This is a genomic window from Sphingomonas sp. SFZ2018-12, from assembly GCF_022496715.1.
Classification (GTDB): Bacteria; Pseudomonadota; Alphaproteobacteria; order Sphingomonadales; family Sphingomonadaceae; genus Sphingomonas.
The window spans coordinates 1-112539 of sequence record NZ_WTFM01000006.1 but is presented as its reverse complement, the minus strand read 5'-3'; the positions used below and the strand labels follow the sequence as shown (position 1 = coordinate 112539).

The following is a 112539-nucleotide window of genomic DNA, read 5'->3' as shown; positions in this document are numbered from 1 at the left end:
GGGCGGATCGGCCAGCGACGACCCCTATGCCCAGATCGAAAAGCTCCACCGGTTGATGACCGCGGGCGCGATCACCCAAGCGGAGTTCGACACGAAGAAGGCCGAGCTGCTGGGCCGCATCCGCTGATCCTGCCGCAGTGCTGACGATCGATTGCCCCAATTGCGGCGCGCCGGTGACCTTTCGGTCGGCGGCGTTGCCGTCGCGGGTATGCGACAATTGCAAATCGATGCTGGTGCGCAGCGACGACGGCGTGGCGATCGCGGGCGTGCAGGCCGCGTTGCCCTTCGACGTCAGCCCGATCCGGATCGGCACCGCCGGCCGGTTCGGAGGCCGGTCCTTCGACGTGATCGGCCGGGTGCGCTGGGCGTGGAGCGACGGATCGTGGAACGAGTGGCTTTGCCTGTTCGGCGACGGTCGCACCGGATGGCTGGGCGAAGCGATGGGCGATTTCATGATGACCTTCGAGCGCCCGGTCGGTGACCTGCGCTCGCCCATGCTGCGCAGCATCGTTTCAGGAGCGGCGCCAATCGTCGGCGGGTCAGCCGAGATCGATGGCGAGGAAATGACGATCGCCGACGTGCGCGACGTGCAGTGCATCGCGGCCGAAGGCGAGCTGCCGTTCCGCGCGCCGCCGGGCTGGCGCATCCTGTCGATCGACCTCAAATCCGCCACAGGGCGGCTCGTCACGCTCCAGCGCGATGGCGACACGACCTCCTTCTATGACGGGCGCTATGTGACGCTGGCCGAACTGTCGCCACGCAACCTGCGCGCCATTCAGGGCTGGACGATGCCGCGCTATGACTGACGCGCCGGCCCCCGCCGCCACCGCGCTGACATGTCCCTCTTGCGGCGGCACCGTCACCTTGCGCGCGGCAGGCTATACCGTGACGGTGGCCTGCCAATATTGCGGCAGCATCCTCGATGTGTCGCAGCCGCAGGTGAAGCTCGTCACCGAGTGGCAGCGCGCCAGCGATCGCCTGCGCATCCCGATCGGCACGCGCGGCACGCTGCGCGGCGTCGAGTGGGAAATGATCGGCTATATGCGGCGCAGCGAGCGCGGCGCCTATCCGTGGGAAGAATATCTGCTGTTCAACCCGTATCACGGCTATCGCTGGCTGATCTACAATCGCGGGGGCTGGAGCCTGGGGCGCCAGCTGAACGTCGCGCCGACCGGCTACCGCGCGCCCGAGATCGATGGCCGGCCGATGGAGCCGTTCTTCGCCGATGGCGAAGCGCAGGTCGACGATGTGGTCGGCGAATTCTACTGGCGGGTGAAGCGCGGCGATACGGTGCGCACCGACGACTGGGTCGCACCCGGCTTCATGCTGTCGCGCGAAGCCGATGCCAGCGAGGTCAACTGGTCGCTGTCCGAACTGCTCGATCCCGACGAAGTGCCCGAGGCATTCGGCGTCGAGCGCAGCGGGCGCATCTGGCCGCCGCTGCCGCACCAGCCCTCGCCCGTGCTGCCCTGGCTGAAACAGGCCTTGATCGTCGCGGCGCTTGCGCTCGGCGTGATCCTGGTCGCCGGACTGCTCACCAGTGGCAGCACGCGGCTGGCGGCACAGCGCGCGCCGATCGCGTCGGACGGGTCCGATCAACAAGCGGTGATCGGCCCGATCGTCCTGACCCGCGCGCGCCAGCGCGTGAACGTGCGCGCAATCGTGCCTGATCTGTCGAACGGCTGGGTCGAGCTGGACTTTGCGCTGGTCAACCGCGCCGATCAGCGCGGCTATGGGGCCAGCAAGACCGCGGAGCGTTATTCCGGCCGCGATTCCGACGGTGACTGGAGCGAAGGCTCCCGGCGCAAATCGGCCAGCTTCGCCGCCGTTCCGGCGGGCACCTATGACCTGATCGTCGACTATCGCGCCGAACGCTGGCTGGGCGCGCAGTCGGCGGGCGACTGGCGGCTCGATTCCCAGGACCCGCAGATCGAGTTTGTCGTGAGCAGGCAGTCGGGGTCGGTCGGCAACGTCATCCTGGCACTGATCCTGATCGCGATACCCGTGCTGATCGGCGTGCTGCGTCACGCGTCGTTCGAGACCCGCCGCCGCGCCGAAAGCGACTTCGCGCCGACCGGCGATGACGAGGAAGACGACGACTGATGCGCGCGGGCACGTTCATCTTCGCCCTTTGGTGCATGGCCGTGATCGGCCTGTTCATGCTCGCGACCGGCTATGCCTGGTCGCCCTTCGCCGATGGTGGCCGCGCGGGACCGCGCCCCGTCGTCTTTTCCGGTCCGACACACAAATAAGGGGAATTCACATGGTCACGACACTCCCGGTGGTGCTCAACACCGTGCTCTATGCAGTGATCGGCATCGTCGTCTTCGTGGTCGGCTTCGTCATCCTCGACGTGCTGACGCCCGGCAAATTGTGGGACGAGATCGAGAAGAAGCAGAACAGCGCCGTGGCGATCTTTGCCGGCGCGGTTGCGATCGGCCTGTCGATCATCATCGCCGCCGCCATTCATGGCTGACGCCGATCCGGCCACGGCGGTCCGGCATGTCAGCGCGCCCGCCGGTGCGCTGCTCGTGTCGGCGTTCGTGGTCGCGACCTGCGGGCTGATCTACGAACTGCTGGCCAGCACCATCGCCAGCTACCTGCTGGGGGACAGCGTCACCCAGTTTTCGACCGTCATCGGCAGCTATCTGTTCGCGATGGGCATCGGCAGCTGGTGCTCGCGCTATGTCACGCGCGGCGAGTTGCGGCTGTTCGTGCGGGTCGAGCTGTTGATCGCGATGATCGGCGGCTGTTCGGCGGCGGCGCTGTTCATGCTGTTCCCGCTGACCGATCATTTCCGCATCGTGCTCTATGGCATCGTGCTGGCGATCGGCTTTCTGGTGGGGCTTGAGATCCCGCTGCTGATCCGCATCCTGCGCGACTTCGACTTTCGCGAGACGGTGTCGAGCGTGCTGACCTTCGACTATGTCGGCGCGCTCGCGGCATCGATCCTGTTCCCGCTGGTGCTGATGCCGCAGCTGGGGATGATCCGCACCGGCTTCCTGTTCGGCTTCGCCAATGCGGCGGTGGCGCTCGCGCTCCTGCTATGGCTGCCGCGCGCGGCGCGGATGACGATGGAGAAGGTGACGGCGGTCGCGATCCTGGTCGCCCTCGCCGCCGGCTTCGTCGCGGCCGAGCGGCTGCAGCGCATCGGCGAAGTCGCCGGCTATGGCGAACCGGTGATCTATGCCAGGTCGAGCCGCTATCAGCGCATCGTGCTGACCCAGTCGGACGACGATCTGCGCCTCTACCTCAACGGCAACCTGCAATTCGCCGCGCGCGACGAATATCGCTATCACGAAGCCCTCGTGCATCCCGCGCTCGGCCGGGTCGCTCATCCGCGCGAGGTGCTGATCCTGGGCGGCGGCGACGGGCTGGCTGCGCGCGAAGTGTTCCGCCATCCCAGCGTCGAGCGCGTGACGCTGGTCGATCTGGACGGGGCGGTCACCGGCCTGTTCCGCAACACCGCCGCGCTCGCGCGCCTCAATCGGGGATCGCTGTCCGACCCGCGGCTGACCATCGTCAACACCGACGCGTTCCTGTGGGCACGCAGCGCGCGCGGGCGCTATGACGCGATCATCGTCGACCTGCCTGACCCGGTCGATTATTCGATCGGCAAGCTTTACACCCAGAGCTTCTATGCCGAGCTGCGTCGCCTGCTCGCGCCCGGCGGAATGATGGTCGTACAGAGCACGTCGCCGCTGATCGCCCCCGCAGCCTATTGGACCGTCGCGACCACGCTGGAAGCCGCCGGTTTCGCGACGCGTGGCTATCATGCCTATGTGCCGAGTTTCGGCGAATGGGGCTTTATCCTCGCCGCCGGCCGCCCCATTCCCGGGCGCGCGCAGTTTCCCGCCGGCCGCTTCCTGACCCCCGCGACCGAGCGGCTGCTGTTCGATTTTCCGCCCGACATGGCGCGGCGGCCGACGCTGGTGAACCGGCTCGACAACCAGGTGCTGGTGCGCGAGTTCGATCGCGCGTGGAGCCGTTATGAAGGTTGATCGGCGCGTGGTGCTGGGGCTGGGTGGCGCGGCGATCGCCAGTGCCGGTGCCACCGCCGCGCTGATGCCCCCGCCCCCGCCGCCCGGCGCGTTGCGTGGTGCCGATCTCGGCCGCGGTCATTTGTTGCGCCGGGGCAATTTCCCGAAGCCCAGCCGCACCGAACGGATCGGCGTCGCGATCATCGGCGGCGGCGTCGCCGGCCTGACGGCGGGCTGGACGCTCGCGGAGGCGGGCTGTGACGACTTCCGGCTGTTCGAGCTGGAGGACGCGGTCGGCGGCAACGCGCGTTCCGGGCGCAACGCCGTCACCGCCTACCCGCTCGGCGCGCATTATTTGCCGCTCGCCAATCGCGAGGCGGTGGCATTGCGCCATTTCCTGACGCGTTCGGGGATCATCACGGGCGAGCGTGACGGCCTGCCCGTCTATGATCCCGCCCACCTGTGTGCCGACCTTCAGGAGCGGTTGTTCTGGCGTGGCCGCTGGCAGGAAGGGCTGGTGCCGCGCATCGGGCTCGGCGATCGGGACAGGGACGATCTGGCGCGCTTTGCGGCGCGGATGACTGACTATTCCGCGATGACGGGACGCGACGGCCGCCCTGCCTTTGCGGTGCCGATCGCCTACAGCTCGGCCGATCCCGACCTGCGCGCGCTCGACCGCCTGACCTTCACCGACTGGCTGGCGGCGCAGGGCTTTGCGTCGCAGGTACTGCGCGCGCATGTCCGCTATGCGATGCGCGACGATTACGGGACCGAGCCCGATCACGTCTCCGCCTGGGCCGGCATTCACTATTTCGCCGGCCGCCGCGCCTTTGCCGCCGACGACGCCGGCGACAATGTGCTGACCTGGCCCGAGGGGAACCATCGCCTGGTCCGGGCGCTGGCCCAGCCGATCGGCGACCGCATCACCGCCGGCGTGGTCGCGCACCGCGTCGAGCGCACGGGCCGCGGAGTCAGCGTCGATGTCTACGACCCGGCGACCGACATCACGACGCGCGTCGAGGCGGCGACGGTCATCCTTGCCGTGCCGATGTTCGTCGCCGCGCGGCTTTGCCCCGAAATCGGCGACGTCCGGCAGGCGAGCTACGCGCCGTGGCTGGTCGCCAATGTGACCGTCGACCGGCTGCCCGGCGGGGAGGGTGTGCCGATCGCCTGGGACAATGTGTCGACCACCAGCGACTCGCTCGGCTATGTCGTCGCGACGCATCAATCGCGCTCGGCGGGCGGGCCCAGCGTGCTCACCTGGTACCTGCCGCTGTCGACCCAGTCGCCCGCCAATGCCCGCCGGCTGCTGATCGAACGGCCCGCCGACGACTGGAAGCGCATCGTCCGCGACGACCTGCTGGCGATGCACCCGGAGCTGGCGCCCGACATCCGCGCGATCGAGCTGTGGCGCTGGGGCCATGCGATGGTACGGCCGGTGCCGGGCTATATCTGGACGACGGCGCCGGGCTTCCGCGTCGATCCGCCGCTCTACCTCGCCCATGCCGACCTGAGCGGCGCATCGCTGTTCGAGGAGGCGCATTATCACGGCACCCGTGCCGCCGAGCAGGTGATGGCGCAGCTGGGCCATCCGCACGTGGCGCTGGCATGAGCGTTGTCGCGCCCCCGCCCTATGACGGTCGCCACGTGCTGCTCGACCTTGATGGCTGCAGCGGGCTCGACGACGCGGCGCGGATCGAGACGGCGCTGCGCGACGCCACGGCGGCCGCCGGCGCGACATTGGTCGACCTGCGGCTGCATCATTTCGGGCCCGGGCACGGCGTCACCGGCGTCGCGCTGCTTGCTGAATCGCACATCTCGATCCACAGCTGGCCGGAGCATGGCCATGCGGCGGTGGACATCTTCGTCTGCGGGCACCGCTGCGATGCCGAGGCCGCCGCACGGGTCATTGCGGCCGCGCTCGATGCAACGCATCTGCGCCAGCGCATCATTGCGCGAGGTTACGGCCTCGCAACCGCGCCGCTCGACACATCCGGTTGAACGCCGGAGCGCCGCGTCGAGCGGATCCGGGCCGGCCGCGCGCGGTGATCGTGCGGTCGCGTTGACCCCGGTCCCGGCACCCACCTACGCTACCGGCCAGCGGCTCATCCGAGTCGCCAGCCGGGGGGATGGAAATCATGACGATCGTGTTCGGTGGCCTTGCGCCAAGCGACCAGACGACGGTGACGCAGGTCTGGGGCGAGTTGATGGAGACGCTGGACAAGCAGAAGAACCTGCAGCAGCACATCGATCGGTGGTTCGGCACCGCCTGCGCGGCGGCGTTTCGTACCGCGATGCCGCGGGTCCTTCGCAAGTTCCGGTCGTGCATGAACCTGTGCACGGTCACGATCACCTGTTCACCGCTCGACGAGCGCGACATCGATACTTTCGGTGCGGCCTATCACAACAACGGCGCAGGCGGCTTTGCACCGATCATCAATTTCGACCCGGCGACGCAGCCCCAGCTGACGCTTGAGCTCGACGGGCGATGGAATATCGGGGTCGCGCTGCACAAGACGCTGACCGACCGCGACAGCGCGTTTCAGACGATCGCGCACGAACTGAGCCATTTGCTGCTCGGCACGCGCGACGAACGCTGGAATCCGCCGGCGGACAAGCCGCGCTGCTATGGCGAAACCAAATGCACCCAACTCGCAACCAACAACGACGTCCGCGCGCTGACCAATGCGGACAACTGGGGCTATTTCCTCGAAGACCTGAAGGGCTGATCGCACTGGATCACCGGCAGCGTCGCGCGTAAGGGCGCGCGATGCACCGGCTTGCCATCTATGATCTGGACCGCACGATCACGCGGATACCGACCTGGACTCCGTTCCTGATCCACACCGCGCGGGCGCGGGCGCCGTGGCGACTGGCGCTGATGCCGTTGGGCATGGTGCTGGCGGCGGGGTATCTGCTCCGCCTGATGTCGCGCGGCCGGCTTAAGGAACGGATGCACCGGCTGATGCTGGGCACCCGGCTGGCACCCGCCACGATTGACGATATCGCGCGCGACTTCGCCGGCTGGATGGTGCCGGGCCGCATCCACCCGCGCGCCGTCCAGCGCATCGAGGCGGATCGTCGCGCCGGCTATCGGATCGTGATCGCGACGGCGTCCTATCGCTTCTATGTCGAGGCGCTGGCGCGCCGGCTCGGTATCGTCGACGTCATCGGCACCGAAGCCGTGGTGGATGCAAGCGGCGCGATCCTGCCGAAAATCCGCGGTGCCAATTGTTATGGCGAGGCAAAGCTCGCGATGGTCGAGGCGTGGCTGGCCGGTGAAGGCATCGCGCGCGACGCGGCGCATATCCGCTTTTATTCCGACCATGTTTCCGATGCGCCGACGCTGGCCTGGGCGGACGAGGCCTATGCGGTCAACGCGCACCCGCCCCTCGCCGCGCTGGCGACCGCGCGGGGCTGGCCGCAGCTCGACTGGCAGGCGCGGTGATGCGCGGCATCCTGTTGAGCGCGGGCAGCGGCTCGCGACTGCTGCCGCTGACCGAACGCGTGCCCAAATGCCTGGTCGAACTGGGCGGGCGCGCGATCATCGACCTCCAGCTTGCCGCGCTGGCGCAGGCCGGGGTGCGCGAGGCGGTCGTCATCGGCGGTTATCGCCACGAGCAACTGGCCGCGCATCTTGCCGCATCGCCGCCGCCGCTGGCGGTCGAGCTGCGCCACAATCCGTTCTGGGCGGTGGCGAGCAGCATCGGCAGCGTCTGGGCCGCGCGCGACCTGGTCGACCGCCCGTTCTGCCTGATGAACGGTGACACGGTGTTCGATGCCGACGTCATCGCCGACGCGATTGCCCGCGCGGCGGGCATCGACCTGCTCGTCGAACCGATCGCCGCGCCCGAGCTGGACGACATGCTCGTCACTGCGGCCGGCGGGCGGGTGCGCGCGGTGGCCAAGACGCTGGCGCCGCAGGCCGCGACGCACCGCTCGCTGGGCGTCCTTATCGCTCCCGCACCCGGCCGGCATTATGCCGATGCGCTTGATTCAGTGATTTGCGCGCCCGGCGGCACCGGGGCCTTTCACCACGCAATCGTCGACCGGCTGGCGCGCGACGACCGGGTCGGCGCGATCGAGCGGGCAGCGGGATGCTGGCAGGAAATCGACCGGCCTGAGGATATTGCGCGCTGGGATGCAGGCCATGGCTGCACCTGACGCACGGACGCGCCGCCCGATCGCGTTCCTGTTCCTGGGCGAAACGCTGCTGATCCCGCATCTGTGGCCGATCGTCGAGGCGGTGATCGCGCAGGCACCGGGCCAGCCGATCGAGCTATGGGTCGCGACCTCGGTACACGAGGCGCTGCTGGGCGAATGGCTGGCCGCGCTCGACGCGCCCGGCGTGCGGATTCGCCGTGCCCCCGGCTTTCGCCGGCTCGGCCCCGATCACGCCGATGGCCGCAATCCGCCGCTACCGCCGAAGCTGCCGCTTCTCGCGCGCCTCGCCCCGCTTCTCGCGCGGCGACCCGTGGTGGTCAGCGCCGAGCAGACCAGCCTGTGGCTGCCGACACTGCTTCCGATGCGCACGCGCTTCGTCAACCAGCTCCACGGCGCGGGGTCGATGATGAACCGCGACGATCGCCGTCGCCGCGCACCGTGGCTGACCCTGGTCGCCGCCGAGCGGGAGCGCGACGCGCTGGCCGCGCACGGCGTCGACCCGGCCCGCATCCGCGTGACCGGTTATGTCAAGGCGAGCTTTCGTCAGCGCCGCGGCGCTGGCCTCACCTTTGGCACGCGGCGACCGACGATCCTCTACACCCCGCACTGGCAGAAGCATCGATCGTCCTGGTGGCGCTGGGGCCCCCGGACGATCGACGCGATCCTGGCGGACGGGCGCTACAACCTGATCTTCGCGCCGCACCAGCGCCTGGTCGAGAAGGTGCCCGAGCTGCACGCGCTTGCCGACCAGCTGCGCGGGCGCGACGACGTCCACGTCGATCTCGGCAGCTTCGCGACGGTCGACGGCAGCTATACCGCCGCCGCCGACATCTACCTCGGCGACACGTCGAGCCAGGTCGTCGAGTTTCTGATGCAGCCACGCCCCTGCGTCTTCCTGAACGCGCTGGCCGCCGAATGGCGGGGCGACGCGAGCTATGCGATGTGGGCAGCGGGCGAGGTGGTCGACGATCCCGCCGAGCTGATCGCCGCGATCGACCGCGCCGGCGCGCGCCATGGGGAATATGTTGACGCGCAGCGCCGCTTCGCCGCCGAATCGCTCGGCACGCTCGACGGACAGGCCCCCCGACGCGCGGCACAGGCGGTGATGGCGGCGTTGCACACGGGCTGACCGCCCGCCCCCCCCCTCGCTTTTTGCGGATATTTGGCTATCGGCACGCAGATGACGACAGCGCAATCCGTGGCAGCGAAGCCCGTCGCCGTGCCGGTCGGCGCCAATCCGACCCTGATCTGGGGCATGACCGCCCAAGAACGCTGGCGACGGATCGCCGTGGCACAGGGCCTGGCGGGCGATCCCGCGACGGCCGACCGGGTGATGCTCGCCAATCTCGACTTTGCCTTCGACCCGGCATGGTCGGCGCACCTCGCCGCCCGCCCTGCCACGGTGCTGACCCGCGACGGCGTGCCGGTCCTCGCGCATGTCGACGCCGGCGCAATGGCGCAGTCGGTGGAGCAGGCGATGCGCACCGGCGCAGCGCTGCCCGACGGGTTGCACCGGATCGAGGCGGACGCCGAGCAGGGCATCCTCAACGAGGCGCTGCGCAAGCGCGAGCGCCCTTTCGCCGAACGGCTGACCCCGGCCAATGTCCCGATGATCGAGCGTGCCAGCTATGTCGGGGCGTACAAGGGCGTGACCGACCTGCTGACCAAATATCTGTGGCCCGAATGGGCGTTTGTGCTCACCCGCATCGCCGCGCGGATCGGCATGACCCCCAATCAAGTGACCGCGATCGGCAGCGTGCTGTGCATCGTCGCCACCATCGCCTTCTGGTACGGCTGGTTCTGGACGGGGCTGGCCACCGGCCTCGTCTTCATGGTGCTCGACACCGTCGACGGCAAACTCGCGCGCTGCACGATCACGTCATCGGCGCTCGGCAACGCGTGGGACCATGGGGTGGACCTGGTCCACCCGCCCTTCTGGTGGTGGGCCTGGGCGACGGGATGCGCGGCCTATGGCCGGCCGCTCGACGATGCAACCTTCTGGGCGGTGATGGCGGCGATGCTGGTCGGATATGTCGCCCAGCGGCTGATCGAGGGCGCGTTCATCGTGCGTTTCGGCATGCACATCCATGTATGGCAACGATTCGACAGCCAGTTCCGACTGGTCACCGCCCGGCGCAATCCCAATATGGTGTTGCTGCTGGCCGGACTGGCGATTGGTCGTCCCGACTGGGGGATCATCGCGGTGGCCGCGTGGACGCTGTTGTCGCTGATCGTCCACCTGGTCCGGCTGGGGCAGGCGATGGCGCGGCGCGCGCGCGGCGAGCCGGTGACAAGCTGGCTTGCATGACGCGCACACGAAAGAATGCGTGAGGGAACACGACGGATGGGCATGAACAGATCACAGGCGGGGCTGGCGGCGGCGCTGGCCGGGATCGCGATTGCAACGGCGGCGACGGGGACCCCGCCGGCCGCGGCGCAACCGCAGGGCTGCATCGGCGATCCCGGCCCCGGGCTCGCCAAGCTGACGCTTTCGGCGCGCAACATCCGCAGCTCGAAGGGAGAAGTCGCCTTCACGCTCTATCCCGACGATCGATCGAGGTTCCTGGCAAAGGGCGCCAAGCTCGCCCGCGCCCGTGTGCCCGCGCGCGCCGGCACGACCGAGGCCTGTTTCTGGCTCAAGCCGGCGGGCTATGCCGTCGCCATCTACCACGATGAAAATGGCGACCGTAAGTTCAACCGCACCCTGTTTTCGGTCAAGGAAGGCTTCGGCTTTTCGAACAACCCGCCGACGACCATGGGCGTGCCGGCGTTCAAGTCGGCCCGCTTCGTCGTCCCGGGCAATGGCACGACGGTACAGATCAGCACGCGTTACCCCGGCTGATCTGACGCGCCCGATTCGACGGCCGGGCGATCCGGCGTCGCCATTCTAAAGGCGCATATCCAGCCCTGCATCGCAGGAAATTGTCCTTCGATCGTCATAAAAAGCGCAGGGACTAGTAATCTTTGCGTCACAATCTAAATTAGCCAGTCCGGGGGACGCCAGCTTCGGCCGAAGGCGTATTCCGACCTGTGACGCTGTAATGCCGCGATGTTACAGCGATGCTGCAAGGATAGAGTTTTTGGGCGAGGTGTTCAGTTTCCATCCCACCGATGCGCTTGCCGGATACGGGCCGCTCGCGCGCCGGTCGGTCGATGAACGGGCGACGCCCCGCCCCGGCGATATCCCGCCGCGGTCGCCGGCAGCAGGTGCCGCGCCGCGCGTCGCGTTGATCAGCAATCCCAAGAGCCATCGTAACCGCAACCGTATCCGCGACGAGCTCGCCAACCGCCCGGACCTGTTGTTCCGGGCGCCGCAGAGCCGCACCGAGCTGGCCGACACGCTGGCCGAACTCGCGGCGCAGTCGGTCGATCTGCTGATCGTCGATGGCGGCGATGGCACGATCCGCGACGTGATGAGCGCCGCCGTCGACATTTTCGGCGAACGGATGCCGCGCATCGCGCTGCTGCCGTCGGGCAAGACAAACGCGCTCGCCCTCGATCTCGGCGTGCCGCTCGACTGGGGCATCGACGCGATCATCACTGCGGCACAACGCAGCCAATTCGTCGCGCGCACCCCGGTGGAGGTTCGTCGCGCGGATCGGGATGCGCCGGTGCTGCGCGGTTTTCTGCTGGGTGCGGGCGCGTTCGTCCGTGCGACGTCGCTTGCCCAGCATACCCATCGGCTGGGGGCTTTCAACGGACTTGCCGTGGGGCTGTCGCTCATCCTGGCGATCGGCCAGACACTGCTCGGATCCGCCCGCAACCCCTGGCGGCGGGGCGAAATGATGCGCGTGTGCGCCGGCAATCGCGGCGCGCTCAGGATGCCCTTCTATCTGGTCTTCGCCTCGACGCTTCAGGCGCTGCCGCTCGGCCTCAAGCCGTTCGGGCGCGTTCGCTCGGGGTTGAAGCTACTGACCGTCGCCGCGCCGCCGCGCTGGTTGCTTGCCGGCGTTCCGGCGCTGCTGACGGGATCGGAAGCGCAATGGCTGGACGATGCCGGCTATCGTCGCGTCGATGCGGACCGGATCGAATTGACGACCGAGGACGGCTTCATCCTCGACGGCGAGAAATATGCCGGTGGCGATGTCGTGATCGGGCGGGGCGCGCCGATCTGGTTCGTGGTGCCGTGACCGGCCTGTCCGATTTCGTGCGCGACCGACTGCATGCGCCGGTCGATCCGCTGATCGGCGCGGCGGCGCGCGTCATCGCGCGGCGCATGAACGGCGTGGCGGTCCTGTTCTATGGGTCGGTCCTGCGTACCGGCGACATCGACGGCGTGCTCGACTTCTATGTCCTGACCGGCGAATCGGCGGCATCGCCGGGCCTCCAGCGCCTCGGCTCGCGGCTGCTGTGGCCCGATGTCAGCTACCATGAGGTGACGCTGGGCGACCGCGTGATCCGCGCCAAGGTGGCGACGATGCCGCTCGCCATTTTCGCCCAGGCGGCGGACGGGCGGATGCTCGACACGACGATCTGGGCGCGCTTCGTCCAGCCGTCGGCATTGATCTGGTCGGTTGACACTGGCGTCGCCGACCGGGTCGCCGCAGCCGTCGCGGCGGCGGCGCGTACCGCCGCGCGCTATGCCGCGGTGCTCGGCCCGATCCACGGCACGACCCGCGATTACTGGCAGGCGCTGTTCCGCGAGACCTATCAGACCGAGCTGCGCGTCGAAAAGCCGGGGCGCGAGGACCAGATCCTCGGCTTTGCCCCCGATCATTTCGACCGGCTGCTGACGCTCGCGTGGGAAGCGGATGGCCTCCCCTATCACCGCGACGGCGCGCGGCTGGTTCCGCGCGTGCCCGAGGCCGAGGCGCGCGCCCTGGTCGAGCAATGGTATGACCGCCGTCGCGCCGGCAAGCCACTCAACGCCGCGCGGCTGATCAAGGCCGCCTTCACCTTTGAGGGCGCCGCGCGCTATGCGCTGTGGAAAATCCAGCGGCACACCGGCATATTCATGCCGGTCACGCCGTTTCGCGAACGTCATCCGATCCTGGCCGCGCCGGGGATCCTGTGGCGGGTCTGGCTGACCACCGCGTTCCGATGAGCTTCAACGCATTGGTGCTGGCCGGATCGCGCGGGACCGCCGATCCGGTGGCGGTCCATGCCGGTGTTTCCGACAAGGCGATGATCGAAATCGACGGCCGCACGATGCTGGCGCGCGTCGCCGATGCGCTCGGGGCGGCGGGCGCGGCGCGCATCATCGCGTCGGTGTCGAGCGATGCGGTTGCCGATCACGCCCGGTCGATCGGCATCGAGGTGCGGCGCGCGGCACCGGGGCCGAGCCGCAGCGTCGCCGAGGCATTGGATGCGATCGGCACGCCGCTGCTGGTCACGACCGCCGACCACGCCCTGCTCCGTCCCGAATGGGTCACCGATTTCCTGGCCGACGCGCCCGCCGACGCCGATGTCGCGGTCCTGCTGGCGCGGCGGGAGACGATCGACGCCGACGTGCCCGGCACGACGCGCACCTATCTGCGCTTTGCCGATGGCGACTGGTCGGGATGCAACCTGTTCCACTTCGCCAGCCCCCGCGCGGTCGCGGCGACCCGCCTGTGGCAACAGGTCGAGGCCGATCGCAAGCGCCCGTGGCGCATCGTCCGCCGGCTCGGGCCCGGATTGCTGCTCCGCTACCTGATCCGGCGGCTGACGCTGGGCGAGGCGGTCGCGCATCTCGGCCGGGTGGCAGGCATCGAGGCGGCAATCGTCGCGGCGCGCGCGGGCGCGGCGGCGGTGGATGTCGACAAGCCCGCTGACCTGGCGCTGGTCCGCCGGCTGATCGCGGATCAGTCCGACCGCGCGCCTGTCGCATAGCCGCGCAGCGCCAGGCCGAGCAGCAGCGCGGCGACCACCGATCCGGCCAACACACCGATACTCGCCCCCAACGCCCCCGCGCGCGGCAGCAGGGCGAAGGTCAGGCCAAGCTGAACGATCACCGCGACCATGCGGGCCGCCAGCGCCAGTCCCGCGCGATGCACCGCCATCAGCACTGGCTCGAACCCCACGACCGCGAGGTCGACGCACCCCGCTGCCGCCAACCAGAGCAGCAACACATAGGCGCCGGCATATTCCGGCCCGCCGACCAGGACGAGCACCGGCCGCCCCGCCAGCGCGACGATCGCGAGGATCGCGACCGCTGCGATCGACGATGCCGCGAACACGCGGCCCAGCATCGCCGACAGCCGAGCGGGATCGGCGGCACGTGCAATCCGCACGACTTCGGGAAAGGCGGCGCGCGCGATCAGCTGGGACAATTTGGCGAGCGCGTTGGCCAGCTGTACCGCCAGCCGAAACGCGCCTGCCGCGGCCGGGCCGACATAGCCGCCGACCAGCAGCAGCGGCAGCTGCTTGGCTGACAGGCCCAGCGTCGCGTTGAGGTTGGTGCTGGCAACGAAGCGCAGCAGCCCCGGATTTTCCGCCGCCAGCCGTCCGGTCGGCGGCGGGCGGCGGAACAGCGCAAGGTCGCCGGTACGCGCCAGGATCCGCCAATAGGCCGCGGCCGTCGCCAGCTCGGCGAGTGCCCAGGCGATCAGGAAGCCGGTCACCGTCGGCATCGCGATTGCCGCCGCCAGCGCACCCGCAAAGCGCACCGCCGGCGTCACGCTGTCGGCCAGCGCCGACAGTGCAAAGCGGTCCTTCAGCCGCAGCAGGCCGAGCGGGGTGGCACGGATCGTCACCAGCTGCACCAACGTGAAGGCGATCGTCGCCCCGGCCAACTCGGGCGTGATGCCCATGCGCGGGCCGAACGCCGCGACGATGCCGATCGCCACCGCCGCGCCCACTCCCGCGCTCAGGATGTCGAGCCCCAGACAGGCGCGCATCAGCCGAGCGAGCGCGGGCCGGTCTTCGCGGGCGAGATGGTCGACGCCATAGCGCACGATCACCTGCCATGTCTGGAAGCCGACCAGCACCGCGATCGTCTGGCCCGCCCCGACGATCAGCGCGAAACGCCCGAAGTCCGCGATGCCCAGCGTGCGTGCCGCCACCGCCAGATAGACGAGCGACAGCACCGCCAGCACGCCGCGGCTGGCGAGCAGCCAGCCGAGATTGCGCGCGACCGCGCGCGCGGCGGATGCCAGCGGCGCATCGGGGGCGGAGGGCGGCGGCGGGGCCATGATCGCCCCCGCCTATCCGCGCCGCCGGTTGCGGACAAGGGTCGCGGCGGGGTCCTTGAGCTGCGGCACCAGATACGGGCATAGCGTGCGCCATGCCCATCGACACGCCCAGCCTGCGCATCGCCACCGCCGCCGACGTCGCCGCACTGCATCGGCTGGTCGAGGGCGCCTATCGCGGCGACAGCGCGCGGCGCGGCTGGACGCACGAAGCCGACCTGCTCGACGGCCAGCGCACCGATCCGCAGGTGCTGGCCGACATGATCGCCGACCCGCACCAGCGTGTGCTGCTCACCGAGGTCAACGGTGCGCTGATCGGCTGTGTCGGCGTGCGCTTCGAGCCGCCCGCGATCGGCTATCTCGGGATGCTGAGCGTCGATCCCGCGCACCAGGCGGCTGGGACCGGGCGTCAACTGATCGCCGCGGCGGAGGCGCTGGCGCGCGACACGTTCGGCGCGACGGTGATGGAGATGACGGTGATCCGCCAGCGCGGCGACCTGATCGCCTATTACGAGCGGCGCGGCTATCGCCTGACCGGCGAGACGCGCGCGTTTCCGCTCGACGACCCGAGCTTCGGCATTCCGCGCACCCGCGACCTCGTCTTTGTCGTGCTCGCGAAACCGCTCGCCTGAAGCCGGGGCGACGCGGTAGGGTCAAAGCCATGGAGTCGCCCGCGTTCGTGCCCGTCCACCCGCCGCGAACCGATCGGCTCGCGCCCGTCTGGGCGGCGTTTTTCGGCGAACGGTCGCGCAATTCGATCATGGGGTGGAGCCATGCCGCCTTCGACGGCTGGTATGTCCGCCGCCAGGTACTGGGGATGACCGTCCACATCCCCCGCCACCCCGACATGATCGAACATGTGCTGCTCGGCAATGCCGCCAATTATACCAAGCCGCGCGTGGTCAAGCGGCTGATCGCGCCGCTGGTCGGCGAGGGGCTGCTGAGCGCCGACGGCGAGCTGTGGCGGACCCAGCGTCGCATCGTCGCGCCCACCTTTGCTCCCGGTGCGGTCGCCGCACTGACCCCGCTGATCGTTGCGGCGGCGCGCGCCGCGCCCGGCGGCTGGCCGGACGCGGGCACGATCGACATCGCCCGCGCCGCGACCGACACGACGATGGCGATCATCGCCGATGCGCTGTTCTCGGGCGATCCACGCCTCAAGACCGCGACCGCCAGCCGCCACATCTCGAACGCGCTCGAAGCCGCCGGGTCGGTGCGCCTGTCGGCGATCCTGGGTCTGCCGCAGATCGGCATCCGCCGCACGGTGCGGCTTGGCCAGCAGGGACGCGTCTTTCTGCGCGACACGCTGACCCGCATCGTGCGCGAACGCGGCCCTACCGGCGGCGACGATTTTCTGGGTCAGATGATCCGTGATCTCCATGCCCGCTTTCCGGCGACGCGCGCGACGATGCTGGCGATCGACAATGCCGCGACCTTCTATGTCGCCGGGCATGAGACGACGGCCAATGCGCTGACCTGGAGCGTCTATCTGCTCGCGGGCGACCCGGTGGCGCAGGCGCGCGCGCGGGCGGAGGCCGCCGATGCGCTGGTCGGCGATCCCGCGACCTTGCCCGACCGGCTGCCCTATCTGCGCCGCGTGCTGGACGAGGCGCTACGGCTCTATCCCCCCGCGCCGCGCTTCGACCGCGAGGCGGTAGCGGCCGACCGGCTGGGCGACCATGCGGTCGCGCCGGGCGACATCGTGTCGGTCTGGCCCTGGCTGATCCATCGTCACCGCCGGCTGTGGGAGGCGCCCGACCATTTCGATCCGGATCGCTTCGCCCCCGAGCGCGCGGAGGGCCGGCACCGCTTCCAGTATCTGCCCTTCGGCGCGGGTCCGCGCACCTGTGTGGGGATGCGCTTCGCCATCGTCGAGGCGCTGGTGATTTTGGCGCACTGGCTCGCCGCCTATCGCTTCGCGCTCGATCCCGCCCATCCGGTCGAACCGGTCGGCACGGTGACGCTACGCCCCGCCAATGGCCTGATGCTGCGCGTGGAGACGGTGGGCTAGCGGCCGGGGCCATATACGAAGGTCAATGCCCTGGCTCCGCCGTCACCCCGGCCTTGTGCCGGGGTCCACGTGGCCAAATGTCGCAACCGTCAGGACTGAGCGTCCCGGTGGACCCCGGCACAAGGCCGGGGTGACAATGATTTCGACGGCGGCGTCGGTGAATCTCGATCGTCCCCCTTACCCCGCCGCAATCGCCCGTGCCGCGGCCAGATCGCGCACGAACGCGGCATATTCCGCGTCCGCACGCGCGCGATCGTCGATGCGCAGCAGGAAGCTCGGGTGGATCGTGATGAATCCCGCCATGCCGCTGGCCAACGCAATCTCGCGTCCGCGCTCGCGTCCGATCGTCACCGCCCTGCCGGTCAGCGATCGCGCGGCGCTCGCGCCCAGTGCAACGATCAGGCGGGGCTGGACCAGCGCGATTTCCTGGTCGATCCACCAGCGGCACGCCTCGATCTCGCCCGCATCGGGCTTGGCATGGATGCGCCGCTTGCCGCGCGGCTCGAACTTGAAGTGCTTGACCGCGTTGGTGACATAGGTCTCCGCCCGCTCGATCCCGGCCTCTGCCAGCGCGCGGTCGAGCATCTGGCCCGCCGGACCCACGAACGGCCGACCGGCCAGGTCCTCCTGATCGCCGGGCTGTTCACCGACCAGCATCAGGCGGGCATCGCGCGGCCCTTCGCCGAACACCATCTGGGTCGCCGGCTGCCACAGCGGACAGCGGCGGCACGCGTCGGCCTCGGCACGCAGCAGCGACCACGGATCGCCATTGTGGGGCGCGTCGGCGGGGCGGGCGGTCGTCGCGTCTGGGGAAGCTTCGATCATCGCATGCTCACGCTGGCGGGCCTCGGCGATCAGCCCCTTCACCAACGCGGTTTCCGGCATATTGTGCCAGTATTTGCGAGGCATCTCCTTCATCATTGCGCCGATCTTGACGCGCGCGGGGTTGAACGTCGCGGCATAATAGGTCTTCCACGCCGCCTCGACCGGATCGTCGTCGGGTGCATCGCCGCGCGTCGCGCCCGGCCCTTCGCGCAGCGCGCGCGTGTCCCAGTCGATCGTGATTTCCGGCGTCAGGATCGTCCATCGCATCGTGTTGAACCGATCGACGAAGAAGCGCGCATTGTGACGGACGATGTGATGTTCGGGCTCGAACCAAGCAACATAGCGTTCGCCCTGATCGTCGACGAGCTGGCGAAAGCGGACAAAGGCCCGCATCTTGTGGATGTCGCGCCTCACGCCCTGCGCCATGCGCTCCAGCGCGCGCAGCGCCGGGTCGGCCCGGTCCTCGATCAGGCCGGGCCGTTCGGACAGGCGGATCAGCATCGCATAGAGCAGCGCGAAGCGTTCGGGCGCGGCGTGCATGACGACCGAGCGCGCGAGATCAAGGAAGCGGCGCGACACGCGCAACGCATCCGGCGCGATGCGCGCCGCGGGCAGCGCGGCATCGGCGGCAAACAGGTCGCCCGCCGCGTCACCCACGCGCCATGCCACCTCGCCCGGCGCAACGCCGGCCAAGGCGAGCGTGCGCGCGGCATGGCGCCAGCCGTCGAAATCATCGGGTGCGTCAAGGGTGATTTGATGCACGGCGCGCGTCTTCAGGCGGCGAACAGCTCGAGCTGACGCGTCGCCGCCGGCGGCGTTCGCGGCTGCAACGCGCGATCGGCCAGCGCGACCGGCCGCCAATCCTCCGCGATCAGAAACGGGCGGACGCGTGCGACCGACACGGTCAGGCGCGCGACATCGTCCAGCCGCAGCCGCCGCCAGCGCCGCGCGGTCACGATCGCGTTCACCGCCTTCACCCCCAGCCCCGGCACGCGCAGCAGCGCCTCGCGCGGGGCGCGGTTGACATCGACCGGAAACCAGTCGCGAAACTTGAGCGCCCAGGCGAGCTTGGGATCGATATCGAGCGGCAGCATTCCGGTCGCCCCGTCCGCCGCATCGGCCACTTCGCGCGGCTGAAATCCATAGAAGCGCATCAGCCAGTCGGACTGATACAGCCGGTGCTCGCGCATCAGCGGCGGACGCTGGAGCGGCAGCACGGCGCTTGCATCCGGGATCGGGCTGAATGCCGAATAATAGACGCGACGCAACGCAAAGCGGTCGTACAGCGATGCGGCCTTGCCGACGATGTCGCGATCGGTCGCCGCATCCGCCCCGACGATCATCTGGGTCGACTGGCCACCCGGCGCGAAGCGGGGCGCATGCCGGTAGCGCTTGCGCGCGTCGCGATGGTCGACGATCGCGTCGCGCATGTCGTGCATCGCGCCCTCGATCCGCGTGACGGATTTTTCGGGCGCCAGCCGGGCGAGCCCGCCTGCCGTCGGCAGCTCGACGTTGATCGACACCCGGTCGGCATGCCGCCCCGCCGCCGCGACCAATTCGGGATCGGCGTCCGGGATCGTTTTCAAGTGGATATAGCCGCGGAAATCATGGTCCTCGCGCAGCGACCGCGCGACCTCTACCAGCTGCTCCATCGTGTAATCGGAGGTGCGGATGATGCCCGAGGACAGGAACAGCCCCTCGATATAATTGCGCTTGTAGAAATCGAGGGTCAGGTCGACGACCTCGCGCGCGGTGAAGCGGGCGCGCCGCACGTTCGAGCTTTTGCGATTGATGCAATAATGACAGTCGAAGATGCAGCTGTTGGTCAGCAGGATCTTGAGCAGGCTGATGCAGCGGCCGTCCGGCGCATAAGCGTGGCAGATGCCCATGCCTTCGGTCGAGCCCAGCCCCCTGCCCCCGCGCGAATTGCGCTTGGCCGTGCCGGAGGATGCGCAGGACGCATCATATTTGGCCGCGTCGGCCAGGATTTCGAGCTTCTGCCGGATGTCGAGTTGCGCCATGCGTTCCTTTTATGTTCGCATCGCGCGCCTGTCGAGCACGAAGCGATCAACCGAACAACCACTGACCGAGCAAACGGTTGAACGGAAAGGTGAAAAAACCGGCGATCAAGAGTGCACCGGTTACCATCGAACGGACCGCGCGGCGGTGGCGCGCGACGCGGTGGGTACGCGCCGTCCACCAGATCAGCGGTGCCTGGATCAACGTCCAGGCCGACAGCGCGTGGATGAAGCTGAACCGCCCGTCATTGGCGTCGCGAATCCCGAAGCTGATCAGCGCGGTCGCGGTCAGCGCGACGACCCATATCCGCCCGAGCCAGCGATGCCGCTGGTCCCCGCGCCGGCCGAGCAGCATCAGCGGGGTCAGCCCCAGGGCGACCAGGATCGTCCCCAGATGCAGCCACACGAACGGGGGCACCCGGCCCCACTGGGTGGCACCGCGAGCAAGCGCGACCAGCACCGCCGCCAGCAGCGCCAGCGCCGCGATCGCCAGAAATTTTTCGTAACCGTCTGCCGCCAGCGGCCGGGCGCGGTTCGCCCCGAACGGCTGTGCATTCGCCTGTGTCGCCATGATCGTCCCCCGACGATGTTGCCCCGTGGCGAAGCCTATGCCGGGTGCAGGCGAAGCGCAATCACGGCAGCGGGATGTTCGATTCCGCCTTCTTGCGCGCGCGGCGCTCGGCGCGATAGGCATCGGCGCGCTCGCCATAGCATCCCGTCGCCCCGCCCAGCCCGACCGCCGAGCAGCTGCCGATGCCGGCCTCGGTCGCCTCGACGCCAGTTTCCTGCTGCTGCGCCCAGCTTTCGTTCTCCGGCGTCACCTCGAACTCGCGCAACTCCTTGGGGATGCGGAAACGCTCGGCCTCGTCGCGGCGGACGCAGACATAGATTTCCTGGCCCGCATCGTTCGTCGGGCACTTGTCATCGCCATAGATCACCAGCGTGCCGCCGCGCACCTGCGCATGGGCCGGCGCGGCCAGCGGTGGCACCGCCATCATGCCGGCGAGGAGCAGCGAATTGACGATCAGCTTCATGGTCTACTCCTCGAACGCGCCGGCCAGTGTCCGACGATGTCAGATACGTTTGGATACCGCAATCGCGGCACGACATCCCGCTCGGATTACGGCGGACAGCACCGGATAGCCGGGGGTGCGTTCGGCACCCGCCTGAAGCGCGGCCTCCTTGTGCTCCAGCTCCTCGTCGCGGAACGCCGCAACTGCGGCGGCGAGCTCGGGATCGGTATCGCCGATCTGGTCGAGCTGTTCGCGGTAATGCGCGTCGATCTCGGTCTCGACCGCGACCGTGCAGGCCATCGCGGCCTCCGGCCCGATCGCGGCGGTCACCACGCCCAGCGCATATCCCGCCACGTCCCACACCGGCTGCAACAGCGTCGGCCGCACGCCGCGCTCGGCGATCAGCCGGTCGAAAAAGGCGCGGTGACGCTCTTCCTGGCTTGCCATGCCGGCGATCTCGCGCGCGGCGGGGTGGCGTTCGCCCATCACCGCCAGCTGCCCGGCATAGATGCGGGTCGCGCCATATTCCCCCGCCTGGTTGACGCGGATCATCGCGGCGACATCGATACCGCGGTCGCCCGGCTTTGCGGCGTTCATCCCCGTCTCCTTTGTCGCAACAACATCCATATGGCGATCGCGCCGCCCAGCGAAAAGAGGGCATTGAATCCCGCCAGCGAGATTCCGAAAAGCGTCCATTGCGGCGCGTCGCAACGCACCAGCGGCGCGTTGAGGATCGCGGTCAGCGTGTCCTGACCCGGCGTGAAGCTGGCCGTGCAGGCGGTGATCCCTTCCCACCAGTGATATTCGACCCCCGCGTGGAAAATGCCGATCGCACCGCTGATCGCGATCGCGACCGCCGCCAGCGCGACCAACGCCCGCCTGTTGACCCGGCCGGGAACGGCATAGGCCATCGCGGCGAGCACGATGGCGGCATAATGCGGCCAGCGTTGCCAATGGCACATCTCGCACGGATACAGGCCACCCAGATATTGCGAGCCGAGCGCGCCCGCCATCAGGGCAAGCGGCAATAGGAGCGCGAGCGTGCGCGCGGGGGCCAGACCGTCCGTCATTGCGTTGATCGCGCGGGGATCAGCGCGTCCCCGCCTTTGCCTTGGCCGCGGGCTTGACCGCCGGCTTTACCGGGGCCTTGGCCGGCGCCGCGGCAAGCGCGGTCTTCGGCCCGAGCCGGCTCACCGACTGAAGCGCATAGTGCAGCTGGAAATCCTTGATGCCCTGCTTTTCGAGTTGATCGGGCGTCGCGCTGAACCGCGGATCGTCCTTGGCGTCTTCCTCCAGCACCTTGTTGTCGACCTTGGCCTCGTTGATCAGGTGACGGCGCAGGTCCGCCTCGCGGAACACCGGGCGCGACTTATAATCCGGATCGGACAGCTGCGGCACGACCAGATCGGGCTCGATTCCGCCCTCCTGCACCGACCGCCCCGACGGGGTGTAGTAGCGCGCGGTGGTGAGCCGCAGCGCGGTTTGCGGGCCCAGCTGCTGCAGCGTCTGGACCGACCCCTTGCCGAAGGTGCGCTCGCCCATCACGACGCCGCGGTGATGATCCTGGATCGCACCCGCGACGATTTCGGACGCCGAAGCGGTGCCCGCATCGACCAGCACGACCACCGGCAACCCGCCGGTCAGGTCGCCGGGCTCGGCATAGAAACGTTCGATGTCGTTCTTCTCGCGTCCGCGCTGCGACACGATCTCGCCATGATCCAGGAACGCGTCGGAAACCTCGATCGCCTGGCTCAGCAGCCCGCCGCCATTGTCGCGCAGGTCGATGACATAGCCGAGCGGCTTCCGGCCCAGCGACTTCTCGATCGCCAGGATCGCGGCGCGCGTATCGGCGCCCGTGGACGCGGAGAAAGTGTTGATGTTGATGACGCCGACATTGTCCTTCACTTCCCACTTCACGGGCTTCTGGACGATGATCTCGCGCACCATCGAGACTTCGATCGGCTTGTCCTGTCCGGCGCGGACCAGCGTCAGCGACACCTTCGTCCCGGGCGGGCCGCGCATCTCGCCGATCGCCGCGTCCAGCGTTTCGCCGAAGATCAGCTTGCCGTTGATGTGGGTGATGTAATCGCCCGCCTTCACGCCCGCGCGGAACGCCGGCGTGTCCTCGGTCGGCGAGATGACCTTTACCGCGCCGTCCTCCTGCGTGACCGTCAGCCCCAGCCCGCCATAATTGCCCTCGGTCTGGATGCGGAGATTCTCGAAATCGAGCGCATCGACATAGGAGCTGTGCGGATCCAGCGCAGCCAGCATCCCCTGGATCGCGCCCTTCATCAGCGTCTTGTCGTCGACCTTGTCGACATAGCTCGACTTGACGCGGCTATAGACGTCCATGAACGCGTCGAGCTCGCGGAAACTGTCGGTATCGACCTGCGCCATCGCGCTGGTCGCCACCGGAACCAGCGCGAGCGCGCCGACGATCGCGGTTGCCTGAAGAAGCGGGCGGAACATGGCGATGACTTTCAACCTGTTGGCGTGACGGCGCACGATAGCGCCATTCATCCCGCCTAGCAAAGGCGCGTCATGCTGAACACAGGCTGAAAACCGCGCCTCAACCGACCAGTGCCGCGACATCGACCGGCACGCCGTTGCGGCGCAGCTCCAGCATGATCCGGCCGTCGTCGCGCGCGCCCACCCGGCCGACCGCCGCCCCCGCCCCGACATGATCGCCGCGCGCGACGTCGATCGCGTCCATTCCAGCGATCAGCGTTGTCCAGCCCGATCCGTGATCGAGGATGACGATGCGGCCATAGCTCCGGAACGGGCCTGCGAAGATCACCTGGCCGGCGGCGGGCGCGACGACGCCCGCACCCGGCGCAACCGCCAGCGTCAAACCGCGCGCGCGCACCCCGGCATCGGAGGCCGCACCCAGCCCGCCGACGACGCGGCCGACAACGGGCAGGCGATAGACGCCGCGTTCGACGGCGCCCGGATCGCCCTCCCCTGCCTGCCGCGGCCGGGGCAGCGGGCCCGCGAGCGCGCTCAGGTCGGCCGCGATCTCGCCCGCGGACCGGGTTTCGTCGATCGTTTCGACCAGCTCGCGTGCTTCCTCGGCCAGCGCCAGCGCGCGATCCGATTCGCGCAGCGCGCTTTGCGCCAGGCGGCGCGATCGCAGCCGCTGCTCGGCCTCCAGCGCGACCAGTTCCAGCCGCCGCGCGTCGAGCCGGTCGCGGCTCGCGGTCAGCGCCGCGACGGCGCGCCCGGCATCGCCGCGCAGCCGGCGCACCTGTTCGACCTCGCGACGGACATCGGCGCTGCGCGCGGCGATGACCGGGGTCACCGTGCCCAGCACCGCGCGGACATGGACGATGTCGCTGGTCGACCCCGGCTGCGCGATGCTGAGCACGCTGGGGCGGCTGGCGAGCGATTGCAGCGCGGCGACCAGCCGCACGATCACGCCCTGCCGATCCGCCAGCCGGTCGCGCGCATCCGCCAAAGCGCGTTCGACCAGCACGATCCGCGCGCGCCCGGCGGCGATGTCGGCCTGTGCGGCACGGATCCGCGCCTCGGTCGCGGCCTGGCGCGCGGCGGCGGCGCGGGCCCCGTCGCGGGCTGCGGCGGCCAGCCGGTCGAGCTCGCGTGCGCGTGCATCGGCGGCGGCGGCTTGCGCCTTGGCGGTGCGCAGCCGGTCGCGCTGGGCATCGAGCGACGGCCCCGCCACCGGCGGCTGGGTCGCGAGCGCGAGACCCGCCGCGCCGGTCGCGGTGGCGGCGATGGCAAGACAGGACAGGGCGACGAGGCGGCGCATCACGCGTCAGCCTTCGCGATGATAAGGGTGGTTGGCAAGGATGCTGACCGCGCGCCACAGTTGTTCGGCCAGCATCGCGCGCGCCATCAAATGCGGCCAGGTCAGGCGGCCGAAGGAGAGGAGCAGATCTGCCTCGGCCCGCGCGGCATCGTCGAAACCGTCGGCCGCGCCGAGCATGAACCGCGTTTCGCGCACACCCGCGTCGCGCCAGTCGCCCAATCGCTGCGCCAGGTCGCGCGAGGGCAGGTTCACGCCCTTTTCATCGAGCAGGACGAGGCGGCTGTTCGCCTCGCGCGGCGGCGGTCGCCCCCCGGTGTCGGGCAATTCGGTGACCCGCACGGGCCAGGTGACGCGCTTCAGATAGCGGTCGACCAGCTCGGCCTCCGGCCCGCGCCCGATGCGCCCGCGCGCGACGATGTGCAGCAGCACGGCGGGCAGTGCCGGGCGCGGGTCAGGCGGTGCCGGCGACCGGCGTCGTGTCCCCAAACGCCCACATCCGCTCGAGATTATAGAAGCTGCGCACTTCCGGGCGGAACAGATGGACGATGACGTCGCCCGCATCGATCAGCACCCAATCGGCGGTCGGCAGCCCTTCGACGCGGGCCGACCGGCCGAACTGCGCCTTGATCTTCTCGGCGAGCTTGGTCGCCATCGACGCGACCTGGCGCGTCGACTTGCCCGACGCGATCACCATGTAATCGGCGATGCTCGATTTGCCCGCGAGCGGGATCGACACGGTTTCGACCGCCTGGTCATCGTCGAGCGACGACATCACGAGTTGATGCAGCGCCGCGACCGGGTCGGGGTCGGACGAGGGGGACGCCTGAACGGGTATAGCCAAGGGAGCTCCTAGGGTTGGGATGATCGCGTGCCGGATGTTGGGGACGGCAAAAATTGCCGGTGCCAGGCGGGATCCGCGGCACGAAGCCGGGTCGCGGAAGTCGGATCAGGGCGGAAGCGCAACAGCACGAGTGCCGGCAATCTCCAACGCGTCCAATGCTTTGCCTGGCCTGCGGGCCGCACGGAGCGCCGCAGCCAACCCATCGCAACACCTGCATGGGCATCCGCATCATAGCCTGGCCGCGCGATTACCGCAATCGGAACCTGTCGCGCGATATCGCGCCAGCCCCGCCATTCGTGGAAATGGACCAGATTGTCCGCGCCCATCAGCCAGATGAAACGATGGCGCGGGTAAAGTCCCGGCAGCTTGTCGAGCGTGTCGACGGTATAGCGGGTTTTCAGCCGCCGCTCGATCGCACTGACCCGGATCGGCGCGTGGCGCGCCATCCGCCGCGCCGACGCCAGCCGCGCCTCGAACGGCGCCATGTCGCTGACCCCCGATTTCAACGGATTGCCGGGCGAAACCAGCCACCACACCTCGTCCAGACCCAGCGCCCGCAGCGCGTGGAGCGACAGGTTGCGGTGGCCGCGATGCGCGGGATTGAACGACCCGCCCAGCAATCCGATGCGCTTCATCGCCCGCCGGGATGCCAGTGCGCGTGCGCGCGCGCAAGAAGAGGTGCATTACCAAGGAAAGGTGAACCGTCACCCCGGCCTTGCGCCGGGGTCACGCTCCTCTTCTGCAAGCACGGAAAAGCGGGACCCCGGGTCAACCCCGGGGTGACGACCGAATTGTCGGCAACGCCCGCCTCACGCCCCATGCGGGGTCTGGGCGAGCATTTCGGCGCGGTAGCGACCCTGCATGGTGAACATCCAGCCGGGATATTCGGGCGGCAGCGCGCTCACCGCGTCGAGCGCCGCCAGTTCGTCGCGCGTCAGCTCCAGCGTCGCGGCGGCCAGATTATCGTCGAGCTGGTCGACGCGCTTCGCCCCCATGATGACGCTGGTCACGACCGGCTGATGGAGCAGCCAGGCGAGCGCGACCTGCGCGATCGAGCGTCCATGCGCGTCGGCAATCGGCGCCATCGCCTCGACGACGCGGTCGGCACGGGTCTTGTCGAGCGGAGGAAAATCGAAATTGACCCGCCGGCCCTCGGCTTCGGCCCCGCGATATTTGCCGGACAGATAGCCGCCCGACAACGGGCTCCACACCATCAGCCCGACCTGTTCCGAACGCAGCATCGGCACGATCTCGCGCTCCAGGTCGCGGCCGCCGATGGTGTAATAGGCCTGGAGCGTCTCGAAGCGGGCAAGGCCCTGCCGCTCGGAAATGCCGAGCGCCTTCATCACCTGCCACGCCGCCCAGTTGGAGACGCCGATATAGCGGACATGCCCGTGCTGGACGAGCGTGTCGAGCGCGCGCAGCTGCTCCTCGATCGGCGTCACCGGGTCCCAGCCGTGAATCTGGTACAGGTCGATATAGTCGGTATCGAGCCGCTTCAGGCTTTGCTTGACCTGTTCCATGATGTGGGCGCGCGATGCGCCGCGGCCGTTGGGGCCATCGCCCATCTGGCCGAACACCTTGGTCGCCAAGACGACCTCGTCGCGCTTCAGGCCAAGGTTGCGGATTGCGCGGCCGGTGATCTCTTCCGACACACCCGCCGAATAGACATTGGCGGTGTCGATGAAATTGACACCCGCATCGACCGCCCGTCGCACCAGCGCGTCGGCGTCATCCTGCTGGAGATTGCCGATCGGCTCCCAGAAACCGCCCCCGCCAAAGGTCATGGTGCCAAGGCAGAGTTCGGAAACGAACAGGCCGGTATTGCCGAGACGATTGTAGCGCATGGGTGATGCTCCCGCGAAAAGAGGTCCAGGAATCAAGATTCGAGCTGGAGGAACGGGCCGGGCGGCCCGGCCAAAAGATGGGGATCGCGGCGGCCGCTCGCAAGGCGGCGTACCTGATCAGGCGCGCGCTTGGCCGCTGCCGATCACCAGCCACTTGTAAGTCGTCAGCCCCTCGAGCGCGACGGGTCCGCGCGCGTGCAGCCGCCCGGTTGAAATGCCGATTTCCGCGCCGAGCCCGAACTCGCCGCCATCGGCAAACTGGGTGGAGGCGTTCCACATCACGATCGCCGAATCGACCCCGGCCAGGAAGCGGCGGGCGGTGGCTTCATCGGCGGTGATGATCGCGTCGGTGTGGTGCGACCCGTGCCGGGCGATATGCGCCATCGCGCCGTCGACGCCATCGACGAAGCGTGCCGACAGGATCGCGTCGAGATATTCGGTGTCCCAATCCGCATCCCCGGCAGGCCGCGCACGCGGCTCGAGCGCGCAGACCGCACTGTCGCCGCGCAGCTCGCAGCCGCTGGCGACGATGGCGGCAAGCAGCGGCGCAGGTGCCGGATAGGCGCGGTCGATCAGCAGCGTCTCGGTCGCGCCGCAAATGCCGGTGCGGCGCATCTTGGCGTTGACGACGATCCGCTCGGCCATCGCCGGATCGGCGGCGGCGTCGACATAGCTGTGGTTGATGCCGTCCAGGTGCGCGAGCACCGGCACGCGCGCCTCCGCCTGGACGCGCGCGACCAGCGACTTGCCGCCGCGCGGGACGATCATGTCGATCCGCCCGGCCGCGCGCAGCATCGCGCCCACCGCGGCGCGATCGGTGGTCGGCACGAGCTGGACCGCGTCGACGGGCAGCCCCGCGCTGGCCAGTCCCTCCACCAGCGCGGCGTGGATGGCACGGTTGCTGTCGCGCGCCTCCGATCCGCCGCGCAATATCGCGGCGTTGCCCGACATGACGCACAGCGCGCCCGCATCCGCGGTCACGTTGGGCCGGCTTTCGAAGACGATGCCGATGACGCCGATCGGCACGCGCACGCGCCGAAGCTGCAGGCCGGTGGGCGCGGTGCGCGAATCGATCGTCTCGCCCACGGGATCGGCGAGGCCGGCGACCGCTGCGACCGCATCCGCCATCGCGGCAACCCGCGCGGAATCGAGCCGCAACCGGTCGAGCATCGCACCCGACAATCCCGCCGCGGCACCCCGCGCCATGTCCTCACTGTTCGCGGCGACGATCGCATCCGACGCCGCGCGGATCGCGTCAGCACCCGCGCGCAGCCCGGCGGCCTTGGCGTCGGTCGCCATGCCCGCAAGCGCGAGCGACGCGGCGCGTGCCCGTGCCGCCATGTCGTTGATCAGTGCATCCACATCCATTGGGCGCAATCCTGTTCCATTCGACACTCGCATCGCGCGGATGGCGATGATAGTCCAGCGTCATGGGGGATTTGGAAGCAGCGGCCGACATCGCCACCGGCGGCCTGATCGGCCATACGATCGAGCCGCGCGCGGGCGACGCCACAAGTGCGCATGCGGGCGCGCACGGGGCCTGCCTCAATTGCGGCACCGCGCTGACCGGCGCCTTCTGTCACGCCTGTGGACAGCAGGCGCACGTCCACCGCACGCTGGGTGCGATCTGGCATGACATCCTGCATGGTGTGCTGCATTTCGACGGCAAATTATGGCGCACGCTGCCGATGCTGGCCTGGCGACCGGGCGAGCTTACGCGGCGTTACATCGCGGGCGAGCGCGCGCGCTTCGTGTCGCCGATGGCACTCTTCCTGTTCTCGGTATTCACGATGTTCGCGGTGTTCTCGATCGTCGGCCTGTCGCCTCCGACCGACATTTCGTCCGACACCGCCATCCGCGCGGGTATCGAGGAAACGCGCAAGCGGATCGCTGACAATCGCCGCGAGGCGATCGAGGATCGCGACAAGCTGGGCGCGGCCGACCCGAAGCGCGCCGAACTCACCAAACAGATCGCGGACTATGAGCGCGACTATCGCGAGCTTGGCCGGATGCTGCCGGTCATCGACGCACGCGGCAGCGGCAACCGGATCATCGGCGGGATCGAGACCGGCTGGAAGCGGCTCGACAAGGGGATCGAGAAAGCGAACAAGAACCCGGGCCTCGCGCTCTACAAGCTGCAGTCGAACGGCTACAAGTTTTCGTGGTTGCTGATCCCGCTGTCGCTGCCGTTCGTCTGGATCATGTTTGCATGGCGGCGGCAATATCATGGCTATGACCATGCCGTGTTCGTCACTTATTCGATCGCGGCGATGTCGATCCTGTTCACGATCCTGTCGGTCGCCGCGACGATCGGGCTGGGCGAGGGGTGGATCTTCGCGATCGCGACCTTCGTGCCGATCCTCCACATGTATCGCCAGCTTCGCGGCGCCTATCCCTCGACGCGGTTCCGGACGATCGTGCGGACCCTGTTCCTCAGCCTGATGATCGTTTCCTTCATCTTCCCGCTATTCCTCGTGGCGCTGCTGGGGCTGGGGTTGCTCGGCTGAGCGCGACGGGTCCGGCGCGTCACTTGGCCGGAGCTACTTGGCCGGGCAGGGGAAGCGCTTTTTCATCATCGCATAGAACGCGGCCTTGACGCTGGTGGTGCGTGCGGTCGCGGCGGGGATCGCCTCGAACTCGGCGATCAGGTCGCGCGCGTTGACATTGGCCTTGCCCGCCGGGGGCGGACAACTATGCGCCGGACGGCCCGCCGCCTTGTCGCGCGCCAGGTCGGCACGATAGTCGGCACCCGCTGCCACAACCTCGTCCCTCAGCAGCTTGATGTCGGGCGACCCCATCGCCAGCAGGCCCTTGGCGCGCAACGCCCGCGACTTTGTCAGAAACTGCTCGACCGTCATCGCCTGGGCCGCAACCGGCATCGACAACGATCCGCAGATCAGGATCGCGAGGGACCGGCGCAAACGCAATTTGCCCATGATGAAGCTCCGTTTCGCAAAGCCCGGCGCAAGCCGGGATCGCGGAGGTGGTTGCGAGATCAGCAGGGGTAGCGGATCGCCATCAGGCGGAACAGGCCGTCCTGGACCGGAATCCGCCGCGCCTCCTCGGGCAGCGTCTCGATCAGCGGGATCAGCTCGCGCGACGTCAGCGTCACCTGGCCCTTGGGCGGCGGGCAGCTGTGGCGCGGCTGGCCCGGGGCCGGCCCGGCGTCGATCATCGCGCGATAGGCCGCACCTGCCGCCCCCAGCTCGCGGTTGAGCAGGTCGACATCGGCCGGGTCGGGCGTACCCGGCGCTTCGACGCGTTTGAGCACCGGCAGCAGGCCGTCGAGCGTCAGCGACTGGGCCAGGACGGGCACCGGCGATGCCAGCAGGGCAAGAAAAAGCCCTCCCACGGCGAGTACCGCGGGAGGGCGATTGTCGGTCACGGCCGCCACCGGCGGGGTCACGCGCCCTGCGGGGCCGGATTGCCGAACGGCCCCTTGGGACGCCGCGTCTTGGGGATCGACGTGCCGGCTACGCCCGTCGGCGTTGCCACCGCGCCGGTATCCGGACGACCGATATCGTCGCCGGCGACCAGCCGCTTGATCTCGTCGCCCGACAGCGTTTCATATTCGAGCAGCGCGCCGGCCAGCGTGTGGAGCTGATCGACATGATCGGTCAGCAGCTGCTTGGCCTTGTCATAGCCCTGCTCGACGATACGCTTGATCTCTGCATCGATGGCGAGCGCGGTTTCGTTCGACATCGACGAATTCTGGTTGCGCGAATAGCCGAGGAACACTTCCTCCTCGCCCTCCGAATACATCAGCGGGCCGAGCTTGTCCGACATGCCCCAGCGGGTGACCATGTCGCGCGCCAGCTTGGTCGCGTACTGGATGTCGCCCGACGCGCCCGACGAGACCTTGTCATAGCCGAAGATGATCTCTTCGGCGACGCGGCCGCCCATCGACACCGCCAGATTGGCGTACATCTTGTCGCGGTGATAGCTGTAGCTGTCCCGCTCCGGCAGGCGCATCACCATGCCCAGCGCACGGCCGCGCGGGATGATCGTCGCCTTGTGGATCGGGTCGGAAGCCGGCTCGTGCAGCGCGACGATGGCGTGACCCGCTTCGTGATAGGCGGTCATGCGCTTCTCGTCCTCGGTCATCACCATTGAGCGGCGTTCCGCGCCCATCATGACCTTGTCCTTGGCTTCCTCAAATTCCTGCATCGCGACCAGGCGCTTGCCCTTGCGGGCGGCCATCAGCGCGGCCTCGTTGACGAGGTTCGCAAGATCGGCACCCGAAAAGCCCGGCGTGCCGCGCGCGATGGTGCGCGCCTCGACATCGGGGGCCAGCGGCACCTTCTTCATGTGAACCTGCAGGATCTTCACGCGTCCGTCGATGTCGGGACGCGGCACGACGACCTGCCGATCGAAACGGCCCGGACGCAGCAGCGCAGGATCGAGCACGTCGGGGCGATTGGTCGCGGCGATGATGATGATGCCTTCGTTCGCCTCGAACCCGTCCATTTCGACGAGCAGCTGGTTGAGCGTCTGTTCGCGCTCGTCATTGCCGTTGCCCAGGCCCGCGCCGCGATGGCGGCCGACCGCGTCGATTTCGTCGATGAAGACGATGCACGGCGCGGACTTCTTGGCCTGCTCGAACATGTCGCGGACGCGAGACGCACCGACGCCGACGAACATTTCGACAAAGTCGGAGCCCGAAATCGTGAAGAACGGCACGCCCGCCTCGCCCGCGATTGCGCGGGCGAGCAGCGTCTTGCCGGTGCCGGGCGAACCGACCAGCAGCGCACCCTTGGGGATCTTGCCGCCCAGCCGGGCGAACTTGGTCGGATCCTTCAGGAACTCGACGATTTCCTGCAGCTCCTCGCGCGCTTCGTCGATACCGGCCACGTCGTCAAAGGTGACCTTGCCTTCTTTTTGCGTCAGCAGCCGCGCGCGCGACTTGCCGAAGCCCATCGCGCCCGAGCCCGAATTCTTCTGCATCTGGCGGATCACGAAGAAGGCGATGCCGAGCAGCAGCAGGAACGGCAGCGAGTTATACAGCAGCACCATCCAGATCGACGTGCTCTCCCGGGGCTGACCGTTGATCACGACCCCGGCCTCGCGCAGCCGGTTTGTCAGCTGCGGGTCCTGGATTGCGACGGTGCGGAACCGCTGGTCGTTCGAGAAGCTGCCGGTGATCACGTCAGGCGACACGTTGACCGACTTGACCTGTCCTTCCTCGATCCGGTCGAGGAAGGTCGAATAGGGGATCGATTCGCCCGAACCCTGCGAGCTGCGCGTGTCGAGCAGCGACACGAACAGCGCGAGCGCGAGCAGAACGCCGACCCAGATCAGCAGGCTCTTCATCCAGGGATTGGTGCCGTTGTCGGGCTGCTTGTCGTTGTCATTCATGGGGCGCGATACCTTTCAGTCCCCCAAGATAAGCGCGCGCGGGTTAATGGCAATGGAACAAAGCCGATCAGCCTGATCGACGCGACGGTTCTGTCCGAAATTGCCAGATCGCGCCGCGCGGCGTCACCAGAACCCCGCCCTGATTGGCCGGCGCGCCCGACTCGACCATGTCGAGCAGCGATTCGATGCGAGTCGCGGTGTCGAATTCCGGGCCTTCCACGCCCGCACGTTCGCGCACCGCCAAAATCGCACGCCGGACGAGGCGGCGGCGCAGTTCGCGCGGCAGGCCCGTCAGGTCGAGCGCACAGTCGGCTGCGTCGCCCCCCGCACGCTGCCGGTCGGCCCACAGCCAGTCGGTGATCGCGGCCAGTTCGTCATCGACCTCGGCCAGTGCCCGCGCGCTGCGCGCCAGGCGGTCGGGGTCGAGCCACGCCTCGCGGACCAGCAGCGCGCGCACCCGCGCCCGCTCGAACCGTTGATCGGCGTTGCTGGGGTCGTCGACAAAGGGAATGGCGGCGGCCTCGACCAGCGCGCGCAGCGCCTGTCGCCGCCAGCCCAGCAGCGGACGGAGGACCGCGACCTCGCCCGGCACATGGCGTGCCGCCGGAATGCCGCGCAGCCCCGGCAGGCCGGTACCGCGCGCCAGCCGCATCAGCAGCGTTTCGGCCTGGTCGTCGGCGTGATGCGCGGTCAGCAAGACAATGACACTCTCCGCCTGCGCCCAATCGCCGAGCAGTCGATAGCGCAGCGCGCGCGCCGCCGCCTGCGCGCTGCCGGCGTCGGGCGCGTCCCGCGGCGCGAGAATCGCGTGGGACACGTCATGCGCGGCGCACCAGTCGGCGACCATCCGCGCTTCGTCTGCGGCGGCGGCGCGCAGCCGGTGGTCGACGGTGGCGGCACGGACCTGCCCCGGCCACGCCGCGACTGCCAGCGCCAGCATCGCCATGCTGTCCGCGCCGCCCGACACCGCCAGCCCGATCCGGTCGCCGGCCATGAAGTCGCGGCCAAACAGCGCGGTCACGTCGCCCCGGAACTGCTCGACCGCCTGCGGATCGAGCGCCGCGGTCACGCGCTCACTTGCACTTGGCGGCCGCCTTGCCGCGATCGACCTCGGCCTGCTGCTCCAGGCTGATCTTGCCCGGATATTCGCTCTCGAGCGCGGTATAGACCTTGCAGATCTCCGCAGGTGCAGCCTTCAGCGATTGCAGCGCCTTGCTGAGGTAGAACAGGCTGTCGGCCGCGCGGTCGCCGGTCGGCAGCTTGACGTAATTGTCGTAGAACGCCTTGGCGGCATCCTGCGGCTTGCCGCCGTCGAGATAGGCGCGGCCGAGCAGGTTGCGGGCATAGCTGGCACGGCGATGGTCGGGATGGGCCGCGACGGCCTTTTTCAGCTGCGTCTGGGCGGCCGGATACTGTTTCGCCGCCCACAGGCGATAGCCGTAGATATAGTCGTCCTCGCCCGCGTCGCCGGTGTCGGGCTTCTCGACTGCGGAGGCCGCCGCCGTGCCGGTTGCGGCGGCGGGCGCGGCCGCGCCCACCGTCGGCACGATCGCGGGCGCGTCCACCGGGACGGCGGCGCGTTCGAGCGCGGTCAGGCGCGCGTCCGTCGCCTTCTTATAGGCGTTGAACTGCTCCTCGATCTGGCGCAGCCGGAACTGGGTTTGTTCGATCTGGCCGGTCAGCGTGGTGAACTGACCCTCCAGCGCATCGACACGCGCCTCGAGATTGGCGATCGGGCTGGCGATCGGCGCGCCCGGCGGTGCGGTCGTGGTCTGTGGCGCGGTGATCTGCGGCTCGACGGTCGGCGCGACACCATTGGGGAATACCTTGCGCTGGACTGCGCGCATCTCGCGCTCCAGCCGGTCGACCCGGGGTTCGAGACCGGACTGGGCAGCCGCCGGCGGGGCGACGCCGATGGCGAGCAGGAGCAACGCGGCACGGGCGGGGATCGAAATCATCATGGCACCGGTCATAGCCAGAAGCGCGGGCGGCTGAACAGGGGGGATCGATCCGCCCGACGTCATGCCGTCGCGCGCTCGGCCAGCACCCGCTCCCATGCCAGCGCATCGCGCACGATCCGGTCGAGATCGTCATGGCGCGGCCGCCACGGCAACGCCGCCAGGATCGCCCGGTTGTCGGCGACCAGCGACGGCGGGTCGCCCGCACGCCGCCCCTCCAGCCGCCGCTCGATCTTCACATTGGTGACGCGGTCGACCGCGTCCAGCACCTCGAGCACCGAATAGCCGCGCCCATACCCGCAATTGAGCGTGTGGCTGGCCGCAGGATCGCCGATCAGCAGGTCGAGCGCGTCGACATGCGCCGCCGCCAGGTCGCTGACATGGATATAGTCGCGCACCCCGGTGCCGTCGGGCGTTTCGAAATCGGTGCCGAACACCCCGACATGGTTGCGCTTGCCCGTCGCGGCCTCGACCGCGACCTTGATGAGGTGGGTGGCCCCCGCGGTCGACTGGCCCGATCGCCCCTGGGGGTCGGCACCCGCCACGTTGAAATAGCGCAGCGCGCAATAGTTGATCGGATGCGCCGCCGCGACGTCGTTCAGCATGATTTCCGTCATCAGCTTCGACATGCCATAGGGATTGATCGGCGCCTTGGGCGCTTCCTCGCGCACCGGCACGACCTCTGGAATGCCATAGGTCGCCGCGGTCGACGAGAAGATGAAGTGGCGCACCCCGCACGCGACCGCACTTTCGATCAGCGAACGGCTCGCGGCGGTGTTGTTGCGGTAGTATTTGAGCGGATCGCTGACCGATTCGGGCACGACGACCGATCCGGCGAAGTGCATGATCGCGGTGATCGCATGTTCCCGAAGCGTCGCGCGCACCAGCGCCTCGTCCTCGATCGCGCCCTGCACCAGCGTCGCGCGTGGATCGACCGCCCAGGCAAAGCCCGTGACGAGATTGTCGATCACCACCACCCGCCAGCCCGCATCGCAAAGCGCCAGCACCGCGTGGCTGCCGATATAGCCCGCGCCGCCCGTCACCAGCACCGCCCCGTCGCGCATCATCGCTCCTTCATTTCCGAATCCAGCCCAGTCCGATGATCCGGCCCTAGAGCGGAACGCCGCCGGATTGAAGCGGATCGCGGGGACTTTGGGGTTTTGCGGGAGCATTTTCCGGCCCCCGCATGAACCAGTTTCCTGCCCGCGCGCCCCGCGTATGGATTCGATGCCCGGACGATCCCGCTTTTCGGTGCCCCCGCCCGTTCCTATCTGAGAGGCCGAAGCGAAGGAGATTTCGACATGGCGACTGAATATGCCACTTTGGCCGGCGGCTGTTTCTGGTGCACCGAGGCGGTGTTCAAGGACGTGATCGGCGTAACGTCGGTGGAAAGCGGCTATATCGGCGGCCATGTCGCCAACCCGACCTATCGCCAGGTGTGCGGCGGCGATACCGGCCATGCCGAAGCGATCCGCGTCGGCTTCGATCCGGAACAGGTCAGCTACGCCGACCTGCTCGACATGTTCTTCGCAACGCACGACCCGACCCAGCTGAACCGTCAGGGCAACGACGTCGGCACGCAATATCGTTCGGCGATCTTTCCGCATTCGACCGAGCAGGCCGATGCGGCGCGCGAAGCGATCGTGCGCAACGCGTCCGAATGGCCGGCGCCGATCGTCACCACGATCGAACCGCTGGGCGAATGGTATCCGGCGGAGGATTATCACCAGGAATATTGGCAGGGCGAAGGCCAGCGGAATCCCTACTGCCTGGCGGTAATTCCCCCCAAGCTCAAGAAGTTGCGCAAGAGCTTCGCCGACCGGGTGAAGGCTTCCGCGACCATCTGAGCGGAACCGCGCGGCCGGGTAAAGGGTTCACCGTCGTCCGCCACGCATCCTCGCGTGGGCGGCCGATGGAGAAACAAGATGCGCAAGCAACTGGCGGCCGTCATCGCCGCGACCCTGATCCTGCCGCTGGCTGCCTGTGGCGGCGATGGCGACGATGCGCTGGCCGAGCGCGCCGAGGAAGCGGCGGAGGCCAATGCCGAAGCGATGGAAGCCGCCGGTGCCAACGAAACGGTGACCGACCGGATCGAAGACGCGGGCGAAGCACGCGCCGACGCGATCGATGATGCCGACCCGGATGTCGACGAGATGACCAGCGATCAGCAGAACGCAATGGTCAGCGGCAACGCCATGTAAAAGCTGAAATGGCCGGCTCAGCGCGCTGCGGCGCGCGCGAGCCGGTCGTTGATCGCCTCGCCGATCCCGTGCGCCGGCACCGGCGCGACCGCAATCGCGCGGGCGTCGCTCGCATCCGCGCGGTGCAGGGCGTCGAACAGCCTCGCCGCCGCCTCGATCAGATCGCCCGACGCCGACAGGCTATCGTCGCCGGCAACCTCGCCAAAGCCGATCAGCCACTCGCCCGCGTGCGGCGCGGTCGCGTTCAGGCGCAGCGGCTTGGCCGGAGCGTAATGGCTGGCCAGCTGCCCCGGCGCACTGATCGCGGCATCCCCCGCCGCGCGCGCATAGCCCAGCGCCTCGCCCGGGATCGGGCCCGGCCGCAGCACCTGTCGTCGCGCCGGATCGACGATGGTGGATTCAAGTCCGCCCGGCGTCGCGCCGTCGTCCAGGATCAGCGGAATGCGTCCGCCCAGGCTGGCGGCGACATGCTCGGCGCGCGTCGGGCTGATCGTACCGCTGGCATTGGCCGACGGCGCCGCCAGCGGACGTCCGGCGGCGGCTAGCAGCGCGCGCATCGCCCGGTGCGCCGGGCTGCGGATCGCGACCGTGCCGAGACCGGCCGTCACCAGCGCGGCGACCGGCGCGTCGGCCGCCAGCGGCAGCACCAGGGTCAGTGGGCCCGGCCAGTATCGCTCGACCAGAGCCAGCGCCTCGTGATCGAAACGCGCAATTCCCTTTGCCTGATCAAGGTCGAGCACATGCACGATCAACGGATTGAAACTGGGTCGCCCCTTGGCGGCATAGATGCCCGCCACCGCATGCGAATCGGTCGCGTCTGCGGCCAGGCCATAGACAGTCTCGGTCGGCACCGCGACGCAGCCGCCGACGGCGATCACCCGCGCGGCGGTATCGATCGCCGCCGCGCCGTAGGGTAAGATGCGGGTCGCGAAACTGGGATTTGGCGCGCTCACCCGAGCGGCCTATAGCTGCGCCGAAGCCGCGACAAGAGAGGACCGATGACTTTCACCCCCGCCACCATCGAACAACGTTTCGTGCTGGATACCGTCGTCCGCATCGACGAATTGGCCGCCAGCGACCGCTTCGGCGCCGCCAGCCCTGACCTGGTCGACGCCGTGCTCGAAGGGGTCGGCCAGTTCGCGGCCGGGGAATGGGAACCGCTCGACCGGGTCGGCGACACCGTGGGAGCAAAATGGACCGATCAGGGCGTGGTCATGCCCGCAGGCTTCCGTGCCGCGTACCAGGCCTATGTCGAGGGCGGCTGGGGCACGATCGGCTCGCCCGAGGCGTTCGGCGGCCAGGGTCTGCCCTTTGCGCTGTCCACCGCGGTGCTGGAGACGCTGGGCACCGCCAACATGAGCTTCGCGCTGTGCCCGACGCTGACCGTTGGCGCGATCGAGGCGCTGGCGCATCACGGTTCGCCCGAGCAGCAGGCGCTGTATCTGCCGAAGCTCGCGACCGGCGAATGGACCGGGACGATGAACCTGACCGAACCACAGGCGGGATCCGACGTCGGCGCGCTGCGATCGAAGGCGGAACCGCGCGACGACGGGACCTTCCGGATCACGGGCACGAAGATCTACATCAGCTTCGGCGACCATGACCTCGCCGACAACATCGTCCACCTGGTGCTCGCGCGCACCCCCGATGCCCCGCCGGGCACCAAGGGGCTGAGCCTGTTCCTGGTTCCCAAATATCGCCTCAACCCCGACGGCACGCCGGGCGCGTTCAACGATGTCCGCGTCGTGTCGATCGAGCACAAGATGGGCCTGCACGCCTCGCCCACCTGCGTCCTGTCGTTCGGCGACAATGGCGATTGCGTCGGCGAACTGATCGGGGCCGAAGGCGGCGGCATGCGCGCGATGTTCACGATGATGAACAATGCGCGGCTGAACGTGGGTTTGCAGGGCGTCCAGGTCGCCGAGCGTGCGACGCAGAAAGCGGTGCACTACGCCCGCGACCGCATCCAGTCGGCGCGCGCCAACGGATCGAGCCGCGAGCCGGTCGCGATCATTGAACATCCAGACGTTCGCCGCATGCTGATGCGGATGAAGGCGCAGACCCAGGCCGCGCGCGCGCTCGTCTATCTGGCGGCCGGCCAGGTCGACCGCGCGACGCTGGGCGACCGCGAGGCGCAGGCGATGCTCGACCTGCTCACCCCGCTCGCCAAGGCGCACGGCACCGACATCGGCAACGAGGTCGCAAGCCTGGGCATCCAGGTGCATGGCGGCATGGGCTATGTCGAGGAAACCGGCGCCGCCCAGCCGTTCCGCGATGCGCGCATCACGCCGATCTATGAAGGCACCAACGGCATCCAGGCCGCCGATCTGGTCGGGCGCAAGCTGAGCATGGACAATGGCGGCGTGTTCGAGCGCCTCATTCGCCAGATGCTCGACGAGGCCCAGGACGCGACGCTGCGCGACGTCATCCAGCTGGCGGGCGAAACCGGCCGCGCGCTGCTCGCCTCCGACGTCGATGACCGGTTGGCGGCGAGCTATCCGTTCCTGACGATGACGTCGATCGCGGTGTGCGGCTGGCTGATGGAAAAGCAGGCGCGCGCGGTCGAGAGCTTCAGCGGCGACCCGCAGTTCAAGGCGATGAAGCAGGCGGCGTGCCGCTTTTATGTCGAGCAGGTGGTGCCCGAAGCCTTTGGCCTCGCCCGCGCCGCGCGGGCGCCCGCGGCGGTGCTTTATTCGGTGCCGGCGGAGGCGTTTGCCGCCTGAGGCGGATCCGACAGGAGACGCGCGCATGACGAACCCATGGTTTCAGCTCGTGATCGCGGGGCTGCTGGAAGTCGCGTGGGCGATCGGGATGAAGCAGTCGGCGGGGTTCACCCGGCTGTGGCCGTCGGTGTTCACGATCGTGGCGATGATCGCCAGTTTCAGCCTGCTTGCCAATGCGATGCGGGCGCTGCCCGTCGGCACGGCCTATGGGGTGTGGACCGGGATCGGCGCGGTGGGCGCGGCGATCCTGGGAATCGTGTGGCTGGGGGAAAGCGCGTCGCTGCCGCGACTGGGCGGCATCGCGCTGATCATCGGCGGGATCGTGACGCTCAAGCTGACAGCCTGACGCGCGTGTCGTTCAGGCGGCGAGCGGTGCAGGCTGCGGCAGGTTGATCCGGATCAGCCCCGCCCCCCGCATGCCGCCATCGTTCAGCGGGATTGCGGTGGCGCAAAAGGCGCATTCGGCGGTGACGCGCCCGACCAGCCAGTGCGTCCGCCCGCAGCCCGGGCAATGATTGGCTTCGTTGGCATGATAGGCCACGCGATACCCGGCGCGGCCGGGCACGACCTTCGTGAATTCGTGCATGACGGCGACTCCTTACGATCGGATTCCATCCGACCAATCGGCAACGATGCGACGGAGCGAATGGTTCCGTCGGCGCGCCGAACATGCCGCCCGCCAGGCCGGCGCGAAAACGCGGATCAGACGGTGGCGTTGCCGACCAGCTGCCCGGCATCGAGCCCGAGCAGGCGGATCTGGTCGCGGATTCGCGGCCACCGCGATTCGAGGAAATATTTGCGCTCGGCCGCACGCAGGCGTTCCACCGCGCCGTCGAGCACGAACATGCCGACTCCCCGCCGCACCTCGACATAGCCTTCGTCCTGGAACCGCTGATAGGCCTTCGCCACGGTCAGCGGGTTGGCGCCGTGCTCGGCCGCCAGCGCGCGCACCGACGGGAGCTGGTCGCCGGCCCCGAACTCGCCGCGCAGGATCGCGGCGACGATGGTCGAGCGCAGCCGCAGATAGACTGGGCTCTCGTCGTCCTCATAAGCTGTCATGCTGCCTTAATACACTATTTGGCTCCGGGGTCCAGTGGTCATCCCGTCCAAACGCTGAGCAGCTGGTCGATATCGGGGCGCGGCCGCTCCTCGAGCGCGGCGCGCGGCGTGCCGATGAAAACGAAACCGGCGATGCGTTCACCCGCCCCGCCGAACGCATCGCGCACCCGGTCGGAATAGGCCGCCCAGCCGGTGACCCAGCCGCCAGCAAAGCCCAGCGCATGGGCGGCGTGGAGCAGGTTCATCGCCGCAGCGCCCACCGACAGCTCCTGCTCCCACACGGGAATATGGCTCTCGGCTCGCGGGCGCGAGAGGACCACGACCAGTGCCGGCGCCTGGCGGGCAAAGGCGTCGACCGCCTCCAGCTCGACGCGCCCGGCATCGGGCTTGTCGACCAGATATGCGTCGCGCAGCAGCGCGGCAAAGGCACCGCGTGCGCCGGTCGGCACCGCAACGAAGCGCCAGGGGCCAAGCTTGCCATGATCGGGTACCCGCGCCGCCATGGTCACGATATCGCGCAGTTGCGCCGCATCGGGGCCGGGTTCGATCAGGTCGCGCGGCCGCCCGGAGCGACGCGTGCGCAGATGTGTCAGCAGCGAGGAGGTGTCGTTGAGGATCATGCCGCCCCCTTATCGCGCGAAGGCAGATATTTACACCCGGGCATTTGCCGCTAGGTTCCGCCGCAACCAAAATGGCGGCACGCGCCGCCGCGACAGTTCAGGGAGCCCAGGATAGATGGTCGACGCACCGACCGCGGATAACCCGCGCGAGCCGGATATTACCCATACCAATCCGGCCACCGGCGAAACCTGGTTCGGCCATCCGCGGCAGCTGGCCCGGCTGTTCACCACCGAAATGTGGGAACGTTTCGGCTATTACGGCATGCGGGCGCTGCTCACCCTCTATCTGACCCAGCATTTCCTGTTCGGCGATCGCCAGGCGACGGGCCTGTACGGTGGCTATACCGCACTTGTCTATCTGACGCCGCTGGTCGGCGGCTATCTGGCCGACCAGTATCTGGGATCTAAACGCGCGGTGAAGTTCGGCGCGGTGCTGATGGCGCTGGGCTATCTGACGCTCTGTTTCGGCGGCGAGACCGCCAAGCCCTTCGCCACCATCGACGGCCAGCGCTACGAGGTGACGATCGAGCGCGACGCGACGACGGGTGCCGAAACGCGCTATGTCGTCGATGGCGCGAACAAGCTGGCGATCAAGGGCAATGACGACGGTACCGTCGCCCTGCTCGGCGCCGACGGCACCGCCACCCGCACGGTCGCCGCCGGCGGCTTTTCGTCCGACGGCGAACGCAGCCCGTTTCATGTCACCTTGATGCTGGTGGCGCTGTGCATGGTCTCGGTCGGCAACGGGTTCTTCAAGCCCAACATCTCGACGATGGTCGGCGAGCTGTATGAACAGGGCGATCGCCGCCGCGATGCGGGCTTCACCATCTTCTACATGGGCATCAACCTGGGTTCGCTCGGATCGCAGATCCTGTGCCCCTGGCTCGCGGTGGCGGTCGGCTGGTGGGCCGGCTTCGGTCTCGCTGCCTTCGGCATGATGCTGTCATGGCTGCTGATCCAGTTCGACGGCGGCAAGCTCAACGGCTATGGCGAGCCGCCCGCTGACCAGCCCGCCAACCGGGCGATCGGCATCTTTGCGCTGGCGACGATCGGGGTGCCGGTCTTCTACCTGCTATTCGTCAACCTGATGAACGCGCCCGAGCCGGTGCCGGGATCGGGCATTGTCGGCTACATCCTGTCGTTGCCGCTGATGGGCAAGCTGTTGTTCGGCACCTTCCTGGTCTCGGTGCCCGGTATCCTCATCTGGTCGGCCAGCGTCGGCGACCGGCGCGAGTTTCAGATGATGCTGGCGGCGATGACGCTGATCGTGTTCAACGTCGTGTTCTGGACCCTGTTCGAGCAGGCGGGATCGAGCCTGACGCTGTTCGCCGACCGCAACACCGACCTGTCGGTGTTCGGGCTGTTCTCGATCACGGCCGGCCAGACACAGTTCTTCAACGCCTTCTTCATCGTCGTGTTCGCGCCGATCCTGTCGGTGCTGTGGACCCGGCTGGCAGCCCGCGGGATCGAACCGTCGATTCCGGTCAAGTTCGGCATTGCCCTGATCGGCGTCGGGCTCGGCTTCCTGTTCCTCGTCCTTGGCGCGCAATATGCCGGGCCGGATTTCAAGGTCGCGATCTGGTGGCTCGCCGGCCTGTACCTGATCCACAGCCTCGCCGAGCTGTGCATCAGCCCGGTGGGGCTCAGCATGGTCACCAAATTGTCGATCGCACGCGTCGTCGGCCTGATGATGGGCGTGTGGTTCCTGTCGATCTCCGTCGCGCAATATGTCGCCGGGGTCGTTGCCCAGGTCGCGTCGGTCGAGACGGTTGGCGGCCAGGTGACCAATCTGAAGGTCAGCCTGGACACCTATAACGGCGTGTTCTGGACGATCGGGCTGATCTCGGCGGGAATCGGGCTGCTGCTGCTCGCGCTGTCGCCGCTGATCCGCAAATGGATGCACGGGGTGCAGTAAGCCGCGCGGGGCCGCCGCGACGAAAGGGGGGACGGCCATGTCCATGCTGATCATCGCGATCACCGCATTCGTCGGCTCGCATTTCGCGTTGTCGCACCCGTTGCGCGCGCCGCTGGTGCGGGCGCTGGGGCAGCAGGGGTTCATGCTGGTCTATGCGCTCGTCGCCTTTGCGACGCTGGGCTGGACCGCGCATGTCTATCAGGCGATGCCCGCCCAGCCCCTGCTCTGGCCGGTCGGCGACGTCTTGTGGGCGGCGGCGACCGTGCTGATGCTGTTCGCGTCGGTGCTGTTCGTCGGGTCGCTGATCGGCAATCCGGCGCTGCCCGATCCAAAGGCGACAGCGAAGCCGGTGCCGGCGGCGCGCGGCGTGTTCGCGATCACGCGCCATCCGATGATGTGGAGCTTCGCGATCTGGGCCTTGGTCCATATCGCCATCTATCCGACGCCCGGCAATATCGCGCTGTGCCTGGGCATCCTCGTCCTGGCGCTGCTCGGTTCGGCGCTGCAGGACCGCAAGAAGCGCGATCTGCAACCGGAGTTCTGGCCGCAATGGCAATCGGCGACATCCTATTGGCCGTTCGGCGCGATCGCGGCCGGGCGCACGCGGCTGGGCGGCTTTCGCGGACATGATCTGGCGGGGGGTGTGGTCGTCTGGCTGGTCGCGACATGGGCGCATCTGCCGCTCGCCGGCTGGGCGGCGGGGATCTGGCGCTGGATCGGCTGAACGCGTCCAAACCGGATCGATCAGTGGCGCGCTGTTACAAAGTGCGACAGCTTCGCTGTGGACGCCGCGCGGCAAGCCCGCCATCAGGGCAATCATGACGTTGCGGTTCCGATCCCTGATGCTGGCCGGCCTCGTTCCGCTCGCGGGGTGTGCGGCCGGTCCCGATTATCGCCCTGCCCCGCCGGCGGCCCTCGGCGTGCCGGAGGGCTATTCCGTCCCTGCCCAGGCGACGCCCCAGCCCGACCTGACGCGCTGGTGGGCGAGCTTCGACGATCCCATGCTCGGCGAACTGGTCCAGCAGGCGGCGACCGAAAATCTCGACGTCGGCCAGGCCGTGGCCCGCCTGCGCCAGGCGCGCGCGCAGCTCGCCCAGTCGCGCGCGGCGCTGCTGCCCAGCCTGACCGGGGGCGTCAACTATACGCGCAACCAGACGTTGCGCGGCGGCGCGGGCGTCAACACCCTGCCCGACGGCACGATCATCTCGACCGGCGGCGGCGGATCGAGCGACAGCTACTCGCTCGGCCCCGATGTCAGCTATCAGGTCGACCTGTTCGGTCGCAACGCACGCACGATCGAGAGCGCACGCGCCAATTACGAAGCGAGCGGCTTCGACTATGCGAGCGTGCTGATTGCCACCCAGGGCGAGATCGCCCGCAATTACGTGCTCGCGCGACTGGCGCAGCAGCAGCTGGCCAATGCCCGGCGTTCGCTGGACATCCAGTCGGAAAATCTGGAGATCGCGGGTTTCCGGGTGCAGGCGGGGCTCGTCTCGTCGCTCGACCAGGAACAGGCGCGCGCGCAGCGGGCACAGACCGCCGCGACGGTGCCCCAGATCGAACAGAGCTATAATCAGGCGGTTTCGCGCCTCGGCGTGCTGACCGGCCGTGCGCCGGGGGCGCTCAAGGCGCAGCTGGAGCAGACCCGGCCGATTCCGCGCGGCCCCGCCGCCGTCGCGGTCGGCATCCCCGCCGACACGCTGCGCCAGCGCCCCGACGTGCGCAGCGCCGAACGCCAGCTGGCCGCCGCCACCGCCCAGATCGGCGTGGCGGAGGCCCAGCTTTATCCCGCGCTCAGCATCGGGGGCAGCATCGACACCAACGCCAACGCCATTTCCGACCTGTTCGACATCATCACCGGCCGCATCTTCCTCGGCCTCTCACAGACGATCTTCGACAATGGCCGGCTGCGCGGCCAGCTGCGGTCGGCGCGTGCGGCGGCGGACGGCGCGTTCCTGGCCTACAAATCGTCGGTGCTGACCGCGCTCGAGGATGTCGAGAATGCGATCGTCGCGCTGCGCACCGCGCAGGCACGCGAGGCGGAATTCCGCATCGCCTATGACGCCGCCGATGCCCAGGCACTGCTGGCGCGCACGCAATATCGCTCGGGCCTGACCGATTTCACCACGCTCAACCAGTCGGAAAGCCAGCTGTTCGCCGCCGCCAACAGCCTGGCCCAGGCGCAGGCCGATCAGGCCAATGCGCTCGTTCAGCTCTACGGCGCGCTCGGCGGCGGGTGGGACAGCGCGACGGTCCCGCAAGTCGATCAACTGGCGGAAAGCACCGCCCTTCAAGCCAATCGGAACAAGTGATGGCCGACCAGTCCAGCCCCGATCTCGACACGTTCCTGGGTGCAAAGCAACGCCCGCGCTGGCGCACCCGGCTCTACTGGGCGCTGGCGGCCATCGGTGTCCTGCTGCTCATCCTGGCGGCGATGCGCTTGTTCAGCGGCCCCGAAGCGCCGCGCTATTCGACGCAGACGGTGACGCGCGGCAATCTGGAGGTCAGTGTTTCGGCGACCGGCAAGCTGGCACCCACCAATCAGGTCACGGTCGGCTCCGAATTGTCGGGGCTGGTCACGCGCGTGCTGGTCGACGTCAACGACCGGGTCGCCAAGGGCCAGCCGCTGGCGCTGATCGACCCCGCCCAGCTGGACGACCAGATCCGCCAGACCCAGGCACAGCTTGCCGCCAACCGCGCGGCGGTGGCCCAGCAGCGCGCGACGCTGACCGAGGCGCAGGCGACGCTGACCCGGTTCGAGGAGGTGAGCCGCCTGTCGGGCGGGCGGGTGCCGGCGAAGACCGAACTCGACACCGCGCGCGCCGCGGTCGGGCGCGCGATCGCGAATGTCCGCGCCGCCGAGGCCAATGTCCAGGCGACCAGCGCCCAGCTTTCGTCCAACCAGACGCAGCGGTCGCGCGCCGTCATCCGCTCGCCCGTGAACGGCGTCGTGCTGGCGCGCCAGGTCGATGCCGGCCAGACCGTCGCCGCTTCGTTCAATACGCCGACCCTGTTCGTCATCGCCGAGGATCTGAGCGCGATGAAGCTGGAGGTCGCGATCGACGAAGCCGATGTCGGCCAGGTCCAGCAGGGCCAGCGCGCGACCTTCACCGTCGATGCCTTTCCCGGCGAGCGTTTCCCGGCACAGATCACCCGCGTCGATGTCGGCTCCAACCTGTCGGCACAGGAGGCGTCGGCTGCGACGACCAGCACCACCACGTCCGCCAATCAGGTCGTGTCCTATGCCGCCGTGCTCAGCGTCGACAATCCCGGGCAGCGGCTACGCCCCGGCATGACCGCGACGGCGGAGATCGTGACGAGTTCGGCGGGCAATGTCCTGCTGGTGCCCAACGCGGCGTTGCGCTTCACCCCGCAGGCCGAAGGTGCGGGCGGCCAGGATGCGGGCAGCGGCGTTGCCGGGGCGCTGATCCCGCGCGGCCGTCGCTTCGGCCGCGGCGCCGAGAAGACCGCCGAGATCGGCCGCGGTTCGCAGCAGACCGTCTATGTGCTCGGCGCCGACCGCAAGCCGCAGCAGGTCAAGATCACGACCGGCAACAGCAATGGCCAGATGACCCAGGTGACCGGCGGCGATCTGCGCCCGGGCATGAAGGTGATCGTCGGCCAGCTGTCGGGTGGCGAGGAAGCCCGGTCAGGCGGCGGTGGTGGCCGGCGCCAGGGTGGTGGTGGTCCCGGCGGCGGGGGGCGGCGTGGCCAGTAACCCGCCCGACCCCATCATCCGCCTGCGCGGCGTCACCAAGACCTATGGCGAAGGACCGACCGCGTTCCAGGCGCTGAAGGGGGTCGACCTCGACATCTCCGCTGGTGATTTCGTCGCGGTGATGGGACCCTCCGGGTCGGGCAAGTCGACGACGATGAACATGCTCGGTTGCCTCGACGTGCCGTCGAGCGGGACCTTCGAGTTCAAGGGCGTCCATGTCGAACGGCTCGACCGCGACCAGCGCGCGCTGCTTCGCCGCAAATATCTCGGCTTCGTGTTTCAGGGCTTCAACCTCCTGGCGCGCACCAGCGCGCTCGAGAATGTCGAGCTGCCGCTGCTCTATCGCGGTGAGTCGCGCAAGGAACGGCAACAGGCAGGCATGGCCGCGCTCGAACAGGTCGGGCTTGCGCCATGGTGGAAGAACACGCCTGCCGAACTGTCGGGCGGTCAGCAGCAGCGCGTGGCGATCGCACGCGCCATCGTGACCAACCCCGACGTCCTGCTCGCCGACGAACCGACCGGCAATCTCGACAGCGAACGCTCGATCGAAATCATGGAGCTGCTCACGCGCCTGAATCAGGAGCGCGGCATCACCGTGCTGATGGTCACGCACGAAGCCGACATGGCGGCATTCGCGCGCACGATCGTCCATTTCAAGGACGGCCTGGTCGAACGGATCGATACCGGGCACCGCGCCGGGGTGCCGGTATGAGGGTGATGCGGTCTTTGCGTGCCCCTCACGCCGTTTGGGCTGAGCGTGTCGAAGCCCCGTTCTTCTTCATTGATCACTGCAAAGAAGAACCGTTCTTCGACAAGCTCAGGACAAACGGATCGGGGTTCGGAGGGAGAAACCCGTTTATCCAACCCCTCTCCCCTTGTGGGAGAGGGATGCGCAGACTTGGCAGCTTGCTGCCTAGTCGGAGCTGGGTGAGGGGAGAGCGCCGCCCGATCATCGCGAGCCGCGACCCTCTCCAAGCTCCACTAGCCGCTTACGCGGCAAGTTTCGCTATCCTCCCCCGTCGAGGAGGAGGGAGGTAATCATGCTCGGCACCACCTTCACGCTGGCCGTCCGGTCGATCCTGCGCCACAAGCCGCGCTCGTTCCTGACCACGCTGGGCATCATCATCGGCGTCGCCGCGGTCGTCACGATGGTGACGCTGGGCAAGGCGACGACGGTCGCCGTGCAGCAGCAGATCGCCGCGCTCGGCACCAACATTCTCCAGGTGCTGCCCGGTCAGGGCTTCGGACGCGGCGGCGGCGGCCCGCGCCCGCCGGATTTCGAGATGGCCGACGTCGAGGCGATCCGCGAGCAGATCGCCGGCGTCGCCGCCGTCGCGCCGACCGCGCAGGCGAGCGCGACCGCGATCTTCAACGGCGCCAACTGGTCGACCCAGATCAACGGCACCACCAACGCCTTTTTCCAGATCCAGCCCTGGAAGCTGTCCGACGGCCGGCTGTTCAGCCCGGCGGAGGAACAGGCAGGCAAGGCGGTGTGCATCCTGGGCAATACCGTCGTCACCAACCTGTTCCGCAGCGGCGGCGCGGTGGGCAGCCGCATCCGCGTCGGCAACGTGTCGTGCGACGTCGTCGCCACGCTGCAGCCGCGCGGCCAGGCCGGCTTCGGCGGCGATCAGGACAATGTCATCATCATGCCGATCAAGACGGTGCAGCGCCGCTTCACCGGCAATCGCGACATTCGCGCCATCCTGGTCGGCGTCGACGCCGATTACCAGACGTCGGCGGTGCAGGCGTCTCTGACCAGCCTGTTGCAGGAGCGCCGCCGGATCCAGCCGGGCCAGGACGACAATTTCTTCATCTTCGACAGCCGCCAGTTCACCGACACCTTTACCCAGACGACGCAGCTGCTGACCACGATCGTGACCGCGGTGGCCGCGATCAGCCTGATCGTCGGCGGCATCGGCATCATGAACATCATGCTGGTCAGCGTGACCGAACGCACCCGCGAAATCGGCATCCGGCTGGCGATCGGCGCGGTCGGGCGCGAGGTGCTGACCCAGTTCCTGGTCGAGGCGATCGTGCTGTCGATGCTGGGCGGCATCATGGGGCTGTTGCTCGCCCAACTCGCCATCGGGCTGATCGCGCCGCTCGCCAAGCTGCCCTGGCTGTTCGATCCGGCGATCAACATCGGCGCCTTTGCCATTTCCGCATTGATCGGGGTCGTGTTCGGCTTCTTTCCCGCCCGTCGCGCCGCCGCGCTCAACCCGATCGACGCGCTTCGCCACGAATAGGGGCAACCGGGCTGGACCCGGCTCGGCTCAACCCGCGAACTGCAGCAGGATCAGGCCGGCCACCAGCATGAACGCGGCCGCGATCCGCGGTGCGCCCGACCCCTCGCGCAACAGGCGCGCGCCGAACACGGCCGCCCATACCACCGCGGTTTCGCGCAGCGCCGCGACCTTGGCGGTCTCGATCAGCGAAAAGGCGTAGAGCGCCGACCCGAACGACAGGACCGACAGTGCGCCTGCCGCGAGGCCATAGCGCCAGCGCGCCGCTACAACTGCCATTACTTGTCCGCGCCGCACCGCCAGCGCGGTGATCGTCACCAGCACCCAGTCGACCATGAACAGCCAGACGATATAGGTGACCGGCGTCGGCGCGATGCGCACGCCGCGTGCGTCCGCCACGCTGTAGAGCGCGACCCCGATCGCGGTCGCACCAGCCCAGCCGAGCGCCGCGGCGTCGGGATGCGCCCGCCAGCCGCCACCCTGTCGCGGCCAGGCGAAGGCGATCACCGCGACCGTCGCGATCGCGAGCCCCAGCCAGCCGATCGCGCTCAGCCGTTCGCCCAGAATCACCGCGGCGGCGAGCGCGGTCAGCAGCGGCGCAGTGCCCCGCATGATCGGAAAGACGAGCGAGAAGTCGCCCCGCTCGAGCGCGCGGATCAGGCAGATCTGATAAGCGAAATGCACGGGTATCGCCCAGCCGAGCGCAGCCAGCGTCGCTGCGTCGGGCCATGGCACGACCAGCGCGAAGGGCGCGACCATCAATGCCGAGCTGGTCGACAGCACCGCGCGCCCGACCAGGATGTCGCTGCCCAGTTTGACCGCCAGATTGGCCGTCGCCAGCGTGATCGCCGAAAACAGTCCTAGCGCGATCGCGAGTGTCGTCGCGTTCATCGCAACCGGCCGCGTCGGGCAACCACTCGCACGGTGCGCGGCTTGATCGGCATCATTCCCCCGATAGCGTGCGCCTGGCACGAGACTGTAACATCGGGTGCCTAGCGCAGTTCGAGGCAGGGAGAGTGCAAAATGTTGCAGATCATCGTGGCGCTATCGCTGGCGGGGGTGCAGGAGATGCCGATGCGCGACGCCCCGCTCCACCCCCCGATCGTCATCGCCCATCGCGGCGCCAGCGGCGAACGGCCCGAACACACGATCGCCGCCTATACGCTCGCGATCGAACAGGGTGCGGACTTCATCGAACCCGATCTGGTGCCGACCAAGGACGGCGTGCTGGTCGCGCGGCATGAGAACAACATCACCGATACGACCGACGTCGCCGCGCATCCCGAGTTCGCCGATCGCAGGACGACCCGGACGATCGACGGCGAGACGATGACCGGATGGTTCACCGAGGATTTCACGCTCGCCGAGCTGAAGACGCTGCGCGCACGCGAGCGCCTGCCCCGGCTGCGTCCCGACAATGTCCGCCATGACGGCCGGTTCGAGGTGCCGACGCTGGCCGAAGTGATCGCGCTCGCCCAGCAGCACACGGCAAAGACCGGGCGGCGGATCGGCATCTATCCCGAAACCAAGCATCCGGGATACTTCGCGTCGATCGGCCTGCCGATCGAACCGGCGCTGGTCGCGCAGCTGAACGCGGCAGGCTGGGACGATGCCGACGCGCCGGTGTTCATCCAGTCGTTCGAGGTCGAAAACCTGAAGCGGCTGAAGGGCATGACCCGGGTCCGGCTGATCCAGCTGATCGCCGATCAGGGAGCGCCCGCCGACGGCAGCTATCCGAGCTATGCCGCGATGACGACGCCGGACGCGCTGCGACGGATCGCGGCCTATGCCTGGGGTATCGGACCAGCCAAGGGGCTGGTGCAGCCAGGCGACGGCCCCGTGACGACGCTGGTGCGCGATGCCCATGCCGCCGGGCTTGGTGTCCATCCCTGGACCTTTCGCGCCGAGAACTTCTTTCTGCCCGCCAGCCTGAGGCGCGGCGACGATCCCGCCGCGCACGGCGACCTCTCCGCCGAAATCGCCCGCTTCCTCGACCTCGGCGTGGATGGCGTTTTCTCCGACTTCCCCTATGCTGCCGTTCGGGCGCGGGATGCGGCACGGGGCCGCTCGCCCGAGTAAGGAGCGCGAGGGATCATGCGCGTGCGTACCGGTCTGGCGGTGCTTGCCGCCCTGGCAACCCCTGGCTGCATTGCCAAGACTGCGGTCGACATCGTCACCCTGCCCGTCAAGGCGGGCGCACAGGTCGTCGACTGGTCGACGACCAGCCAGGACGAGGCCGACCGCAATTACGGCCGCGAGATGCGCAAGCTCGCCAAGCGGTGCCGCAAGGACCCCGATGATGCGGAATGCGACCGGCTCGATCGCGATCGCTATCCCGCGCGCGACGATTAGCGGACGGCGATCCGGCCACTGCGTGCCGGCCGGGCAACCCATATGGCCGTCGTCAGCGCGGGCACCTCGAAGCGGCCGGTCCGCCAGGCGGCCGAACGCAGCACTGCGTCGTCCGACGCGCGCTGCACGCGATGCAGCGCGTAGCGTGCCCCGGCGGGCGCGGGCACGGACCGCGCCTCGCGGCTCGCATTGATCGTGACGACCATGTCGGGCCGCGCGGAATCGCCCAGCGCCATGACGATCAGGCCGGGCTGGCGTTCGACGCCCGCGCCCTCGAAATGGACCTGCGCGCGTACCTGCGCGCCGGTGCGCAGCCGCAACAAGGGCGAGGCGCGCCGGATTTTCAACAGCTCGTGCAGGTGCGCCTGCGCCCGCGCGATGTCGCCCGCGTCGACCCGCAGGCGCGGGTCGGCGAGCAGCGGGCCGGCGATCGGCCAGTCCTCGCCATTTTCGACCCGCGGGGGAAGTCCGCGCGCCCAACCATTGTCGCGCGCATCCGCGTCGAGCAGATTGAACCAGTCGCCTGAATCGAACGAGTTGCGATCCAGCGACTTCGAGCGCAGCCGCTCCTGGCCGGCATGGATGAACGGCACCCCCTGCGCGAGCAGGATGACCGATGTCGCAATGTTCTGCCACCGCACCCGTTCGGCGGCGGTGATGCCGGGCGGCAATTTATAGGCGTTCGAATCGAACAGCGTGTGGTTGTCGTGCGCCTCGGCGTAGTTGATCGTTTCCTGAGGGTCGGAGACATAGCCGAAGGGCGCGCCGTGATAGTCGAGCTCGCGCGCGGCGCGCGTCGTGCCATCCGCCAGGACCAGCCGATAGTCGGACAGGCTGGCGGCAAGCCCCGCGCGAACCTGATCCGCGGCGGCGAGTGCGGCGACGCGCGCGGCATCGTCCGCCGGCCGCGCCGCGTTGAGGGCGGTGAACAGCCCGCTCGCGAAGCCCTGGGTGCGGACGAGCGTCGCGCCGTGGTCCGCGGGGCCGCCGCCGCGCAGCGCATCGCGCAGCCGGTCGTTGAACGTGCCGACGCCGGTGACGGCCCCCATGTGCCGCTGGGTCGCCTGAACGAAGCGCGCGTCGTCGGCGACCTCGCCGAAATTCCAGCCCTCCCCGTAAATATAGAGGCGCGCGCCATCGACGCCGTCCTTCGCCAGCGTGAGCCGCGCCAGGCGATCGCGCGCGCGCAGGATCGTGTCGCGGCCATGATGCCCCATCAGGTCGAAGCGGAAACCCGCGACCTTGTAGTCGCGCGCCCAAACGACCATCGCATCGATCATCAGCCGCTCCATCATCCGCCGTTCGCTGGCGGTGTTGGCGCAGCAGGTGCTGGTGGTCACCGCGCCCTTGTCATCCAGACGGTGATAATAGCCCGGCACGATGCGATCGAGCACCGATCGCGGATGCTGGCCCGACGCGGTGGTGTGGTTGAACACGACGTCGAGGACGGTGCCGAGCCCGGCATCGGCAAGCGCGGCGACCATCCGGCGAAACTCGCGGATGCGCGCGATGCCGTCGGGATCGGTCGCATAGCTGCCCTCGGGCACCAGATAATGCCACGGGTCATAGCACCAGTTGAACCCGTCCTTCGCATGCGCCGCCTCGACCGCCGCTTGCTGGCGGTCGCTGTCGGGCGGCAGGTCGCTCAGGTCGCCGGGCTCGCGCCGGTCGCGCGCGCGCTCCGCGATCGTGGCGCAGTCATAGGTCGGCAGCAGGTGCACGTCGCTCAACCCCGACCGGGCGAGCGCGCGCAGCCGTCGCATGCCGGCGCTGCGCGGATCGGCAAAGCCCAGATAGCCCCCGCGGTGCGCCGCGGCCACGCTGCGGTCCGCGATCGAGAAATCGCGGACATGCAGCTCGTAGAAGACGCGGTCCTCGGGCGCCTCGGGCAGCACGCGGGCGATGCGGTCCCAGCCGGCGGGCTTGGTGTCGGCATCGGCCAGATCGACGATCTGGCTGCGCGCGCTGTCGGCGGCGAGCGACAGCGAATAGGGATCGGTGACCAGATTGGTCTCGACCCTGCCCGTCGCCGGCACGAACACCTCGACCTCGTAGAGATAATAGCGACGGTTCCAGTCGCGTTCGCCGGTGATGTGCCAGACACCGGTCGCGGCATCCCCGGTCATCGCCAGCACCTTGTGCGCGGCGCCGCTCGGCCCGTCGAACAGATGCAGGCGCACCGCACGCGCGGTCGGTGCCCACAAGGCGAGCGTCGGGCGACCATCGGCGAACCCGACGCCGAGCGGCGCGTCGGTTGCGAACAGCGCGTCGATCACCCCGCCGGTCTGGACCCCGGTTCGATCGACGATGCGTCCGGCCGCATCGCGCGCCACCACCGCCACCGGCCCCTTGAGCCAGCCGCGCACGCGCGCGGGGTCCACGCCCGCGATCCGCCAGAGCGGCAGGCCGCGCAGATGCGGATAGGCGGTCGCCAGGTCGCCGCTCAGCGTGCCCGCCGCGATCAGCGGGATCAGTGCCGCCCTATCGACCTCGATCACGGGCCGGGCACCGGCGACGGGGCGCCAGGCGATCAGGTCGGCGGTCAGCCAGTGCGCACGTGCCTCGACGGGGCGGGCGGGTGCTTCGACGGGGACCGCCGCCGGGATCGCGACCGGCGTCGCCGTTGATGCAAACGGCAGGAGTATCGCGACCAAGGCCAGGATCATGCGCCGCGACATCACTTCCTCCCGCGCGTCGACGCGCACTGATTTTGGGGCATCGTCGGCGGCGGGCGGCCGCGTGGCAAGCATTCGCGGCTGAATACGTATGTCCGGCGATACATGGGGAAAGGGGTGGTCGCGCCGGTCAGGCGCGACCACCCCCCTGTCGGCGCGCGGCTAGCCGATCTGCTTCCAGAACAGGATCTTGTCCTCGCCCGTGTCATAGAAGTCGCGGATCCGCGCCTCGCGGGCAAAGCCCAGCCCGTCGTAGAAGGCACGCGTCGCCGCATAATCGGGCAGCGACGAGGTTTCGACGATCAGGACGCGCCCGCCCGACTGGCCGAGCCGGGACTCGAGCGCCGCGATGATCGCGGTGCCGACGCCCTGCCCCTGCAACTCGGGGCGCACCGCGATCGCCAGCAGGTTGAAGGTGCCGATGGTCATCCGCTCAGGCTCGCAATAGCCAAAGCCGATCACCTCCCCTTCTCGTTCGGCGACCAGCCAGTGATGCGGTGCCTGGCCCGCAAGCCAGGGTTCGGCCATCTCCGCCAGCATTTCGGCGGGGAACAGCCCGGTGTCGTCCAGCACGCGTGCGATCGCATGCAGGTCGGCACGCGCCATGGCGCGCACATTGATGTTCTCGTTCAACTCGGATTTCCTTTTGATCGCCCGCGCATTGGCGGGCATGTCCGCAGGACGCACCGCGTCAGCCGGCTGACGCCGGGGCGGTGGGTCGGAAAGCTCCCGCCACGGGGAGCCGAACGTCAGGCGGTCATCAAATCTCCATCGCCGGCCGGTTCGGGCGCGACAGGGCAAGCATGCGGCCGGGGCCGGACATCGTCAAGCCATCGCGTCGGGGCTCAACGGTCGCGCGGCACCCTCGCGGCCCAGCCAGGCGCGGTTGGCATTGGTCAGGTGCAGCCGCCAATGGGCTTCCGCCCCGTCCGCATTGCCCGCCTCGACCAGCTCGATCAGCCGCAGCACCGATTTCAGACCCGACCGGACGTAACGCTGGCGCTCCTCGTCGCCGAGGCGGTGGGTGGCCAGCCATTCGCGCTGATAGGCGCGATATTGCCGCTGCAGGATGTCGGTCATCAGCAACAATGTGCGCTGGCCGCTGACCTCTGCGATCGCGCGATGGAACCGGTCGAGCCCGGCGATGAAGTCGCCATAATGCCCGCCGTCGATCAGCCGGACGAGCCGGCGATATTCGCCGCGCAGCCGCTCGATCGCAGCGGACGCACGCTGCTGGGCGATGGCGCGGACCAGGAAAGGCTCGATCGCCAGCCGCGCGGCATAGGCGTCGCCGATCGTCGCACCGGCCGCCTGCAGCGCATAGCCCGCCTGGCGCGCCACCCCCGCGCTGCCCGGCCGGCGGATCAGCGCGCCGCTGCGCGACCCCCGCATGATGCGCAGGAACCCCTCGCCCTCCAGCACCCGCAGCGCCTCGCGCAATGTCGGGCGCGAGACGCCCAATGTCGCGACCAGCTGCGCCTCGGGCGGTAGCGTGTCGCCGTCCTTCAGCTCGCCCGACAGGATGCGCCGCCGCACCCGCTCGGCGACGAGCTCCGACGCCTTGGGCAGGTAGACGCGCTCGCTCAACCCACCACGCCCGCCGCGCGCAGCCGCGCGATCGCCGCGGCGTCATGGCCCAGCTCGCCCAGGATCGCGTCGCTGTCCGCGCCTGCCGGGCCGGCCCCGCGCGGGGGCGGGGCGGGGGTCACGGCAAAGCGCGGGTGCGGCGCGGGCTGGATCGCGCCGTTGACGGTCGCAAAGGTGCCGCGCGCGATATTGTGGGGATGCGCCGGCGCCTCGGTGAGCGACAGGACCGGCGCGAAGCAGATGTCCGTCCCCTCCATCACCGCGCACCATTCGTCGCGGCTGCGGCTGCGGAAGATGTCGGCGATCCGCGCCTTCAGCTCGGGCCAGGTCGCGGGATTGAGCTGGACGTCGAAGGCGGGATCGTCGGCGATGTCCAATGCCTCGCGCAGCTGGCGGTAAAAAGGCGCTTCGATCGAACCGATCGCGACATATTTGCCGTCCGCGCACGCGAACGTGTCGTAGAAATGCGCGCCGCCGTCGAGCACATTGACGCCGCGTTCGTCGCGCCACCGCCCGCTGGCGTGAAAGGCATAGGTCATCGCGGCGATCAGCGCCGACCCGTCGGACATTGCGGCGTCGACCACCTGCCCCGGCCGGCCCATCCGCACCGCCAGCAGCGCGCTGACCATGCCGAACGCCAGCATCATCGCGCCGCCGCCGAAATCGCCGACATAATTGACCGGCGGCACCGGCTTGTCCCCGGCGGGCCCGACCGTGTGCAGCACGCCCGACAGCGCGATGTAATTGATGTCGTGCCCGGCGGCCTGCGCCAGCGGTCCGTCCTGACCCCATCCGGTCATGCGGCCATAGACCAGCCGGGGATTGTCGCCAGTCAGCGCGTCCGGTCCCAGCCCCAGCCGCTCCATCACACCCGGCCGGAACCCCTCGATCAGCCCGTCGGCGGTCCCGCACAGCGCGCGGGCGATGTCGCGCCCCTCCGGCGACTTGATGTCGAGGCAGATCGAGCGGCGCGAGCGCGACAGCGCATCGACCGGGTCGAGCCGCGCGCCGGGCCGGTCGATCCGGATCACCTCCGCGCCGTGATCGGCCAGCATCATGCCGCAGAACGGGCCCGGCCCGATGCCGGCGAACTCGATGATGCGGATGCCGTCCAGCGCCCCCGGCATCGCGGCCTAAAGCGCCTCGATGATCGTCACATTGGCGACGCCGCCGCCCTCGCACATCGTCTGCAGCCCGTACCGCTTGCCCCGCGCGCGCAGCGCGTGGACCAACGTCGCCATCAGCTTGGTCCCGCTTGCGCCCAGCGGGTGGCCGAGCGCGATCGCGCCGCCATTGACATTCAGCCTCTCCGGGTCCGCGCCGACATGGCGCAGCCAGGCCAGCGGCACCGGCGCGAACGCTTCGTTGACTTCATACAGGTCGATCTCGTCGATCGTCATGCCCGCGCGCTTCAGCGCCCGGTCGGTCGCGAACAGCGGCTCCTCCAGCATCACCACCGGGTCGCCCGCCGTCACCGTCAGGTTGACGATGCGCGCCAGCGGGGTCAGGCCGTGATCCTTCAACGCCTGTTCGGATACGACCAGCACGGCGGAGGATCCGTCGCAGATCTGGCTGGCATTGCCGGCGGTAATCACGCCGCCCTCGGCCAGGGTCTTGAGGCTCGCCAGCCCCTCAAGGCTCGCGTCCGCACGGATGCCCTCGTCGCGGTCGTGCATCACCGGCCCCTCGGGCGTCTCCACCTCCACCGCGACGATCTCACCGGCGAACGCACCAGCTTCGGTGGCGGCAGCGGCGCGGCGATGGCTCTCCAGCGAATAGGCGTCGAGCAGTTCGCGGTCGAAGCCGTATTTGCGCGCGATCATCTCCGCCCCGGTGAACTGGCTGAACCCGCGCACATTGAAACGATCGAGCACCTTTTGCGAAAAGGGCTTGGCCCCGGTTTCGCGCAGCGCGGTCGAGCCCATCGGCACACGGCTCATGCTCTCGACGCCCGCGGCGATCACCACGTCCTGGGTGCCCGACATCACCGCCTGGGCGGCGAACTGGATCGCCTGCTGCGACGATCCGCACTGACGGTCGATCGACACCGCCGGCACCGATTGCGGCAGCGACGATGCCAGCACCGCATTGCGGCCGATGTGCAGCGCCTGCTCGCCCGCCTGGCCGACACAGCCCATGATGACGTCCTCGATCGCGGCGGGGTCGATCCCGCTGCGTTCGGCGACGGCGGTCAGGATCAGCCCGCCCAAGTCGTTGGCATGGATGCCCGACAGGCGTCCGTTGCGTTTGCCGCCGGCGGTGCGCGCGGCGTCGACGATATAGGCTGCGGCCATGGCATCTGCTCCAGCTTCATGGCCCGGCGCGATTCCCGGGCGATTTTCTCGCATTGTGGCACGGCGACGCCGCGCCGCGCCAGCCGCAATCGCATGACCTGTCTAACCAGGTGCGCGTTCATCCAGCGCGATTTGCGCCAGGGCGAGCGCGCCAAGCGGCCCGGCCCGGTCGCCTAGCCCCGCCAGCCGGACCTGCGCATCGATCGTGTCCGCCGTGACGAAGGGCAGATAGCCCGCCAGCTTCGCCAGCATGCCCCGGCGGATCGCCGGCAGCAGCGCGGGCCGGTTCACCGCGACGCCGCCGCCGATCAGGATGCGGTCGGGTGCCAGCGTCTGCATCAGGATCGCGAAACCGCCCGCCAGCGCGTCGGCGACGGGCACCCAAAGGGGATCGTCGTCGGCGATCGCGTCGCCCGGCCGTCCACCCGCGCGCGCGACGATCGCGGGGCCACTCGCCAGCCCCTCCAGACAATCGCCGTGAAAGGGGCAGACCCCGGCGAAATCGTCGCCTGGAAGGCGACGGACGGCGACATGGCCGGCCTCCGGATGCATTTGTCCGGTCACCGCTCGCCCGTCGGCAATGATGCCCATTCCGATGCCGGTGCCGATCGTGACATAGACCAGATCGCGCGACCCGACCGCCGCGCCCCAGCGTTGCTCGGCCAGCGCCGCGCCGGTGACGTCGGTGTGGATCATCGCGGGCCCGTCGACCATCGCCGCCAGCGGGTCGAGGATCACCGCCCCCGCCCAGCCGGGCTTGGGCGTGGGCAGCATCCGGCCATAATCCGCACGACCCGGCAGCACGCCCACCGGCCCGAAGCTCGCCACGCCCAGTGCGGCGGGCGCATGCGTCGCGCGCCAGCGGCCGAGCGCGGCGGCGAGCGGACCCAGCGTCGCATCGGGCGTCGTGGTCGGCACCGTCACTTGGTCGATGATCCGGTCGCCCTGGCCGATCAGCGCGATCGACTTGGTCCCACCGAGTTCGATGCCGGCCAATACCGGCGCAGTCGTCACCACGCGCAAATCCCCCCTTGCCCCAAAAGGCCACCGCGTCCGCCTAGCAACGCCGCCGGTACGCGTTCAAGCGACGATCGCGCACCGGCCCTTGATCGTTCGTCCGCAAACGGGTCAAAGGGGTCATGACCACGCGGGTGCGCAACATCGCCGATCTTGCCAAGCTGGCCGGGGTGTCCGCCGGAACCGTGTCGCGCGCGCTGGCCAACAAGTCGCTGGTCAACCCCGAAACCCGTGAGCGCATCCAGGCACTGGCACGCGAGCATGAATTCCGTCCCAACCAGATGGCGCGCCGCCTGCGCACGCAGAGCACGCGGATGATCGGCGTCGTCATCCCGCTTGGCCATGAACGGCGCCAGCACCTGTCCGACCCGTTCTTCATGACGATGATCGGTGCGCTGGCGGACGAACTGACCGAAAAGGGTTATGACCTGGTCCTCTCGCGCGTCATCCCGGACGGCGACGACTGGCTCGACCGCATCGTCGATTCGGGGATGCTCGACGGCGTCATCCTGATCGGCCAGTCCAACCAGTTTGCCGTGATCGAACGCGTCGCCGGACGCTATCGCCCGCTCGTCGCATGGGGCTCGCATCTCGATGGCCAGGTGCATTGTTCGATCGGCACCGACAATCGTCACGGCGGCTGGATCGCGGGTCAGCATCTGATCGCCCGCGGGGCGCGGCGGCTGGCCTTTCTGGGCGACGTCGAGGCCCCCGAGTTCCGGTTGCGCTTCGAGGGATTGTGCGACGCAGCCGCCGCCGCCGGACTGGCCGAACCGACGCTGTTCGCCACCCATCTGGCGGTCGAGTTCCAGGAACGCGACCTTCAGACGCACCTGGGCGACATCACGGGCGGCTATGACGGCCTGTTCGCCGCGACCGACATGATCGCGATGGCGACGTTGCGCGTGCTCGCCGACCATGGTGTGCGCGTGCCCGACGATGTCCGCCTGATCGGCTATGACGACCTGCCCATCACCGGCCAGACGGTGCCGCGGCTGTCGACGATCCGCCAGGATATCCGCGAAGGTGCCCAGTTGATGGTGCGCGCGCTGTTCGCGCGGATGGGGGGGCAGGAAACCGCCGCCGTCCAGATGCAGCCGCTGCTGATCCCGCGCGATTCGACCTGATCGCATTCAGGCGATCGTCACACGGTCGCCGTCGAACGCCAGCGCGAACCAGGGCGCGGCGGTGCCGCCGAACTGCGCGCGCGCCACGCCTGGCGCGTCGGGATCGCGCCCCGCCAGGCCCCACAGGTCGATGAAGCTGATCACGCGATGTTCGGCGGTCACCCACCAGCAATAGGTCTGAAAGGGCTCGGCCACCGGGTTGGCGGCGACCAGCCCGCTGCCATTGACCGGCCGCCACGGTCCGGCCATGCGGTCGGCGACCATTGCATACAGGCCCGTCCGCCCCGGCACGCCCGGCGCGAAACGATGCGCCCAGGTCGACCAGAACAGATAATAGCGCCCCCCCGCCATCACGATGTGCGGACGTTCGAGCTCGCGGTTGACGCCGGTGGCATCGACGATCGGGGGAAGCAGCCGCCAGGCACCCGCATCGCGCGCCGCAATGCCGATCACGCCATCGAACGCCGCCGGGTCGGGTGACGCGGAACCCGTGAACAACAGATATTCCCGGCTGTCAGCGGGATCGCGGAACCATGCGGGGTCGCGAAAGCCCTTGATGCCGCCCGCCTCCGCCTCGTCCTGGACCGCCGCGACATAATGCACGCCGTCAGGACGGATGCTTTCCACCGGCGGGGTCCAGTTGTCGATCATCGCCTCACCGGTATCGTCGTGGAGCCGGCGACGCGTCTCGAACAGCCGCTGTGCGAAGCGCGGGCCCCCGGCGCGATGACCGGCGGCGGTGAAATAGAGCGTGATCATGCCGCCCGCGTCGTCGAGCACGGCGAAGCCCGACCATTCGCGGCTGCCCGGGGAGAAGCCGTCGGGCAACGCGTTGCCCAGGTCGCGCCAGCCGTCGGGTCCGTGGCTGAGCGCGCGAATGCGGGCATGATCGTGGCGCGCCCCCGGATCGGCCATGCGCGGCGCGGCCAGGAAAAACCACAGGCTGCGTCCGTCGCGGACCACCAGCCGCCCGTCGCTATGCTGGAGCTGCCACATGTCCCACAGGTCCATGCCGGGGATCATCGGCTGCACATCGGCCGCGCCGATCAGGGGCAGGTCGGCACCCGATTGCGTCGCGATCCGACGGACATGATCGACGGTCCAGGGCGTGGTCGGGATGACAGGCGGCATGGTGCGTTCCAGCGGCGACGGCACGGACGCGCGGCTCAGACCGTCTGCACCAGGGGCGCGACATAGCCCGCGCGCCCTTCACGCACCCACAGCACCGCGAACGCGCCGCCCAGCATCAGCACCCCGCCGAGCATGAGGACGTTGCGCGGATCGCCGCCCAGCACCGGACCGTAGAGGAACGGCACGGTGAGCGAGAACAGCATCATCGGGATGACGATCATCATGTTGAAGATACCCATATAAACGCCGGTACGCTCCGGCGGGATCGATCCCGCCAGGATGATGTAGGGGTTGCCCATGATGCTGCCCCAGCCGAGCCCGATGCCGATCGCAGGCAGAAACAGCATCGCCTTTTGCGTGATGTGCGGCAGGGTGAGCATCGCCGCCCCCGCCGCGGTCAGGCAAAGCGCGTGCATGACCCCCGCCCCGAAGCGCCGCGACAGCGGCACCATCGCAAAGGCGGCGACGAAGGCGACGAAATTGTAGAACGCCGCCACTTCGCCGTTGGTCAGGACCGCGCTGCGGAAGCCGTCGGACGTCGCGTCGGCGGTGCCATAGACCGACCGCGCGATCGCGTAGATGACATAGTACCAATAGGCCGCCATCGCATACCATTGGCACAGGCTCATGATCGCGAGCTTGCGCATCGCGACCGGCATGTCGCGGATCGCATCGACGATTTCGGCAAGCGTTGCCGCGACTCCGCCTGGCTGCGCCTGGATCCGCGCGCGCTCGGCTTCGGTCAGCGGCAGTTCGGGGACGCGCCAAACCGACCACAGGATGGTCACGAGCGCCAGCACCGATCCGATCATGAACGCGGCACGCGCGGTGTACGGAATGTTGTGGCTGTCGACCCAGTTCTGATCCATCCCCGCCCAGACCAGCAACGACGGCGTCAGATACGCCAGCATTTGTGCCAGACCGGTAAAGGCTGCCTGAGTCAGGAAACCGATTTGGTGTTGGCTCTGATCGAGACGATCAGAGACATAGGCGCGATAGGGCTCCATGGTGATATTGTTGCCGGCATCGAGGATCCACAGCAGCGACACCGCCATCAGCAGGGATGCGCTCAACGGCATGAAGAACAGCCCGAGCGAGCAGATCACCGCGCCGATCAGAAAATAGGGGGTGCGTCGGCCCCATTTTGATGCGGTGCGATCGCTCATCGCGCCGATGACCGGCTGGACCAGCAACCCCGTGACCGGGCCGGCGAGCAGCAGGAGCGGCAGCGACGCCTCCTCCGCGCCGAGATAGCTGTAGATCGGCGCCATATTGCCCTGCTGGAGCCCGAAGCTGAACTGGAGCCCCAGAAAACCGAGATTCATCTCGAGCACCCGGGGCACCGAAAGTCGCGGTTTGGCAATGGCTTGGTTCATCGACACTGGCTCCTGCCCCGCTCAAGGCCCCGCACGCTCGTGCGCCGTATCGTCTACCCTATCCTGCTCGCTCGCCGACGACAACAATCGATTGCAGTTGATGACGCTCAGCCCGGCTTGCGTTTGAGCAGCGCGGTGCGCAGGCATTGGCAGACGATCTGGTCACGCTGGTTCACCAAGACATGGGTAAAGGTGACGATGCCCGCGTCGGGACGCGAGCGGCTGTCGCGCAGCTCGGTCACTTCGGTCTCGGCGCGCATCGTGTCGCCGATGAACACCGGGTGCGGCATGACCAGCTTGTCATAGCCCAGATTGGCGACGAGCGTGCCGAGCGTCGTGTCGCCGACCGACAGCCCGACCATCAGCGCGAAGGTGAAGGTGCCGTTGACGAGGATCCGGCCGAACTCGCTCGCCTTTGCCGCCTCGACATCCAGGTGGAGCGGCTGGGGATTGTGCGTCATGGTCGAGAACAGGAGGTTGTCGGTCTCCGTCACGGTGCGGCGGATGTCGTGGACGATCCGGTCGCCGACCCGCCATTCGTCGAAATATCTGCCCGCCAAGACGCTCTTCCTTTCCCGTTCAGCCCGCGCGCAACGCCGCCATGCCGGCGGCGCGGTCGACCACCGGCATATAGCCGAGCTCGCGCCGCGCACGCGCATCGTCGAGCGTGCAGTCGCGCGACATCACCATGGCGGCGTGGCGGGTGAGCGGCGGTTCGCCCCTCAGTCCGAACGCACGCCACACGCCCTCGCTCGCCCCGCCGAGCAGGTCAGCAAGCCAGCGCGGGATCGACTTGTCGGGCAGGGTCAGCCCCGCCGACCCCGCCAGCCCGCCGAACATCTCGCGCATCGTCACCGTACCGTCGTCGAGCACGAAATAGGCCGCGCCCGGCGTACCGCGAGTCAGCGCAAGCTCGATCGCATGGGCCAGATTGGCGATATGGGTGGTCGAGGTGACAGCGCGCCCGCCATTCACCCACACCCAGCTGCCCGCCCGCGCCATTTCGGTCAACGTCGGCAGCAGCGTCGTGTCGCCCGGCCCCCAGATCAGACGCGGGCGCAGCACGATCGTCGCGAAGCCCGGCGCGTTGGCGGCGCGCACCCGCGCCTCCGCCTGCGCCTTGGTCGCGCAATAGGGATAGGGGGAATCGGGGGCGAGCGGCACGTCCTCGTCCGCGTCGTGCACGTCCTGACCGCGCACAATCGCGGCCTCGGTGCCGATATGGACGAAGCGCGCGACGCTCGCGGTCCTTGCGGCGTCGAGCACCGACTGGGTGCCGAGCACATTCGCCTTGAACCACGCGTCCTTCGGCCCCCAGGATTCGACGAAGGCGGCGGCGTGAACCACCGCATCGACCCCGGCGAGATGGGCGGGCGCGATCGTCTCGAGGTCGCAACGGACGGGGGTCGCCCCGATTGCCACGACCTTCGCATCCGACGCGGCCGAGCGCGACATGGCGGTTACCCGGTGCCCGGCGGCGACGAGATGGCGCGCGGCCGCCCCACCCACGAAACCCGAAGCGCCGGTGATGAACACGTGCATGATCGTCAATCCCCGCGCAGACGCAGCTTGAAGCCGGCATGGCTCTTCACCCAGCCGAGCCGTTCATAAAAGCGATGCGCGTCGGGCCGGGCGAGGTTCGACGTCAATTGCACCATGTAGCAGCCGCGCGCGCGGCATTGATCGACCGCCCAGTCGATCATCGCCGCGCCCAGCCCCTGGCCGCGCAGCGGCTCCGCAATCCGCACCGCCTCGATCTGCCCGCGCCAAGCCCCCCGGAACGACAGGCCGGGGATGAACGTGAGCTGGAGCGTGCCGATGACCGCACCGTCAAGCTCGGCGGCGACCAGCATCTGGTTCGGATCCCGATCGATCGCGTCGAACGCAGCGGCATAGCACGGGTCGGCGGGATCGGTTTCGCGGCCGACCGGCACCGTTTCCTTTGCCAGCAGGGCGAGAATCGCGGGCAGGTCGGCGTGGGTGGCGGGGCGGAGGTGGAGGCTCATTGAAGCCCCACCCCTTCCGGAAAGGCATTGGGGGCGAAGCCTTTCGACAGGCGGGTCGCCAAACGCACGGCCCCACCCCAACCCCTCCCCTGAAGGGGCGGGGCTTTGGCATGGCACGCGCCGACGATCACGCCGCCGCCTCGATCCGCACCAGCACCGCATCGACCTGAACCTGCGCGCCGGCGGTGGCGTTGAGTTCGGCCACCACCCCGTCGAACGGCGCGGTCAGCGAATGCTCCATCTTCATCGCTTCCAGGGTGAGCAGCCGCTGGCCCTTGGTGACGCTGGCCCCGGCCGCGACTTCAACCGCCGTGACGCGGCCCGGCATGGGCGCGAGGATCGCACCGCCCGCGGAGGTTGCCGCGGCCAAAACGTTTGCGAAGCGCGTGAAAGTAAACGCAGCACCGTCCTCGAAGAAAACCGCATCTGACCGACCAAGTATCGAGCCGCTGCTCACTTCATAGTTTTCAGCCCGATCATACAGGGTCAAGTCATAGGAAAATCGCGGCAAACGCTGGCCATCCAGATAAATTTCAATGCCGGTCTCGCGATCACGATTCAGCCTGAAGCCCGCCAACCCACGTGCAAAGTCTAAAGTTCTTGGCCGCCACGCTTCGGGTTCAGCCCACCCGTCGAAGAATAGGCTTTCGCCCACCTCTTGCAGCAGAGGGTCACTTGGCGTTGGCGCAGCAAGCAGCAAGTCCGCGTGGTGATCAATAAAGCCAGTAGAAATTGTGCCTTCGCTGAAATCATGATGGGTGCAAAGCCGCTTCAAGAACCATGCGTTCGTTCTCACCGGATAGCAAAGCACCTCGCCGCACGCGTGCGACAGATTGGTGATTGCGCTCTCGCGGCTTGCGCCATGCACGACAATCTTGGCAATCATCGGATCATAGAATGGCGAGACCGCGTCGCCCTCAACCACCCCAGTTTCGATCCTCGCATGGCGTGGAAGATCAAGCGTGTCCAACCGCCCCACGCTCGGCAAAAACCCCTTGGCCGGGTCCTCCGCATAGAGCCGCGCCTCGATCGCCCAGCCGTTGATGCTCAGCTCCTCCTGCCGCTTCGGCAGCTTTTCGCCGCTGGCGACGCGGAGCTGCCACTCGACCAGATCGACCCCGGTGATCTCCTCGGTCACCGGATGCTCGACCTGAAGGCGTGTGTTCATTTCCATGAACCAGGTGCGGTCGGCGCGCAGGCCCTCGCTCGCGTCGGCGATGAACTCGATGGTGCCCGCGCCGACATAGTCGACCGCTTTGGCCGCGCGGACCGCGGCGGCGCAGATCGCTTCGCGGGCTTCGGGGGTCATGCCGGGCGCGGGGGCTTCCTCGATCACCTTCTGGTGGCGGCGCTGGAGCGAGCAGTCGCGTTCGAACAGGTGGACGACGTTGCCATGGGTGTCGCCGAACACCTGCACTTCGATGTGGCGCGGCGACAGGATGTATTTTTCGATGATGACGCGGTCGTCGCCGAAGCTGGAGGCGGCTTCGCGCTTGCAGCTTGCCAGCGCGTCGGCGAAGTCGGCGCTGGCGTCGACGCGGCGCATCCCCTTGCCGCCGCCGCCCGCCACCGCCTTGATGAGCACGGGATAGCCGATCTTGTCGGCTTCGGCCGCCAGCGCTTCGGGCGACTGATCCTCGCCCAGATAGCCCGGCGTCACCGGCACGCCGGCGTCCGCCATCAACCGCTTGGCCGCATCCTTCAGCCCCATCGCGCGGATCGAGCGCGGCGTCGCGCCAACCCAGATGAGGCCAGCGGCCGCCACGGCCTCGGCGAACTCGGCATTTTCGGACAGGAAGCCGTAGCCGGGGTGGATCGCCTCCGCGCCCGTCGCCTGCGCCGCGGCGATGATCCTGTCGCCGCGCAGATAGCTCTCGCGCGCCGGCGAAGGGCCGATATGGACGGCTTCGTCCGCCTGGCGGACGTGTAGCGCGTTCGCATCGGCATCCGAATAGACCGCGACGGTGCGGATGCCCATCGCGCGTGCGGTGCGGATGATGCGGCAGGCGATTTCGCCGCGATTGGCGATCAGCAGCGACTGGATCATGGTTCGGGGCATTCCGTGGTGCGCTGGGTCCAGGTTACGCTTTCGATGCGCCAGCGGCCCTCGGCGCGGGTCAGGCTGTAATGGTTGGTGCCGCAATGATTGAGCTTGCCGTCGATGGTGAAGACATAGGGCGCCCACACCATCGCCATGTCACCGTCGATCTCGATCGCCGGGCGGAACTGGCGCTCCTCGACCCGGTCGGTCGACTTGGCGACCATCGCCGCGAACTCGGCGAAGGTGCGGCGGCGCGTCGTGCTGGTGCCGTCGGGGGCGATGACGACGCCAGTCGCCGCCGCCTCGGGCCGCGCGGCCTGGGCCAGGATGGTGGGCGCGTCGTGGGTGGCGAGCGCACCGAGCATCCGGTCGATCGGGGCCATCACCGCCGCTTCCTCGGTGCCCGGCGGCGGCAGCGCGGTGCCCGGCGGCAGCGGTGGGCTGGCGGTGGTGGACTGGAGGAGGAGAAAGATGGGAAGGATCATGGGAGGGCCTTCATTGCGGGCGTGAGGGCGTGCGCGGATGGCTTCTCCGCTATCGGGCGAATGTTCACCCTCATCGAGAGAGACGCGGGGAGAAATTTGGCGGGAAATCCTCCCCGAGCTTGTCTCGGGGAGGTGGCAGTGCGAAGCACTGACGGAGGGGCATTGCGATGCTTAAAAATGTTGCGCCCAAGCCCGGAGTAGGCGCGGCCAAACGCGCCAGACAATTCCGGCGTGAGATGTCGTTGCCCGAAGTGCTGTTGTGGCAGGCGCTGCGCACACGGCCGGACGGGATCAAGTTCCGCCGCCAGCATCCCAGTGGGCCCTATGTGCTCGATTTCTTCTGCAGCGATGCGCGGCTGGCGATCGAGGTGGATGGCGAAGCGCATGATCACGGTGAGCGGCCAGCGCGGGACGCCGATCGAGATGCCTGGTTTGCGAATGCCCAGATCTTGACGATGCGGATCGTAGCGCGTGACGTGCTTGGCGACCTGGATGCGGTCGTGAGGGGGATTGTCGCGGCGGCGCGGGCGCGATTGCCCCTCCACCACCCTGCGGGTGGTTCCCCTCCCCGAGGCAAGCTCGGGGAGGAATAGGCGCGCTGTCTTCATCACATCCGGAACACGCCGAAGCCGCGATCCTCCACCGGGGCCGCCAGCGTTGCGGCGAGCGCCAGGCCGAGGACGTCGCGGGTCTGGACGGGGTCGATGATGCCGTCGTCCCACAGCCGGCTGGTCGCGTGCCAGGGATTGCCCTCGTCCTCATAACGCTGGCGGATCGGGGCCTTGAAGGCTTCGGCCTCCTCCGGCGACCATTGGTCCGCGTCGCGGTGAACCGTCGCCAGCACGCTGGCGGCCTGTTCCCCGCCCATCACGCTGATCCGGCTGTTGGGCCAGGTGAACAGGAAGCGCGGGCCATAGGCGCGGCCGCACATGCCGTAATTGCCCGCGCCGAAGCTGCCGCCGATCAGCACGGTCAGCTTGGGCACCGTGGCGGTCGCGACGGCGGTGACGAGCTTCGCGCCGTGCTTGGCGATCCCCTCCGCCTCGTACTTGCCGCCGACCATGAAGCCGGAGATGTTCTGGAGGAACAGCAAGGGCACGCCGCGTTGCTGGGCGAGCTGGATGAAGTGCGCGCCCTTGACCGCGCTTTCGCTGAACAGCACGCCGTTGTTGGCGAGGATCGCGACCGGCATCCCCCAGATATGCGCAAAGCCGCAGACCAGCGACGGGCCGTAGAGCGCCTTGAACTCGTGGAACTCGGATGCGTCGACCAAACGGGCGATGACTTCGTGCACGTCATAGGGCGCGCGGACGTCGGTCGGGATGATGCCGTACAGGTCTTCGGCAGAGTATTTGGGGGGCCTTGGCGTCTGAAGCCCGATCGTGTCGAGCGAAGTCGAGACGCGCTTCTCGACTGCGCTCGAAGCGAACGGGTTGGGAGATCGGGCGAAGGGACCGGCCAAGTGGCTGACGATATCGCGTACGATGGTCAGCGCATGCGCGTCATTCTCGGCGACATGATCGACCACGCCCGACTTGCGGCCGTGCAGGTCGCCGCCGCCCAGATCCTCGGCGCTGATCTCCTCGCCGGTCGCGGCCTTGACCAGTGGGGGGCCGGCGAGGAAGATCGTGCCCTGATTGCGCACGATCACGCTTTCGTCCGACATGGCGGGAACGTACGCACCGCCGGCGGTGCAGCTGCCCATCACGCACGCGATCTGGGGAATGCCGCGCGCGGACATGTTCGCCTGGTTGAAGAAGATGCGGCCGAAATGGTCGCGGTCGGGAAAAACATCGGCCTGGTGCGGCAGATTCGCGCCGCCCGAATCGACCAGGTAGATGCACGGCAAGCGGTTCTCGATCGCGATTTCCTGGGCGCGCAGATGCTTTTTCACCGTCATCGGGAAATAGGTGCCGCCCTTCACCGTCGCGTCGTTGGCGAGGATCATCACCTGCCGGCCCGACACCCGGCCGATGCCAGCGATCAGCCCCGCGCCGGGGACTTCGCCGTCATAAAGGTCGAAGGCGGCGAGCTGGCCGATCTCGAGAAAGGGCGAGCCGGGATCGAGCAGCCGTTCGACCCGGTCGCGGGGCAGCAGCTTGCCGCGCGCGACATGCCTGGCGCGGGCGCTCTCGCTGCCGCCGAGCGCGGCCTGCGCGACATCGGCGCGGAGCTTCTCCGCCAGCGCACGATTATGCGCGGCGTTGGCGGCAAAGGCCGCATCATTCGCGGCAATCCGGGTTTCGAGCACCGGCGCGCTCATCATGGCATCCCCTGTCGTTTTGACGCTGACTAGCTGGCGCGCCCTCGCATGGGAAGCCCGCCGCATCGCTGCCGATTGCGTACCGTACCGACCCGGGCTAGAGAAATGTAGCAAGTGCCACATTCTGGGGAAACGAGGATGGCCCTGTTCCGGTTGTTGCTGCTGGCGATGCTGGCGGTGATCCTGGTCTATACCGGTTGGGTCGGCGCAACGCATGGCTGGAATCTGATCCCCCAATTCTTCGCCGCGATCGCGCGGATGGATTGGCAGGGACAGTTCAACCTCGACTTTCTGGGCATGTTGACGCTGTCGGCGATCTGGACCGCGTGGCGCAACCGGTTCGGCGCGCGCGGGCTGGGGCTGGCGGCGCTTGCCTTCTTCTTCGGCACGCCGTTCCTGGCCATCTATCTGACGGTGCTGATCGCACGCCACCGCGGCGACATGGTCACCGTGCTGCTGGGCGACGCGCGCGCGGCCGCGGCCTGAGACGGGATGCGGACGGACGCCGCCGCGCCGCAACTCAACGCGCTACCGGCGGATCAAAATGCACCAGTTCCAGCTTCAGCCCGTCGGGATCGGCAAAGAACAGCGCGCAATAGCCCGGGCCGTAGCGCGGATAGTCCATCGGCGGGTCGAGAATGACGGCGTCGATCGAAACCAGCAGCCGGTGGAGCCGGTCGACTTCCTCCCGCTGTCGCTGGCCCAGGCGAGATGATGCAGGAGGCCGGTGATGGTCATCCGCCCCCGATCAGCTCGCGGCCGATCAGCATCCGGCGGATTTCGTTGGTGCCTGCGCCGATATCGAGCAGCTTGGCGTCGCGCATGTAGCGTTCCACCGGCCAGTCGCGGGTATAGCCGGCACCCCCCAGCGCCTGGATCGCCTCCAGGCTGACCTTCACTGCATTCTCGCTGGCCAGCAGGATCGCGCCGGCGGCGTCGAAGCGCGTCGTGCGGCCCGCGTCGCAGGCGCGCGCGACCGCGTAGACATAGGCGCGCGCCGAATTGAGCGCGACATACATGTCGGCGACCTTGGCCTGGATCAGCTGAAAACTGCCGATCGGTGCCCCGAACTGCTTGCGCTCGCGCACATAGGGGATGACGACGTCCAGGCACGCCTGCATGATGCCGAGCTGGATGCCGGCGAGCACCGCGCGCTCATAGTCGAGGCCGCTCATCAGCACGCCGACCCCGCCATTTTCGGGGCCCATCACATTCTCGTCGGGCACTTCGCAATCGGTGAAGACCAGTTCGGCGGTCGGCGATCCGCGCATGCCCAGCTTGTCGATCTTCTGTCCGATCGCAAAGCCGGCCATGTCCTTTTCGATCAGGAAGGTGGTGATGCCGCGCGACCCTTCCCCGGTCTTGGCATAGACGACCAGCGTGTCGGCATAGGCGGCGTTGGTGATCCAGAATTTGGTGCCGTTGAGCACCCAGCCGCCCTGGACGCGATCGGCCTTGAGCTTCATCGACACGACGTCGGAGCCGGCACTGGCCTCCGACATCGCCAGGCTGCCGACATGCTCGCCCGACAGCAGCTTGGGCAGGTATTTCGCCTTCTGCTCGGGGTTCGCCCAGCGCGCGATCTGGTTGATGCACAGGTTGGAATGCGCGCCGTAGCTCAAGCCCACCGAAGCCGATGCGCGGCTGACTTCCTCGCACGCGATGACATGTTCGAGATAGCCGAGGCCGAGCCCGCCATCCGCCTCCGCCACGGTGATGCCGTGCAGGCCGAGCGCGCCCATTTCGGGCCAAAGATCGCGGGGAAACCAGTCCTCCGCGTCGATGCGCTGCGCGAGCGGCGCGATACGGTCGGTTGCAAAACGCTGCGTCGTGTCGCGGATCATGTCCGCGGTTTCGCCCAGCGCGAAGTCAAAGCTCGACATCTCTCATCCTCGGTTCTGGTGTTGGCGATCGTTTAGCCGATCCCGGCGGCATTGGAAGGTTGAAGGTCGCGGGCGGCCGGCGCTTTCGCGATCATGGCGCGGGTGCCGCCCGGCGCAGATGCAGGATACGTCATCACCGTTGCACATGGACCCCGGGTCAGGCCCGGGGTGCCGGGGTGGTGTTGCATGTAAATCCGTCATGCCGGGCGGGGACCGGCACTTACGCGCGGGGTGGCTAAACCGGGCCGGGCCGGGCTATGGCGCGCGGACATGCTGAACCTGACCGACATCACCGTACGCCTGGGCGGACGCACCATCCTGGACCGCGCGAGCGCGAGTCTGCCGCCGGGGCGGCGAATCGGCCTGATCGGGCGCAACGGCGCGGGCAAGACGACGCTGGTGCGGGTCATCGCCGGGATGCTGGAGCCCGATACCGGCAGCGTCGATCGCCCGCGCGGCAGCCGCATCGGCTATATCGCGCAGGAAGCGCCCGGCGGCGACGCGACCCCGATCGACACCGTACTGGCCGCCGATACCGAGCGCGCGGCGCTGCTCGAGGAGGCCGAGCATCCCGACAGCATCGACCGGCTGGGCGAGATCCACGAACGGCTGAACGCGATCGACGCGCATTCCGCCCCCGCGCGCGCCGCCCGCATCCTGGTCGGGCTGGGGTTCGACGAGGACGCGCAGAACCGGCCGCTGGAAAGCTTTTCGGGCGGCTGGCGGATGCGCGTCGCGCTCGCCGCGCTGCTGTTTTCCGCGCCCGACCTGCTGCTGCTCGACGAACCGTCCAACCACCTCGACCTGGAGGCGGTGATGTGGCTCGAATCCTTCCTGAAATCCTATCCGGCGACGATCCTGCTGATCAGCCACGAGCGCGATTTCCTGAACAATGTCGTCGATCACATTCTGCATCTGGAGCGCGGCAAGCTGACGCTCTATCCCGGCGGTTATGACGCGTTCGAGCGCCAGCGCGCCGAACGCCAGGCGCAGATCGCGTCGGCGCGCGCCAAGCAGCAGGCCGAGCGCGAGAAGCTGCAGGACTATATCGCCCGCAATTCGGCACGCGCGTCGACCGCGAAACAGGCACAGTCGCGTGCCAAGGCGCTGGCGCGGATGCAGCCGATCGCCGAGCTGGTCGACGACCCCTCGCTCAGTTTCGACTTTCCCAGCCCCGACGAACTGCGCCCGCCGCTGATCACGCTCGACACCGCGACGGTCGGCTATGGCGCGACGCCGATCCTGCAGCGGCTGAACCTGCGCATCGACCCCGATGACCGCATCGCGTTGTTGGGCCGCAACGGCAACGGCAAGACGACGCTCGCGCGCCTGCTCGCCGCACAGCTCGCGCCGATGGACGGGGCGATGAACGCCAGCGGCAAGATGAAGGTCGGCTACTTCACCCAATATCAGGTCGAGGAGCTCGACCGCAGCGAGACCCCGCTCCAACACATGACGGTGGCGATGCCTGGGGCGAGCCAGGGCGCGGTGCGCGCGCAGCTGGGCCGCTTCGGCTTTGCCGGACAGAAGGCCACGACCGAGGTCGGCCGGCTGTCGGGCGGCGAGCGCGCGCGGCTGGCGCTGGCGCTGATCACGCGGGATGCGCCGCACCTGTTGATCCTCGACGAGCCGACCAACCACCTGGACGTCGACGCGCGCGAGGCGCTGATCCAGGCGCTTGCCGCCTATGACGGCGCGATGGTGATCGTCAGCCACGACCGCCACATGCTGGAGATGACCGCGGATCGGCTGGTGCTCGTCGACGGCGGCACCGCGCGCGAATTCGACGGTTCGATCGACGATTACATCGCCTTCGTACTGGACAAGGACGGCGCAGGCACCGCGCGCGGCGGATCGAAGCTCGACCGCAAGGAAGCCCGCCGCGCCGCCGCCGAAGCGCGCGAACAGGGCAATGCGCTGAAGAAGCGCGCGCGCGAGGCGGAGGCCGAGCTGGCCCGGCTGACCGAACGGCGGGGCGCGATCGACCGCGCGATGTTCGATCCGTCGACCGCCGCGCCCGAGCTTGCCAAGCTGACCATGACCGAACTGATGAAGCGCCGCGCCGACGTGGAGGCGCAGATCGAAGCCGCCGAGGCGGCGTGGCTGGCGGCGAGCGAGGCGCTGGAGGGCATCGCGGCCTGAGTTGCGGGGCGGGGATTGGCGGCGCTCGATTTGGCCGGCCACCCCGCACCTTTCACCGCCCCACCCCACGGCACGCGCAAATGTGGGATCGTGGCGGCGGCATGCGCCACCTTGTCGCAGGCCCGGCCCGGCGGCACGGTGGACCCCGGCACGAGGCCGGGGTGACGGGGCTTTTGGTTGCGAGAGCCCCGAACCGCCCACACGGGGCCGTCATCCCGGACCTGTTCCGGGGTCCACCCGTCCGCACGCGCAAATGTGGGATCCTGGCGGCGGTCCGCGCCACCCTGTCGCGGGTCCGACCCGGCGGCACGGCGGACTCCGGCTCGCGGCCAGGGTGACGGGGCTTTTGGCCATCGGGGTCGCGAGCCGAGCGGCTTAGCCCCTTGCCACCCCCCGCGCGCAGGCTAGGTTTGCGCGGACACGGAACCGGGTTCAGACGGGGGATATCGATGCGAACGGGCAATTGGGCGCTGGCGCGGCTTGCGCGCGCGGGCGTGGCGCTCATGCTGGCGATCACCGCGGCGGGCCTGGCTGGGCCGGCGCGGGCGCAGGGGCTGCTCGACATCGCCTATGACCCCGCGGTGCCGACGCTGGAGCAGGTGGTCGGCCACGCGACCGGCGCGGCGATCACCCGGCCCGAGGACATCGTCCGCTATCTGGAGGCGCTGGAAAAGGCCGCGCCCGAGCGGGTGCGGATCGTGCGCTATGCCCGTTCCTGGCAGGGCCGGCCGCTGATCTATGCCGTCATCGCCGCCCCGGCGACGATCGCGCGGCTGGACGCGGTCAAGCAGGACGTCGCGCGGCTGAGCGCGGGCGCGGCGCTGAGCCCCGCCGAGACGCGTGCGCTGATCGACCGCACGCCGGCGGTCGCCTGGCTCGGCTTCGGCATCCACGGCGACGAGATCACGCCCCCCGACAGCGCGCTGGCGCTGGCCTATCACCTGCTCGCCGCGCGCGGCGATCCGCTGGTCGACCGCATCCTGGCCGAGACCGTCGTCATCATCGATCCCGCGCAGAACCCCGACGGGCGCACGCGCTTCGTCCACAGCTTCTCCGAAGCGCTGGGGCTGGCGCCGCAACCCGACCGCTATACCGCCGAACACGACCAGCCCTGGCCCGGCGGCAGGTTCAACCATTATCTGTTCGACATGAACCGCGACTGGTTTTCGGCGACCCAGCCGGAAACGCGCGGGCGCGTCGCGGCATTTCGCGAATGGAACCCGGTGGTCTTCGTCGATTCGCACGAGATGGGCGGCGACAGCACCTATTATTTCGCGCCCGCGGCCGACCCCTACAATCCGCTGATCGCGCAGAGCCAGCGCCGGACCCAGGAGCTGTTCGGGCGCAATCGCGGCGCGTGGTTCGACCGGCTGGGCATCCCCTATTTCACGCGCGAGGTCTATGACGCCTTTTACCCCGGCTATGGCGACATGTGGCCGACGCTCAACGGGTCGATCGCCACCACCTTTGAACAAGGGTCGCCGCGCGGGCTGGTGTTCGAACGACGCAACGGCGAATTGCTCAGCTATCGCGACGGGGTGTTCAACAACTTCGTCGCCGCGCTCGCGACGCTGGAGACGCTGGCGGGCAATCGCGACCGGCTGCTGAACGAATATGCCGCCTATCGCCGCGCCGCGGTGGAGGAAGGCGCGCGCGCCGGCGACCGTTATTACGTGTTCGACCGCGCGGTGCGCCGCGGTCAGGCCGAGCGGCTGGCGGCGACGCTGGCCGCCCAGGGCATCGCGGTCAGCCGCCTGCCCGCCGGCACCGCGTGCGGGCGCAACTATCCCCAGGGGATGCTGGTCGTCGACAAGGCGCAACCGACCGGGCGGCTCGCCCGCGCGCTGCTCGACCGCAACGTCGCGCTGCCCGCCGATTTCGTCGCGCGGCAGGAGGAACGGCGCAAGGCGGGGCTTGAGCACATGCTCTACGACGTCACCGCCTGGGCATTGCCACTGATGGAGGGGGTGGCGATCACGTCGTGCCGCGGCGTCGACCTGGCGGGCGCGACGCCGGTCGATCCCGACGCCCCCCCGCCCGCGCTCGCGACGATCGGCAGCGGGTTCGGCTATGCGGTGCCGTGGAGCGACGCCGGGCAAGCGCGCTTCGTCATCGCCGCGCTGGCCGAGGGGTTGAAGGGCGCGAGCACCGACCAGTCCTTCACCGTTGCGGGCCGCGCATATGGCAAGGGCACGGTGATCTTTCCCGCCGCGGGCAACCCCGCCGATCTCGCCGCGCGGCTCCAGGCACTGGCGGCCCGGCACGGCGCGGAGGTGGTGACGCTCGCCGACAGCTGGGTCGAGGACGGCCCCAATTTCGGCAGCCGGTCGTTCGCCGCGCTCAAGCTGCCGCGGATCGCGATGGCGTGGGACGACGGCACCAGCCCGAGCGGCGCGGGATCGGCGCGCTGGACGCTGGAGCGCAAGCTGGGGCTGGCCGTCGCGCCGATCCGGGTGCGCAATCTGGGCGCGGCGCGGCTGTCGGATTATGACGTGATCGTGCTGCCCGAAACGAGCGGGCGGTTCGCCGCGCTGCTCGGCAGCCGCGGGACGGAGGCGATCAAGGGCTTTGTCGATCGCGGCGGCGTGGTGGTGGCGCTGGGTTCGGCGAGCGAGGCGCTGGCGGGCGACGGGCTCAAGCTCCTGTCGACCGTCACCGAAAACAGCTGGCGCCCCGACGACGGCAAGGACAAGCCGAAGGACCCCAAGGCGGGATCGCGGATCGCCGACCGGGGCGAATATGAGAAGGCCATCGCCGACCCCAATGCCGCGCCCGACGAGGTGCCCGGCGCGCTGGTCACGGTCGAGGCCAATCCCGAGCACTGGCTGGCATCGGGCTATCGCGACGCCGCGGTGCTCGTCACCGGGACCGAGATCTTCAAGCCGGTGAACGCCGCCGACGGCACCAACGTGTTCAGCTTTGCCGCCGCCGACAAGCTGGTCGCCAGCGGCTATCTGTGGGACGAGAACCGGCTGCAGCTCGCCTTCAAGCCGTTCGTCATCAGCCAGCCGCGCGGTGACGGCCTGATCATCGCCTTTACCCAAAGCCCGACGACGCGCGGCTATCTGGGCGGGCTCGACCTGCTGCTCGCCAATGCGGTGCTTCTCGCGCCCGCCCGCGCCGAAGCCGGAACGGCGCGCTAGCCCGGCGCAGCACCCGCATCCGTCGCGCACGGACGGTTGACCGCGCGGCCGCGCACGTGGCATGGCGACGCCGCGCGCGGGTGTAGCTCAATGGTAGAGCAGAAGCTTCCCAAGCTTACGACGAGGGTTCGATTCCCTTCACCCGCTCCATTTTCCTGTTCGGCGCTGTTCGCCCAAGCTGGACAATCCCCGGAAATCTGGGGTTTTTGATGGCGCACAGGCCGTGCCCGTCCACCGTTGTTCAGCCCCGGTCGCAAGTTGCTTGGGGTATAATTGGGGGGACGCCAGAACAAGCTGGGGGTAAGCTCTGGCGGCTGAAATATCGGCATTCTGGCAAAGTGAAACGGTTGACCTTCGATGCCTATCCGGAGGTGACGCTGGCCGCCTCGGCATTGGCGAGCATCGTCACGCGCCCGTTTCCACCGAAGACGCGATCAAGCGTGTAGCTGAGAAGATACGAACTTGCCTGGCGTCCCCCCCTCCGCGTTGTCGATCACCAACAAGTCCTGCGAACCGACTGCAAAGGGCAGACGCTGCGCCGCATTGAGCGCCCCGGTCTCCGCGACCAGAGCCGCTGCTGTTCGCCGCTCCCGGGCGTAAAAGGTATAACAGCCGCTCAGATAGAGCGCCGGGAACAGCAGCCAGACCGGCCGCGCTTTGCCGGACAGAACCTCGATCGCGATGCCCGCCATGCCGAGGTTGATGAGCACCGCCGACCAGAACGGTGCCGCCAGGATCATCAGGAAGATGCCTGGGAGCGGGAACCACTGCAGCAATTAGACGCCAACGGTGACCACGAAGAACCAGAGCGACGCCGGGACGCCGACGGGTAGGGGAGGAAATGACGCCACCTCCAATACCCTAACCGAAGAAATCTTGCGAAAATTCCAACCTAAGGAGCGCTGCTTGCGGCAGCGCGTTTCGATATCTTCCGCAGGTTTTGACCGTGCCGAGATGATCGAGTGCGACACGCCCAGCGCCCGCTCGTCGGTAGGGGCCGCGACCCGCTGCCGGCGAACTCTGTCGGGTTCGATGCGATGGTCACACCTTGGTCTCCAGCGTCTCGATAGCGCCGTCCGCCAGGGTGAAACGATAGGTGAAACGAAGCGGGCTGCCCGGAAAGTCGCCATGTGCGGGTCCTTCGACGACGATATCGCCCTCTTCCTCCCGAACGGCGTCGGGCACGAAGATCGCCTTCACCGGAATGACTTCCTGCTCGAACAGCTCGCGGATCGCCGCCTCGCCCTCGAAGCGCTTGCCGTTGTCGATGAACAAGGCGTCGCGCCGGAAAGGCTTCATCATGCCGTTGAGATCGAGACGAGCATTAGCCTCGACGAAATCAGCGATGGGTCTGGGTAGTTCGATGGACATCATAATCTCCTCGATGGTGACGAGGGTGATTTAGCGATGGACATTGCCGGCGATAATCGAGACAAATTGGCATAGCGTATCACGAAAATCGGGATAATGAGCCGCCATTCATTAATCGAGCTTGAGGCGGTCCTGGCCATTGTTCGCTGTGGCTCGTTCCGTGCGGCGGCGGTCGAGCTCGGCTTATCGACGACCGCAATCAGCAATGCCGTTGGCAAGCTGGAGCGAGAGCTTTCCGTCCGCCTGTTCAACCGCACCACGCGCAGCGTCTCGCTGACCCATGCGGGGCGGATCTTCGTGGCGCAGATCAGGCCGGCGCTCGAAAGCATTCAGAAGGCCATGAACACGGCGCGTTCGCAGCAGGAGACGCCGTCCGGAACGCTGCGCATCAACGCGTTCGCGACGGCAGCGCGCGAGATCATGGCGCCGCTGGTGCTGGCCTATCTGCAGCGCTATCCGCGGGTCCATATCGACATCGTGACCGAAGGGCGGCTCGTCGACGTGGTGGCGGCGGGTTTCGATCTGGGCGTGCGGAGCGCCGATCTGGTACCCAGCGATGCGATCGCCATTCCCCTCGGGCCAGCGCGGCGCATGGCTGTGGTCGCCGCGCCCGGATTTTTCGAGGGGCGAGCCGTGCCGCAGGTGCCGCAGGAGCTTCTCGCTTACCCTTGCCTTCGCATCCGCCTGCCCAACCGCGCGCTGTTCCGGTGGTGCTTCGCGAAAGCGGACGAGGATCTGCAGCTCGATGTCGAGGGCCCGCTCACCCTTGACGAAGCATCGCTGGCGCGGATCGCGGTGACCAACGGTGCAGGGATCGGTTACTTCATGGAAGCCGATGTGCGCGAGGATATCGCCGCCGGGCGGCTTGTTCGCATTCTGGACGATTGGACGCCGCCGCTGGCCCCGCTGTGCGTCTATTATCCCAGTCGCCGTAATCCTTCTGCGGCCTTCCGCGCGTTCATCGAACTGGCGCGCGAGGCTGCGGCCGGGCGTCTCGAACAGCCGTGATTGGCGGGTTTTGGGGTTGCTACGCCGGACACGCAAACGACCGGGATCAGGGCGCAATGTGGTTGGGCAGCGGTTGCGCCGTTGCTAATCACTCCGCCACCGCGGATCCGAAGCCCCGATGCTCTTACACCGCATACGACTTGGCTAGAACTGTGGATGGATCGATCGACGGCATGACTTGAATGTCGAAGGTCATCGTCGCGAGTGCGAGCGGCGCGCGGCGGTGTGAGACCAAAATCAGGCCGGTCCGAGTCGCGGCCAGCCACGCCGCCAGCCGCGCGACCAGCACCTGTTCGGTGGCGCGATCGAGGCCCTCGCTCGGCTCGTCGAGGAGCATCCATGGGCGCTCGGCCAGGATCGCGCGGGCGATCGAAAGCCGCTTGCGCTCGCCGCCGGACAACAGGCCACCCGCTTCGGCGAGCGACGTTTCCAGGCCGGCCGGGAAGGCGCGGACGCGATCGGCGAGACAGGCCACCTCCAGCGCCGCCCACATGGCGGGTTCATCGACGCCCGGGCGGGCCAGCCGGAGATTGTCGGCGATCGATCCGGCAACGAGCATCGGCGTCTGTGGCGCGAGCGCAAACTGCGCTGCCAGATCGTCGAACGGGCAGTCCCCCACCGCGACGCCGCCGACCTGAAGCGCGTGCACTGGCCGACGCAGTCCCGCCAGCGCCTCGATCAGCCGCGTCTTGCCGGCGCCGGAGGGCCCGGTGATCGCGATCCGGTCGCCGGGCGCGAGCGGGTGGTCGCCGATCTGGAGCGGCAGAGCCTCTACTCGCTCGCGTCGAGCCTGGAACGGCATACCCTCGAGCGTCGCCAGCTGGCCCAGCCGGCTCAACGCCTGCTCGACGCTGGCCTGGGCGACGGCGGTGCGGGCGAAGGCCGCCATCGCCTCGATTGCGGCGACCGCGGCGAGCAGGGCGAGGGCGGTGATCGGCGCCGGCCCGCGGCTGACTGCGAGCATCGCGGCAGCGGCCACTGCGCCATAGACGGCGAGCAGCGCGGCGACTTTCGCCTCGCCGACGAACAGCGCCGCGCGGGCGCGATCGGCCTCGGCGGCGATCGCCTCGATCACCTCGGTCGTGCGCGCCGCGAGGCCGTAGGCGATGATCTCCGGCCGGGCGGCGGCATAGTCGACGAAGCGGGTGCGCAACTGCCCCAGCGCGTCGGCCGCCGCCTCGGCCGGGGCGCGCGTCCAGCGGGTGGCAGCGGCGCGCAGGACGATCGGCAGCGCCGCGAGCAGCAACGCCAGCACGATCGCCGCCGCCCATCCCGCCAGCGCTGCCAACACGACCGCGGCGAGTGCGGCGATCAGGCTCGCCGGGCGGGTCGGCCGGCGCACGATCAGGTCCTCCAGAGCGGCGATGTCGCCGATCAGCCGCGCGCTGGCGTCGCCGCTCGACAGCGCCGGCGCGGTGCGCGGATCCTGCGCGGCCAGCGTGCCGAACAGGCTGCCGCGCCAGTCGGCAATGGCGTCGAGCGCCGCCTGGTGGCTGAGCAGCCGCTCGCCATAGCGGCCGGCGGTGCGGACGATCGCGAGTCCCCGGATCGCCGCGCTCGGCAGCAGGTAGTTGAACGCGGCGACCGAAGCCGCACCCGCCGCCCCGGCGATCGCCGCGCCGGTGAGGAACCAGCCTGACAGCGCCAGCAACAGCACCGCCGCCACCCCGGCGCACGCGGCGCAGGCCAGCGTCGCGCGCAGGCGGCGGCGCACCGCAGGGCCGATCGCGAAGTCGATCGCCTTCACAGCCGCACCTCGCGATCGGCCACCGCAACCAGCGTCGGATCGTGCGTCGCGACGATCAGGGCATGGCTGCTCGACAGCGCGCGAAGCAGCGCGATGATCGCTTCGGCGCTGCTGGAATCGAGATCGGCGGTCGGCTCGTCGGCGAGGATCAGCGGCCTGCCGGCGAGAATCGCCCGTGCGAGCGCGAGCCGCCGCCGCTCGCCGCCCGAAAGCCCGGAACCGAGATGATCGAGCGGAAGATCGAGCCCGATGCCACGCCGTGCCAGCATCGGTGCCAGGCCGACCCCCGCCACCACCGCCGCCAGTTCGTCGTCGCCTGCCGGCCGCGCCAGCGCCAGATTGTCGCGCAGGCTGCCCGGCAGGATCAGTGGCCGCTGCGCCGCCCAGGCGATGTCGTCGGCCGCGACCGGCGTGATCGATCCTGCCGACAGCCGGACCTGCCCGGCGATCGCCGCAAGCAGGCTGGTCTTGCCGCTGCCGGTCGGGCCAGTGAGCGCAACCAGGCCATGGATGCCGATCGCGAGATCGACCGGGCCGATCGACTTGCCCGGCCAGTCGATCCGGGCGCCTTCGACCGCCAGCCCGGCAAAGCGCCCGGCCCGCGCGCGCGGCAGGACTTCGGGCAACTCGGCGAGCACCAGTTCGGCCGCCTCGCCGAGCTGCTTTTCATGATAGGCGGCGGCGAGCCGGCGCATCGGCAGGTAGAATTCGGGCGCCATCGCCAGCGCGAACATCGCCTCGCGAAAGGTCAGCGTCTCGGGATCGGGGAACGGCAGCAGGCCGAGCAGGCTGAAACCGCAATAGACGGCGACCAGCGCGACGGAAAGCGCAGCGAAGAATTCAAGCACCGCGCTCGACAGGAAGGCCGCGCGCAACACCGCCATCGTTCGGTCGGCGAGATCATGGGCGGCGGCGTCAACCTGCCGGGCGATCCGCTCCTCGGCGCGGAAGTGGCGGATGATCGGCAGCGTCCGGATGCGATCGACGAACAGCGCCGACAGCTGCGCCATCGCCGCGAGCTGGCGCTCCGATGCCTGGCGGGCGAGCGTGCCGGCCAGGATCATGCCGATGACGAACGGCACCAGCGTCGCCAGCAGGATGCCCGCCGCCACCAGGCTCGCCAGCGCGACGATCGCGATCGTGATCAGCGGCGCGAGCGCTACGGCGAAGCGGATCGGCGCGTAGCGGGCGTGGAACAGCTCGATCGCCCGGCTATGATCGAGCGCCAGCGTCGCCGCCTCACCGATCGCGACGGGTGCCGGTAACGGCTCGCCGAGCAGCCGCGCGGTCACCCGCCGGCGGGTGTCGCGGCCGATCGCCTGGGCCGATCGGATCGCCACCCGGTTGACCAGGATCGCCGCCGCGCCGCGCATCAGCCCGCCGCCGATCAGCGCCACCAGCGCATCGGCCGGCACCGCCGATCCCGCCGCCAGCGCGGCGATTCCGCTGGCGATGCCCCACGCGAACAACGTCGCGCCCGCCAGGTCGATCAGCCACAGGGCACCGCTTGCGTTAGGTCCTCGCATCCTGAGCCCGCGTCTACGGCAGGCGGCGACTATGGGAAATCCCGGATAGGCCCCGATTGCGCTGGGACCTAGGGCAGCGGCGGTATCGCGGCGTGGGGCCGTCGAGCAGAGGGACCATCATCATGGACATGGCGGTCGTCGAGCTGTCCAGGCTGCAATTCGCCCTGACGGCGATGTATCATTTCCTGTTCGTGCCGCTGACGCTCGGCCTCTCCTTCATGCTCGTCATCATGGAGACGGTCTATGTGATGACCGATCGGCCGATCTGGCGCGACATCACGCGCTTCTGGGGCAAGCTGTTCGGCATCAACTTCGTCCTCGGCGTCGCCACCGGGCTGACGATGGAATTCCAGTTCGGCACCAACTGGTCCTATTATTCGCACTATGTCGGCGACATCTTCGGCGCGCCGCTCGCGATCGAAGGGCTGATGGCGTTTTTCCTCGAAGCGACGTTCATCGGCATGATGTTCTTCGGCTGGGATCGCCTCAGCAAGCGGATGCACCTGCTTACCACCTTCATGGTCGCGCTGGGCACGAACCTGTCGGCGGTGTGGATCCTCGTCGCCAATGGCTGGATGCAGCACCCGGCCGGTGCCACGTTCAACCCCGATACGATGCGGATGGAAGTCACCGACTTCATGGCGGTGGTGTTCAATCCCGTCGCCCAGGCGAAGTTCGTTCACACGGTGAGCGCGGGCTATGTCACCGCCAGCGTGTTCGTGCTCGGCGTGTCGGCCTGGTACCTGTTGAAGGGTCGCCATCTCGAGCTGGCGAAGCGCAGCTTCGCGGTCGCCGCGGCGTTCGGCATGGCCTCGGCCCTGTCGGTCGTCGTGCTCGGCGACGAGAGCGGCTACACCCTGACCGACAACCAGCGGATGAAGCTCGCCGCGATCGAGGCCGAGTGGCACACCGAGCCGGCGCCGGCGGGCATCGCGGTGTTCGGCCTGCCGTCGAACGAGGGCCGTGAGACGCTCTATGAGGTGAAGATCCCTTATGTCCTGGGTCTGATCGGCACGCGCAGCCTGACCGGACAGATCGAAGGCATCTATCCGCTGGTCGCCAAGGCGCGCGTGCGGATCGAGAACGGCCTGACCGCCTATGACGCGGTCGAGCGGCTCAAGGCCGATCGCACCGACGTGGCGGCGCGCGAAGCCTATGAGCGCGCCAAGGGCGATCTCGGCTATGCGCTGCTGCTGAAACGCTGGGTCGCCGATCCGCGCACCGCCGATGCCGCAACGATCGACAAGGCCGCCTGGTCGACCGTTCCCAACGTGCCGGCACTGTTCTGGCTGTTCCGCGGCATGGCCGGCATGGGCTTTGCGCTGATCGCGTTCTTCGGGGTGGCGCTCTACTACGCCAATGCCCGCCAGTTCGGGCGCAAGTGGTTCCTGCGGCTGGCGCTGTGGGTGATCCCGCTGCCCTGGATAGCCGCTGAGGTCGGCTGGGCGGTGGCCGAGATCGGTCGCCAGCCCTGGGCGGTCGACGGCGTGCTGCCGACTTTCCTCGGGGTTTCCAGCCTGACGGTCGCGCAAATCTGGACGACGATCATCGGCTTCACCTTGCTCTACGGCGTGCTGGCGGTGATCGAGGTGCGGCTGCTGCTCGCCACCATCCGGAAGGGCCCGGAAACCTACACGCCCTGGCGGCCGCGCCACGATCCGGTGCCCTATCGCCCCGAACCGAGCCCCCACCACGCCGTCCCGGCCGAATGACGTCCCTACCTGCGGAGACCGACCATGTCGCTTCCCCTCGACTATGAAACGCTGCGCTTGATCTGGTGGGCCCTGCTCGGCGTGCTGCTGATCGGGTTCGCGCTGACCGACGGCTTCGATCTGGGCACCATGGCGCTGCTGCCGTTCATCGCCCGCACCGACGAGGAGCGGCGGATGGTGATCAACAGCGTCGGCGCGACATGGGAGGGCAACCAGGTGTGGTTCATCCTGGGCGGCGGCGCGATCTTCGCCGCTTGGCCCTTCGTCTATGCGGTCAGCTTCTCGGGCTTCTATCTGGCGATGTTCCTGGTCCTGTCGGCGCTGATCCTGCGGCCGGTGGCGTTCAAATATCGTTCGAAGCGCGATGATCCCGCCTGGCGTGCGCGCTGGGACTGGGCTTTGTTCGTCGGTGGGTTCGTGCCGGCGCTGGTGTTCGGCGTCGCGGTCGGCAACGTGTTGCTCGGCGCGCCCTTCCGTCTCGATAGCGACCTGCGGCCGTTCTACGAAGGCAGCCTGCTCGGGCTGTTCACGCCGTTCACCCTGCTCACCGGGCTGTTGTCGGTGGCGATGTTGGCGCTGCACGGGGCAGGCTGGCTGGCGCTGAAGGCCGGGGGCGTGGTGCTCGATCGTGCGCGGCGCTTGGGCCAGATCGCGGCGGTGGCGGCGATCGCGCTGTTCGTCCTCGGCGGGCTGATGGTCGCCTTCACCGGCATGGGTTTCCGCATCGACGGCGCGGCCGATCCGAATGGCCCGTCGAACCCGCACTATTTGAAGGCTGTAGCCGCGGCAGGTGCCTGGCTCGACAATTACAGCCGATATCCGTGGATGGTGCTAGCGCCGGTGCTCGGCCTGTTCGGGCCGCTGCTGGCGCTCGTGGGCATCCGGGGGCGTCGCGACGCGCTGGTGTTCGCCGGATCGAGCGCAGCCAATGTCGGCATCATCGCGACGGTCGGTCTGTCGATGTTCCCCTTCATCCTGCCAAGTGCCATTGATCCCGCGTCGAGCCTGACCGTGTGGACCGCATCGTCGAGCCACCTGACGCTGTTCATCATGCTGCTGGTTACGCTCGTCTTCTTGCCGATCGTGCTCGCCTACACCGCTTGGGCCTATCGCGTGATGTTCGGCCGGGTCACAGCCGAGGAAGTCCGCCTCAACCCCGATTTTTACTGATCGAACAGGGAGTTCACCGCATGTGGTATTTCGCCTGGATTCTCGGCCTCGGGCTCGCGGTCGGCGTCGCGGTGCTCAACGGCATCTGGCACGAGTTTCACACCGATCCGTCCGAGGACAACACCGTGCTCGATTGACCGCCGGCCCGCCCGGACTCCGGGAATCTCCCTAGAGACGGGCTGGCGAATCCCCCGCATCCTCCCATCGGAATCAAGTGACCAAGGAAGCCGGCCTAGCCCCGCGGGAGAAACACAAGATGCACCGTTACCTGCCGCACTTCGCCGCTCGCCCGGTCCCGCGCTACACCAGCTACCCCACTGCGGCCGAATTCACCGACGGCATTGGCGGGCGCGATCAGGCCGATGCGATCGCCGCGATCGCGCCGGGCGATCCGATCTCGCTCTATCTCCACATCCCCTATTGCCACAGCATCTGCTGGTATTGCGGCTGCAACACCGGCGCAGTCGGTCGGGTCGAGCGGCTGACATATTATGTCGAGGCGCTGCTGGCGGAGATCGCCCATGTCGGCCGGCGCTGCGCCGGCCGGGTGCAGGCGGTGCATTTCGGAGGCGGCAGCCCCAACGCGTTGTCGCCGGCGCAGATGCTGACGGTCGCCGGCGCGCTCCGTGCCCATTTCGATCTTTCGCCCGACGCCGAATGGGCCGCCGAGATTGATCCGCGCAGTTTCACCGCCGGTCATGCCAGCGCTCTAAATGCCATGGGGGTCGGCCGGCTGAGCGTCGGCGCGCAGACCTTCGCGCCTATCATCCAGGGAGCCATCGGCCGGATCCAGCCGTTCGCGACCGTGGCCAAGACGATCGCCCTCGCGCGCAATGCCGGGATCGATCGGATCAACCTCGATTTGATGTACGGCCTGCCCGGCCAGTCGCTCGACGACATCGCGGCGACCCTCGCCGCGGCGCGAACGCTGGCGCCCGATCGCGTCGCAATGTTCGGCTACGCCCATATGCCCAAGCTCCTGCCCCGCCAGCGCCGGATCGACGCGTCGACTTTGCCCGAGCCAGAAGCGCGCTTCTGGCAACGGGCGCTGGCGCACGACCTGTTGCTCGAATGGGGGATGCAGGCGATCGGTTTCGATCATTTCGCGCGCCCCGACGACAGTCTGGCGATCGCCGCCCGGACGGGGCAGCTGCGCCGCAACTTCCAGGGCTTCACCGACGATCCGTCGCCGACGCTCATCGGCCTCGGCGCCTCGGCGATCAGCCAGTTCGATGGCCTGATCGTGCAGAACGAGAAACATGTCGGCCGCTATCGGATGCTGGCGGCGAACGGCATCGATGCCGGCGTGCGCGGCGTGCGCCGTGATGCCGAGGACCGGTTGCGCGCCCGGGTGATCGAGCAGCTTCTCTGCACCGGGCGGCTCAATCTCGGCCGCCTGACGGCCGCCATCCGGCCGCCGCGCCACGCCTGGGACGAACTGTGCGACGCCGGTATCGTCACGCGCGACGGCGATGAGGTGAGCGTGACCCCCTCGGGCCAGCCTTACGCCCGGCTGGCGGCCGTGCTGTTCGATCGGCATCGCGGGCCGGAGGCGCGGTTCAGCCAGGCGATCTGACTCCGTAGCATTCCCGATGGAGGGCGGATCGGCCGCGGCCTAGCGTAGCGATCATCCACACATATCGGAGGATCGCGCGATGATGAACGTGCTGTTCGTGGCTCATGCCGACGCCGGGCAAGAGGCGCGCCTGCAGGCGGCGCTCGACCTGGTCCGCACGATCGGAGGCCATCTGATCTGCGTCGAGGCGACGGTGACGCCGTTCGTCGACGCCGGATTGATCGAGATGGGCGGCTATGCCGTCCTGGCCGGCGAAGAGCGTAGCCGTCAGGACGAGAATCGTGCTGCGATCACCGCGCGGCTGGAGACCGAAGATGTGGCCTGGAGCTGGTCGGATGCGGTCGGCGATCTAGGCGTCGCCATCGAGCGGGCGGCGCGCATGGCTGACGTGGTGGTGTTGAACACGGCGCTGGACGATCCCTTAGGGCAGGAGTTCGGCCGGATCATCGGCGCGTTGTTGGTGGACCTTGACCGGACAGTTCTGGCGGTGCCGCCGTCGATAAGCCGGGTCGACTATCACGGTCACGCGGTTGTCGCGTGGATCGGATCCTCGGCGTGCGAGGCTGCGCTCAGGGTTGCAGTGCCGCTGCTGGCGCGGGCCGAGCGCGTAACGCTGCTCGAACTGGACGGCGAACGAAGTGCCGTGAAAAGCGACGCTGCGGCCATGTATCTGTCCAGGCACGGCGTGAGGAGCACCATCGTGCCGCAAACGGCCGGCGGCCGGCCGATCGGTGAGGCACTGATCGCGGAAACGCTAAAGCTCGGCCCGGACTATCTGGTGATGGGCGGTTATGGCCATTCGCGGCTTCGTGAGGCCTTGTTCGGCGGCGCGACCGCGACCTTCCTCAAACAAGGGCCGGTGCCGGTGCTGCTCGTCCATGGGTGACGAAGAGAAGGCGGGGTGACCGTTCGGCCGCCCCGCCGGGGGAAGGTGGCTTCAAAAGCGCGCGCCGATGCCGACGCCGACAACGATCGGATCGATATGCACGCGCGTGGTATTGATCAGGCCGCCGGTGTCCAGCCGCACCCTTGGGTCCATGTCGACATATTTGACGTCGACATTGGCGAAGAAGCGCTTGTTCAGATCAATGTCGACACCGGCCTGCAAGGCATAGCCGACGCTGTCCTTGAGCTTGATCCGGGTCGGCCCGACCGCCGCGACCAGGTCGCTGCCCGCCTTGGTCGCGTAGAAGATCGTGTAGTTGATCCCCGCCCCGATATAGGGCCGCACCTTGCTTTCGGGCAGGAAGTGATACTGCGCGGTCAGCGTCGGCGGCAGTGCCCAGGTGCGGCCAAGGTCGCGCACGCTGCCGATCGCGCCTGCACCCTCAATGCCGTGGGGGGTGGTCGCCGCGATCAGCTCGAAGCCGATATGGTCGCTTGCCATATAGGTGATGTCGACTTCGGGCATCACCGCCGTCCCTACTTTTACCCGGCCGGTCGGGAAGCTCGGCGCGATGCCGTCGGACGTTCCGGTCGGCGCCACCACGATGCCGCGCAGCCGGACGAGGACGTCGCCCTGCTTCGCCTGCGCCGGTGCCGTGACGGCCAGGGTGGCGATGACCGCCGCGACGGACAAAGATTTCAACATCTCGAATGCCCCTTTTTGGTTTGCCGACCGTGTCGGGCGATCGGTCGCTCGCGGAATGCCGGGGCGAGCGGCCGGCGAGGATTGGGAATTTTCCCAATGGTGTCATTCCGTACGCAGGCTATGCCGCTTGCATGAGCCGACCGATCGACGACCTGACCCCCGTCATCGCCGCCGCCGTCACGGCCGATCGCCGGCGCGCCCTGATCCTGGTGGATCGTCACGGCCGTATCCTCAGCTGGAATGCCGGCGCGGCGCGGCTGTTCGAATGCTCGGCGGCAAATGCCATCGGCGGCGACATCGCCCGCTTCGTCCCGATCGGCCCGGAAGTCGGCGCGATCGACGCGCTGGTGGCGAGCCAGTCGACCGGTGAAGCCGCCGATCGCTGGCTGGTCCGCGCCGACCAGACCGAGTTCGTCGCCACCGTCGATGTCGCGCCGATCGACCGCGCCGGAAGCGAACCCGTGTTCGCGCTGCAGATCGAAGACGTAACCGATCGTCGCGCCGCGGCGGTATCGCTCGAACGCAGCGAGGCGCATCTCCAGTCAATCCTCGCCACCATCCCCGATGCGATGATCGTGATCGACGAACGCGGCGTGATCGAATCGTTCAGCGCCGCCGCCGCGCGCCTGTTCGGCTATACCGAGGCAGAGGTGATCGGCCGCAATGTGGGCATGCTGATGCCGGGCGGCGATCGCGCACGCCATGACGATTACATCGCGCATTACCGGCAGACCGGCGAAAAGCGGATCATCGGCACCGGACGCATCGTCGTCGGCCGGCGCCGCGACGGCAGCGAGTTTCCGATGGACCTGGCGGTGGGTGAGACGCTGCTTGAGGGGCATCGCCTGTTCACCGGCTTCATCCGCGACCTGACCACGCAGCAGGAGGCCGAGCTGCGATTGAAGCAGCTTCAGTCCGAACTCATCCACATCTCGCGGGTCAGCGCGATGGGGACGATGGCGTCGACGATCGCGCACGAGCTGAACCAGCCGCTCGCGGCGATCACCAACTACATGGAGGCGAGCGAGGACCTGCTCCGGCAATTGCCCATCGATACGGATTTGCTCGGCGAGGCGGTCAGCCAGTCGGCCCGCGAGGCGCTGCGCGCCGGCGCGATCGTGCGGCGGCTGCGCGATTTCGTCGCGCGCGGCGAGGTCGAACGCCGGGTCGAGCCGCTTGCGGGGCTGATCGAGGATGCGAGCCGCCTTGCGCTGATCGGCGCGCGCGAGCGCGGCGTGCGCGCGCTGATCGATCTCGATCCACAGGCGCCGCTGGTCCTCGCCGATCGCGTCCAGATCCAGCAGGTCGTCGTCAATCTGGTTCGCAACGCGGTCGAGGCGGTGCAGGGCCGCACGGTGCGCGACGTCACGATCACCACTCGGCGCATCGAGCCCGATCGGGTGCGGATCACGGTCGCCGATACCGGCGGCGGCATCGATCCCGCGATCGAGCCGCGCCTGTTCGAGGCGTTCAACACGAGTAAGGAAGCCGGCATGGGCTTGGGCCTGTCGATCAGCCGCACCATCGTCGAAGCGCATGGCGGCCGCATCTGGGCCGAAAACCTGAAGCAAGGCGGTGCGGCCTTTCATTTCACCCTGGAAAGTGGAGCGATTTGATCATGAGCGAAGCCCGCGTGGTCCACATCGTCGACGACGAGGAGTCGATCCGTCGCTCGGCGAGCTTCCTGCTCAAGACCTCGGGTTTCCGGGTACATGTGCACGAAGGCGGCGCGGCGTTCCTGAAGCAGCTGCGCCATGCCGAGCCCGGCTGCGTGCTGCTCGACATCCGCATGCCAGAAATCGACGGGCTCGAGGTGCAGCGGCGGCTGAACGAGGCGGGCGCCGGTCTGCCAGTAATCGTCCTGACCGGCCATGGTGACATATCGAGCGCAGTGACGGCAATGAAGGCTGGCGCAGTCGACTTCCTGGAAAAGCCGTTCGAGAAGGCGCGGCTGATGCAGGCGCTCGAAGCCGGCTTCGAACGGCTCGATCGCGGCCATCAGGCGCAGATCGAAGGGCACGAGGCCGAGGTGAAGCTCGCCGCGCTGACCCCGCGTGAACGCGAGGTGCTCGCCGGCCTGGTCCGCGGCGATCCGAACAAGACGATCGCTTATGATCTCGGCATCAGCCCGCGCACGGTCGAGGTACATCGCGCCAATGTGATGACCAAGCTTGGCGTCCGCAGCCTGTCCGAAGCGCTGCACATCGCCTTCGCCGCGCGGCTGGGCGAGGAGGCATCCTAGGAGCTTTGCGTACAGACCCGGCCGGCCCGGCCTGGCATTCCTGTGCGATCAGATCAGGAGGATGCCGCCATGACCGATACCCTGTCAGCCGCGCCGGCCAGGCCAGATCGCGTGCTGCTGATCGAAGATGACGACGCGGTCCGCCGCTCGCTCCATCTCCTGCTCCACGGGCGCGGGTTCGACGTCAAATCCTATGCCAGCGCGGCGACCCTTGCGAACGATCGCGCCGCAGCCGACGCCCGCTTTCTGATCGCCGACTATCGTTTGGCCGACGGTGACGGCATCGGCGTACTGCGCGGGCTGAAGCGGCGCGGCTGGCATGGCCGGGCGATCCTTGTGACCGGCCACTATTCCGACGCGCTGTGCGATGCGGCGCTCGCCAGCGGGTTCGACGCGGTGCTGGCAAAGCCGCTCAAGCACGGGCAATTGATGGCGACCCTCACGCCGGGACCGTCGCAAGCCTGAGACCCGCGCCGGTTCGCGCGGCCCCCTTCTCGATCTGCTGCCGAAGTCGGGCGAGTCGCGCAAGGTCACCGGGGCCGGGCGAAAATCTACCAGATCGGCTGCAATCGAACGTGATCGGGCAGGGCCAGCGATCGGGTGGGCTGGAAGAAGAGCCGCGCGAACGCCAGTCCGACCTCGAGGATGCCCCGCCAGCGCGAGAGGCGCCCGGCGATGCCACCCCTGCGGCGGGCGGCAACCATGCGATCGGCAGCCCTCTGCATCGCTTCCATCCCGCGCCGGAACCCAGCGCTGTCGGTATCGAATTCCAGTGGGAGGCACTGGCGGCTGATCTCGCTGGTCAGGCGGAAGACGTCGTAATCGAACGTCTCCACGTCGCAGCCTAGCCCCTCGTGCAGCGCGGGGCGGGTGTGATCGCGCACGTACATGGTGGTGTAGACCGCAATGAGGAAGAACCGGATCCACCAGCGATTGATCCCCCGGGTCAGCGACGGATCGGCGCGGATGAGCAGCGCGATCGCCTCGCCGTGGCGGAACTCGTCGTTGCACCATTCTCCGAACCAGTCGAACAACGGGTGGAACTTGTGTTCGGGATGCCGCTGCAAATGCCTGAACACGGTGATGTAGCGGGCATAGCCGATCTTTTCCGACAGATAAGTGCCGTACAGGATGAACTTCGGGCTGAAATAATGGTATTTCTTCGCCCGGGTCAGGAAGCCGAGATCGATGCCTAGCCCGGCGTCCTTCAGACTGTCGTTGATGATCCCGGCATGGCGGCTTTCGTCGCGCGCCAGCAGTCGCATCAGGCGCCGCAGCTGCGGGTTTTTCGTCCGCCGGGCGATCTCGGCATAGAGGATGCAGCCGGAAAATTCCGAGGTCATCGCAGTGACGAGGAATTCGGTGAATTCGGCGCGAAGCGCATCTGGCAATTCTTCGATCGCACCCTCGAACGACGTCTGGCGCTTGAAATGATCGCGGTTGGGATCGGCTTCCATTTCGCGCATCAGCGCATCCCATTCGTCCCATACCGATGATACGTCGATCGCATCGAGCGCGGCGAAATCGGTTGTGTAGAAGCGCGGGCTCAATACCGTTTCGCGCACCACATGGCTGCTGACGTCGCTCGGCTTCGTGAACGGCAGGCTCGATACGTCGTGGATCGCGTTCGTCGCCATGTGCCGTCCCCTCCGGTCTGCTTCCTTTGACCGAGGCTAGGCTTGCGCGGCGGGCACCAATATCCGGAAATCTCCGTAGTCAGGGCGCCGGCTAAGTGAGTGTGTCTTGCGACACCGCTGGCGGTTGCAGTTCCGCAGAGCCAGGCTCAGGCTGAAAAGGCGACGGCAAAACCATCGCCACCGTTCCAAGCCAGCCTCATGCTCGCGCAGCACTCCAATGATCTGTTCCTCGGTAAATCGGCCTCGCCGCATCACGCGTCTCTATCTGACGAGCTGACTTACCAGTGGCATGATTTCCGGGGAGCAGGTCAGATTCCCTTCACGTCCAGGTGACGCCCGCCGGGTCCACGCCAGCCACCTGAAGCACAGCTTCGACAAGATGGAGTTCGGATCCCAGGTTGAGCTGGCGCAGCTGGTCGCGCGCCTGCCGGGCACGCCGATGTCCTCAAACATCGACGGTCGCGCGTCCCGCACCCCGCCGGCCGGTCAGCGCCAGCCGGCGGCGCGGCTCGCCTGGCCGATGCCGGGGTTGAGCGCGTTGGTGGGATCAAGCGCGCGGTAATGGGCGAGCACGGCTTCGGGCGCGGGATAATGATGGCCGAAATTATGCTCGGCCGGGCAGTGGGCGCCGCGGGCGCGGGTGTGGGCGAGCAACGCCGCCTCGACCGCATGCACGTCCTCGCCCGCGCGAACGAGATAGTCGTGATGGAACACCTGGCAGAAGAAGTGGCCGTAATAGACCTTCGCGACGAGCTTTTCCTCAAGCTCGGCGGGCAGGCGCTCGAACCACTCGGTCGTGTCGCGCGGCAGCGCGAGGTCGAGCGCGACCAGCCCGCCCGCCCGTTCGGCGCCCAGCGCCTGCATCCGGATCGCGGCGGACGCGACGCAGAAGCGCAGCTGGAGCGCCGCCGCCGCCTCGTCCGGGGTCGCTTCGAAGAACGCGCCGTCGACACCGTCGAACGCGGCGTCGAGCCAGCGCCGCGCCTCCGCAATCCCGTCGTCGGCCATGCGCAGGATCAGGTGATGGTCGAAGCGGTCGCGAAAGCCGCGCAGCCGCGGCGGAAGCGCCAACGGCACCCGGTCGACCACCGCCTGGACGATCCGGTCGAACGCCCCCGGACGCGTGAACGGCAGCCGGCCGAGCAGGTTTTCCATCCGCGTGCGCGTCGCGAACAGCAGCGGCATCCGGCGCGTCCCCAGATGGCGCACCGCGAGATAGGTATCCCGGCCATAGCGTTCGGCGATGCGGAACGCGTCGCGATGGAGGTACTCCGCCTCCACCGGCAGCGCGGCAAAGTCAGTCAGGATCGTCCGCCGCAACCGGGTGAGGATCTGCGGGTCGGCGGCGCCGATATAGAAGGTCCGGGTTTCCCGATCGGCGGGAAAGGTGTCGACGCGGACCGCGAAGACGACGACATGCCCGGCGCTGCCCGCCGCTTCGAACAGCCGGCGCGGATCGGCGTTGAAACGCGCCGGGGTGGGGGCCGCGCAATCGCGGACATGCGTTTGGTAGTCGGGATCGGAACAGGCGCGCCCGGCATCGGCGGCGAGGGTGAAGTCGCCCGATTCGACCGCGCTCAACAGCGTTTCGGGCGACGCATCGACCGCGACGCCCAGATGGTTGACCAGCCGCGGACGACCGTCGGCATCGATGACGCCGAAAAGCGCGCTCTCGGTATAGGCGGGGCCGCGCCGGATCAGCGTGCCGCCCGAATTGTTGCAGATGCCGCCGACCACCGACGCCCCGATGCACGACGACCCGATCACCGAATGCGGCTGACGGCCCAGCGGCTGCAGCCGGCGTTCGAGGTCGAACAGCGTCGATCCCGCCAGGCAGATCGCCTGCGCCCCGCCGGCGACCAGATGGATACCGTCGATGCGCAGGGTGTTCATGACCACGACCGGGCGGTCATAGCCCTGCTCCGCCGGGGTCGACCCGCCGGTCAGCCCGGTGTTGGCGGCCTGTGCGATCAGGACCGCATTCTCCGCGGCGCAGATCTCCAGCACCCGCCACATCTCGACCAGCGACCCCGGTCGCACCACCGCCGCTGCCTCGCCCCGGCCGATGCGATAGCCGGTGCACCACCGCCGCATCGCCGCCGGAGTGGTCAGGACATGGCGTGGCCCGAGCGCGTCGCGCAGGCGCGCAACCAGTCGCGAGGAGGTGTGGGTGGTCATCGATGCAGTGCGCCCCCGTGCCGGCAAAGCTGAAAATTGCGGTCGTCGCCGCACTCCATGGCAGGTCAGCCGATCGACGCAAGCCCGTGCGAGGTCGGGCAGCCACGCGAGGTGGCCCGCCCTGCCCCTTCCGCCGTTCGCCGCGTCGGGGTCAGCCGATCTCGACCGCGATCTTGCCGAAATGCGCGCCGCTCGCCTGATGCCGGAAGGCGTCGGGAAGGGTTTCGAGGGTGAAGCGCGTGGCGTCGATGACCGGACGGATGCCGGTCGCTTCCAGCGCGCGGATCATCTCACGCTGCTGGCGGTGGGTGCCGACCGTGATGCCGGTGACGCGCAGCTGCTTCATCATCAGGATCGTCGTCGGCAATGGCGCGACATGGCCGGCCAGCACGCCGATCAGCGCGATGTGCCCGCCAAAGCGTGCCGCGGCGATCGACTGGCCCATCGTGCCCGCGCCGCCGACCTCGACCACCAGGTCGACGCCGCCGCCGCTCGCCGCCATCGCGGCCATGCCCCAATTGGGTGTGTCGCGGTAGTTGATCAGGTGGTCGGCCCCCAGCGCCTTCAGCCGCTCCAGCTTCTCGCCGGACGATGAGGTGGCGATCACCGTCGCGCCCATCGCCTTCGCGAATTGGAGCGCGAAGATCGACACGCCGCCGCTGCCCTGAACCAGCACGATGTCGCCGGGCTTTACCTGCCCCTCGACCACCACCGCGCGCCACGCGGTCAGCGCGGCGCAGGGCAGGGTGGCGACTTCGACATGGCTCCAGCCTTTGGGCGCGCGGGTGAAATGATGTGCGGGTGCCACCACCAGCTGGCGGGCAAAGCCGTCGGCATGGTCGCCGGGGACATGGCCCTGCACCATCTCGCCCGGCCGCCCGTCGCGCCAGTCGGGAAAGAAGACGGAGATGACGGAATCGCCGACATTGAATGCGCTGACGCCCGCGCCGACCGCCTCGACCACGCCCGCCCCGTCGGACATCGGGATGCGCCCGTCCAGCGTCGGGATGCCGCCAGTGACGACAACATAGTCGTGATAGTTCAATGAAGTGGCGTGGAGCCGTACCCGCACTTCGCCCGGCCCCGGTTCACCGGGATCGGGCAGTTCGGCGGCGCGGAGCGCGTCGATCGACTGGGGGTGATGCAGGCGGATCGCTTTCATGTGCCCAAAGTCCTCGTCGAGTGATCGCCACCCATTTTCCGTCACCCCAGCGCAGGCTGGGGTCTTGCGTCATGTTGGTGCCCCACTCTGCATGAGATGCCAGCCTGCGCTGGCATGACGGCTGGGGGCGGTGTCGAACGGTGGAACGCCTCCGGTCGCGATCCCGCTACAGCGACCTCGCGATCAGCACCTTCATGATCTCGTTCGATCCGCCGTAGATGCGCTGGATGCGGCTGTTCTTGTACATCCGCGCGATCGGATAGTCGTTGATATAGCCATAGCCGCCGTGGAGCTGCAGGCAGTCGTCGACGATCTGGCATTCGGTGTCGGTGACCCACATCTTGGCGATGGCGGACGTCGGGTTGTCGAGCGTGCCGTCGAGCACCCGGCGCATGCAATCCTGGACGAACACCTTGGCGATCGTTGCCTTGGCCTTGCATTCCGCCAGCTTGAACTGGGTGTTCTGGAAATCGAACACGGGTTGCCCGAACGCCTTGCGGTTGCGGGTATATTCGACCGTCTCCTCGATCGCGCGCTCCATGGTGATGACGCCCGAAATCGCGATGATCAGCCGTTCCTTGGGCAGCTCGTCCATCAGCTGATAGAAGCCCCTGCCTTCCTCCAGCCCCAGCAGGTTTTCCGACGGCACCCAGACATCGTCGAAGAACAGTTCCGACGTGTCCTGGGCCTCGTTGCCGATCTTGTCGAGCGCCTTGCCGCGGCGGAACCCCTCGACCTCGTCGGTCTCGACGACCAGCAGCGAAATGCCGCGCGCGCCCTGCGCCGGGTCGGTCTTGGCGACGACGACGATCAGGTCGGCGATCTGGCCGTTGGAGATGAAGGTCTTGGCCCCGTTGATGCGGTAGCCGTTGCCATCCTTGATCGCCGTCGTGCGGATCGATTGCAGGTCGGAGCCCGCGCCCGGCTCGCTCATCGCGATCGCCGACACGCGCTCGCCCGAGCACAGCTTGGGCAGCCAGCGGCGCTTCTGCTCCTCGGTGCCGTGGCGCTGGATATAGGGGGTGATGATGACGTTGTGCAGCGACAGCGCGAACCCCTCCAGCCGGGCACGCGCGGCCTGTTCGACGAGCACGACATCATGGCGGAAATCGCCGCCCGAGCCGCCATATTCGGTCGGCACGCTGACCCCCAGGAACCCCGCCTGGCCGACTTCGCGCCAGAAGTCGCGTTCGACCTGGCCGGCCTCGCGCCAGCGTTCGACGCGCTCGGGCGGGGCGGCGCGACGGAAGAAGGTTGCGGCCGAATCGCGGAGCATCACCAGCTCCTCGTCCGCCATGAAATCGGGTTCGGGCACGTCCAGCGCAGCCATGCGGCATCCTCCAGAACGGGTTGAGCGACTGTCCCGTATTCGGGTCCCGGCCATTATCCGCCGACGCCGCGCGAATACCAAGTCAACCTGGTTATACAGCATGTGAACATTTGTCCGCGCACCGTTGACGGACAGTGCGGCGCGAGCCAAGGCTCGGTCCCATTCGGGCGGGATCGCCCCCGCCGCGCAACGGGACAGGAGCAGGATGATGGAGCTGAACGGACTTTCCGCGGTCGTGACCGGCGGCGCATCGGGACTGGGCGCGGCGACCGCACGCGCACTGGCGGCAGCGGGGGTGAAGGTCGCGATCTTCGACCTTCAGGCCGAAAAGGGTAACGCGATGGCGGCCGAGATCGGCGGCGTGTTCTGCGAGGTCAACGTCACCAGCGACGAGAGCGTCGACGCCGGTTTTGCGAAGGCGCGCGAAGCGCATGGCCAGGAACGCATCCTGGTCAACTGCGCCGGCGTCGGCAACGCGATGAAGACCGCCAGCCGGTCGAAGGAAGACGGGTCGATCAAGTTCTTTCCGACCCAGGCGTTCGAATGGGTGATCCAGATCAACCTGATCGGCACCTTCCGCTGCATCGCGCGGTCGGCGGCGGGAATGCTGACGCTCGACCCGCTGGCGTCGGGCGAGCGCGGCGCGATCGTCAACACCGCGTCGGTAGCGGCGGAGGACGGCCAGATCGGCCAGGCGGCCTATTCGGCGTCGAAGGGCGGGGTGGTCGGCATGACGCTGCCGATCGCGCGCGACCTGTCGAACGAAGGCATCCGCATCAACACCATCCTGCCCGGCATCTTCGAAACCCCGCTGATGATGGGCGCGCCACAGAATGTGAAGGACGCGCTGGCGGCGTCGGTGCCGTTCCCCAAGCGGCTGGGCGATCCGCAGGAATATGCCAGCCTGGCGCTGGAAATGCTGCGCAACCCCTATTTCAACGGCGAGGACGTGCGCCTCGACGGCGCGATCCGCATGGGCCTGCGCTGAGGGGTCGACGCGAGCGCGCTGGCTCGCTTACCCTGCCCGTCACCCCGGCCTCGTGCCGGGGCCCCGGGGCGGCGGCTGGCGTCCCTGCGCTTTCGTCATGCCGGACTTGATCCGGCGTCCCGCTTTCACCGTCGTTGCGCGTGGACATCGGCACAAGGCTGGCGTGACGAGGAGGTAACGCCCTCCCCGCCAGCCAAGTGCGCCGATCAGCGTTCGACCACGTCGCCGCGCATCGGCGCGAGCTTCGACAACAGCTTGTTCTGGGCGGCAAAGGACACGCCCTCTTCGGCCATCGCATCCTGAAGCAGTTCCACAAGCCGGTTCATGTCGGCATGTTCGACGCCCAGGTCCTTGTGCGCAGCCTTCATGTCGCGGCCGGAATAGGTGCAGCCGGCGTTGAGCAGGTAGCAGAACTGTTCGAACAGCGTGCGCGACAGCCGCACCCGGTCATGGCGATCGAAAATCTCGCCGATCACCGGATCGGCATAGGCGCGCGCGACCAGTCCGTCGACGATCCGGCGGATCCCCGCCTGGCCATGGAACGCCGCCGCCAGCGACGGGCCCGAAAACGGCCGCGCGCCGGCATTGGCCGGATCGACGCGATAGGGGTCGACCGCGTCCTCGCCCGGCACGGCGTGCGGCGGAGGTGCGCCGTCCTGGTTGGGCGCGGCGGCAAGAAAAGCGAGCGCGAGGAAGTACGGAGGCATCGTCATCGGTCCTCAGAAGCCGGCCTGGAGCTGGAACAACACGCCGCGCTGGTTGCGCACGGTGGCGACCGAGCCGAGATCGGCATAGGCCACGGTCGCGGTGACGTGGCGATTGATCGCATAGGCGGCGAACACGTCGAACCAGTCGTCCTCCCGCGCGATGCCCAGATTGTCGGGCTTCGACCGAAACTCGGCCCCGACCGCGAAGGGGCGCGAAAACTGATAGGCTGCGCTCGCCTCCACCTCGACGCGGTGCGCATCGCCGAGATCGCCGCCAAAGCCGAGCAGGCCGAGCTGGTTGGCCTTGGTCAGCCGGAGCGTCGCATTGACCAGCAGGCTGTGGCGCAGCAGCAGCTTGGTCGCCGAGGCATAGACGTCGACACCCTCGTCATGGGCAGCGCCGACCGCGCGGACGATGTCGGCGTCGCGGTTCTTCTTGTACTGGACACCCGCCGCGACCGCGGGAAGCCATTCGGGGCCATAGACCAGATCGCCGAACAGCCTGACCTTCGCCCCGAACACGTCCTGGTCGAAGGCGAAGTCTTTGCCGATGCCCAGCGCGCCGCCGATTTCGTTGGTGTTGATGTTCTGGCGCGCATAGCTGAGTTCGACCCGGTCGAAAAAGCCGATCGCGGCACTCAGGACGCGGACGTCGTAATCGCGCTGCTCGGTAACCGTCACCGACGCCTGCGCGCCGATGCCGTCGCGCGTTTCGTTGCCCGCGATCACCGCCCAGCTCGCGATGCCGCCACCCGATGCGCCTTCCAGCGTCGAAATCCCGTTGGTCAGCACCAGTTTGCCGCCCTGGCGCAGCTCTTCGGCGGTCGCGGCCGACGGCGCGATCAGCCCGATGGCGGCGACCAAAACAGGGGGGAAGAATTGAAGCAGATGTAAACGGCTCATCCGTCGCGTCTATGCCGGATATGGTTAACAAATCGGGGGCTGTCGCGCGGGCAGCCGCCGGCCGCGCTTAACGCGATGTTGAAGTTTCTGATCCATCCCGGCGGCCATGGTGAAGTTTTCCGCAGTTTGCGCAATCGCCGCGCTCTCCACGGTGCCGGCGTGGGCAGGCGAGCTGGAGCTTCGGGTGGTCGATGCCGCCGGAACACCGATTCGCGATGCGGTGGTGACGGTGATGCCCGCTGGTGGCGTGTCCGATCGGCCGATCCGGTTTCCCTGGGGAACCACGATGGTCCAGCGCGACATCGCGTTCCAGCCCCATGTCCTGATCGTCCCGGTCGGTGCGAGCGTTGCCTTTCCGAACCGAGACAAGGTGCGTCACCACATCTATTCCTTTTCCAAGCCCGCGCGTTTCGAGCTCAAGCTCTATGGGCGCGACGAGGTGCGCAGCTACACCTTCAAGACCCCCGGCGCGGTCGCGCTGGGCTGCAACATCCACGACCGCATGAGCGGATTCATCAAGGTCGTCGACACGCCATATGCGATCGCCACGGGCGGTGACGGCATCGCCCGGATCGCCGCGGTTCCGGCCGGCCCGGCGCGGGTCACGGTCTGGCACCCGCGATCGCGTGCGCGCGACAACGAAATCGTTCAGACGATGGTGTTCGCCGCGACCGGCCAGTTGGCCCGCCAGGTCCAGCTCCAGCTTCGGTGACCGGCATGGCGCGCTTCGTCCCTGTCGCCCGGATCGCGGCGCGGCTGCACGCGAGCGGGTCGCTGTCGCGCAAGCTGACGCTGTTCTACGCCTTGCTGTTCGGCGCGGCCGTGGCGCTGATGCTGGGCGGCGCGCGCTGGGGCATCGATCGCTATGCCGAGCGCGCGGTCCGCGCCGAGCTTCAAGCCGGCGGCGAGATTTTCGATCGCATCACGACGATGCGCTATTCGCAGCTCGCCGATGCGGGCCGTGTGCTGGCGATCGATTACGGATTTCGTGCCGCCGTCGCTAGCGCCGACGCACCGACGATCGAATCGGCGCTCGACAGCCTGAAGCGCCGCCTCGTCCTCGACCAGGCGTTCGTGGTCACAATCGACGGCGACTTGATCGGTTATCGAGGCCGCCTCGACCCGCGCCAGGCCGAACGGTTGCCCGCGCTGCTCGATCAGGGTGCCGACCGCGGCGTGCTCCGGCTGGGCGACCGCGACTATGCGGCGATTGCGGCCCCGGTCGAGGCGCCGATGCTGCTCGGCTGGGTGGTCTTTGCCAAATCGCTCGACGAAGCGGAAATGACCAGCCTGTCGCAACTCACCGCGTTCAAGCTGAAGCCGGAAGTGCGTCCGGTCGATCGGGTCGAGCGCGCGCTGCGCGATCCGGCCGCCCGCGCCGGAATCGAGCGTATCGAGGACGGCGAACGGATCCTGATCCAGACCCGCCCGATCCAGAGTTTCGACCCCGCCGCGGCCCATCTGCTCGTGCTTCAGTTCAGCCTGACCGATGCGCTCGGCCAGTATCGGCCGATCTTCAACATCCTGGCCATCCTGGGCATCATCGGCGTGATCGTCGCCGTCACGGGCAGCGCCTTCCTGGCGCGCGCGATCGCGCGGCCGGTGCGCGAGCTCGACCGCGCCGCACAGCGGGTCAGCGCCGGCGAACAGGCGCAGGTGCCGGTATCCGGCAATGACGAGCTGGGCCGGCTGGCGCAAAGCTTCAACCAGATGGTCGTCGATATCGACGCGCGCGAGCGACAGATCGCGCATATGGCGTTTCACGACAGCCTGACGGGCCTGCCCAATCGCGCGCTGCTGCGCGAGCATGTCCAGCTGGTGCTGAAGAACGCGCGGAGTGCGCGACGGATGGCGCTGTTCTGCCTCGACCTCGATAATTTCAAGGCGGTCAACGACACGCTCGGCCACCCGGTGGGCGATGCGTTGCTGTGCGAAATCGGCGCGCGGCTGCGCACGCTGGTGGGCGACGACGGGTTCGTCGCCCGGCTGGGGGGTGATGAATTCGCGCTGCTGCTGCCCGAACACCGGCCGTTCGACCGGATCGCCCATGACATCATCGATACCGTTGCGCGGCCGGCGCGGATCGACGGCCACCGCATCGTGCCGGGCACGACGGTCGGCGTCGCCATCGCCAGCCTGGACGGCAGCGACGTCACGACCCTGCTCAAAAATGCCGACCTTGCGCTCTATCGCGCCAAGTCGGAGGGCAAGAACTGCGCGCGCTTCTTTGAAGCGGCGATGGATGCGGAGGCCCGCGCGCGCCGCGAGATGGAGCTCGACCTGCACGACGCCCTCAATGACGGGCGCCTGTTCCTGATGTTCCAGCCGCTGTTCAACCTGGCCGAAAGCCGGGTTGCGGCGTTCGAGGCGCTGTTGCGCTGGAATCACCCGACACGGGGACTGGTATCGCCGGTCGAATTCATCCCGTTGGCGGAAGACACCGGGCTGATCGTGCCGATCGGCGAATGGGTACTGCGCGAGGCGTGCCGGATGGCGATCCAGCTGCCCGAAAACGTGCGCGTCGCCGTCAACATCTCCCCCGTCCAGTTTCGCAACCCCGGCCTCAACGCGACGATCCTCAGCGCGCTCGCTGACAGCGGACTCGACCCGGGCCGGCTCGAGCTCGAGATCACCGAAAGCCTGTTCATCGACAATATCGAAGCGACGCTGGCGTCGCTGCACAGCCTGCGCGCGCTGGGCGTGCGCGTGGCGCTCGACGATTTCGGCACCGGCTATTCGTCGCTCAGCTATCTACGCAGCTTCCCCTTCGACAAGCTGAAGATCGATCGCAGCTTCATCATCGACCTGATGGCCAATGAGGGCGCGACCGCGATCATCCGGTCGATCACGACGCTGGCGGATGCGCTGGGCATGGAAACCACGGCGGAGGGCGTCGAGAATGTCGAGCAGCTCGACATCCTGCGCGAACAGGGCTGTTCGCAGATCCAGGGCTTTTACTTCAGCAAGCCGTTGCCCGCCGACGAGCTGAAAAAACTGTTCGACCGCGAGGAGCGCAAGGTCGCCTGACGTCCGCGTGCCTAGAGCGCGAGGCCGATCGGGCGCAACGCGTCGGGTGCCCCGGCCCTGACCCGGAAGAACCCTGCGGTCGCCAGCGGCCACAATGCACCATCGTAATCGCGCGGTGGCAGCATCGCGATGCCCGCATCCGCCAGCGCATCGCGCACCGGCCCGACCGGGGCATGCGTGGCGACGACCGTATCAAGGTCGTGCGCGGCGGCTGCGGCGGCGACCTCGCCCGCGGAGGCGACGCGGCACGGCGAACAGCCAAACGCCGCCGACGCACGCGCCAGCGCGTCGTCGACCGCCCCGTCCGCGAAGCCGGTCACGGTGTCCGCCGTCCCCGCGCTGCGCCCATCCGCCGCCGACAGCCCGATGACGCGCGCGGGCGGATGGGCGAGCGCGAGCGATTCCGCCCGGCAATCATCGTCATGGATCAGCAGCGCGTAACGGCCGGGCAATGCCGGCGGCGGCGGCGGGGCGAGCGGCACCAGCGGGTGGTCGACCTGCTCCACCAGCGGCGCGGCGTGATCGGCCAGACCGCGCGGCGAAAACCGGCCGCCGGTATGGCGCGCGATGTTGTCGGCGCGCGCGAGATAGGTCTTGCCCCGCGTGTGCAGGCCCGCCACCCAGCGCCAAGACAGCGTGTTCGACGCCGGATCGCCATCGATCAGGTGACGCAGGAACAGGTCCGCACCCAGTTGCCACGGCAGGCGCAGCGTGAAGATCCAGATGCTGGCAAACCACATGCGCGCGTGATTGTGCAGCCAGTTGCGTGCCACGAGTTCCCCGATCCACGCGTCGAAGCAATCGATGCCCGTGCGGCCGGCAATCGCCTGCGCATAGCCGGCCGCATGGGTACCGCCGCGCGCCAGATCGGCGAGCGCGGCGTCGCGGTCGTGGAGATAGGCCCGCCAGACGCTCGGCCGCTGTTCGAGCCAGCCCTTGAAATAGCCGCGCCACAAGACCTCGCTGATCCATTTGTCGGCGCGTTCGGGGCCGTGGTGCGTCAGCGCGGCGTCGATCAGCTCGCGCTCCTCGATCAGGCGGTGGCGGACATAGCGTGACAGGACAGACACCGTCGCCGCGCCGTCCGGCCCGGCATCGTGGTTGCGGCGGTCGGCATAGGCGCGCCCCATATGCGGGGCGAACGCATCCAGCCGGGCAAGGCCCTCGGCGCGAGTCGGGATGGCGATCGTCACGCCGCCGCCATCAGCGCGGCGAGCTGCGTGCCGGAGCGCCACGCGGCCTCGACGCGCGGCCCGGCCAGCCAGTCGCCGCACAGCCCGATCCGCCGTGCCGAATCCCACACCGCCCCCGCCCCGGCATTGCCCGAGCGGGCATAGCGCCACCGATGCGCCGCGACATGCAGCGCCAGCGGCAGCGGCGTGCCCGCCAGCCCGGCGAGTGCCGCGCGCAGGTGGTCGGCGACGGCCGCCCCCTCCGCCTCGATCCATGCGCGCGACCAGGCGGGCGATCCCTGGATGACCCAGGTCTCGATCGGGCCGCGGCCGGGCTTGGCGCTGTTGCGCGCCGCCCAGCCAATGTCGCCGCGGTCGCGCAGGACATCGGGCAGCGGCAAGGGCGCGGCGAACGCAGCCATCACCGTCCAGCACGGCTCGGACGGCGCCGCCTCGGCCCGCTCGGCCAGGTCGGAGGCAACGTCGGCGAGCAGAGCTGCCGCCTGTTCGGCGGGCAGCGCGACGACGATGCGGTCGAACGCCCCGGTCTGCGTCCCGTCGGCGCAGGTCAGTCGCCAGCCATTCCCGTCCCGCGCCAGCGCGGTGACTTGAGTCGACCATGCGACCTGCTGGGTCGCGGCGAGCGCGCGGACGGGCGCGTTCATCGCCGGGGTGCCGACCCATGCGTCGTCACCGGCGACCGGCCAGCGCGCGACGATGCCCGCCCCCGCCCACGCCCCGACCCGGGCGACGAAAGCGGGGTCGCGCGCGGTGAAATATTGCGCGCCATGGTCGAACCCCGTCATGACGCCGTCGATCTCGACCCGGCGGGTCGACATGCGCCCGCCGGGTCCGCGCGCCTTGTCGAACATGCGCACATCGCCCGCCGGCCCGCCCAGCGCGTCGGCACAGGCGAGCCCGGCGATTCCGGCTCCGATGATCGCGGTCGACATGCGTTGGCCTGTCCTTTGGGTCAGCTTGTCCTGCGCGCCCCGGCGTCCGATGTAGCACGGATGACGCGGGTAACGGTCTGGTTCGATGGCGACTGCCCGCTTTGCCGGCGGGAAATCGCGTGGATGCGGCGGATGGACCGGCGCGGAACCATCTGCTTCGTCGATGTCGCAGGTGACGCGGGTGCGGCAACCTGCCCGTTGGACCGTAGCGCATTGCTCGCACGCTTTCACGCGGAGGAGGACGGCCGGCTCCTGTCGGGCGCGGCGGCGTTCGCGGCGATGTGGCGCGCAATTCCGCGGCTGCGTCCGTTTGGACTCGCCGCGCGCCACCCGTTCGTCCTCGCGCTGCTCGAACGTGCCTATCGCGGGTTCCTGCGCGTGCGGCCGCAGTTGCAACGCATCGCCCGCGCGCATGCACAGCGCGCGGCACGGCATTAATTGCCACGCGTGCGGCCAAATGCGCCACCGCGCGTTTGAGCGGCCATGCAGCGGCTGTGGTTCATCACCAATCCGGGGTCGGGTTCTGCGACGCCCGAAAAATGCGAGGCGCTGGAGGCGGTGTTCGCCGAGCGGGGGCTGGCGCTGGTCGGTCGCACCCGCTTCCCCGACGAGGATCTGCCAACGGCCGCCACGCTCGACGCGGCGCGAGCCGACACCATCGTCCTGTTCGCGGGCGACGGGACGATCAACGCCACGCTCGTCGCGCTCGAAACGTGGTCGGGCGCGTTCCTGATCCTGCCGGGCGGCACGATGAACCTGTTGGCCAAGGCGCTGCACGACAGCGTCGACCCGGCGGAGATCATCCACGCCGCACACACGGCCGGACGGCGGACGACGGTACCGGTGATCGAAGCCGGCGCGCACCGGGCCTTTGTCGGCGTCATCATCGGCCCGGCGGCGAGCTGGTTTCGCGCGCGCGAGGCGGCGCGCGGACGCCAGCTGCGCCGGCTGTGGGCGGCCGCACGGCTGGCCTGGCGACGCACCTTTGGCCGGGGCGTGCGAGTCGGCGGCGTCGCCGGGCTGCAGCGCGGCTGTCAGGCAGTGTTCGTGCGGCCCGCAACGCCCCGGATGCTGGTCGCGGGGATCGACGCGCGCGACTGGCGGGGGATTGTCGGGCTCGGCTGGAGCTGGCTGACCGGCGAATGGGTCGCCGCGCGGGCCGTCCAGGCCGGCGAGGCGGCGGAACTCTGGAATGCCGAACGGCGGCCCGTACTGGCACTGTTCGACGGCGAGCCGGTCACGCTGGCCCCCGGTGCACGGCTGCGCGCCACGCAGTCTCGTACCCAGTTGCTCGCCACGCGCGCGGAGGCGGCATGACCCGGCTGTTCCATGTGAGCGACATCCATTTCGGGGCGGAGGACCGCGCCGCGCTCGACTGGTTCGCCGCTGCCGTCGCACACGAGGCGCCCGACGCGGTGATCGTCACCGGCGACCTGACCATGCGCGCGCGGCGGCGCGAGTTCGCGGCGGCGGCCGAGTGGCTGGCGGCGCTGGGGCGGCCGGTGACGGTGGAGGTCGGCAACCACGACCTGCCCTATTTCAACCCGCTGGCGCGGCTGTTCAATCCCTATGGCCGCTATCGCGCGGTCGAGGCGATGATCGAGCGGCCGCTGTCGCTTGCGGGCGTGTCGATCGTGCCGCTGCGCACCACGGCGCGCGCGCAGTGGCGGCTCAACTGGGCGCAGGGGCGCGTCGGGCAACGCGCGCTTACGGAAACGCTGGCGCTGCTCGATACCGTTCCCGACGATCACGTCGTCCTGATCGCGTGCCACCATCCGCTGATCGATGCCGAGACGCGCACCCGGGCCCGGACGCATGGCGGGCGCGCCGCGCTGGAGACACTCACGCGGCGCGGCGCGGACGCGGTGCTGACCGGGCATGTCCATTACCCGTTCGACATCGCGCACCGCATCGACGATGCGACCGTCCGGCTGATCGGCGCGGGGACGCTGTCCGAGCGGCTGCGCGACGCCCCGCCTTCGTTCAACGAGCTGGTGATCGCCGACGGCGCGATCACCACGCGCCACCGGATGATGGATTGAGGCGTCAGCGCAGGCGGGTGCCGATCAACGTGCCCTTGGTGCCGCGATTGACCAGTTCGAAGTCGAAATCGGGCCAGCGTTTGCGCCAACGCGATGCGACCACGCGCTCGCCCGGCCGTGCGCCGTCGTCGAGCATGATCGTGCCACCGACCGGCAGCCGGTCGAACAGCGTCTCCGCCGCGCCGCGCACAAAGGGGTGGATCGTCCACGGCGGTCCGTCGATCAGCAACAGGTCGATCCGATCGGGGAGCGGCCCGTGGTCGTACCACACGCCCGGCCAGCCGGCGGGAGCGCGACGGAACGGCGTCGCGCGAATCTCCGCATCGACGCCGTGCTCGTTGAGCCAGGCATGCGTCGCCGCAACGAAATCGGCATGCTGGTCGCAGCTGATCAGGCGACCTCCCCCATAGAGCTGGAGCGATCTGGCAACGACCAGGCTCGACGCGCCGGTTCCCAGTTCGACCACCGTCTGCGGCCGGGCTGCGCGGATATGTTCGACGATCAGCGCCAGGAAACCGGTATCCGCCTTCCAACTGCCCAGATTGGGCAGCGCGTCGGCAGGCAGGCCGATCTCCGCGAGCAGCGCCGCTTTGTGGTGGGGCGACCCGCCCGACAGGCTGCGCGCCAGCCACGGCCACTGGATCGCGCCCCAGGCGATGGTGAACAGGCGGTCGGCCAGCGACTTGCGCACATCGGCGGGCCAGAGATGGTCGCTGGCGCGGGTAAGGTACGAGGTGGTTTCGCGGGTAGTCATTTCAGAACGCACCGATCGACTGGGAGAGGCGGAACGCGCGGCCGTTCATGCGCCTGCGGGTGACGCCGCGCAATCGCGACGTGGCACCGGCACCCCGGTCGACGACGAAGCGCGCGATGGATGCGCCCGGAATCGAAACAGGGCGGCCGCACGTCGCGAACCGCCCTGTTTCAATTTGCCCGAACAAAGGTCCGGGAGCCCGATTAACGCTTCGAGAACTGGAAGCTGCGGCGGGCCTTGGCGCGGCCGTACTTCTTGCGCTCGACCGTGCGGCTGTCGCGGGTCAGGAAGCCCGCAGCCTTGACCGGGGCGCGCAGCACCGGCTCATACTTGGTCAGCGCCTGGGCGATGCCGTGCTTGACCGCGCCGGCCTGGCCCGACAGGCCGCCGCCCTTGACCGTGCAGATCACGTCATACTGGCCGGTCCGCTCGGCAACGCCGAACGGCTGGTTGATGACGAGGCGCAGCGTGGGGCGCGCGAAATAGACTTCCTGGTCGCGACCGTTGATCACGATCTTGCCCGAACCGGGCTTCAACCAGACGCGCGCGACCGCGTCCTTGCGGCGGCCGGTAGCATAAGCGCGGCCATAGGCGTCGAGTTCCTGCTGGCGCAGCGGCGCGGGCTCGCGCGCGGGGGCGGCAGGCGCGGCGTCGCCGTCGACCGGCGCGGTCGCCGGCTGCGACTGCACCACCGCACCCAGATCGGAAAGGGACTGGCGATTGTCGGACATTATGCGCCCACCTTGTTCTTGCGGTTCATGCCCGCGATGTCGAGGATTTCGGGGTTCTGCGCGTCATGCGGATGCTCGGCGCCCTTGTAGATGCGCAGGTTGCGCATCTGCTCGCGGCCCAGCGGACCGCGCGGGATCATGCGCTCGACCGCCTTTTCCAGGATGCGCTCGGGAAAGCGGCCCTCCAGGATCTTGTCGGCGCGCACTTCCTTCAGGCCGCCGGCATAGCCGGTGTGCTTGTAGTACATCTTCTGCGTCGCCTTGCGCCCGGTGAAGCGCACCTTGTCCGCATTGATGACGATCACGTTGTCGCCGCAATCGACGTGGGGGGTAAAGCTGGTCTTGTGCTTGCCGCGCAGAACATTGGCGATGATCGTCGCCGCGCGACCGACCACCAGGCCATCGGCATCGACCAGATGCCACTTCTTCTCCACCTCGTGCGGCTTGACCGACTTGGTGGTCTTCATCAGCGCCTTCATGGGCTTTCGACCTTCGTTTCGAGGACCATCTGCGTTCCGGGCGTCGCCCCAAACAGCAGCGCGCCACCCGTGCGGGCAGCGCGTTGTGGGCCACCAATGTCGCAGACGCGCCGATTCGTCAAGCATAGGGCCGATTTGCTGACGGGTATTGGAATACCGGGGCTATTCCGCAGCCAGTGTCGTGCGGGTGGTGATGACCGATTCGCCCGCCGGAATGACGATCCGCTCGCGTCGGACGCGCGACACGATCAGCCCGGTCGCGGGGTCGATCCGCCGGGTTTCGCGCACCTGCATCTCGCCCGCGGCATCGGTGCGCGTGGCGGTGAGGACGCCGGCGGCGTTCTCCTCCTCGACGACCAGCCCGCCCGCATCGGCGATCGCGCGCACGCTGCCGGTCAGCGTCACCCGGCCGCCGAGCGGCGAGCGAACCTCGCGCGTGAGCGGCTGCGGCGGCGCGCCCGCGCGGGCAGCGGCGCGCGGATCGATCAGCTCGCTCAGCGCCGACCCGAGCAGCCGTGCCTGACGTTCGGGCGGCAGGCTGCGCATCGGCGCGGTCAGTTCGGCCAGCCGCGCCCGCCGCGCGTCGCCGCCCGCGCCCGACGGCTGCTGTCCGCCCAGCCCGTCCAGATAGGCGGACCAGTGCCCGGACACCCCGTCGAGCGACCGGATGTCGCCTGCGGCATCGAGGTGAAAGACCATTGTTCGCTGCAACAGGCCACGCAGCCCCGCCTCGAACATCGCACCCGCGCGGCGGCCGATGCCGCCGTCGATCGCCACCAGCGTCACTTCGGCACGGAACCCGCCTTCGCCGTCGCGGGCGAACCGCACCGTGCGTTCGGCGGTATAGCGCGCGGTCTCGCCCGCCACGACGCGCGTCTGTTCCAGCCGCTGGCGATACGGCGCGTCGATCCGGGGGGCGAAGGTGCCGCGCGCAACCTGGTCCGGCAGCGTGCGGCGGACCAGCGGCACCGGATCGGCCTGCACGGCCAGGACGACCGGGGGTTCAGCCGCGAGTGGCAGCATCGACCCACGCCTGCGCCTCGAACCCGGCGCTGGCGGCCCATTGCTCGATCACCGGCAAGTCATAGGGGTGCAGCGCCGCCAGCCTTGCGGCCAGCGCGTCGGCGCGGTCGTATGCGGTCTTGAACAGCGCGGGCACCTCCTGCGCCTGCTCGATCCGCCCCTCCCACGCGAACAGCGAGCGGCAGGGTGCCAGGAGGTTGACGCACGCCGCCAGCCGCTCGGCGATCAGCGTCGCGCCGATCCGCTCGGCCGTCGCCGCGTCGGGGAAGGTCGTGTAGAGGACCGCCAGCGTCATGCGCGGACGCGCCGGTCCGCGCCGATCGCATGGGCACCCCAGGCGACCGTGATGACCAGCAGCGCGCCGACCAGTTGGTGGAGCACCGCGAGCGTCAGCGCGACGCCGCTCATCACCGTCGCGATGCCGAGCAGGATCTGCACGCCGAATGCGCAATGGATCGCGATCGACGCGCCACGCGCACCGGCGCGGCGGGCCGCCCGGGCCAGCACGACCAGCGCCGCGACCGCTACCCAGGCCCACCAGCGGTGGACGAAATGGATGACGAACGGATCGCCGACCAGCGCGGCGAACGACCATTCGGCACCGGGCGGCAGCAGCGCGCCGTTCATCAGCGGCCACTGGTCGGTGACGTGCCCCGCGTTGAGCCCGGCGGTATAGGCCCCGAACAGCAGCTGGACGAACAGGACCAGCGCGACGCCGATCGCCAGCGGGCGAAGCCGGGCGGGACGCGCCGCGGGATCGTGCGCCAGCGCGCGCAGATCGAGCGCGGTCCACACCACGCCCGCCAGAATGAACAGCGCAGTCAGAAGGTGCACCGCCAGGCGGTAATGGCTGACATCGGTGCGCGCGCTCAGCCCGGAGGCGACCATCCACCACCCGATGGCACCCTGCAGCCCGCCGAGCGCGAGCAGCGCGACCAGACGCGGCGCATAGCCCGCCGGGATTGCCCGCCGCCACGCGAACCATGCGAGCGGGAGCGCGAAGGCGAGGCCGATCAATCGCCCGAGCAGGCGGTGGAAATACTCCCAGAAATAGATGAACTTGAACTGGGCAAGCGTCATGCCCTGGTTGAGCAGCTGATATTCGGGGATACGCCGGTAGGCGGCGAACTCGGCCTGCCACGCCGCGTCGTTGAGCGGCGGAAGCGTGCCCGATATCGGCTTCCATTCGGTGATCGACAGCCCCGATTCGGTCAGGCGGGTGATGCCGCCCACCGCGACCATTGTGACGATCAACGCCGCGACGACGAACAGCCAGGACATCAAAGCGCGCGGACGGGCACGCAGCGCGACGTGACGGGGGGAGGTTTGCTGCAACACGCGGCTGCATCTAGGCGCTGGCGCGGGCAAAATCGAGACGGCACTTCGCCCATCGGCCGCTCCGCCGTACCCGCCGGATTCACCGTAATGATATGTTGTAACTTGTCCGGCCAGCAGCTATAGCCGCGCCGATGTCGTCGAGTCTCGCCCTGCCCCGCGCCACGTTCGGTTCTGCCTGGTCGATCGACCGGCTGGGCGTGTTCCTGTCGGGGCTGTGCGTCGTACACTGCATCGTGACCGCACTGTCGCTCGGCGTGCTCGCATCGGCGGGCGATTTGTTCAGCCCCAGCCTGCACGAATATGGCCTGATCGCCGCCAGCCTGCTCGGCGCGGTGGCGCTGACCCGCGGTATCCTCGTCCACGGCCTGCTGACCCCCTCGGCGGTCGGCGGCTTCGGGCTCGGCGTGATGGCGGGCGCGCTCGACCTGCCGCATGGCTGGTGGGAGACCGCGGCGACCGTGCTCGGCGTCGGTCTGGTCGCGCTCAGCCACGAGCTCAATCGCCGCGCGATCCCTTAGGGCGCGTTGCCGGGCCGCTTGCCGATCGCCGCGCGCGCGCCTAAATCCTCGACCATGGCCAGCCACACCCATCACGAGCACGAAGGTCGCGCGCTGACCGACGCAGCCCAGTCGCGGCTGGTGGGGCATGGCGAGCAATGGACGGCGATGCGGGAAGCGGTGTTCGTCGCGCTCGCCGGCTTCGACAAGCCGGCATCGGCCTATGACATCGCCGACGCGGTGTCTCGGCGCGAGGGTCGGCGGGTCGCCCCCAACAGCGTCTATCGCATCCTCGACCTGTTCGTCGGGGCCAATCTGGCGCGGCGGGTGGAAAGCGCCAATGCCTATGTCGCCAATGCGCATCCCGACTGCCTGCACGACTGCATCTTCCTGGTCTGCGACGATTGCGGTCAGGTGACTCATCTCGACAACGACCGGATCACCGGCGACGTCCGCGCCGCCGCCAGCGGATCGGGTTTCGTGCCGGTCCGCCCGGTCATCGAGGTGCGGGGCAAGTGCAAGACCTGCGCCTGAAGCACTGTCCAGCCGGCTGATCGACGCCGGCGGCCCGCGCCGGGCAACGGCCCCCGCCGCCGGATTTGGCCGGTTTTGATCGACAATGCCGGGGTGGGGCGATACACCGGCCGGATGATTGATACGCCCGACACGCCGTTGCTGGATACGGTTGCCACGCCCGAGGATCTTCGCAGGCTGAAGCCTGGCCAGTTGCGCCAGTTGGCGGACGAGCTGCGATCGGAGGTGATTTCGGCGGTGGGGGTGACGG

General features: G+C 68.5%; 114 protein-coding genes and 1 tRNA gene (1 of these 115 only partly in view). 56 read left to right on the top strand and 59 right to left on the bottom strand.

What is annotated here, in order from left to right; genetic code table 11:
* From GO308_RS16700 to GO308_RS16620, 17 genes are all read left to right on the top strand, one after another.
* Positions 1–127: the final stretch of an SPFH domain-containing protein gene (locus GO308_RS16700; RefSeq protein WP_066481563.1), read on the top strand. Its footprint begins 869 nt before the window's first position; 127 of the gene's 996 nt are visible here — the last part of the coding sequence; its start codon lies off the left edge, out of view; the stop codon is at positions 125–127.
* Between the two features lie 46 nt (positions 128–173).
* The gene (locus GO308_RS16695) at positions 174–806 is read left to right on the top strand and encodes a DUF4178 domain-containing protein (protein WP_240886245.1); all 633 of its coding nucleotides are present in this window, start codon (positions 174–176) and stop codon (positions 804–806) included.
* On the top strand, positions 799–2103 hold the full coding sequence (locus GO308_RS16690; RefSeq protein WP_240886244.1) for a DUF4178 domain-containing protein: 1305 nt from the start codon (positions 799–801) through the stop codon (positions 2101–2103). The genes GO308_RS16695 and GO308_RS16690 overlap by 8 nt, the downstream gene beginning before the upstream one ends.
* Complete coding sequence (locus tag GO308_RS16685; RefSeq protein ID WP_197417213.1) at positions 2103–2252, top strand: hypothetical protein; 150 nt, start codon at positions 2103–2105, stop codon at positions 2250–2252. Before GO308_RS16690 ends, GO308_RS16685 begins: the two co-directional genes overlap by 1 nt.
* A gap of 11 nt (positions 2253–2263) precedes the next feature.
* Entirely contained in the window at positions 2264–2476 is a 213-nt protein-coding gene (locus GO308_RS16680; RefSeq protein ID WP_066481555.1) for a DUF350 domain-containing protein, read from the top strand.
* Entirely contained in the window at positions 2469–4001 is a 1533-nt protein-coding gene (locus GO308_RS16675) for a polyamine aminopropyltransferase (protein ID WP_240886243.1), read from the top strand. Before GO308_RS16680 ends, GO308_RS16675 begins: the two co-directional genes overlap by 8 nt.
* Positions 3991–5592 (top strand): FAD-dependent oxidoreductase, encoded by a 1602-nt coding sequence (locus tag GO308_RS16670; RefSeq protein WP_240886242.1) that lies wholly within the window; start codon positions 3991–3993, stop codon positions 5590–5592. Before GO308_RS16675 ends, GO308_RS16670 begins: the two co-directional genes overlap by 11 nt.
* Positions 5589–5981, top strand: a complete 393-nt coding sequence (gene speD / locus GO308_RS16665) for an adenosylmethionine decarboxylase (protein ID WP_240886241.1) — start codon at positions 5589–5591, stop codon at positions 5979–5981. Before GO308_RS16670 ends, speD begins: the two co-directional genes overlap by 4 nt.
* Before the next feature lie 137 nt (positions 5982–6118).
* On the top strand, positions 6119–6709 hold the full coding sequence (locus GO308_RS16660) for a M35 family metallo-endopeptidase (protein WP_197417214.1): 591 nt from the start codon (positions 6119–6121) through the stop codon (positions 6707–6709).
* A gap of 41 nt (positions 6710–6750) precedes the next feature.
* The gene (locus GO308_RS16655) at positions 6751–7428 is read left to right on the top strand and encodes an HAD-IB family hydrolase (RefSeq protein ID WP_240886240.1); all 678 of its coding nucleotides are present in this window, start codon (positions 6751–6753) and stop codon (positions 7426–7428) included.
* Positions 7428–8144 (top strand): sugar phosphate nucleotidyltransferase, encoded by a 717-nt coding sequence (locus GO308_RS16650; RefSeq protein WP_240886239.1) that lies wholly within the window; start codon positions 7428–7430, stop codon positions 8142–8144. Before GO308_RS16655 ends, GO308_RS16650 begins: the two co-directional genes overlap by 1 nt.
* Positions 8131–9273: a hypothetical protein gene (locus tag GO308_RS16645; protein ID WP_240886238.1), complete on the top strand. Its 1143-nt coding sequence runs from the start codon at positions 8131–8133 to the stop codon at positions 9271–9273. The genes GO308_RS16650 and GO308_RS16645 overlap by 14 nt, the downstream gene beginning before the upstream one ends.
* Before the next feature lie 51 nt (positions 9274–9324).
* Positions 9325–10452, top strand: coding sequence for a CDP-alcohol phosphatidyltransferase family protein (locus tag GO308_RS16640; protein ID WP_240886237.1), 1128 nt, complete (start codon positions 9325–9327; stop codon positions 10450–10452).
* 42 nt (positions 10453–10494) lie between these two features.
* The gene (locus GO308_RS16635; protein WP_240886236.1) at positions 10495–10986 is read left to right on the top strand and encodes a DUF2141 domain-containing protein; all 492 of its coding nucleotides are present in this window, start codon (positions 10495–10497) and stop codon (positions 10984–10986) included.
* 247 nt (positions 10987–11233) lie between these two features.
* Positions 11234–12274 carry a diacylglycerol kinase family protein gene (locus tag GO308_RS16630; protein WP_240886252.1) on the top strand — a complete coding sequence of 347 codons (1041 nt, stop codon included), beginning with the start codon at positions 11234–11236 and terminating at the stop codon, positions 12272–12274.
* On the top strand, positions 12271–13188 hold the full coding sequence (locus tag GO308_RS16625) for a hypothetical protein (RefSeq protein WP_066481523.1): 918 nt from the start codon (positions 12271–12273) through the stop codon (positions 13186–13188). Before GO308_RS16630 ends, GO308_RS16625 begins: the two co-directional genes overlap by 4 nt.
* Entirely contained in the window at positions 13185–13955 is a 771-nt protein-coding gene (locus tag GO308_RS16620) for an NTP transferase domain-containing protein (protein ID WP_240886235.1), read from the top strand. The genes GO308_RS16625 and GO308_RS16620 overlap by 4 nt, the downstream gene beginning before the upstream one ends.
* Here the strand turns inward: GO308_RS16620 and GO308_RS16615 are convergent.
* A complete protein-coding gene (locus GO308_RS16615) occupies positions 13928–15256 on the bottom strand; it encodes a lipopolysaccharide biosynthesis protein (protein ID WP_240886234.1) in 1329 nt (442 codons plus the stop codon). The genes GO308_RS16620 and GO308_RS16615 overlap by 28 nt on opposite strands.
* Before the next feature lie 92 nt (positions 15257–15348).
* Between GO308_RS16615 and GO308_RS16610 the strand changes: the two genes are divergently transcribed.
* On the top strand, positions 15349–15885 hold the full coding sequence (locus tag GO308_RS16610) for a GNAT family N-acetyltransferase (protein WP_240886233.1): 537 nt from the start codon (positions 15349–15351) through the stop codon (positions 15883–15885).
* Between the two features lie 29 nt (positions 15886–15914).
* Positions 15915–17264: a cytochrome P450 gene (locus GO308_RS16605; RefSeq protein ID WP_240886232.1), complete on the top strand. Its 1350-nt coding sequence runs from the start codon at positions 15915–15917 to the stop codon at positions 17262–17264.
* 177 nt (positions 17265–17441) lie between these two features.
* Here the strand turns inward: GO308_RS16605 and GO308_RS16600 are convergent, their stop codons facing one another.
* The 13 genes from GO308_RS16600 to GO308_RS16540 form a co-directional block, all read right to left on the bottom strand.
* A complete protein-coding gene (locus GO308_RS16600; protein WP_240886231.1) occupies positions 17442–18851 on the bottom strand; it encodes a UdgX family uracil-DNA binding protein in 1410 nt (469 codons plus the stop codon).
* An 11-nt stretch (positions 18852–18862) separates the two neighbouring features.
* A complete protein-coding gene (locus tag GO308_RS16595; protein WP_066671351.1) occupies positions 18863–20110 on the bottom strand; it encodes a putative DNA modification/repair radical SAM protein in 1248 nt (415 codons plus the stop codon).
* 46 nt (positions 20111–20156) lie between these two features.
* Positions 20157–20678, bottom strand: a complete 522-nt coding sequence (locus GO308_RS16590; RefSeq protein WP_240886230.1) for a hypothetical protein — start codon at positions 20676–20678, stop codon at positions 20157–20159.
* Positions 20679–20739: 61 nt separating this feature from the next.
* Positions 20740–21141, bottom strand: a complete 402-nt coding sequence (locus tag GO308_RS16585) for a hypothetical protein (protein WP_066481498.1) — start codon at positions 21139–21141, stop codon at positions 20740–20742.
* A 39-nt stretch (positions 21142–21180) separates the two neighbouring features.
* Positions 21181–21717 carry a demethoxyubiquinone hydroxylase family protein gene (locus tag GO308_RS16580; protein WP_066545758.1) on the bottom strand — a complete coding sequence of 179 codons (537 nt, stop codon included), beginning with the start codon at positions 21715–21717 and terminating at the stop codon, positions 21181–21183.
* Positions 21714–22190, bottom strand: a complete 477-nt coding sequence (locus tag GO308_RS16575) for a disulfide bond formation protein B (protein WP_066481494.1) — start codon at positions 22188–22190, stop codon at positions 21714–21716. The genes GO308_RS16580 and GO308_RS16575 overlap by 4 nt, the downstream gene beginning before the upstream one ends.
* A gap of 19 nt (positions 22191–22209) precedes the next feature.
* Positions 22210–23589, bottom strand: a complete 1380-nt coding sequence (locus GO308_RS16570) for a S41 family peptidase (protein ID WP_240886229.1) — start codon at positions 23587–23589, stop codon at positions 22210–22212.
* A gap of 100 nt (positions 23590–23689) precedes the next feature.
* Complete coding sequence (locus GO308_RS16565; RefSeq protein ID WP_240886228.1) at positions 23690–24886, bottom strand: peptidoglycan DD-metalloendopeptidase family protein; 1197 nt, start codon at positions 24884–24886, stop codon at positions 23690–23692.
* Between the two features lie 6 nt (positions 24887–24892).
* Positions 24893–25315, bottom strand: a complete 423-nt coding sequence (locus GO308_RS16560; protein WP_240886227.1) for a 23S rRNA (pseudouridine(1915)-N(3))-methyltransferase RlmH — start codon at positions 25313–25315, stop codon at positions 24893–24895.
* Between the two features lie 22 nt (positions 25316–25337).
* A complete protein-coding gene (gene rsfS, locus GO308_RS16555) occupies positions 25338–25658 on the bottom strand; it encodes a ribosome silencing factor (RefSeq protein WP_066481486.1) in 321 nt (106 codons plus the stop codon).
* A gap of 77 nt (positions 25659–25735) precedes the next feature.
* A complete protein-coding gene (locus GO308_RS16550; RefSeq protein WP_269450290.1) occupies positions 25736–26380 on the bottom strand; it encodes a nicotinate-nucleotide adenylyltransferase in 645 nt (214 codons plus the stop codon).
* A gap of 156 nt (positions 26381–26536) precedes the next feature.
* Complete coding sequence (locus GO308_RS16545; protein ID WP_066481481.1) at positions 26537–27574, bottom strand: aldo/keto reductase; 1038 nt, start codon at positions 27572–27574, stop codon at positions 26537–26539.
* Positions 27575–27691: 117 nt separating this feature from the next.
* Positions 27692–28942: a glutamate-5-semialdehyde dehydrogenase gene (locus GO308_RS16540; protein WP_240886226.1), complete on the bottom strand. Its 1251-nt coding sequence runs from the start codon at positions 28940–28942 to the stop codon at positions 27692–27694.
* Between the two features lie 62 nt (positions 28943–29004).
* On the opposite strand from GO308_RS16540, the gene GO308_RS16535 reads away from it, so the two are divergent.
* Entirely contained in the window at positions 29005–30081 is a 1077-nt protein-coding gene (locus GO308_RS16535; RefSeq protein ID WP_240886225.1) for a DUF3667 domain-containing protein, read from the top strand.
* 33 nt (positions 30082–30114) lie between these two features.
* Here the strand turns inward: GO308_RS16535 and GO308_RS16530 are convergent, their stop codons facing one another.
* The 6 genes from GO308_RS16530 to galE all read right to left on the bottom strand — a co-directional run bounded on the left by GO308_RS16530 (position 30115) and on the right by galE (position 35951).
* A complete protein-coding gene (locus GO308_RS16530; RefSeq protein WP_240886224.1) occupies positions 30115–30510 on the bottom strand; it encodes a hypothetical protein in 396 nt (131 codons plus the stop codon).
* Between the two features lie 59 nt (positions 30511–30569).
* On the bottom strand, positions 30570–30890 hold the full coding sequence (locus tag GO308_RS16525) for a hypothetical protein (RefSeq protein ID WP_156454088.1): 321 nt from the start codon (positions 30888–30890) through the stop codon (positions 30570–30572).
* Between the two features lie 86 nt (positions 30891–30976).
* Positions 30977–32929: an ATP-dependent zinc metalloprotease FtsH gene (gene ftsH / locus GO308_RS16520; RefSeq protein WP_066481472.1), complete on the bottom strand. Its 1953-nt coding sequence runs from the start codon at positions 32927–32929 to the stop codon at positions 30977–30979.
* A 67-nt stretch (positions 32930–32996) separates the two neighbouring features.
* Positions 32997–33998 (bottom strand): tRNA lysidine(34) synthetase TilS, encoded by a 1002-nt coding sequence (gene tilS, locus GO308_RS16515; protein ID WP_240886223.1) that lies wholly within the window; start codon positions 33996–33998, stop codon positions 32997–32999.
* A 4-nt stretch (positions 33999–34002) separates the two neighbouring features.
* A complete protein-coding gene (locus tag GO308_RS16510; protein WP_240886222.1) occupies positions 34003–34902 on the bottom strand; it encodes a tetratricopeptide repeat protein in 900 nt (299 codons plus the stop codon).
* Positions 34903–34949: 47 nt separating this feature from the next.
* Positions 34950–35951: a UDP-glucose 4-epimerase GalE gene (galE, locus tag GO308_RS16505; RefSeq protein WP_240886221.1), complete on the bottom strand. Its 1002-nt coding sequence runs from the start codon at positions 35949–35951 to the stop codon at positions 34950–34952.
* A 237-nt stretch (positions 35952–36188) separates the two neighbouring features.
* On the opposite strand from galE, the gene msrA reads away from it, so the two are divergent.
* Positions 36189–36734 (top strand): peptide-methionine (S)-S-oxide reductase MsrA, encoded by a 546-nt coding sequence (gene msrA / locus GO308_RS16500; RefSeq protein WP_066481463.1) that lies wholly within the window; start codon positions 36189–36191, stop codon positions 36732–36734.
* A 78-nt stretch (positions 36735–36812) separates the two neighbouring features.
* The gene (locus tag GO308_RS16495; RefSeq protein ID WP_066481452.1) at positions 36813–37088 is read left to right on the top strand and encodes a hypothetical protein; all 276 of its coding nucleotides are present in this window, start codon (positions 36813–36815) and stop codon (positions 37086–37088) included.
* A 17-nt stretch (positions 37089–37105) separates the two neighbouring features.
* Here GO308_RS16495 and GO308_RS16490 read toward each other — a convergent pair whose 3' ends face one another.
* A complete protein-coding gene (locus GO308_RS16490) occupies positions 37106–38041 on the bottom strand; it encodes an L-threonylcarbamoyladenylate synthase (protein ID WP_240886220.1) in 936 nt (311 codons plus the stop codon).
* Between the two features lie 45 nt (positions 38042–38086).
* On the opposite strand from GO308_RS16490, the gene GO308_RS16485 reads away from it, so the two are divergent.
* Positions 38087–39811 (top strand): acyl-CoA dehydrogenase, encoded by a 1725-nt coding sequence (locus GO308_RS16485; RefSeq protein ID WP_066671333.1) that lies wholly within the window; start codon positions 38087–38089, stop codon positions 39809–39811.
* A 25-nt stretch (positions 39812–39836) separates the two neighbouring features.
* On the top strand, positions 39837–40157 hold the full coding sequence (sugE, locus tag GO308_RS16480) for a quaternary ammonium compound efflux SMR transporter SugE (protein ID WP_066545794.1): 321 nt from the start codon (positions 39837–39839) through the stop codon (positions 40155–40157).
* Between the two features lie 12 nt (positions 40158–40169).
* On the opposite strand, the gene GO308_RS16475 is transcribed toward sugE, so the two are convergent.
* From GO308_RS16475 to GO308_RS16465, 3 genes are all read right to left on the bottom strand, one after another.
* Positions 40170–40397, bottom strand: a complete 228-nt coding sequence (locus GO308_RS16475; RefSeq protein WP_066481434.1) for a hypothetical protein — start codon at positions 40395–40397, stop codon at positions 40170–40172.
* Between the two features lie 116 nt (positions 40398–40513).
* A complete protein-coding gene (locus GO308_RS16470; RefSeq protein ID WP_066481431.1) occupies positions 40514–40870 on the bottom strand; it encodes a GntR family transcriptional regulator in 357 nt (118 codons plus the stop codon).
* Positions 40871–40908: 38 nt separating this feature from the next.
* Positions 40909–41490, bottom strand: coding sequence for a nitroreductase (locus GO308_RS16465; RefSeq protein WP_240886219.1), 582 nt, complete (start codon positions 41488–41490; stop codon positions 40909–40911).
* 115 nt (positions 41491–41605) lie between these two features.
* On the opposite strand from GO308_RS16465, the gene GO308_RS16460 reads away from it, so the two are divergent.
* The 6 genes from GO308_RS16460 (at position 41606) to GO308_RS16435 (ending at position 49372) form a co-directional block, all read left to right on the top strand.
* Positions 41606–43405, top strand: a complete 1800-nt coding sequence (locus GO308_RS16460) for a peptide MFS transporter (RefSeq protein ID WP_066481429.1) — start codon at positions 41606–41608, stop codon at positions 43403–43405.
* A gap of 37 nt (positions 43406–43442) precedes the next feature.
* Positions 43443–44129 (top strand): NnrU family protein, encoded by a 687-nt coding sequence (locus GO308_RS16455; protein ID WP_066545796.1) that lies wholly within the window; start codon positions 43443–43445, stop codon positions 44127–44129.
* Between the two features lie 94 nt (positions 44130–44223).
* Complete coding sequence (locus GO308_RS16450; RefSeq protein ID WP_240886218.1) at positions 44224–45717, top strand: efflux transporter outer membrane subunit; 1494 nt, start codon at positions 44224–44226, stop codon at positions 45715–45717.
* Complete coding sequence (locus GO308_RS16445; RefSeq protein WP_240886217.1) at positions 45717–47123, top strand: efflux RND transporter periplasmic adaptor subunit; 1407 nt, start codon at positions 45717–45719, stop codon at positions 47121–47123. The genes GO308_RS16450 and GO308_RS16445 overlap by 1 nt, the downstream gene beginning before the upstream one ends.
* Complete coding sequence (locus GO308_RS16440) at positions 47113–47835, top strand: ABC transporter ATP-binding protein (RefSeq protein ID WP_240886251.1); 723 nt, start codon at positions 47113–47115, stop codon at positions 47833–47835. The genes GO308_RS16445 and GO308_RS16440 overlap by 11 nt, the downstream gene beginning before the upstream one ends.
* Before the next feature lie 328 nt (positions 47836–48163).
* The gene (locus GO308_RS16435; protein ID WP_240886216.1) at positions 48164–49372 is read left to right on the top strand and encodes an ABC transporter permease; all 1209 of its coding nucleotides are present in this window, start codon (positions 48164–48166) and stop codon (positions 49370–49372) included.
* A 27-nt stretch (positions 49373–49399) separates the two neighbouring features.
* Here the strand turns inward: GO308_RS16435 and GO308_RS16430 are convergent, their stop codons facing one another.
* Complete coding sequence (locus tag GO308_RS16430) at positions 49400–50260, bottom strand: DMT family transporter (RefSeq protein WP_240886215.1); 861 nt, start codon at positions 50258–50260, stop codon at positions 49400–49402.
* Between the two features lie 177 nt (positions 50261–50437).
* Between GO308_RS16430 and GO308_RS16425 the strand changes: the two genes are divergently transcribed.
* Positions 50438–51448 (top strand): glycerophosphodiester phosphodiesterase, encoded by a 1011-nt coding sequence (locus GO308_RS16425; protein ID WP_240886250.1) that lies wholly within the window; start codon positions 50438–50440, stop codon positions 51446–51448.
* A 15-nt stretch (positions 51449–51463) separates the two neighbouring features.
* Complete coding sequence (locus tag GO308_RS16420) at positions 51464–51721, top strand: hypothetical protein (protein ID WP_066481411.1); 258 nt, start codon at positions 51464–51466, stop codon at positions 51719–51721.
* Here GO308_RS16420 and pulA read toward each other — a convergent pair.
* From pulA to GO308_RS16390, 6 genes are all read right to left on the bottom strand, one after another.
* Positions 51718–54471: a pullulanase-type alpha-1,6-glucosidase gene (gene pulA, locus GO308_RS16415; protein ID WP_240886214.1), complete on the bottom strand. Its 2754-nt coding sequence runs from the start codon at positions 54469–54471 to the stop codon at positions 51718–51720. The two genes, GO308_RS16420 and pulA, sit on opposite strands and share 4 nt — an antisense overlap.
* An 87-nt stretch (positions 54472–54558) precedes the next feature.
* Positions 54559–55029, bottom strand: a complete 471-nt coding sequence (locus tag GO308_RS16410) for a GNAT family N-acetyltransferase (RefSeq protein ID WP_197418969.1) — start codon at positions 55027–55029, stop codon at positions 54559–54561.
* A gap of 192 nt (positions 55030–55221) precedes the next feature.
* Positions 55222–55983 (bottom strand): GntR family transcriptional regulator, encoded by a 762-nt coding sequence (locus GO308_RS16405; RefSeq protein ID WP_066545813.1) that lies wholly within the window; start codon positions 55981–55983, stop codon positions 55222–55224.
* Positions 55980–57110 carry a CaiB/BaiF CoA-transferase family protein gene (locus GO308_RS16400; RefSeq protein ID WP_240886213.1) on the bottom strand — a complete coding sequence of 377 codons (1131 nt, stop codon included), beginning with the start codon at positions 57108–57110 and terminating at the stop codon, positions 55980–55982. The genes GO308_RS16405 and GO308_RS16400 overlap by 4 nt, the downstream gene beginning before the upstream one ends.
* Before the next feature lie 6 nt (positions 57111–57116).
* Positions 57117–58277, bottom strand: a complete 1161-nt coding sequence (locus GO308_RS16395; protein WP_240886212.1) for an acetyl-CoA C-acetyltransferase — start codon at positions 58275–58277, stop codon at positions 57117–57119.
* Positions 58278–58379: 102 nt separating this feature from the next.
* A complete protein-coding gene (locus GO308_RS16390) occupies positions 58380–59294 on the bottom strand; it encodes an ROK family protein (protein WP_331709692.1) in 915 nt (304 codons plus the stop codon).
* A 122-nt stretch (positions 59295–59416) separates the two neighbouring features.
* Here GO308_RS16390 and GO308_RS16385 point away from each other — a divergent pair, with 122 nt between their 5' ends.
* Positions 59417–60421, top strand: a complete 1005-nt coding sequence (locus GO308_RS16385; protein WP_066481395.1) for a LacI family DNA-binding transcriptional regulator — start codon at positions 59417–59419, stop codon at positions 60419–60421.
* Between the two features lie 6 nt (positions 60422–60427).
* Here the strand turns inward: GO308_RS16385 and GO308_RS16380 are convergent, their stop codons facing one another.
* The 7 genes from GO308_RS16380 to GO308_RS16350 all read right to left on the bottom strand — a co-directional run bounded on the left by GO308_RS16380 (position 60428) and on the right by GO308_RS16350 (position 67460).
* Positions 60428–61552, bottom strand: a complete 1125-nt coding sequence (locus tag GO308_RS16380; protein ID WP_240886211.1) for a glycoside hydrolase family 68 protein — start codon at positions 61550–61552, stop codon at positions 60428–60430.
* 35 nt (positions 61553–61587) lie between these two features.
* Positions 61588–62928 carry an MFS transporter gene (locus tag GO308_RS16375; protein ID WP_240886210.1) on the bottom strand — a complete coding sequence of 447 codons (1341 nt, stop codon included), beginning with the start codon at positions 62926–62928 and terminating at the stop codon, positions 61588–61590.
* A 107-nt stretch (positions 62929–63035) separates the two neighbouring features.
* On the bottom strand, positions 63036–63488 hold the full coding sequence (locus GO308_RS16370) for a MaoC family dehydratase (protein WP_066481388.1): 453 nt from the start codon (positions 63486–63488) through the stop codon (positions 63036–63038).
* 19 nt (positions 63489–63507) lie between these two features.
* Entirely contained in the window at positions 63508–64470 is a 963-nt protein-coding gene (locus GO308_RS16365) for an NAD-dependent epimerase/dehydratase family protein (protein WP_240886209.1), read from the bottom strand.
* A 5-nt stretch (positions 64471–64475) separates the two neighbouring features.
* Positions 64476–64934 (bottom strand): GNAT family N-acetyltransferase, encoded by a 459-nt coding sequence (locus GO308_RS16360; RefSeq protein ID WP_240886208.1) that lies wholly within the window; start codon positions 64932–64934, stop codon positions 64476–64478.
* 127 nt (positions 64935–65061) lie between these two features.
* Positions 65062–66981, bottom strand: coding sequence for a biotin carboxylase N-terminal domain-containing protein (locus tag GO308_RS16355; RefSeq protein WP_240886207.1), 1920 nt, complete (start codon positions 66979–66981; stop codon positions 65062–65064).
* Positions 66978–67460 (bottom strand): nuclear transport factor 2 family protein, encoded by a 483-nt coding sequence (locus tag GO308_RS16350; protein WP_240886206.1) that lies wholly within the window; start codon positions 67458–67460, stop codon positions 66978–66980. Before GO308_RS16350 ends, GO308_RS16355 begins: the two co-directional genes overlap by 4 nt.
* Positions 67461–67627: 167 nt before the next feature.
* On the opposite strand from GO308_RS16350, the gene GO308_RS16345 reads away from it, so the two are divergent.
* Positions 67628–68053 (top strand): DUF559 domain-containing protein, encoded by a 426-nt coding sequence (locus GO308_RS16345; protein WP_066672327.1) that lies wholly within the window; start codon positions 67628–67630, stop codon positions 68051–68053.
* Positions 68054–68067: 14 nt separating this feature from the next.
* On the opposite strand, the gene GO308_RS16340 is transcribed toward GO308_RS16345, so the two are convergent.
* Positions 68068–69723, bottom strand: a complete 1656-nt coding sequence (locus GO308_RS16340; RefSeq protein WP_240886204.1) for a carboxyl transferase domain-containing protein — start codon at positions 69721–69723, stop codon at positions 68068–68070.
* Positions 69724–69861: 138 nt separating this feature from the next.
* Here GO308_RS16340 and GO308_RS16335 point away from each other — a divergent pair, with 138 nt between their 5' ends.
* The gene (locus tag GO308_RS16335) at positions 69862–70209 is read left to right on the top strand and encodes a hypothetical protein (RefSeq protein WP_066545833.1); all 348 of its coding nucleotides are present in this window, start codon (positions 69862–69864) and stop codon (positions 70207–70209) included.
* Positions 70210–70457: 248 nt separating this feature from the next.
* Here the strand turns inward: GO308_RS16335 and GO308_RS16330 are convergent, their stop codons facing one another.
* Positions 70458–71606: an isovaleryl-CoA dehydrogenase gene (locus GO308_RS16330; protein ID WP_240886203.1), complete on the bottom strand. Its 1149-nt coding sequence runs from the start codon at positions 71604–71606 to the stop codon at positions 70458–70460.
* Between the two features lie 270 nt (positions 71607–71876).
* Here GO308_RS16330 and GO308_RS16325 point away from each other — a divergent pair, with 270 nt between their 5' ends.
* The 3 genes from GO308_RS16325 to GO308_RS16315 all read left to right on the top strand — a co-directional run bounded on the left by GO308_RS16325 (position 71877) and on the right by GO308_RS16315 (position 77041).
* Positions 71877–73748, top strand: a complete 1872-nt coding sequence (locus GO308_RS16325) for an ABC-F family ATP-binding cassette domain-containing protein (protein ID WP_240886202.1) — start codon at positions 71877–71879, stop codon at positions 73746–73748.
* Positions 73749–74197: 449 nt separating this feature from the next.
* Positions 74198–76891 (top strand): M14 family zinc carboxypeptidase, encoded by a 2694-nt coding sequence (locus tag GO308_RS16320; protein ID WP_240886201.1) that lies wholly within the window; start codon positions 74198–74200, stop codon positions 76889–76891.
* A 76-nt stretch (positions 76892–76967) separates the two neighbouring features.
* Positions 76968–77041, top strand: a tRNA-Gly gene (locus GO308_RS16315).
* A 284-nt stretch (positions 77042–77325) separates the two neighbouring features.
* On the opposite strand, the gene GO308_RS16310 is transcribed toward GO308_RS16315, so the two are convergent.
* Positions 77326–77631: a hypothetical protein gene (locus GO308_RS16310; RefSeq protein ID WP_066481356.1), complete on the bottom strand. Its 306-nt coding sequence runs from the start codon at positions 77629–77631 to the stop codon at positions 77326–77328.
* Between the two features lie 301 nt (positions 77632–77932).
* On the bottom strand, positions 77933–78262 hold the full coding sequence (locus GO308_RS16305) for a nuclear transport factor 2 family protein (protein ID WP_240886200.1): 330 nt from the start codon (positions 78260–78262) through the stop codon (positions 77933–77935).
* A gap of 96 nt (positions 78263–78358) precedes the next feature.
* On the opposite strand from GO308_RS16305, the gene GO308_RS16300 reads away from it, so the two are divergent.
* Positions 78359–79270, top strand: coding sequence for a LysR family transcriptional regulator (locus GO308_RS16300; RefSeq protein ID WP_240886199.1), 912 nt, complete (start codon positions 78359–78361; stop codon positions 79268–79270).
* A 124-nt stretch (positions 79271–79394) separates the two neighbouring features.
* Here GO308_RS16300 and GO308_RS16295 read toward each other — a convergent pair whose 3' ends face one another.
* Positions 79395–81017 carry an ATP-binding cassette domain-containing protein gene (locus tag GO308_RS16295; RefSeq protein ID WP_240886198.1) on the bottom strand — a complete coding sequence of 541 codons (1623 nt, stop codon included), beginning with the start codon at positions 81015–81017 and terminating at the stop codon, positions 79395–79397.
* Positions 81014–82543, bottom strand: coding sequence for an ATP-binding cassette domain-containing protein (locus GO308_RS16290; protein ID WP_240886197.1), 1530 nt, complete (start codon positions 82541–82543; stop codon positions 81014–81016). The genes GO308_RS16295 and GO308_RS16290 overlap by 4 nt, the downstream gene beginning before the upstream one ends.
* A gap of 122 nt (positions 82544–82665) precedes the next feature.
* Between GO308_RS16290 and GO308_RS16285 the strand changes: the two genes are divergently transcribed.
* The 5 genes from GO308_RS16285 (at position 82666) to GO308_RS16265 (ending at position 87887) form a co-directional block, all read left to right on the top strand.
* A complete protein-coding gene (locus GO308_RS16285) occupies positions 82666–84255 on the top strand; it encodes a cytochrome ubiquinol oxidase subunit I (protein ID WP_240886196.1) in 1590 nt (529 codons plus the stop codon).
* Positions 84256–84279: 24 nt separating this feature from the next.
* A complete protein-coding gene (gene cydB / locus GO308_RS16280) occupies positions 84280–85425 on the top strand; it encodes a cytochrome d ubiquinol oxidase subunit II (protein WP_240886195.1) in 1146 nt (381 codons plus the stop codon).
* A gap of 20 nt (positions 85426–85445) precedes the next feature.
* Positions 85446–85562, top strand: a complete 117-nt coding sequence (gene cydX, locus GO308_RS16275) for a cytochrome bd-I oxidase subunit CydX (protein ID WP_240886194.1) — start codon at positions 85446–85448, stop codon at positions 85560–85562.
* Between the two features lie 119 nt (positions 85563–85681).
* Positions 85682–87001: an oxygen-independent coproporphyrinogen III oxidase gene (gene hemN, locus GO308_RS16270; RefSeq protein WP_240886193.1), complete on the top strand. Its 1320-nt coding sequence runs from the start codon at positions 85682–85684 to the stop codon at positions 86999–87001.
* An 82-nt stretch (positions 87002–87083) separates the two neighbouring features.
* Entirely contained in the window at positions 87084–87887 is an 804-nt protein-coding gene (locus tag GO308_RS16265; protein ID WP_240886192.1) for a universal stress protein, read from the top strand.
* 51 nt (positions 87888–87938) lie between these two features.
* On the opposite strand, the gene GO308_RS16260 is transcribed toward GO308_RS16265, so the two are convergent.
* Entirely contained in the window at positions 87939–88592 is a 654-nt protein-coding gene (locus tag GO308_RS16260) for an OmpW family protein (RefSeq protein ID WP_240886191.1), read from the bottom strand.
* 131 nt (positions 88593–88723) lie between these two features.
* On the opposite strand from GO308_RS16260, the gene GO308_RS16255 reads away from it, so the two are divergent.
* The 3 genes from GO308_RS16255 to GO308_RS16245 all read left to right on the top strand — a co-directional run bounded on the left by GO308_RS16255 (position 88724) and on the right by GO308_RS16245 (position 91299).
* Positions 88724–90208, top strand: a complete 1485-nt coding sequence (locus tag GO308_RS16255; RefSeq protein ID WP_240886190.1) for a PAS domain S-box protein — start codon at positions 88724–88726, stop codon at positions 90206–90208.
* A gap of 2 nt (positions 90209–90210) precedes the next feature.
* Complete coding sequence (locus GO308_RS16250; protein ID WP_066481338.1) at positions 90211–90834, top strand: response regulator; 624 nt, start codon at positions 90211–90213, stop codon at positions 90832–90834.
* Positions 90835–90903: 69 nt separating this feature from the next.
* Entirely contained in the window at positions 90904–91299 is a 396-nt protein-coding gene (locus tag GO308_RS16245) for a response regulator (protein ID WP_066481336.1), read from the top strand.
* An 86-nt stretch (positions 91300–91385) separates the two neighbouring features.
* Here the strand turns inward: GO308_RS16245 and acsF are convergent, their stop codons facing one another.
* The 4 genes from acsF to GO308_RS16225 form a co-directional block, all read right to left on the bottom strand.
* Positions 91386–92471 carry a magnesium-protoporphyrin IX monomethyl ester (oxidative) cyclase gene (gene acsF, locus GO308_RS16240; RefSeq protein WP_240886189.1) on the bottom strand — a complete coding sequence of 362 codons (1086 nt, stop codon included), beginning with the start codon at positions 92469–92471 and terminating at the stop codon, positions 91386–91388.
* Between the two features lie 486 nt (positions 92472–92957).
* Complete coding sequence (dld, locus tag GO308_RS16235; protein ID WP_240886188.1) at positions 92958–94649, bottom strand: D-lactate dehydrogenase; 1692 nt, start codon at positions 94647–94649, stop codon at positions 92958–92960.
* A gap of 151 nt (positions 94650–94800) precedes the next feature.
* Positions 94801–95811, bottom strand: coding sequence for an NAD(P)-dependent alcohol dehydrogenase (locus GO308_RS16230; protein ID WP_240886187.1), 1011 nt, complete (start codon positions 95809–95811; stop codon positions 94801–94803).
* Between the two features lie 166 nt (positions 95812–95977).
* On the bottom strand, positions 95978–97141 hold the full coding sequence (locus tag GO308_RS16225; protein ID WP_240886186.1) for an acyl-CoA dehydrogenase family protein: 1164 nt from the start codon (positions 97139–97141) through the stop codon (positions 95978–95980).
* A gap of 208 nt (positions 97142–97349) precedes the next feature.
* Between GO308_RS16225 and GO308_RS16220 the strand changes: the two genes are divergently transcribed.
* Positions 97350–98129 carry an SDR family NAD(P)-dependent oxidoreductase gene (locus tag GO308_RS16220; RefSeq protein ID WP_066481322.1) on the top strand — a complete coding sequence of 260 codons (780 nt, stop codon included), beginning with the start codon at positions 97350–97352 and terminating at the stop codon, positions 98127–98129.
* Between the two features lie 206 nt (positions 98130–98335).
* On the opposite strand, the gene GO308_RS16215 is transcribed toward GO308_RS16220, so the two are convergent.
* The gene (locus GO308_RS16215) at positions 98336–98842 is read right to left on the bottom strand and encodes a group 1 truncated hemoglobin (RefSeq protein ID WP_240886185.1); all 507 of its coding nucleotides are present in this window, start codon (positions 98840–98842) and stop codon (positions 98336–98338) included.
* A gap of 6 nt (positions 98843–98848) precedes the next feature.
* Positions 98849–99739, bottom strand: coding sequence for a DUF3034 family protein (locus GO308_RS16210; RefSeq protein WP_240886184.1), 891 nt, complete (start codon positions 99737–99739; stop codon positions 98849–98851).
* 106 nt (positions 99740–99845) lie between these two features.
* Between GO308_RS16210 and GO308_RS16205 the strand changes: the two genes are divergently transcribed.
* Both GO308_RS16205 and GO308_RS16200 read left to right on the top strand, forming a co-directional pair.
* A complete protein-coding gene (locus GO308_RS16205; protein WP_066550697.1) occupies positions 99846–100451 on the top strand; it encodes a plastocyanin/azurin family domain protein in 606 nt (201 codons plus the stop codon).
* 5 nt (positions 100452–100456) lie between these two features.
* Positions 100457–102766: an EAL domain-containing protein gene (locus GO308_RS16200; protein WP_240886183.1), complete on the top strand. Its 2310-nt coding sequence runs from the start codon at positions 100457–100459 to the stop codon at positions 102764–102766.
* A gap of 11 nt (positions 102767–102777) precedes the next feature.
* Here the strand turns inward: GO308_RS16200 and GO308_RS16195 are convergent, their stop codons facing one another.
* Together GO308_RS16195 and GO308_RS16190 are read right to left on the bottom strand one after the other, a co-directional pair.
* The gene (locus GO308_RS16195) at positions 102778–103959 is read right to left on the bottom strand and encodes an FAD-binding domain-containing protein (protein ID WP_240886182.1); all 1182 of its coding nucleotides are present in this window, start codon (positions 103957–103959) and stop codon (positions 102778–102780) included.
* Entirely contained in the window at positions 103956–104891 is a 936-nt protein-coding gene (locus GO308_RS16190) for an NAD(P)-binding protein (protein WP_240886181.1), read from the bottom strand. Before GO308_RS16190 ends, GO308_RS16195 begins: the two co-directional genes overlap by 4 nt.
* A gap of 60 nt (positions 104892–104951) precedes the next feature.
* On the opposite strand from GO308_RS16190, the gene GO308_RS16185 reads away from it, so the two are divergent.
* The 3 genes from GO308_RS16185 to GO308_RS16175 are packed head-to-tail and all read left to right on the top strand — an operon-like array spanning position 104952 to position 106933.
* Positions 104952–105329 carry a DUF393 domain-containing protein gene (locus GO308_RS16185; RefSeq protein ID WP_240886180.1) on the top strand — a complete coding sequence of 126 codons (378 nt, stop codon included), beginning with the start codon at positions 104952–104954 and terminating at the stop codon, positions 105327–105329.
* 45 nt (positions 105330–105374) lie between these two features.
* Complete coding sequence (locus GO308_RS16180) at positions 105375–106208, top strand: diacylglycerol kinase family protein (RefSeq protein WP_066672351.1); 834 nt, start codon at positions 105375–105377, stop codon at positions 106206–106208.
* A complete protein-coding gene (locus GO308_RS16175) occupies positions 106205–106933 on the top strand; it encodes a metallophosphoesterase (RefSeq protein WP_240886179.1) in 729 nt (242 codons plus the stop codon). The genes GO308_RS16180 and GO308_RS16175 overlap by 4 nt, the downstream gene beginning before the upstream one ends.
* A gap of 4 nt (positions 106934–106937) precedes the next feature.
* Here GO308_RS16175 and GO308_RS16170 read toward each other — a convergent pair whose 3' ends face one another.
* The 6 genes from GO308_RS16170 to GO308_RS16145 all read right to left on the bottom strand — a co-directional run bounded on the left by GO308_RS16170 (position 106938) and on the right by GO308_RS16145 (position 111201).
* A complete protein-coding gene (locus GO308_RS16170; RefSeq protein ID WP_240886178.1) occupies positions 106938–107687 on the bottom strand; it encodes a class I SAM-dependent methyltransferase in 750 nt (249 codons plus the stop codon).
* 203 nt (positions 107688–107890) lie between these two features.
* Positions 107891–108418, bottom strand: a complete 528-nt coding sequence (gene rpsI, locus GO308_RS16165; RefSeq protein WP_082731240.1) for a 30S ribosomal protein S9 — start codon at positions 108416–108418, stop codon at positions 107891–107893.
* Positions 108418–108897, bottom strand: a complete 480-nt coding sequence (gene rplM / locus GO308_RS16160; protein ID WP_082731241.1) for a 50S ribosomal protein L13 — start codon at positions 108895–108897, stop codon at positions 108418–108420. Before rplM ends, rpsI begins: the two co-directional genes overlap by 1 nt.
* A gap of 162 nt (positions 108898–109059) precedes the next feature.
* Complete coding sequence (locus tag GO308_RS16155; protein WP_240886177.1) at positions 109060–109920, bottom strand: hypothetical protein; 861 nt, start codon at positions 109918–109920, stop codon at positions 109060–109062.
* A complete protein-coding gene (gene cutA, locus GO308_RS16150) occupies positions 109901–110215 on the bottom strand; it encodes a divalent cation tolerance protein CutA (protein ID WP_240886176.1) in 315 nt (104 codons plus the stop codon). Before cutA ends, GO308_RS16155 begins: the two co-directional genes overlap by 20 nt.
* Complete coding sequence (locus GO308_RS16145) at positions 110212–111201, bottom strand: COX15/CtaA family protein (protein ID WP_240886175.1); 990 nt, start codon at positions 111199–111201, stop codon at positions 110212–110214. Before GO308_RS16145 ends, cutA begins: the two co-directional genes overlap by 4 nt.
* A gap of 188 nt (positions 111202–111389) precedes the next feature.
* Here GO308_RS16145 and GO308_RS16140 point away from each other — a divergent pair, with 188 nt between their 5' ends.
* The 3 genes from GO308_RS16140 to GO308_RS18685 form a co-directional block, all read left to right on the top strand.
* Positions 111390–111776, top strand: a complete 387-nt coding sequence (locus GO308_RS16140; protein WP_240886174.1) for a MerC domain-containing protein — start codon at positions 111390–111392, stop codon at positions 111774–111776.
* A gap of 54 nt (positions 111777–111830) precedes the next feature.
* A complete protein-coding gene (locus GO308_RS16135) occupies positions 111831–112289 on the top strand; it encodes a transcriptional repressor (protein WP_066481291.1) in 459 nt (152 codons plus the stop codon).
* Positions 112290–112403: 114 nt separating this feature from the next.
* A partial coding sequence (locus GO308_RS18685; protein WP_276616636.1) for a 1-deoxy-D-xylulose-5-phosphate synthase N-terminal domain-containing protein occupies positions 112404–112539 on the top strand: 136 nt, incomplete at its 3' end.

Coding starts and splice junctions, on each gene's coding strand:
- GO308_RS16450 (WP_240886218.1), top strand. CDS start 44,224: ATGACGTTGCGGTTCCGATCCCTGATGCTGGCCGGCCTCGTTCCGCTC.
- GO308_RS16365 (WP_240886209.1), bottom strand. CDS start 64,470: ATGCACGTGTTCATCACCGGCGCTTCGGGTTTCGTGGGTGGGGCGGCC.
- GO308_RS16455 (WP_066545796.1), top strand. CDS start 43,443: ATGTCCATGCTGATCATCGCGATCACCGCATTCGTCGGCTCGCATTTC.
- GO308_RS16595 (WP_066671351.1), bottom strand. CDS start 20,110: ATGGCGCAACTCGACATCCGGCAGAAGCTCGAAATCCTGGCCGACGCG.
- pulA (WP_240886214.1), bottom strand. CDS start 54,471: ATGCTTGCCACGCGGCCGCCCGCCGCCGACGATGCCCCAAAATCAGTG.
- GO308_RS16335 (WP_066545833.1), top strand. CDS start 69,862: ATGGCCCTGTTCCGGTTGTTGCTGCTGGCGATGCTGGCGGTGATCCTG.
- sugE (WP_066545794.1), top strand. CDS start 39,837: ATGACGAACCCATGGTTTCAGCTCGTGATCGCGGGGCTGCTGGAAGTC.
- GO308_RS16200 (WP_240886183.1), top strand. CDS start 100,457: ATGGCGCGCTTCGTCCCTGTCGCCCGGATCGCGGCGCGGCTGCACGCG.
- GO308_RS16180 (WP_066672351.1), top strand. CDS start 105,375: ATGCAGCGGCTGTGGTTCATCACCAATCCGGGGTCGGGTTCTGCGACG.
- hemN (WP_240886193.1), top strand. CDS start 85,682: ATGCACCGTTACCTGCCGCACTTCGCCGCTCGCCCGGTCCCGCGCTAC.
- cutA (WP_240886176.1), bottom strand. CDS start 110,215: ATGACGCTGGCGGTCCTCTACACGACCTTCCCCGACGCGGCGACGGCC.
- galE (WP_240886221.1), bottom strand. CDS start 35,951: ATGCGCGACGGGGCGGTGCTGGTGACGGGCGGCGCGGGCTATATCGGC.
- GO308_RS16535 (WP_240886225.1), top strand. CDS start 29,005: ATGGGGGATTTGGAAGCAGCGGCCGACATCGCCACCGGCGGCCTGATC.
- GO308_RS16645 (WP_240886238.1), top strand. CDS start 8,131: ATGGCTGCACCTGACGCACGGACGCGCCGCCCGATCGCGTTCCTGTTC.
- GO308_RS16250 (WP_066481338.1), top strand. CDS start 90,211: ATGAGCGAAGCCCGCGTGGTCCACATCGTCGACGACGAGGAGTCGATC.
- GO308_RS16585 (WP_066481498.1), bottom strand. CDS start 21,141: ATGAAGCTGATCGTCAATTCGCTGCTCCTCGCCGGCATGATGGCGGTG.
- GO308_RS16325 (WP_240886202.1), top strand. CDS start 71,877: ATGCTGAACCTGACCGACATCACCGTACGCCTGGGCGGACGCACCATC.
- GO308_RS16225 (WP_240886186.1), bottom strand. CDS start 97,141: ATGGCTGCGCTGGACGTGCCCGAACCCGATTTCATGGCGGACGAGGAG.
- GO308_RS16350 (WP_240886206.1), bottom strand. CDS start 67,460: ATGATCCTTCCCATCTTTCTCCTCCTCCAGTCCACCACCGCCAGCCCA.
- GO308_RS16215 (WP_240886185.1), bottom strand. CDS start 98,842: ATGACGATGCCTCCGTACTTCCTCGCGCTCGCTTTTCTTGCCGCCGCG.
- GO308_RS16395 (WP_240886212.1), bottom strand. CDS start 58,277: ATGGCCGCAGCCTATATCGTCGACGCCGCGCGCACCGCCGGCGGCAAA.
- rplM (WP_082731241.1), bottom strand. CDS start 108,897: ATGAAGGCGCTGATGAAGACCACCAAGTCGGTCAAGCCGCACGAGGTG.
- ftsH (WP_066481472.1), bottom strand. CDS start 32,929: ATGAATGACAACGACAAGCAGCCCGACAACGGCACCAATCCCTGGATG.
- GO308_RS16140 (WP_240886174.1), top strand. CDS start 111,390: ATGTCGTCGAGTCTCGCCCTGCCCCGCGCCACGTTCGGTTCTGCCTGG.
- GO308_RS16320 (WP_240886201.1), top strand. CDS start 74,198: ATGCGAACGGGCAATTGGGCGCTGGCGCGGCTTGCGCGCGCGGGCGTG.
- GO308_RS16260 (WP_240886191.1), bottom strand. CDS start 88,592: ATGTTGAAATCTTTGTCCGTCGCGGCGGTCATCGCCACCCTGGCCGTC.
- GO308_RS16540 (WP_240886226.1), bottom strand. CDS start 28,942: ATGGATGTGGATGCACTGATCAACGACATGGCGGCACGGGCACGCGCC.
- GO308_RS16570 (WP_240886229.1), bottom strand. CDS start 23,589: ATGTTCCGCCCGCTTCTTCAGGCAACCGCGATCGTCGGCGCGCTCGCG.
- acsF (WP_240886189.1), bottom strand. CDS start 92,471: ATGGCGACGAACGCGATCCACGACGTATCGAGCCTGCCGTTCACGAAG.
- GO308_RS16475 (WP_066481434.1), bottom strand. CDS start 40,397: ATGCACGAATTCACGAAGGTCGTGCCCGGCCGCGCCGGGTATCGCGTG.
- GO308_RS16465 (WP_240886219.1), bottom strand. CDS start 41,490: ATGATCCTCAACGACACCTCCTCGCTGCTGACACATCTGCGCACGCGT.
- rsfS (WP_066481486.1), bottom strand. CDS start 25,658: ATGTCGTCGCTCGACGATGACCAGGCGGTCGAAACCGTGTCGATCCCG.
- GO308_RS16400 (WP_240886213.1), bottom strand. CDS start 57,110: ATGCCGGGGGCGCTGGACGGCATCCGCATCATCGAGTTCGCCGGCATC.
- speD (WP_240886241.1), top strand. CDS start 5,589: ATGAGCGTTGTCGCGCCCCCGCCCTATGACGGTCGCCACGTGCTGCTC.
- GO308_RS16655 (WP_240886240.1), top strand. CDS start 6,751: ATGCACCGGCTTGCCATCTATGATCTGGACCGCACGATCACGCGGATA.
- GO308_RS16330 (WP_240886203.1), bottom strand. CDS start 71,606: ATGTCGAGCTTTGACTTCGCGCTGGGCGAAACCGCGGACATGATCCGC.
- GO308_RS16340 (WP_240886204.1), bottom strand. CDS start 69,723: ATGAGCGCGCCGGTGCTCGAAACCCGGATTGCCGCGAATGATGCGGCC.
- GO308_RS16385 (WP_066481395.1), top strand. CDS start 59,417: ATGACCACGCGGGTGCGCAACATCGCCGATCTTGCCAAGCTGGCCGGG.
- GO308_RS16145 (WP_240886175.1), bottom strand. CDS start 111,201: ATGTCCTGGCTGTTCGTCGTCGCGGCGTTGATCGTCACAATGGTCGCG.
- GO308_RS16310 (WP_066481356.1), bottom strand. CDS start 77,631: ATGATCCTGGCGGCACCGTTCTGGTCGGCGGTGCTCATCAACCTCGGC.
- GO308_RS16675 (WP_240886243.1), top strand. CDS start 2,469: ATGGCTGACGCCGATCCGGCCACGGCGGTCCGGCATGTCAGCGCGCCC.
- GO308_RS16220 (WP_066481322.1), top strand. CDS start 97,350: ATGGAGCTGAACGGACTTTCCGCGGTCGTGACCGGCGGCGCATCGGGA.
- msrA (WP_066481463.1), top strand. CDS start 36,189: ATGGCGACTGAATATGCCACTTTGGCCGGCGGCTGTTTCTGGTGCACC.
- GO308_RS16430 (WP_240886215.1), bottom strand. CDS start 50,260: ATGAACGCGACGACACTCGCGATCGCGCTAGGACTGTTTTCGGCGATC.
- GO308_RS16640 (WP_240886237.1), top strand. CDS start 9,325: ATGACGACAGCGCAATCCGTGGCAGCGAAGCCCGTCGCCGTGCCGGTC.
- GO308_RS16245 (WP_066481336.1), top strand. CDS start 90,904: ATGACCGATACCCTGTCAGCCGCGCCGGCCAGGCCAGATCGCGTGCTG.
- GO308_RS16420 (WP_066481411.1), top strand. CDS start 51,464: ATGCGCGTGCGTACCGGTCTGGCGGTGCTTGCCGCCCTGGCAACCCCT.
- GO308_RS16565 (WP_240886228.1), bottom strand. CDS start 24,886: ATGCGCCGCCTCGTCGCCCTGTCCTGTCTTGCCATCGCCGCCACCGCG.
- GO308_RS16425 (WP_240886250.1), top strand. CDS start 50,438: ATGCCGATGCGCGACGCCCCGCTCCACCCCCCGATCGTCATCGCCCAT.
- GO308_RS16545 (WP_066481481.1), bottom strand. CDS start 27,574: ATGCGCTACAATCGTCTCGGCAATACCGGCCTGTTCGTTTCCGAACTC.
- GO308_RS16610 (WP_240886233.1), top strand. CDS start 15,349: ATGCCCATCGACACGCCCAGCCTGCGCATCGCCACCGCCGCCGACGTC.
- GO308_RS16210 (WP_240886184.1), bottom strand. CDS start 99,739: ATGAGCCGTTTACATCTGCTTCAATTCTTCCCCCCTGTTTTGGTCGCC.
- GO308_RS16580 (WP_066545758.1), bottom strand. CDS start 21,717: ATGAACGCCGCAAAGCCGGGCGACCGCGGTATCGATGTCGCCGCGATG.
- dld (WP_240886188.1), bottom strand. CDS start 94,649: ATGACCACCCACACCTCCTCGCGACTGGTTGCGCGCCTGCGCGACGCG.
- GO308_RS16690 (WP_240886244.1), top strand. CDS start 799: ATGACTGACGCGCCGGCCCCCGCCGCCACCGCGCTGACATGTCCCTCT.
- GO308_RS16305 (WP_240886200.1), bottom strand. CDS start 78,262: ATGTCCATCGAACTACCCAGACCCATCGCTGATTTCGTCGAGGCTAAT.
- GO308_RS16470 (WP_066481431.1), bottom strand. CDS start 40,870: ATGACAGCTTATGAGGACGACGAGAGCCCAGTCTATCTGCGGCTGCGC.
- GO308_RS16650 (WP_240886239.1), top strand. CDS start 7,428: ATGCGCGGCATCCTGTTGAGCGCGGGCAGCGGCTCGCGACTGCTGCCG.
- GO308_RS16530 (WP_240886224.1), bottom strand. CDS start 30,510: ATGGGCAAATTGCGTTTGCGCCGGTCCCTCGCGATCCTGATCTGCGGA.
- GO308_RS16355 (WP_240886207.1), bottom strand. CDS start 66,981: ATGATCCAGTCGCTGCTGATCGCCAATCGCGGCGAAATCGCCTGCCGC.
- GO308_RS16635 (WP_240886236.1), top strand. CDS start 10,495: ATGAACAGATCACAGGCGGGGCTGGCGGCGGCGCTGGCCGGGATCGCG.
- GO308_RS16155 (WP_240886177.1), bottom strand. CDS start 109,920: ATGCTGCCACTCGCGGCTGAACCCCCGGTCGTCCTGGCCGTGCAGGCC.
- rpsI (WP_082731240.1), bottom strand. CDS start 108,418: ATGTCCGACAATCGCCAGTCCCTTTCCGATCTGGGTGCGGTGGTGCAG.
- GO308_RS16685 (WP_197417213.1), top strand. CDS start 2,103: ATGCGCGCGGGCACGTTCATCTTCGCCCTTTGGTGCATGGCCGTGATC.
- GO308_RS16135 (WP_066481291.1), top strand. CDS start 111,831: ATGGCCAGCCACACCCATCACGAGCACGAAGGTCGCGCGCTGACCGAC.
- GO308_RS16265 (WP_240886192.1), top strand. CDS start 87,084: ATGAACGTGCTGTTCGTGGCTCATGCCGACGCCGGGCAAGAGGCGCGC.
- GO308_RS16185 (WP_240886180.1), top strand. CDS start 104,952: ATGACGCGGGTAACGGTCTGGTTCGATGGCGACTGCCCGCTTTGCCGG.
- GO308_RS16615 (WP_240886234.1), bottom strand. CDS start 15,256: ATGGCCCCGCCGCCGCCCTCCGCCCCCGATGCGCCGCTGGCATCCGCC.
- GO308_RS16255 (WP_240886190.1), top strand. CDS start 88,724: ATGAGCCGACCGATCGACGACCTGACCCCCGTCATCGCCGCCGCCGTC.
- GO308_RS16510 (WP_240886222.1), bottom strand. CDS start 34,902: ATGACCGGTGCCATGATGATTTCGATCCCCGCCCGTGCCGCGTTGCTC.
- GO308_RS16170 (WP_240886178.1), bottom strand. CDS start 107,687: ATGACTACCCGCGAAACCACCTCGTACCTTACCCGCGCCAGCGACCAT.
- GO308_RS16460 (WP_066481429.1), top strand. CDS start 41,606: ATGGTCGACGCACCGACCGCGGATAACCCGCGCGAGCCGGATATTACC.
- GO308_RS16285 (WP_240886196.1), top strand. CDS start 82,666: ATGGACATGGCGGTCGTCGAGCTGTCCAGGCTGCAATTCGCCCTGACG.
- GO308_RS16680 (WP_066481555.1), top strand. CDS start 2,264: ATGGTCACGACACTCCCGGTGGTGCTCAACACCGTGCTCTATGCAGTG.
- GO308_RS16375 (WP_240886210.1), bottom strand. CDS start 62,928: ATGAACCAAGCCATTGCCAAACCGCGACTTTCGGTGCCCCGGGTGCTC.
- GO308_RS16360 (WP_240886208.1), bottom strand. CDS start 64,934: ATGAGCCTCCACCTCCGCCCCGCCACCCACGCCGACCTGCCCGCGATT.
- cydB (WP_240886195.1), top strand. CDS start 84,280: ATGTCGCTTCCCCTCGACTATGAAACGCTGCGCTTGATCTGGTGGGCC.
- GO308_RS16175 (WP_240886179.1), top strand. CDS start 106,205: ATGACCCGGCTGTTCCATGTGAGCGACATCCATTTCGGGGCGGAGGAC.
- GO308_RS16290 (WP_240886197.1), bottom strand. CDS start 82,543: ATGCGAGGACCTAACGCAAGCGGTGCCCTGTGGCTGATCGACCTGGCG.
- GO308_RS16445 (WP_240886217.1), top strand. CDS start 45,717: ATGGCCGACCAGTCCAGCCCCGATCTCGACACGTTCCTGGGTGCAAAG.
- GO308_RS16345 (WP_066672327.1), top strand. CDS start 67,628: ATGCTTAAAAATGTTGCGCCCAAGCCCGGAGTAGGCGCGGCCAAACGC.
- GO308_RS16190 (WP_240886181.1), bottom strand. CDS start 104,891: ATGTCGACCGCGATCATCGGAGCCGGAATCGCCGGGCTCGCCTGTGCC.
- GO308_RS16660 (WP_197417214.1), top strand. CDS start 6,119: ATGACGATCGTGTTCGGTGGCCTTGCGCCAAGCGACCAGACGACGGTG.
- GO308_RS16485 (WP_066671333.1), top strand. CDS start 38,087: ATGACTTTCACCCCCGCCACCATCGAACAACGTTTCGTGCTGGATACC.
- GO308_RS16205 (WP_066550697.1), top strand. CDS start 99,846: ATGGTGAAGTTTTCCGCAGTTTGCGCAATCGCCGCGCTCTCCACGGTG.
- GO308_RS16495 (WP_066481452.1), top strand. CDS start 36,813: ATGCGCAAGCAACTGGCGGCCGTCATCGCCGCGACCCTGATCCTGCCG.
- cydX (WP_240886194.1), top strand. CDS start 85,446: ATGTGGTATTTCGCCTGGATTCTCGGCCTCGGGCTCGCGGTCGGCGTC.
- GO308_RS16590 (WP_240886230.1), bottom strand. CDS start 20,678: ATGGCGACACAGGCGAATGCACAGCCGTTCGGGGCGAACCGCGCCCGG.
- GO308_RS16620 (WP_240886235.1), top strand. CDS start 13,185: ATGAGCTTCAACGCATTGGTGCTGGCCGGATCGCGCGGGACCGCCGAT.
- GO308_RS16300 (WP_240886199.1), top strand. CDS start 78,359: ATGAGCCGCCATTCATTAATCGAGCTTGAGGCGGTCCTGGCCATTGTT.
- GO308_RS16380 (WP_240886211.1), bottom strand. CDS start 61,552: ATGCCGCCTGTCATCCCGACCACGCCCTGGACCGTCGATCATGTCCGT.
- GO308_RS16670 (WP_240886242.1), top strand. CDS start 3,991: ATGAAGGTTGATCGGCGCGTGGTGCTGGGGCTGGGTGGCGCGGCGATC.
- GO308_RS16435 (WP_240886216.1), top strand. CDS start 48,164: ATGCTCGGCACCACCTTCACGCTGGCCGTCCGGTCGATCCTGCGCCAC.
- GO308_RS16230 (WP_240886187.1), bottom strand. CDS start 95,811: ATGAAAGCGATCCGCCTGCATCACCCCCAGTCGATCGACGCGCTCCGC.
- GO308_RS16605 (WP_240886232.1), top strand. CDS start 15,915: ATGGAGTCGCCCGCGTTCGTGCCCGTCCACCCGCCGCGAACCGATCGG.
- GO308_RS16575 (WP_066481494.1), bottom strand. CDS start 22,190: ATGACGGACGGTCTGGCCCCCGCGCGCACGCTCGCGCTCCTATTGCCG.